Origin of the sequence: Streptomyces sp. CA-288835 (genome assembly GCF_050936385.1) — a bacterium.
Lineage (GTDB): Bacteria > Actinomycetota > Actinomycetes > Streptomycetales > Streptomycetaceae > Streptomyces.
In genome coordinates this window covers 2,626,757-2,742,099 of record NZ_JBNJMW010000001.1, presented here as the reverse complement: position 1 = coordinate 2,742,099, position 115,343 = coordinate 2,626,757, and the positions used below count along the sequence as shown (strand labels likewise).

Sequence of the window (115,343 nt, the reverse complement as noted above, 5' to 3'; positions counted from 1 at the left end):
GGGTACTCCTGTAGCTGGGCCTTGGGTGCGAGCTTCTCCTTGACGTTCTGCGCTGAGGTCGAGCCCGTCACCGAGCACAGCTTCTTGTCGTTGAGGTCCGCCGGAGACTTGATCGAGTTGTCATCGGCGCGGACCAGGACATCCTGGTGCGCGAGGAGGTACGGGCCGGCGAAGTCGACCTTCGCGTCCCGCTCGTCGTTGATCGAGTACGTGGCGGCGATGAAGTCGACGTCACCTCGCTGGAGCATGGTCTCGCGGTCGGCGCTCTTCGCTTCCTTCCACTCGATCTGGTCCTCGCTGTACCCGAGTTCCTTGGCAACGTAGGTCGCGACGTCGACGTCGAAGCCCTCGTAACCCTGGGGCGTCTTCTGGCCGAGGCCGGGCTGGTCATACTTGATGCCGACTGTGATCTTCTTGTCGCCGCCCCCAGACCCAGACCCCGTGTCAGCGCTGTCACTGTCGCCGTCTCCGCCGCAGGCCGTCGCGGTGAGGGTGAGGACGAGCGCAGTGGCCGCCGCGGCGGTGACCTTGCGAAGCTTCATGGTGAACATCCTTTGAGTGGTGAGGAGAATGCCGTCGTTGCGGGTGGCGCAGGTCGTCAGTGGTGCAGGATCTTCGACAGGAAGTCCTTGGCACGGTCACTGCGCGGGTTGCTGAAGAACTGGTCCGGCACAGCCTCCTCGACGATTCGACCGTCCGCCATGAAGACGACACGGTTGGCAGCCGAACGAGCGAAGCCCATCTCGTGAGTGACGACGATCATGGTCATGCCTTCGCGTGCGAGCTGCTGCATGACCTCCAGAACCTCGTTGATCATCTCCGGGTCGAGGGCCGAGGTCGGCTCGTCGAAGAGCATGACCTTGGGGTCCATCGCCAGCGCCCGCGCGATCGCGACACGCTGCTGCTGGCCGCCGGAGAGCTGTGCGGGGTACTTGTCCGCCTGGGCCGTGACACCCACCCGGTCGAGCAGCGCGCGTGCCTTCTCCTCTGCGGCCTTCTTGTCCGCCTTACGGACCTTGATCTGGCCCAGCATCACGTTCTCGAGCACTGTCTTGTGCGCGAACAGGTTGAACGACTGGAAGACCATGCCGACGTCGGCGCGCAGCCGGGCGAGTTCCTTGCCCTCCTCGGGCAGCGGCTTTCCGTCGATCGAGATGGTTCCCGACTCGATGGTCTCCAGGCGGTTGATGGCGCGGCACAGGGTGGACTTTCCGGACCCGGAGGGTCCGATGACCACGACAACCTCGCCACGGGCGATGGTCAGGTCGATGTCCTGGAGCACGTGCAACGCGCCGAAGTGCTTGTTGACGTTCTTCAGCACGACCAGATCGTCAGCCGTGGGTACGGCGTCCTTGGTCACCGATACTTCGGTCATCGGCCTCTTGCTCCGTCCTCCTCGGTTGCGGAGGACAGTAGTAACGCCTTACGACCAGCGTCATTACATCTGAGGGGAAATTGAGCATAACGATCTGGTAGCAACCGGACACTCTTCGTGAACGGTCGCCTCCGGTCCGTACCGGCTGGGTAACGGAAACCCGCCGCGCCTCGAACCCTCTTGACGCCGTACTTGTGCATCGGCGTGACTGCCTTGGTGCACGCGTGCGTGCACATGTCTACGCGCCGAGACTGTATGGCCGATGAACCGAAGGGGGCCGGAATGCGACTGCTCCTCGTCGAGGACGACAACCATGTCGCCGCCGCTCTGTCTGCCGTACTCGCGCGCCATGGCTTCGACGTCACACACGCCCGCAGCGGGGAAGAGGCGCTCCAGGCGCTCGTGCCCGAGGGTGCGGGTTTCGGAGTGGTTCTGCTCGACCTGGGGTTGCCCGACCAGGACGGCTACGAGGTGTGCGGGAAGATCCGTAAGCGCACCAGTATTCCGGTCATCATGGTGACCGCGCGCTCCGACGTACGTTCTCGGATCCACGGACTCAACCTAGGCGCCGACGACTACGTAGTGAAGCCCTATGACACCGGTGAACTGCTGGCACGTATCCACGCCGTCAGCCGGCGCAACGTCCCCGAGGAAACGGCTGCCCCTGTAGAGACCTCCCTGCACCTGGGTCCCGTACGTATCGAACTGCCCACTCGCCAGGTCAGCGTGGACGGTTCGGTTGTCCAACTGACCCGCAAGGAGTTCGACCTTCTCGCGCTCCTCGCCCAGCGCCCTGGAGTGGTGTTCCGGCGGGAGCAGATCATCAGCGAGGTGTGGCGCACCAGCTGGGAAGGGACCGGCCGCACCCTGGAGGTGCATGTTGCCTCCCTGCGCTCCAAGCTGCGCATGCCCGCCCTGATCGAGACCGTGCGCGGCGTCGGCTACCGGCTCGTCGCGCCCGCCGCATAGCGGGCTCAGGTGCGCGCACGTCTTCTCCCGCTGCTCATCGTCCTGATGGCGGCCGTGCTGCTCGCGCTCGGCCTTCCCCTTGCCATCAGTCTGGCGGCCGCCCAGCAGCAGAAGGTGGTCGTCGACCGGATCGACGACACGGCACGCTTCGCGTCCCTCGCCCAGTTCGTCACTGATCCCCCAAAGGGCTCACGGGTCAACTCCCCGAACGAGCGTCTCAACACCCTCACCAGGGAACTCATCAAGTACAACGAGCTCTACGACATCAAGGCCGGCGTGTTCTACCGCGAAAACGTCATGGCCAACGCACCCGCGGACTGGTTCATCCCCGATCGGGATAGGGTCCGCGACGCAGCTCAGGGTGAGGTCCGCGACGCGTTCGACGAGGCCTTCCAGAGCCGCCGCAGCCATGACCCGGAGCAGGTCTGGCCGTGGGAACGGGACCGTCTCGTCGTCGCGTCCCCGGTCGTCCGGGACGGCGACGTCTTCGCCGTCGTGGTCACCGATTCGCCCACCGGGCAGATGCGCTCGAAGATCCTGCGCGGCTGGCTGATCATCGGCGTCGGCGAGATCGCCGCGATGCTCCTCGCACTCGGCGCCGCGCTGCGTCTGACCGGCTGGGTGCTGCGGCCCGTACGCGTCCTCGACGCCACCACCCACGACATCGCGACCGGACGGCTGAAGTCCCGCGTCGCGGCCGCCGGCGGGCCGCCCGAACTCAGGCGCCTGGCCCGGTCGTTCAACGAGATGGCCGACAACGTGGAGGACGTCCTGGAGCAGCAGCGCGCCTTCGTGGCCGATGCCTCACACCAGCTGCGCAACCCACTGTCCGCACTGCTGCTGCGCATCGAACTGCTCGCACTGGAACTCCCCGAGGGCAACGAGGAGATCGCGTCCGTCCGCACCGAGGGCAAGCGCCTCGCCCAGGTCCTGGACGACCTCCTGGACCTCGCCCTTGCCGAGCACGCCGATGCCGACCTGCGGCTCACCGACATCGGCGAGCTGACCGCCGAGCGTGTGGCCTCCTGGTCGCCGGTCGCCGACGACAAGGGCGTACGACTCGTCGGGACCTGCCCCGCCACGACTGCCTGGGCCGACCCGGTCGCCCTCTCCAGCGCCCTGGATGCTGTGATCGACAACGCGCTGAAGTTCACCCCTGAGGGAGAGTGCGTCGAGGTCGAGGTCGCCTCCAACGGCACGGTCTCGACCGTCGTGGTCGCCGACCGCGGTCCCGGTCTCAGCGACGAGGAACTGGCCCGCGTCGGCGACCGCTTCTGGCGCAGCCCCAGTCACCAGAACGTCAAGGGTTCGGGCCTCGGCCTGTCCATCTCTCGGGCCCTGCTCTCCGCGGGTGGCGGGTCCATCGCGTACGAACACCACGAGCCGCACGGACTGAAGGTGACGGTGAGCGTGCCGCGGGCGCGGCCCGGGGCCTGAACGGGCCGCTACGGCGCCTATGGGCGTTCGCAGGTGGTTGCGGGGTCCGAAGGTGGTCTGCGGCTGCCGTACGAGCCGCTACGGCTTGACCGAGCGGTAGTAGCGCCCCGCGCCCTCGTGCAGGTCCAACGGATCGGTGTAGATAGCGGTCCGCAGGTCCACGCGCTGTGCCGCGTGCACCTTTTCGCCGATGACGTCGCGACTGTTGATCACTGTGCGGGTCATTCCCTCGGTCAGCTCGGCGTCCGTGTCGGCCCGTGTCACGAGCAGGTTCGCCACCGCCACCGTCTGTACGGACTCTCCGGACTGGGCGTTGGGGTAGGCCTCCGCCGGCATGACGGCGGACCGGTAGTACTCGGCCTCGCCGCGCTGCTTGTGCAGCGCCTTCACGAGGTCCTCTTTGATCGGGACCAGCTTGATGTCGAACCTGTTCGAGAGTTCGGACACTGCACCCGTGGGAAGCCCGCCGGACCAGAAGAAGGCGTCAATCTTCCCGGTCTCGAGCAACTCCGGCATTTCCCCTATGCCGACGGACACCGGCTCGATGTCCTTCTCCAGGTCGAGCTCGGCCGCCCTCAGCACATGCTCCGCGATCAGCCGCACTCCGGAGTCGGCCGGCCCCACCGCCACCTTCTTGCCCTTCAGATCCGCGATGTTCGTCACGGAGGACGTTTCGGGGACGATCACATGTACGTAGTCGTCGTACAGTCGCGCGCAGCCGCGCAGCAGGTCCGCGCCCGGACCGCCCTCCCGTTGGTACTTGCTTACCGCGTCGGCCGCCGCGATGGTGAAGTCGGCCTGCCCGGTGGCCACCAGCCGGACGTTCTCCTGCGAGCCGTCGCTCTCCCGCAGCTTCACTTTCAGGCGTGGCATGTCCTTTGCGAGTGCCTCCTGCAGCAGTGTCCCGTAGAGCTGGTACACGCCGGTCGGCGACCCGGTCCTGAAGTCCACCGTGCCGCCCGGTGAGCTCTTGCCCAGGGGCAGCAGCCACCACAACAGCAGCCCGAAGGCCACGAAGGCGGCGGCCGAACCCTGCAGGGCCCGGCGTCTGCCGATGCGGGAGAGTTCCTGGAACATGCGCGCGATCCTGCCAGCTCACCGACGGGGATGACCAGGGCCGGACGTCCAGGGTGCCCGCTACGCGCGCGTGGGGGCCGTACGGCCCGGAAAATACTCGGCAACGCGCGCGTGGGGACCCCGTACTCTGGTGTACGAGATGAGCGCGAAGACTTACGAGGTGCGCACCTACGGGTGCCAGATGAACGTCCACGACTCCGAGCGGCTTTCCGGGCTGCTGGAGGACGCCGGCTACGTACGTGCGCCCGATGGGGCGGACGGGGACGCGGATGTCGTCGTCTTCAACACGTGCGCCGTGCGGGAGAACGCCGACAACCGCCTGTACGGCAATCTAGGCCGCCTCGCGCCGATGAAGTCGAAGCGGCCAGGGATGCAGATCGCCGTCGGCGGCTGTCTCGCGCAGAAGGACCGCGACACCATCGTCAAGAAGGCGCCCTGGGTGGACGTCGTCTTCGGCACGCACAACATCGGCAAGCTGCCCGTCCTCCTGGAGCGCGCCCGCGTACAGGAAGAGGCGCAGGTCGAGATCGCCGAGTCGCTCGAGGCGTTCCCGTCGACGCTGCCGACCCGCCGCGAGAGCGCGTACGCCGCGTGGGTCTCCATCTCCGTCGGCTGCAACAACACCTGCACGTTCTGCATCGTCCCCGCGCTGCGCGGCAAGGAGAAGGACCGTAGGACCGGCGACATCCTCGCCGAGATCGAGGCACTGGTCGGCGAAGGCGTCAGCGAGATCACGCTCCTCGGTCAGAACGTAAACGCTTACGGCTCCGACATCGGCGACCGTGAGGCCTTCAGTAAGCTGCTGCGGGCCTGCGGGAAGATCGAGGGCCTGGAGCGTGTCCGTTTCACCTCGCCGCATCCGCGCGACTTCACCGACGACGTGATCGCCGCGATGGCCGAGACGCCGAACGTGATGCCGCAGCTCCACATGCCGCTGCAGTCCGGCTCCGACCCCGTCCTGAAGGCGATGCGCCGCTCGTACCGGCAGGAGCGGTACCTCGGGATCATCGAGAAGGTGCGTGCCGCGATCCCGCACGCCGCGATCACCACCGACATCATCGTGGGCTTCCCCGGAGAGACCGAGGAGGACTTCGAGCAGACCCTGCACGTGGTCCGTGAGGCCCGCTTCGCGCAAGCGTTTACGTTCCAGTATTCCAAGCGGCCCGGGACCCCCGCGGCCACCATGGAGAACCAAATCCCCAAGAAGGTCGTACAGGCGCGGTACGAGCGTCTTGTCGCCCTACAGGAGGAGATTTCCTGGGAGGAGAACAAGAAGCAGGTCGGCCGCACCCTGGAGCTGATGGTCGCCGAGGGTGAGGGCCGCAAGGACGGTGCCACGCACCGCCTCTCCGGCCGCGCCCCCGACAACCGCCTGGTGCACTTCACCAAGCCCGACGCCGAGGTCCGCCCCGGCGACGTGGTCACCGTGGAGATCACCTACGCCGCGCCGCACCACCTGCTCGCCGAGGGCGCCGTCCTCGACGTCCGCCGCACGCGCGCGGGCGACGCCTGGGAGAAGCGCAACACGACCGAGACCGCTAAGCCGGCGGGCGTGATGCTCGGGCTGCCGGCCGTGGGCGTCCCGGCGCCGCTGCCGGCTCCGACGGGCGGTTGCTCGGCCCACTGATCGACCCAGGCGGGCTTGCTGTTCCGGCCCCCGAGTCGCCCTGGAAAACCCGTTCGGAACAACGGCAGTAGGCTGGCGATCATGCTGGTCGCCGCCGCTGTCTGCCCCTGTCCACCGCTGCTCGTACCCGAAGTCGCCGCGGGCGCGGCGCCCGAGATGGACCCCGCGCGCGCGGCATGCGAGAACGCCCTAGGGATGCTGGCTGCCGCCCGCCCCGACCGGCTCGTGGTCGTCGGCCCCGCCGAGCAGAGCGGGCAAGGGCTGTACCAGGAGGGCGCGAGGGGGTCGTTCCGCGGGTTCGGCGTGGACCTCGGTGTCGGCCTGGGTGCTCGTCCGGGCAGAGACAGGCCGGATTCGGCCGCGCCGGAGCGTGAGCTTCCGGCCTCGCTCGCCGTCGCCGCCTGGCTGCTGCAGCGAACGGACTGGTCCCACGCTCCCGTAGAAGGTCTCGGTGTGGGGGAACCTCTCGCGGCCGAGCGGTGTATTCAGATCGGGAAGGAAATCGTCACGCGGGCCGAGAGGGTGGCACTGCTGGTGATGGGCGACGCCAGCGCGTGCCGGTCGCTCAAGGCGCCAGGGTATCTGGACGAGCGGGCGGCGGGGTTCGACGCGGAGGTCGCGCGTGCGCTGGCGGCGGCGGACGTGACGGCGCTCAAGGCGCTGGACGCCGCGCTGGCGCGGGAGTTGATGGCCTCCGGCCGCGCGCCCTGGCAGGTGCTCGCGGGCGCCGCCGAGGGCGTGGGGCTCAGCGGCACCTTGCTGTACGAGGACGCGCCTTATGGCGTGGGGTACTTGGTGGCGGCCTGGTCGTAGGCGCGCGGCGACGGAAGCGGCCGTAACGGGAATGGCTCGCCCCGGCGTATGCCGAGCGCCACTGGGGTGGAGCTGAGCCCGGCACTGAGTCACAAGCGGGCGCTGAGCCCCCCCGGGGCGGCGACGCTGAGTCTGCATCCCCGCCGGGCATCGGCCAACAAGCCGACAACACGACGGACGGCCCGGAGTCCCTCAAGGGCTCCCTGGCCGCCCGCCGATGTGCCGTCTCTCAGGATGCCGAGGGCGGTGGCGGTGCGGGTGGCGGTGGCGTCGCGCCGCCGTCCGTCCCGTGACTCTCCTTGTGCGCGAGCCGTTCCAGGGCACCCTTGGCCTTGCCTGTGCCCGTCTGGATCTTGTCGCTGTACTTGCCCTTGGTCTTCTTGTCGGCCAGCTTCGCGGCCTTGTCGAGACCGTGTTCGATCTTGCCCCCATGCTGTTGCGCGAGGTGCGAGACCTTCCCCTTGGCGGGCGTGAGCTTGGCCTTCAGACGCTCCAGGAGACCCATGGTTCACCTTCCCTCGCGGGACAGTTACTGGCGGGCGCCCTCGTCGGCCTCGTTGTCGGCCGCCTTCTCGGCGGACTGCTGCTTGGGGATCTCGACGTCGTCCGATGCCTCGGAATCGGCGGACTCCGCTGACTTCTCCGCGGCCTCGTCTTCGGTCTCGGCCGTCGCCTCGGCTTCCTCAGCCGCGTCGGCCGTGTCCGTCTTCGCCTCGGGTTGGGCCGTCAGGGTGTCGGCCGACTGCTCGGTGGTTGACGCCTCCTCCGACTCCTTGGACTTAGGCTTATCTTTCCGAAGAAGCCGTGCAAAAACGCCCATATCAACTCCATACCCTACTCGTGTGGGCGAAATTCCGTGCCGACCGGTGCGTCCCATTGCGTCGCCCGGGCCGCCGGTCCTCAAAACCGGCGGCTGGAACCTCGCAACAGGCAACGACCTTGGACCCGTGGCGTCACGTAACTCGTTCGAGGAGCGGCCCAGAGGTTTGCGAGACTGTTGCGGTGAGTAGTGCAGCCCCCGCCCCGCGGGTCATCGCCGTCGTCGGTCCCACCGCGGCGGGAAAGTCCGATCTGGGAGTCCAACTTGCCCAGCACCTCGGCGGCGAGATCGTCAACGCCGACTCCATGCAGCTCTACCGGGGGATGGACATCGGCACCGCCAAGCTGACGCCCGAGGAACGCAAAGGCATCCCGCACCACCTCCTGGACATCTGGGACGTGACGGTGACCGCGAGCGTGGCCGAGTACCAGCGGCTGGCACGTGCCCGTATCGACGCCCTTCTTGCCGAAGGGCGCTGGCCGATCCTTGTGGGCGGCTCCGGCCTGTATGTCCGGGGCGCCGTCGACAACCTGGAATTCCCCGGTACCGACCCCGAAGTACGGGCCCGCCTGGAGGAGGAGCTCACTCTGCGCGGCTCCGGTGCCCTGCACGCCCGGCTGGCGGCAGCGGATCCCGAGGCGGCCCACGCGATTCTGCCCAGCAATGGACGCCGGATCGTCCGCGCCCTCGAAGTCATCGAGATCACCGGCAAGCCCTTCACCGCCAACCTGCCCGGCCATGACTCCATCTACGACACCGTGCAGATCGGCGTCGATGTGGCGCGTCCCGAACTCGACGAGCGCATCGCCCGCCGGGTGGACCGGATGTGGGACGAAGGACTCGTCGACGAGGTGCGCGCGCTGGAGGCGCGAGGCTTGCGCGAGGGGCGTACGGCATCGCGGGCGCTCGGCTACCAGCAGGTCCTGGCGGCGCTCTCCGGGGAGTGCACCGACGACGAGGCGCGGGCCGAGACCGTACGCGCCACAAAGCGCTTCGCGCGCCGTCAGGATTCTTGGTTCAGGCGCGATCCGCGGGTGCATTGGCTCAGTGGGGCCGCGGCGGATCTCAACGAACTTCCGCGGCACGCCCTGACATTGGTCGAACGACCGGTTACAGCCTGATCACGTCATGGCATCGGGACGCTCCGCCCGTCATCCCGGCCTCTGACACCGTGCCATCATCGAGCTTCGATCGACCAAGTGGAGTCCGAGTTGGGAGGGCGCGTGGCGATGGAGGCCGGCCCTCGCGACACCGCACAAGGCACGGAGCACGACACCGTAAGGGATCAGCAGGATCCGGACGGGGACCGACTGAGCCCCGACGGACCCGACGAAACCTCGGGCGGCGTGACCGCCGACGGACCCGGGCCCGACGAGATGTTCGCGGAGCCCGAGGTCGAAGTAGAGTTGCGCCCGCAGCGCCGACTGCGGATCTGGCAGCTCGCGCCCATCGTGGGCCTGGCCGCGGTCGGCTCCCTGATGTTCGCCTTCCCGCTGGCGTTCGACTTCGGCGACAGCGGGGCCATGATCGCCATGCTGGGCCTGCTGATCTCCTCTTGCGCTGCGGGCTGGGGCATGATGGCCGCCCGTCGCGTGGGCTACACCTGGCCCGGCCTGCCTCAGCGAGGCTCCGGCCGCCGCCCGGATTGGCGAGTCGTGATCGCGTACGCCGTGATCGTCGCCGTGATCGTCGGCCTCGCTGTATGGCGGGTCGCCCGCCTGCGCTGAGGCCGGGCCGCCGTGTCCTACCCACCCCGTACGATCGAGGAATGAGCACGCGGATCGCCTTCCTCAAGGGACACGGGACCGAGAACGACTTCGTGATCGTCCCCGACCCCGAGAACACCGTCGACCTGCCCCCGGCCGCCGTCGCCGCCCTCTGCGACCGCCGCGCGGGCATCGGCGGAGACGGTCTGCTGCATGTCGTACGGTCCGCAGCGCACCCCGAGGCCAAGGAGATGGCCGCCGAGGCGGAATGGTTCATGGACTACCGCAACGGCGACGGCTCGATCGCGGAGATGTGCGGCAACGGAGTGCGGGTGTTCGCGCGCTACCTCCAGCGCGCCGGGTATGTGGACGAAGGGGACATCTCGGTCGCCACGCGCGGGGGTGTGAAGAGGGCGCACATCGCCAAGGAGGGCGACATCACCGTCGGCATGGGCAAGGCGCTCCTCCCCGAAGGGGACGTCACCGTGAGCGTCGGTGACCGCAGCTGGCCCGCGCGCAACGTGAACATGGGCAACCCGCACGCGGTCGCCTTTGTCGACGACCTCGACCATGCCGGCAACCTGTTGGCACCCCCGCCGTTCAGCCCGGCGTCCGCGTACCCGGACGGGGTGAACGTCGAGTTCGTCGTCGACCGCGGCCCCCAGCACGTCGCCCTGCGCGTGCACGAGCGCGGTGCCGGCGAGACCCGCTCGTGCGGCACGGGCGCGTGTGCCGTCGCGGTGGCCGCGGCGAGACAGGACGGCACCGATCCCGCCGTCACCGGCGCCCCGGCCACGTACACCGTCGATGTGCCCGGCGGACGCCTGGTGATCACCGAGCGGCCCGACGGCGAGATCGAGATGACCGGACCCGCGGTGATCGTCGCCGAGGGCGAGATCGACGCCCAGTGGCTCGAAACCGTAAACCCTTGAAGCGTCGCTCGAATGGGTGATCCGTTTCACGCTCGGCGTGAGGCGGTCAGCCGAGCGTGTTGCGCTCGATAGCATCAAGCACCGGCCCGGACGGGGGAACGACACCATCCCCAGAGCCGTGTACGCCATGGGGTGCCCCGTCCGTCGGTCAACGCAGTCGGAGGTGCCCATGAGTGCGGAGGCCACGAACCCCGCGACGCCCGGCCCGATCGCGCCCGAAGCGCATCGCAGGAGGAGCCGCCCGCGCATCGATCTGCGCCGCCTCGGCCGGGCCGCGCTCCTGGGATCCACGGGTCGCGGTCGGCTGCCCGACGCGATCAGCCATGTGGTCGAGGCCCATCGCGCCCACCACCCCGACGCCGACCTGGAGCCACTGCGCCGGGCGTACGTCCTCGCCGAGTCCTCGCACCGCGGCCAGATGCGCAAGAGCGGTGAGCCGTACATCACACATCCGCTCGCCGTGACCTTGATCCTCGCTGAACTCGGCGCGGAAACCACGACATTGACGGCTTCTCTGCTCCACGACACCGTCGAGGACACAGAGGTGACCCTCGATCAGGTGCGGGAGGAGTTCGGCGAGGAAGTCCGCTATCTCGTCGACGGCGTCACGAAGTTGGAGAAGGTCGACTACGGAGCGGCTGCCGAACCGGAGACGTTCCGCAAGATGCTCGTCGCCACCGGCAACGACGTACGTGTGATGTCGATCAAACTCGCCGACCGGCTGCACAACATGCGCACCCTGGGTGTCATGCGCCCCGAGAAACAGGCACGCATCGCCAAGGTGACCAGGGATGTGCTGATCCCGCTCGCCGAACGGCTCGGCGTCCAGGCGCTCAAGACCGAGCTCGAGGACCTTGTCTTCGCGATCCTGCACCCCGAGGAGTACGAGTACACCAGGGGGCTCATCGTCGAGAACGCGGCGCGCGCCGACGACCCCCTCGCGGAGATCGCGGAAGAGGTGCGCAGGATCCTGCGCGAGGCCGGACTGCAGGCCGAAGTACTCATCCGGCCACGGCACTTGGTCTCCCTGCACCGCACCTCCCGCAAGCGTGGCAAACTGCGCGGCGTCGACTTCGGACGCCTCCTGGTGCTCGTGAACGAGGACGCCGACTGCTACGGAGTCCTCGGCGAACTGCACACCTGCCTCACGCCGGTGGTGTCGGAGTTCAAGGACTTCATCGCCGTCCCCAAGTTCAACCTGTACCAGTCGCTGCACACGGCCGTCGCCCTCCCTGAGTCTCGAACAGACTCGCCCGAGGGCACGCCCATGTCCGGCCAGGTCGCCGAAGTCCTCATCCGTACGCACCAGATGCACAAAGTCGCCGAGGCCGGCGTCATCGCCCTGGGCAATCCACTTGCTGCTCCTTCGGAGGAGCAGGGCGACAGTGACGGCGAGCGCGTCGACCCCACCCGCCCCGGCTGGCTCTCCCGCCTCCTCGACTGGCAGGAGGCCGCGCCGGACCCCGACACGTTCTGGTCCACCCTGCGCGAAGACCTCGCTCAGGACCGGGAGATCACCGTTTTACGCCCCGACGGCGGCACGATTGGGCTGCCCGAGGGCGCGAGCTGCGTGGACGCCGCGTACGCGCAGTACGGCGAGGACGCGCACGCCTGCATGGGCGCGCGCGTCAACGGCCGCCTGGCGACGCTGAGTACGGTCCTGCGGGACGGCGACACCGTACAGCTGCTCATGGGACAGGACGCGTCCTCGGAGCCTTCCAGCGAGTGGCTGGAGCACGCGCGTACGCCCGCCGCGCGCATCGCCATCCAGCGCTGGCTCGCCACGCACCCCTCACCCGGCGACACCCCGGAGGCGGAGACCCCGGCCGCGCCGCTCAGGCCGACCGTCGACGGGTCTGCCGCGCCGCTCTCCGAAGCGAACGCCGTCGTCGACGAGCCAGGCGCGACCGTACGCCTCGCGGGCTGCTGTACGCCCGTACCGCCCGACGAGGTCACCGGCTTCGCCGTGCGCGGGGGAGTGGTGACCGTGCATCGCGTGGAATGCGCCGCAGTGGCGCGCATGAAGGACGCGGGGCGCAAGGAGGTCGACGTGCGCTGGGGCGACACCACGGAATGCCGTGTGACGCTGGTCGCCGAATCCTTCGGACGGCCCCATCTGCTCGCCGACCTGACCGAAGCCATCGCCCTGGAGGGTGTCGCCATCGTCTCGGCAACCGTCGAACCGCCCAGCCAGCAGCGCGTACGCCACACCTACACGCTCCAACTCCCGGACGCCGCACATCTGCCCGCGCTGATGCGGGCGATGCGCAACGTGCCGGGTGTGTACGACGTGGGCCGGGCTCAGCGTCACGCTACGACTCCGTAGCAGGCCATCAGCGGGCCATCGGCCACTCGTTCGAGTGTGCTCGGCGCGCGTCGTCGCCGCACGCCGGACGGGCACTGGTAGCCGTGGTCCATGCCGCTCACCTCCAGGACCTCCAGGACCCGGGACCCGCTCCCTAAGGCCGTCGGACCGCTCCGTAGGGTGCTGCTCGCCGCCGTCTCCTCCTTGTGCCTCATCGCGGCGAGCGGCCCCGCGCCGGCGGAACCTCTCGGCATCGGTGACCGCCTCTTCCCGCACCTGGGAAACCCCGGGTACGACGTCATGGCGTACGACCTTGCCTTCAGCTACTCCGGGAAGAGCAGCGCGCCGCTGTCGGCAGTCACCACGATCGACGCCCGGACGACAGACTGGTTGGATCGGGTCAATCTTGACTACTCGCACGGAACAGTGCGATCCGTCGAGGTCAACGGTGTGCCCGCGGAGTTCCGCAGCGCCAAGGAGGACTTGGTGGTCACGCCAGCGGAGCGCCTGGCACCCGGCAGCCTGATGAGGATGACAGTGCGCCACGACAGCGATCCGACGCCCGGAGAAGACGTGGAGAGCGGCTGGGTGCGGACCGAGGACGGGCTCGCCATGGCCAACCAGATCGACGCCGCGCACCGGGTTTTCCCGGGCAACGACCATCCCTCCGACAAGGCGATCTTCACCATCAGCGTCACCGCGCCCGACGCATACACGGCCGTGGCGAACGGACTGCGGCTGGGGACGGTCCGCCACGCGGGGACCACCACCTGGACGTACCGAACCGAACACCCCATGGCCACCGAGCTCGCCCAGGTGTCCATCGGCCGCTCCTCCGTGGCGCACAGGAGCGGGCCAGCAGACCTTCCCGTACGCGATGTGGTGCCCTCCAAGGACCGCAAGAAGCTGGAGCCCTGGCTCAAGAAGACGCCCGAGCAGATCGCCTGGATGGAGCGGAAGGTCGGGCGCTACCCCTTCGAGACGTACGGGCTGCTGATCGCCGAGGCACGGACCGGGTTCGAACTCGAGACTCAAACGCTCTCTCTCTTCGAGAGAGAGCTCTTCACGCGGCCTGAGTTCCCGAAGTGGTACGTCGAGTCGATCATGGTGCATGAGCTGGCGCACCAGTGGTTCGGCAACAGCGTCACCCCGCGCACCTGGTCCGACCTGTGGCTGAGCGAAGGACACGCCACCTGGTACGAGGCCCTGTACGCGGACGAGACGGCGGACAAGCCCCTCGAGACACGGATGCGCGATGCCTACCGGGCGTCCGACACCTGGCGGGCGGACGGAGGCCCGCCGGCAGCGCCCAAGGCCCCCGAGCCCGGCCAGAAGGTCAGCATCTTCAGGCCGAACCTCTACAGCGGCAGCGCCCTGGTCCTGTACGCACTGCGCCAGGAGATCGGCCGCCCGGCCTTCGAGCGACTGGAGCGGACCTGGGTGACGATCCACCGTGACGGCACCGCGACGACCACGGAGTTCGAGAGACTTGCCTCGGACATCGCGGGACGCGATCTGAGCGCCTTCTTCAAGGCCTGGCTGTACGGCAAGAAGACCCCGCCCATGCCGGGGCACCCGGAGTGGCGCAGCGTCGCACCCGCGCAGAAGGGCACGAAGCCCGCGCGACAGCCCTCCACCCCGCAGATCAAGAGCCCCCGGTAACTCAGGTGACGAGACGTGGCGTGCCGTGCAACCATCATCAGGTCGACGACGCCGCACCCCGGGTCACCGGCACGATCCGCCGGTCGGACACCACGGCCGGGAATCTCCCGGCGACCCCGGACGTTGTCTCCAATAACGGACGGCAGCTCGTCGCCCCACACGTATCCCCACCGACGTAAGGACCCAATGACCTCCTCTTCTTCCCCTTCCCAGGACAAGCAGAGCTTCGCGCAGAACCAACCCGAACGTCTTCGGGCCGATGCCCTGATGGAAGAGGACGTCGCCTGGAGCCATCCGATCGACGGCGAGTGGGACGGCGACCAGTTCGACCGCTCCGACCGCGCGGCACTTCGCCGTGTCGCGGGCCTTTCCACCGAGCTCGAGGACGTCACTGAGGTCGAGTACCGGCAGCTGCGCCTTGAGCGCGTAGTGCTCGTCGGAGTGTGGACCTCGGGGACCGCTGCCGACGCAGACAACTCCCTCGCGGAGCTGGCCGCCCTCGCGGAGACGGCCGGTGCGCTGGTGCTCGCCGGCGTGATCCAGCGCCGCGACAAGGCGGACCCGGCCACCTACATCGGCTCCGGCAAGGCCAACGAGCTGCGTGACATCGTGCTTGAGACCGGCGCGGACACCGTCATCTGTGACGGTGAGCTCTCGCCGGGCCAGCTGATCCACCTCGAAGACGTCGTCAAGGTCAAGGTGATCGACCGGACCGCACTGATCCTCGACATCTTCGCCCAGCACGCCAAGTCCCGAGAGGGCAAGGCGCAGGTCGCGCTCGCGCAGATGCAGTACATGCTGCCGAGGCTGCGAGGCTGGGGTCAGTCGCTGTCCCGTCAGATGGGTGGCGGCAAGGGCGGCGGCCTCGCCACCCGCGGTCCCGGTGAGACCAAGATCGAGACGGACCGGCGTCGGATCCGCGAGAAGATGGCGAAGATGCGCCGGGAGATCGCGGCCCTGAAGACCGGACGCGAGATCCAGCGCCAGGAGCGCCGTCGCAAGAAGGTGCCCTCGGTCGCCATCGCCGGCTACACCAACGCGGGCAAGTCCTCGCTGCTGAACCGGCTGACGGGCGCGGGCGTCCTGGTCGAGAACGCGCTGTTCGCAACCCTCGACCCGACCGTGCGCCGGGCCGAGACACCCACCGGGCGGCTCTACACGCTCGCGGACACCGTCGGGTTCGTACGACACCTGCCGCACCACCTCGTCGAGGCGTTCCGCTCGACGATGGAGGAGGTCGGCGACTCGGACCTGATCCTGCACGTGGTCGACGGCGCCCACCCGGCGCCGGAGGAGCAGCTGGCCGCCGTGCGTGAGGTCATCCGTGACGTGGGCGCGACCGGCGTCCCCGAGATCGTGGTGATCAACAAGGCGGACGCGGCCGATCCGCTGGTGCTTCAGCGGCTGCTGCGGATCGAAAAGCGCTCCATCGCGGTCTCGGCCCGTACGGGTCAGGGCATCGACGAGCTGCTCGCGCTGATCGACGTCGAACTCCCGCACCCCTCGGTCGAGTTGGAGGCACTCGTGCCGTACACCCACGGCCGACTCGTCGCCCGGGCCTACACCGACGGCGAGGTGATCTCCGAGGAGCACACCCCGGAGGGCACGCTGCTCAAGGTACGGGTGCACGAGGAACTGGCGGCTGAGCTGGCACCGTACGTTCCGGCGCCCGCCGTCTGAACACGAAGCTCCTCTGACGCAGAGAGCTGATGCTGAAGGCCCGCCCCCTCTCGCAGGGGGGCGGGCCTTCGCATGTCAGCGTGCGGTCACTGTCCTGCGAACTTCTCGCTCACCGCGTCGTAGACCCCCTTGGCCTCCGCGCCCAGGTACGGGCCCGCCAGCCAGCCCGCGGTGATCGGGCCGATCGAGGTGTTGGACACCAGCGCGGGCTTGCCGTCGGAGCCCGTCGCCACCCAGCCGCCGCCGGACGAACCGCCGGTCATGGTGCAGCCGATGCGGTACATCGTCGGCTCGGACTTGGCGAGTGAGAGCCGTCCCGGCTGATCCTTGCACTGGTACATCGTCTCGCCGTCGAACGGCTTCGCGGCCGGGTAACCCGTCGCCGTGATGCTGCCGACCTCGGACACGGCTGGAGCGTCGAACTCCACGGGAAGGGCCGAACCGACCGTCTCCTCCAGGGACTTGCCGCCGCTGCCCTCCTCCGGTGTCACATGAATGACGGCGAAGTCGTACGAGGCACCCTGGCCGCCCGTCGCGCCGCCCTGCTCGATCCACTGGTCCGAGGTCTGCGCCCAGTCACCCCACCAGACACCGTACGGAGCGACTTCCTCCTGGGTGGCGTTCGTGAGTTCCGCCGCCGACTTGGCGTCGTTGTTGTACGAGGGCACGAAGGCGATGTTGCGGTACCAGCCGCCGGACTTGCCGGCGTGTACGCAGTGGCCAGCGGTCCACACGAGGTTCGACTTGCCCGGGTTGGCCGGATCCTGGACCACGGTCGCCGAGCAGACCATCGTGCCCTGCGGGGAGTCGAAGAACACCTTGCCCGCTTCGGGGGCGTTGTCGTGGTACGCCGCCTGCACGGCCTGCGCCTCCACGGGTGCCGGCTCCGGGTCGGTGACTCCCTGGTCACCTGCCAGGTCGCTGTCGTCGACGCCCTTGCCCTGGTCCGGGTCCTCGGCCTCGCGCATACGGTCCGGGTCCCACAGGTCCTCGATGATCGGGTTGACGAAGTCGCCGGCCTCGCGCAGCCAGTCGTCCTTGTCCCAGTTCTTCCAGGCGCCGCCCTTCCACTGGTCCAGGTCGATCCCGTGCTCCTTGAGCCTGTCCTGGATGTCGTCCGGGATCTGGATCTTGTCGTTGCTGCCGGTGGTCGCGGAGGCGGACGCCTCGCCGCCTGCGTTCGCGTCGTCGCTTGATTCACAGGCGGTGGCCGTCAGGGCCAGTGCGGTGGCCAGACCGACCGCCGCCAGTACGGGGGAGGGCCCGCGGCGCGTGCTCCTCCCTCGGCGGGCGGCGAAGAGCGGGCGTATGGATCGCATGGTGTAACTCCCCCTGGACGTAACGAGATTGCTGGGCTGCCATATGCAGCTTCGTACGGATCTGCCGTCCCGGACTTGCCAGGACTGGACCGTTTTGGCCGTTCAATTGGGATCGCCGAACGGCACCACACACTATGCCGTCGCTGTGGGGGACTTCCGATGGAACGGCAACAGTTCCGTCACGGCATGGATCTTCGTCCCGCCGTTGCCCCTCAGGGGCCACGTCGTTGGTACGTACGGGGGTGTTCCGCCTGCGTGCGTCCCCTGCCGCCCGCTCGGGTGGCCGAGCAACTCGCCTCTGGACAGCGGGAGGACCGACAACGTGGCCGTGACCGAGCCTGCGCCCAACATGGCGCCCGCGATGCGCGAGGCCGAGGTCCCACCCGTGACGCAAGAGGGGATTCTGCGGCGGCAGTCGGCGCGTGAGTCCGCGGCGCGCACCTATGCGCGCGCTCTGCCGATCGTGCCGGTCCGGGCGCGTGGGCTGACGATCGAGGGAGCCGACGGGTCGCGCTACCTCGACTGCCTTTCGGGCGCGGGGAGTTTGACCCTCGGGCACAACCACCCAGTCGTGCTGGAAGCGATCAGAAAGGTCCTCGACTCGGGAGCGCCGCTGCACGTCCTCGATCTGGCCACACCCGTCAAGGACGCGTTCACCACCGAGCTGTTCCGTACGCTGCCGCCCGGCTTCGCCGACCACGCGCGCGTGCAATTCTGTGGGCCCGCGGGCACAGACGCGGTCGAGGCCGCCCTGAAGCTGGCGCGCGCCGCGACCGGGCGCACCGGGATCGTCGCTTTCTCCGGCGCCTACCACGGCATGAACGCGGGGGCGCTCGAAGTATCCGGGGGCGCATCGGACGTACGGGTCGCGCGCCTGCCCTATCCGCAGGACTACCGCTGCCCGTTCGGCGTCGGCGGAGAGCGGGGCGCCGAACTCGCCGCCCGCTGGACGGAGTCCCTCCTCGACGACCCCAAGTCCGGGGTACCGAGGCCCGCTGGGATGATCGTGGAGCCGGTGCAGGGCGAGGGCGGAGTGATTCCGGCGCGCGACGACTGGATGCGGCGGATGCGGGACATCACGGCCGCCCGCTCCATCCCCCTGATCGTCGACGAGGTCCAGACGGGCGTCGGCCGGACCGGCGCCTTCTGGGCGGTGGAACACAGTGGCATCACACCCGATGTAATGGTCCTCTCCAAGGCCATCGGCGGCAGCCTACCGCTGGCCGTCGTGGTCTATCGCGATGACCTCGACGTGTGGCAACCCGGCGCCCACGCCGGCACGTTCCGCGGCAATCAGCTCGCCATGGCAGCCGGCGCGGCGACTCTCGCATACGTCCGGGAGAACCGTCTCGCCGAGCACGCTGCCCGCCTGGGTGCCCGCATGCTGGCCCAACTGCGCAGCCTGGCAGCCGACTTCCCCTGTATCGGCGATGTACGCGGCCGGGGACTGATGATCGGCGTCGAACTCGTCGACCCCGAGGAACCGCCCGAGTCCGCAGCCGCGGCCGCTGGAGCTGCCGGGGCCACCGGCGGCGCGCCCCGCCCCGCCGCCCCCGGACTCGCGGTCGCCGTTCAGCGGGAGTGCCTGCGCCGCGGCCTGATCGTGGAACTCGGCGGACGACACTCCAGCGTCGTGCGGCTGCTCCCGCCGCTGACCATCACCGACGAGCAGGCGAACGCGGTGCTCGACCGGCTGTCGGACGCGGTCGCGGCGGTCGCGGAGGCACCAACTGACCTGCGATCGCGGGGCGTTGAGCATGGCGGACGCGGCGGCAGTCGGCGCGTGAGTCCGCGGCGCGCACCTGGCGAGTCGGCCGGGCGCGCGGAACGAGCCGAGTGGGCCGGACTGGCCGCCACGCGATGAAACCGCACGGCATCGCCGAGCAGCCCGACCTCCACGCAGGCGCCACTGGGACGCCGACATCACACCACCCGAAGCAACCACGAAACGCCCGGGTCCAACGAAGCCCGGAACAGCCCCAGTTCGTCGCAGCACAACCCTGAACCACCTCCCAAGGAACTCACTTGAACGCCATCCCTGCACCGCACAGCCACACCGGCACCCGCACCTTCGAGCCGGGCCCGGGAGCAGAATCCATCCCCAGCCAGCAGGGACGGCCCGGACCCGCGCCCGGGAACTCCGCACGGCTGCACGGTGCCGTCGCCGACCTGGACCCGCTGGATCATCCCGATCCGTACACCGCCGCCCAGGCCGCTGCGATGGAGAACCTGCTGCGCTGCTGGGTACGGGAGAACGATCTCCCTGCTCCGAAAGACGGCATCCTCCGCATCCAACTCCCCGCCAGCGGCACGGCCTTGGTCGTCCCGGTGCACTACTGGTCCCCCACAGGCTGGCACCGCCTCGGCCTCCCCCACCTTTCCGAGGCCCCCCACCAGGCACCCCCCACAGACGCGGCCACGCTGGCGGCGCTCCTCGCACGGGAGACCCTGGCGGACGGCCCGGAGGGCGGGGCGGAGACCAAGGCAGGCGACGGCGACCTGGTGCGTCGCGTCGCCGATTCCGCCCAGCGAACCGTCGAGTTCATCCGTGACCGCAGGGAGCACCCCGCCGACGGCTCGGATCTCTTCCTCTCCGCCGAACAGTCGCTCCTTCTCGGTCACCCGCTGCACCCCACCCCGAAGAGCCGCGAGGGACTTTCCGAGGCCGAATCCCGGCTCTACTCACCCGAGTCACGCGGCTCCTTCCCCCTGCACTGGATGGCTGTCGCCCCCTCCGTCCTCGCCACCGACTCGGCATGGACCGAGCGTGGCCGTCCTGTACCCGCTCAGCAGCTCACCGCCCGGCTCGCCGGCTCCGGACTGCCGCTGCCCGACGGGTACGCCGCGCTGCCGATGCACCCCTGGCAGATCCGCGAGGTCCGCCACCGCTCCGCGACGGCGAAACTGCTGGACGCGGGTCTGCTCCAGGATCTCGGTCCCCATGGCGCCCCCTGGCACCCCACTTCCTCCGTACGCACCCTCTACCGCTCCGGCGCCCCCGCGATGCTGAAGCTCTCGCTGGGCCTGTGCATCACCAACTCCCGCCGGGAGAACCTCCGCAAGGAGCTCCACCGCGGTGTCGAGGTCCACCGCCTGCTGCGTACCGGCCTCGCCGAACAGTGGCAGGCCGCACACCCGGGCTTCGACATCGTCCGCGACCCGGCCTGGCTCGCCGTCGACGACCCGGACGGCATGCCCGTGCCCGGTCTCGACGTGATGATCCGCCACAACCCGTTCACGCCGACGGACTCCGTCTCCTGCATCGCCGGCCTGGTCTCGGTCAGGCCGGGGGACCCAGCTGGCGAACCGTCCGCATCCGGGCAGGGCAGGCCCACGATGCGGTCACGGCTCAGCGAGGTCGTCACCCGCCTCGCCGGGCACACCGGACGCTCGCGCGGCGCCGTCGCCACCGAGTGGTTCCTGCGCTACCTGGAACAGGTGATCCGCCCAGTCCTCTGGCTGGACAGCGAGGCAGGCATCGCACTGGAGGCCCACCAGCAGAACACCCTGGTCCTGCTGGACCCGCAGGGATGGCCCGCGGGCGGCCGCTACCGTGACAACCAGGGCTACTACTTCCGCGAGTCCCGGCGCGCGGAGCTGGACAAACGGCTCCCCGGCATCGGCGAGCACAGCGACACCTTCGTCTCCGACGAGGTCACCGACGAACGCTTCGCCTACTACCTCGCCATCAACAACGTGCTCGGCCTCATCGGCGCCTTCGGCTCCCAAGGCCTCGCCGACGAGCGGCTGTTGCTCGCCGCTTTCCGCCGCTTCCTGGCCGACGTCGCCTCCGGCCCCGCCCGGCTGCGTACACCCCTTCCCGCCTGCCTGCTCGACTCACCCGTGTTGCGCTGCAAGGCCAACCTGCTGACCCGGCTGCACGGGCTCGACGAACTCATCGGCCCGGTGGACACCCAGTCCGTCTACGTCACCATCGCCAACCCCCTTCATTACTGAGGAACATGACCCACCCCGACTCCTGAGAGGAGCGTCGCCGTGCCTCCCACCGATGCGAGCACCGACGCCGGTACCGCCCCCATGACCTCCCTCGGCAGCGACCCGGGCTCCGACGTGGACAGCGAGGACACACTCGACCTGCGTCTGCCCGACGAACTCGTCGCCCTCTTCGCCGAGGAGGCCGCAGCAGCCAGGGGAGCCGAGCGCGCAGCGGAACAGGGCGAAGGGAACGGCACGGCGACGCCCAGCCCCGTCACGCCGACGACCGTCACCCCGACCGGTGACGACCTCCTCGACGGCGTCGGCGGCTGGGGCCCCATCGCCAGCCCCGTCGGCCACTTCCACCTCGTCCCCGTACGCATCGACCGTGACCTGACGCTCATCAGCCGCTGGATGAACGACCCCGCCGTCGCGGCGTTCTGGGAACTGGCCGGACCCGAGACGGTCGCCGAGGATCACCTGCGCGCCCAGCTGGACGGGGACGGCCGCAGCGTTCCCTGCCTCGGCGTACTGGACGGCACCCCGATGAGCTACTGGGAGATCTACCGCGCGGACCTCGACCCACTGGCCCGCCACTATCCCGCTCGTCTCCATGACACCGGAATCCACCTCCTCATCGGTGCTGTCGCCAACCGCGGACGGGGACTCGGCTCAGCACTGCTCAGAGCCGTCTCCGACCTCGTACTCGACCGGCGCCCCTCGTGCACACGCGTCGTCGCGGAACCCGATCTTCGCAACACCCCCTCCGTGTCCGCCTTCCTGAGCGCCGGCTTCCGGTTCTCCGCCGAGGTCGACCTGCCCGACAAGCGGGCCGCCCTCATGGTCCGAGACCGGGCTCTGCGCGATGTGCTGTAGCGCCATCACTTTTGGTACACCGCTCGACCCGATCCGGTTCCCACTCGACCCCGATCCGGTACTCGGCTCCTTGATCGCGCCCCTGTCCCCGGCGTTGATCGCCCGGCTGTCAGTGCGGCGCCGTAGGGTGGACGCGCTATGACAGAGCACTCACTCCCCGAACTCCTGCATGCCGCCGTCACAGCCGTCGGCGGTACGGAGCGCCCTGGCCAGGTGACCATGGCCGAAGCCGTCGCGGAGGCCATCGACGCCGGCTCCCATCTGCTGGTCCAGGCCGGCACCGGTACCGGAAAGTCGCTGGGCTATCTCCTACCCGCGCTCGCGCACGGCGAGCGCGTCGTCGTGGCGACGGCCACCCTGGCGCTCCAGCGGCAGCTCGTGGAGCGGGACCTTCCCCGCACGGTCGACGCGCTGCATCCGCTGCTGCGCCGCCGCCCCGAATTCGCGATGCTCAAGGGCCGCTCGAACTACCTGTGCCTGCACCGTCTCCGTGAGGGCATGCCGCAGGACGAGGAGGAGGGACTCTTCGACCAGTTCGAAGCGGCCGCGCCCACCAGCAAGCTGGGCCAGGACCTTCTGCGGCTGCGGGACTGGGCGGACGACACCGAGACGGGCGACCGTGACGACCTCGCCCCCGGAGTCTCCGACCGGGCCTGGTCGCAGATCTCCGTGTCGTCCAGGGAATGCCTGGGCGCCTCGAAGTGCGCGTACGGCGCAGAGTGCTTCGCCGAGATGGCCCGCGAGCGCGCCAAGCTCGCCGAGGTCGTCGTCACCAACCACGCGCTTCTCGCGATCGACGCCATCGACAACGCCCCGATCCTGCCGCAGCACGAGGTGCTGATCGTCGACGAGGCCCATGAGCTGGTCTCCCGTGTCACCGGAGTCGCGACCGGCGAGCTCACCCCCGGCCAGGTCAACCGCGCTGTGCGCCGCGCCGCGAAACTCGTCAACGAAAAGGCCGCCGATCAACTCCAGACGGCCGCCGAAGGCTTTGAGCGACTGATGGAGCTGGCCCTGCCTTGCCGCCTGGAGGAGATCCCGGAGGACCTCGGGTACGCGCTGATGGCATTGCGCGACGCCGCCCGTACGGTGATTTCGGCGATGGGGACGACACGCGACAAGTCCGTCGGCGACGAGGACGCGGTACGCAAACAGGCACTCGCCTCCGTGGAGTCCATCCACGATGTGGCCGAGAGGATCACCAACGGCTCCGAGTGGGACGTCGTCTGGTACGAACGCCACGATCGGTTCGGCGCCTCCCTGCGCGTCGCGCCGATGTCCGTGTCGGGCCTCCTCAGGGAGAAGCTCTTCGCGGACCGTTCCGTGGTCCTCACCTCGGCGACACTGAAGCTCGGCGGTGACTTCAACGGAGTCGGGGCATCTCTGGGGCTGGCACCCGAGGGCACGGAGGGCGAGGACATCCCGCCATGGAAGGGCGTCGACGTCGGTTCGCCCTTCGACTATCCGAAGCAGGGTATTCTGTACGTCGCCAAGCATCTGTCGCGTCCCGCACGCGACGGCGACCGCACGGACATGCTGAACGAACTGACGGAGCTGATCCAGGCGGCGGGCGGCCGGACGCTCGGACTCTTCTCGTCGATGCGGGCCGCGCAGCTGGCGGCCGAGGAACTGCGCTCCCGCATCCCCGAGTTCCCGATCCTCCTCCAGGGTGAGGAGACGCTGGGCGAGCTGATCAAGAATTTCGCGGCCGACCCGAAGACCTGCCTTTTCGGCACCCTCTCGCTGTGGCAGGGCGTCGATGTCCCCGGCGCCAGCTGCCAGTTGGTCGTCATGGACAAGATCCCCTTCCCACGCCCCGACGACCCGCTGATGAGCGCCCGCCAGAAGGCCGTCGAGGACGCGGGGGGCAACGGCTTCATGGCCGTCGCCGCCACGCATGCGGCACTGCTCATGGCTCAGGGCGCCGGCCGCCTCGTACGAGCGATGGGGGACCGCGGCGTCGTAGCCGTACTGGACCAGCGTCTGGCCACGGCCCGTTACGGCAGCTATCTGAAGGCGTCACTGCCCGACTTCTGGTACACGACGGACCGTAACCAGGTACGGCGGTCGCTGGCCGCGATCGACGAGGCGGCCCGCAAGGCAGAGAGCGAGTAAGGGGTCTTTGCACTATGAGCGGCCGATGAGGCTGCTCATAGTGCAAGGACCCCCTAAGTACTGCCCTGTCCCCAGGCATCGGGCGGGGACAGCACAGGGCCCCGGAACCGGCGCAGTTGGTTCCGGGGCCCGGTCAGGGGCGGAGGGTCAGACCCGCCGCAGCACCGCCACGACCTTGCCGAGGATGGTCGCCTCGTCGCCGGGAATCGGCTGGTACGCGGAGTTGTGAGGCAGCAGCCACACATGACCGTTCTCGCGCTTGAAGCGCTTGACCGTGGCTTCGCCGTCCAGCATCGCGGCCACGATGTCGCCGTTCTCGGCGACCGGCTGGCGGCGGACCGTCACCCAGTCCCCGTCGCAGATCGCGGCCTCGATCATCGAGTCACCGACGACCTTCAGAACGAACAGCTCGCCGTCCCCGACCAGCTGCCGGGGCAGCGGGAACACGTCCTCGACCGACTCCTCGGCGAGGATCGGGCCACCGGCGGCGATCCGGCCGACCAGCGGGACGTACGAGGCTGCCGGCTTGCCCGCCGTGTCGGTGGGCTGGACCGTGGACTGGTCGGATCCCCGGACCTCGTAGGCGCGGGGCCGGTGCGGGTCGCGCCGCAGGAAGCCCTTGCGTTCGAGTGCCATCAGCTGGTGTGCGACGGAGGAGGTGCTGGAGAGGCCCACGGCCTGCCCGATCTCCCGCATCGACGGCGGGTACCCGCGTCGCTGCACGGAGTCCCTGATGACCTCGATCACCCGGCGCTGCCGGTCGGTGAGTCCGGAGCTGTCCGCCCGGATACCCGGAGGTCGGCCCGGCAGGGAGCGTGTGGGCTTGGGTCCCTCCTGATTCAATGCTTCATTCATGGCATGCACCGGCTCGAGTCGGCCCTGGGAGCGGTCCTGGGCGGTGATGGTGGCGCTGTCTGCGGTGGTGGTCACGGTCGGCCCCTCTCGTTCGTCTCCCTGCTGCACAACGGTAGTTGCTTTCGAAAGGTTGCGCCAAACACACGTTCGAGTGAAAGATTGCGAATCACCTGGCGTGATCATGTGTTTGGGTGTATGGCCAACAGTGCACCTGGCGGACAAAGCGGCTGATTGCTGTACTCTTCGCCGCCCGGACGACGATCTCGTGGGTCGGCGCCCAGTCTGCCATCCGGTATCCCGTCAACCGGATACCGGCCCCTGCGTGCGGCGCCCACGTTATCCCTGCAGGCCCCGGCGCCGGTATGGGTGTGCGGCACATGTTCAGATCGGTTGCCGCATGCGCGCTCGCGGGAAGCGACACGCGCGAGCGCAGAAAATTTACGGCCAAACCCCAGATCTAGTGGTTGGATGGCCATAGCAGCCCAGAAGTTGTGGTCCCCCGGGTCCTCCGGGGTCTGATCATCGCCTATGCTGGGGACTGCTTCGAGGGGCCCAAGTGGCCTGTCGAGGCTATTGAGTCGTGCTGTGAAGGAGGGATGGAGTTCGATGCACTGCCCCTTCTGCAGGCACCCCGACAGCCGCGTCGTCGACAGCCGTACGACCGACGACGGTACGTCGATCCGCAGGCGCCGCCAGTGTCCGCACTGCTCCCGTCGGTTCACGACGGTGGAGACGTGTTCGCTCATGGTGGTCAAGCGGTCCGGAGTCACCGAACCCTTCAGTCGTACCAAGGTCATCAATGGCGTCCGCAAGGCGTGCCAGGGGCGGCCTGTCACCGAAGACGCACTCGCCCAGCTCGGCCAGCGGGTCGAAGAGGCGGTGCGGGCCACCGGAAGCGCCGAACTGACCACCCACGACGTGGGGCTGGCCATTCTCGGCCCGCTGCAGGAGCTGGACCTCGTGGCCTATCTGCGGTTCGCGTCCGTCTACCGGGCGTTCGACTCGCCGGAGGACTTCGAGGCCGCCATCGCGGAACTCAGGGAACAGACGAAGCGCCCCACCGCGGACGACGATGACGCGGGCGAGGGGCGCCAGGGGAGCGATCGCGGGTCCGGAGGGACTGCCGAAGTCCCCGTGCCCGCCAACGCCGCCGACTGACCAGCGGGCCGACCCGCGTCGGCCGGTCGACGGCGATTCAGGAACCTGTTGCGGGCGATCGCGCATGCGCTGCGCGCAACACAGATACACACCGTGCCCAGGAAGAACGAGGCACTTCAGGGCGTTTTGCCCGATACAGGGAGGCGGCATGACAGAGACGGCGAGCGGTCCGGCGCGGAGTTCCCGAGCCAAGGGCACCAAGGCGAACAAGGGGCTGCGGATCGAGCGCATCCACACCACCCCGGGCGTGCATCCGTACGACGAGGTCGAGTGGGCGCGTCGTGACGTCGTCATGACCAACTGGCGCGACGGCTCGGTCAACTTCGAGCAGCGTGGCGTCGAGTTCCCCGAGTTCTGGTCGGTGAACGCGGTCAATATCGTCACCAGCAAGTACTTCCGCGGTGCTGTGGGCACCCCGCAGCGCGAGGTGAGCCTCAAGCAGCTCATCGACCGCATTGTGAAGACCTACCGGAAGGCCGGTGAGGACTACAAGTACTTCGCCTCGCCCGCCGATGCCGAGATCTTCGAGCACGAGCTGGCGTACGCCCTCCTGCACCAGATCTTCAGCTTCAACTCGCCGGTGTGGTTCAACGTCGGCACACCGCAGCCCCAGCAGGTCTCCGCCTGTTTCATCCTGGCCGTCGACGACTCCATGGACTCGATCCTCGACTGGTACAAGGAAGAGGGCATGATCTTCAAGGGCGGCTCGGGGGCCGGCCTGAACCTCTCCCGGATCCGTTCGTCCAAGGAACTGCTGTCCTCCGGTGGCAACGCCTCCGGTCCGGTCTCCTTCATGCGCGGTGCCGACGCCTCGGCAGGAACGATCAAGTCCGGTGGCGCCACCCGCCGCGCCGCCAAGATGGTCATCCTCGACGTCGACCACCCCGACATCGAGGACTTCATCCAGACCAAGGTCAAGGAAGAGGAGAAGATCCGCGCCCTGCGTGACGCGGGCTTCGACATGGACCTGGGCGGCGACGACATCACGTCCGTCCAGTACCAGAACGCCAACAACTCGGTCCGTGTGAACGACGCGTTCATGAAGGCGGTCGAGAACGGCGAGAAGTTCGGCCTGCGCGCGCGGATGACCGGCGAGGTCATCGAGGAGGTCGACGCCAAGGAGCTCTTCCGCAAGATGGCCGAGGCCGCCTGGGCCTGCGCCGACCCCGGCATCCAGTACGACGACACCATCAACCACTGGCACACGTGCCCGGAGTCCGGCCGCATCAACGGCTCGAACCCGTGCAGCGAGTACATGCACCTGGACAACACGTCCTGCAACCTTGCCTCGTTGAACCTGATGAAGTTCCTCAAGGACGACGGCTTGGGCAACCAGGCCTTCGAAGTCGAGCGCTTCTCCAAGGTTGTCGAGCTCGTCATCACGGCGATGGACATCTCCATCTGCTTCGCGGACTTCCCGACTCAGAAGATCGCCGAGAACACCCGCGCCTACCGTCAGCTGGGCATCGGATACGCCAACCTCGGCGCCCTCCTGATGGCCACGGGGCACGCGTACGACTCCGACGGTGGCCGGTCCCTCGCCGGCGCCATCACCTCCCTGATGACGGGCACGTCGTACAAGCGCTCCGCGGAACTCGCCGCGGTCGTCGGCCCGTACGACGGTTACGCCCGCAACGCACAGCCGCACCAGCGCGTCATGAAGCAGCACGCCGACGCCAACGCCGTGGCCCTCCGCGTGGACGACCTGGACACCCCGGTCTGGGCCGCCGCCACGGAGGCCTGGCAGGACGTGATCCGTCTCGGTGCGAAGAACGGTTTCCGTAACGCCCAGGCGTCCGTTATCGCCCCGACCGGCACGATCGGTCTGGCGATGTCCTGCGACACCACGGGCCTCGAGCCCGACCTGGCACTGGTCAAGTTCAAGAAGCTGGTCGGCGGCGGCTCGATGCAGATCGTCAACGGCACCGTGCCGCAGGCCCTGCGCCGCCTGGGCTACCAGGAGGAGCAGGTCGAGGCGATCGTCGATCACATCGCCGAGCACGGCAATGTGATCGACGCCCCCAGCCTCAGGCCCGAGCACTACGAGGTCTTCGACTGCGCCATGGGCGAGCGTTCCATCTCCGCGATGGGGCACGTCCGGATGATGGCCGCGATTCAGCCCTGGATCTCCGGCGCGCTCTCCAAGACGGTCAACCTGCCGGAGTCGGCGACCGTCGAGGACGTCGAGGAGGTCTACTTCGAGGCGTGGAAGATGGGCGTCAAGGCGCTCGCGATCTACCGGGACAACTGCAAGGTCGGCCAGCCGCTCTCCGCGAAGAAGTACGAGGAGAAGGTCGCGGAGAAGGCGGAGGAGACCATCCGCGAGACGGTCGAGAAGATCGTCGAGTACCGCCCGGTCCGCAAGCGCCTCCCGAAGGGCCGTCCCGGCATCACCACCTCCTTCACGGTGGGCGGCGCCGAGGGCTACATGACCGCCAACTCTTACCCGGACGACGGTCTCGGCGAAGTCTTCCTGAAGATGTCGAAGCAGGGTTCCACCCTCGCGGGCATGATGGACGCCTTCTCGATCGCCGTCTCCGTAGGCCTGCAGTACGGCGTGCCCCTGGAGACGTACGTTTCGAAGTTCACCAACATGCGCTTCGAGCCTGCGGGTATGACCGACGACCCGGATGTGCGGATGGCGCAGTCGATCGTCGACTACATCTTCCGCCGCCTGGCGCTCGACTTCCTGCCCTTCGAGACCCGTTCCGCGCTCGGCATCCACTCCGCCGAGGAGCGCCAGCGTCACCTGGAGACCGGTTCGTACGAGCCGACCGACGACGAGCTCGACGTCGAGGGTCTCGCCCAGTCCGCGCCCCGTGCGCAGGAGCTGAAGGCCGTCGCATCCCCGAGGGCCGAGGTCGAGGCGGCCAAGCCCGCCCCGCAGCAGGCGCACACCAACGCCGAGTTGGTGGAGATGCAACTGGGTATCCAGGCGGACGCACCCCTGTGCTTCTCCTGCGGTACGAAGATGCAGCGGGCCGGATCCTGCTACATCTGCGAGGGCTGCGGCTCCACCAGCGGCTGCAGCTGATCCATGACCGTAAGGGGCGTACGCATGGGCGTACGCCCCTTACAGCTTGAGTGGGTCAGGATGCGTGGCGGCTGCCCATGGTCCTGGCGAAAGATGCCGGGTCCGTGTCGAAGCCTCGGACGCCGGGGTGGAAGGACCACTCTCCGGAGTCGTCGCGTACGAACTCCGCGACTGTCGCGGACGTCGCTCCCAGTACGCCGCCGAAGTCGTCCTCGGCCAGGACGGTGTAGCCCTCGCTGATGCGCAGCGAGGGGTTGCCAACCCCGACGAAGGTCCTGCGTCCGAAGCGCTGCTGGATGCAGACGCCGACGACCACACGCGCGTACCGCTTGTCCAGGCGGCCGAGCTCCAGGGTCATCACCTCGTCCCAGCCGAAGCCCTTGCCGTCCTTGCTGTCCCGGTTGAGGGTGATGGTGCCGTCCGGGGACCGGCTGTCGAAGTGCACTACGTAGTCGGGGTTTTCGTGTGTGTCCGTCGCCAAGTAGGTCGCGGCGACGAGGTCGAGATCCGTGGGTGGCTCACCGGCGGGACTCGGGTCCCACTTCACCCCGACCTCCACCTTGCTGATGCCCTTGCTGAGGCCGTCCACCAGATCTCCCTCCTGATCCTCAGTGACAGTCGCTCCAACTGCTGGGCAGCTGAGGCATGTTGTCCATCGTGTCACGCAACAGGGGGCGCTCGCGCGGATGTACTGCGCCAGAGCGTGACCAAGGCCACGTTGTGTGGCCTTACGATGGCGCGGTGCTGGTCAAGTGGATTCGCTGCACCGTGGTGGACCGCCGCGGTTTTGAACGGGGGCAGCGGAAATGGGCGGGGCTTCTGGGGGAGCCGGGGTTCAGGGGGCAGGGCGGGGGCTGGAGCCGGGTGCGACCCGGAGTGGCCCATATCTTCGCCTTCTGGGAGAGCCGTGCCTTCTACGACTCCTTCATGGCCCGCTCCCATGACCGGCTCGCTTCGGCGCAGGCTGGCACCTTCAAGGATCCACATATCAAACTCTTCGATCACAAGTTCGATGTGAAGACCGGCTTCGAGCCGCGTTTCACGGACGCCGACCTGGTACGCGTTGCGCATTGCCGCGTTCACGAGGAGAGGGCCGAGCACTTCGCGCTGATGCAGGAGAAGGTGTGGAATCCGGCGATGGCCGGCTCACCCGGCATGGTGCGCGGGCTGTTCGGTGAGGCGCCAGGTCATGAGTTCCTGGTGTTGTCGATGTGGCAGTCGGCCGCCGAGCACGGCAAGTACCGCGTCGAGCGCGTCGAGCGGCTCGCCCTGCGGGCACAGATCGAGGCGGATGTGGCGGCCCTCGCGGGCGACATCGTGGAGCTGGAGCCGAGCTGGACGGTCTGAAGCGTTATGGGCGGTCACGGGCGGTCCGAGGCGGTCACAGTTGTGTGACCTCCGCCGTATGAGGCCCGTACGAGTGCTCGATCCGGCGTGATCCGATCTAGGGTTTTGGCATGGCACGACCACGGCGCATCGTCCTTGTCCGGCACGGCGAGTCGGTGGGCAATGCCGATGACACCGTGTACGAACGCGAACCCGACCACGCACTGGCCCTCACCGAGACGGGATGGCGGCAGGCGGAAGAGACGGGCAAACGGCTGCGGGAGGTGTTCGGCCATGAGCGCGTAAGCGTTTACGTCTCCCCTTATCGCCGTACACACGAGACGTTCCGCGCCTTCCACCTCGACCCCGAACTCGTGCGCGTACGCGAGGAGCCGCGGCTGCGTGAGCAGGACTGGGGCAATTGGCAGGACCGGGAGGACGTACGCCAGCAGAAGGCGTACCGCGACGCGTACGGGCACTTCTTCTACCGCTTCGCGCAGGGGGAGTCCGGTGCCGACGTGTACGACCGGGTCGGCGGCTTCCTGGAAAGCCTGTTCCGCAGCTTCGAGGCGCCCGACCATCCGCCCAACGTACTCATAGTGACCCACGGGCTGGCCATGCGACTGTTCTGCATGCGCTGGTTCCACTGGTCGGTCGCGGAGTTCGAGTGCCTGGTGAACCCCGGGAACGGGGAGACGCGGATGCTCGTTCTCGGGGAGGACGGCAAGTACGCACTTGACCGGCCATTTGACCGCTGGCGTGATCCGAAACCGTACGGAGTCACCGGATAGAAGTGGCAGGGCGATGACCGCTGACTCCTCTCCCGACGGGCGCTTGGCCCGCACCCTGGCCAGCCTGCGCGGACTCGCGGTGGGGGACGCGCTGGGCTCACAGTTCTTCGTGCCCGAGAACTACCCGTTGCTCAAGCGCCGTGCCCTGCCCTCCGGCCTCTGGCAGTGGACCGACGACACCGAAATGGCCTGCTCCGTAGTGGCCGTTCTGGCCGCCCACCGCCGTATCGACCAGGATGAGCTGGCCCGCTCCTTCGCGGAGCACCACGACTTCGACCGGGGCTACGGGCCCGCGGTCAACCGTCTGTTGCGGCTGATCCGGGAGGGCGGCGACTGGCGTGAGCTGGCCTCGGCCCTCTTCAACGGGCAGGGCTCGTGGGGGAACGGCGCCGCGATGCGCATCGCACCCCTGGGCGCCTGGTACGCGGACGACCCGGAGCAGGCCACGCACCAGGCGGAGATTTCGGCGTATCCCACGCATCAGCACCGCGAGGCCGTGGTCGGCGCCATGGCCGTGGCTGCCGCGGCCGCGCTGGCCGCCGCCCCGGACGGGCCGCCCAGCGCCGGGGCACTGCTCGACGGCGTCATAGCCCTCGTCCCGCGCAGCGCTGTGGAGGCCGGGCTGCGGCGCGCCCGGGACATGCTCGACTACGACGACGCGACGACGGTCGCCGCGGTGCTGGGTTGCGGGCGGCGTACGAGCGCGCACGACACGGTGCCGTTCGCGCTCTGGTCGGCCGCACGCTCGCTCGGCGACTACGAGCAGGCCTTCTGGACGACCGCTCAGGCGGGCGGAGACGTGGACACCAACTGCGCCATCGTGGGTGGTGTGGTGGCCGCCGGGAAGGCGGGCGCGCCTCCTGTGGAGTGGGCGGAACGGACGGAGGCCCTGCCGGGCTGGATGTCGGTGGAGGGCGGGGCGTAGCCCCAACTGTCACAGGCCTGACACAGAGCCCCAGGTCCCCGCCGCGTCGGCTTACCCGCGGATACCCTGTCCGCCACGCCGCTCGCTGATCATCTCGGGCGCGCGCCGACGAGACACCGGTCCCCTGGCTTCGGCCCAGCCATGCGCTGTGAGCCGCCCGTGGACCGGTCGGGAGGGGGTCCCGTGTCAGACAAGCCATCCGAGGCCGAACCGAGAAGGTCGGAACCGGGGGATGGAGGGGGTGCCAAGGGGAGTGCTGGTGAGGGCTCCGAAGGAGGGGGAGACGCTGTCCGTGGGCGTGCCGTCGCCCTGACCAAGAAGCCTGCCGCCGATGCCGATGAACCCGAGGACGCCGTCCCCGCCTCGTACTCCGGCGAAGTCTCCTCGAAGGGTGGCGCCGACGAGGACGACTCGGACGGAGAGGACGTCGACTGGGGCTACCCGGTCGCCCAGTCCGCCTGGGGGTTCGCGGACCTTCAGGCGCAGCCTCCGGCACCGGTCCGCCCCGCCACCCTCTGGGCCGCCCTGGCCACCGGCGTACTGAGCATGCTGCTGCTCGCCGACGGACTGGCCCTCAACCTCATGCTGGTGGCGATTCCGGCCGCGCTCGCCGCGTACTTCGCCGCCCAGTCGGCCGGCCGCGGTCCGCGGCGCTGGACGCTCGTGTGGGGTGTCGGCGGTCTCGCCCTGCTGACCGTGCCGGCGCTGCGTGACGCCGACTGGCCGACCTTCCTCGCCGTGGTGGCCGCCGTGGCCGCGGGCTCGCTCGCACTCCACGGCGGCCGTACCTGGACCGGAGTGCTGTTCGGCCCGATCGGCCTGTACACCTCGGTTCTTACCGGACCCGTCTGGGGCTGGCGAGGCCTGCGGGAACGGTTCGGCAGTGCCCGAGGCAACGTGGGCCCGGTGCTGCGCGCGCTCGCGGTGGCCGCGGTTCTGCTGCTGGTCTTCGGGGCGTTGTTCGCGGGGGCCGACGCGGCCTTCGCGGATCTGCTCGGCGGCCTCATACCGGACGCCTCCGTCTCCGGGGGTCCCTGGCACCTCGTTCTGCTGGTGCTCGGCCTGGTCGGCGCGCTGGCGGCGGCACACACGGCCGCCGCGCCCGTTCAGTGGGACCGCGTCGAGGTGCCCCCGGGACGGGAACGTGGCCGAGTCGAGTGGGCGCTGCCCCTGATCGTGCTCGTCGTGCTCTTCGCGGCCTTCAACGCCGTCCAACTCGCCGTCCTGTTCGGCGGATACGACACCGTGCTGGAGAAGACCGGCCAGAGTTACGCAGAGTACGCGCGCCAGGGCTTCTGGCAGCTGCTCCTGGTCACGTTGCTCACCCTGCTCGTCATCGTCTTCGCCCTGCGCTGGGCCCCGCGCGACGGTGCGCGCGACTGGACGCTGGTGCGTGCCGTGCTGGGAACTCTCTGTGTTCTCACGCTCGTTGTCGTGGCATCGGCGGTGCGACGTATGGACATGTACGTGGAGGCGTATGGACTGACGCGACTGAGGATCTCGGTGCTGGCCGTGGAGCTCTGGCTCGGCCTGGTCATCGTGCTCATCATGGCGGCCGGCGTATGGGGACCCCGCTGGCTGCCGCGTGCCGTGATGGCCAGTGCCGCCGCGGGTGTGCTCGCCTTCGGGCTCGTCTCGCCGGACGGCCTGGTCGCCGAGCGCAACGTCGAGCGATACGTGGCCACGAGCAACGACGGCGAGGAGGGCAAGTTCGACGTCGACTACGCGCGCGGCTTGTCGGCAGACGCCGTACCGGCCCTTGACAGGCTTGAGGAGCCGCTGCGCTCCTGCGCGCTCGAGCCCATCGCGAGGGAACTGAAGAAGGAGAACAAGCCCTGGTACGCCACCAGTTGGGGCGAAGCCCGGGCCCGCGGCATCCTCGAGGACCGGCCGCTGTCGACCGAGGCGGACTGGAGCGAGTGCCTTCGGCTCCGTGACGAGTTCCAGTACCGCTGAGGCACGGGGACGTACCGAGCGGGCCGGACCGGCGTCCACAGGACGCGGGTCCGGCGAGCTCGTCTGTGTCAGCCCCCGGCGGGCCCTGCGGTGCCCGACAGGGCCTCGAGGTCGCTCTTGCGGACCCGGATCACCAACGCGGCGACGGCCAGGGCCAGTACGGCCATCGCCGCGGCCGGGATGAAGGCCGTCGATATGCCCTGGGCCAGCACTTCACTGCCCCAGGGAGCGGGCAGTTGCTGCGTCTGCGCGAACTCCGCCTTCTGCTCGGGCGAGGCGTTCGCCATGAACGCGGGCACCTGTTTTTCCGCCTCGTCACGGCTCGCCGTACCGAAGACCGTGGTCAGGATGGCGAGGCCGAGGGAACCGCCCACCTGCTGCGTGACGTTGAGCAGCCCGGACGCCGCGCCCGCCTCGTGCTGGGCGACACCGGAGACCGCGGTGAGTGTCAGCGTCACGAAGTTCAGCCCCATGCCGAAGCCGAACACCACCATCGGGCCCAGGACTCCGCCGGCGTACGAGCTGTCCGGGCTGATGAAGGTCTGCCAGCCGAGCCCGATCACGGCGAGCGCCGAGCCCACGACCATGAAGGGCTTGGGGCCGAGCACGGGCAGAAGCCGCTGCGACAGGCCCGCACCGATGGCGATCGCGACCGTGACGGGAAGGAAGGCCAGGCCCGCCTCGATCGGCGTGTAGTCCAGCACGTTCTGCACGAACAGCACGATGAAGAAGAACATGCCGAACATCGCCGCGGCCAGGCTCAGCATGATCACATACGTGCCGGAGCGGTTGCGGTCGGCGAACATGCGCAGCGGCGTGATCGGTTCCTTGGCACGGGACTCGACCAGCCCGAAGGCCAGCAGCAGGACCGCCGCCGCCCCGAAGGACCCGAGGGTGAGGTTGTCGCGCCAACCCTCCTCCGAGGCCCGGATGAACCCGTAGACCAGGGACGCCATACCGGCCGTCGAGGTCAGCGCGCCCGCAATGTCGAAGCGCCCCGGATGCCGCTCGGACTCGCTGATGTAGAGCGGCGTGAGGAACGCGATCAGCAGGCCGATGGGTACGTTGACGAAGAGCACCCAGCGCCAGTCGAGCCATTCGGTGAGCATGCCGCCCGCCAGCAGACCGATCGCGCCGCCGCCGGCCGAGACCGCGGCGAAGACACCGAACGCCCTGTTGCGTTCGGGACCTTCGGGGAAGGTCGTGGTGATGAGCGCCAGCGACGTGGGCGATGCGATCGCGCCACCGACGCCCTGGAGAGCGCGTGCGGCCAGCAACTGCCAGGGTTCCTGGGCGAAACCGCCGAGCAGCGAGGCAAGTGTGAAGAGCAGGATGCCGGTCATGAAAACCCGGCGCCGGCCGAGGATGTCGCCGGCCCGGCCGCCGAGCAGCAGCAGACCGCCGAAGGTGAGCGTGTACGCGCTGACGACCCAGGTGAGGTCGGTCGTGGAGAACTTGAGCGCGTCTTGAATGTGCGGGAGTGCGATGTTCACAATCGTCGCGTCGAGTACCACCATGAGTTGGCAGGCCGCGATGACGGTGAGCGCGATGCCGGGACGCCCCTCCCGGCGGGCCGCCCCTGGCTGTTGGTCCTTTGTCAGTTGAGAGGTTGTCACTATTGGGTCCCCCCAGAAGTACGTTAGTGAACGCGCGCGTTCACTGTCGCGTCAACGTTAGTGAGTCCCCTTCAGTGAACGCAAGCGTTCACTGAATCACTTTCGTGCCGCGTCACCGATCCGCTCGCCTTACCCGAAGATCCCCGCTCCCCCTGTACAACGGAGACGCTCAGATGGCTACTTCGCGCTTGACGGCCGCCCCCGCTCAGTCGGCCTCCCTGCGTCGGCGCGGCGCCGTACTCGAACGCGCGATCCTCGAGGCCGCGCTCGATCAGCTCAGTACGGTCGGCTGGAACGGCCTCACGATGGAGGGCGTCGCCGCGGGCGCCCAGACCGGCAAGGCCGCCGTCTACCGTCGCTGGCCGTCCAAGGAGGATCTCGTCGTGGACGCGCTCCGGTCCGGTCTGCCGGATCTGGAGAGTGCGCCCGACCTCGGCAGCGTGCGTGAGGAACTCCTGGATCTCTGCCACCGGGTGCGCGAGGTGATGTTCTCCCGCCCTGGATTCGCGCTGCGCTCGGTGCTTTACGAGTGCGACTTCGGTACGGCCGAACGCTTCCACACTGTGATCCTCGAAGGGGTTGTCGAGCCGGGTGCGCGGCTCGTCGAGGAGATCATTCGCCGTGGGATCGTGCGAGGAGAGGTGCGACCAGACGCCGCGAACGGTCATGTCTTCGACGCCATGCCGGCGATGATGATGTACCGCTCGAAGGTGTGCGCCTGCGAATGGAACGAGCAGGAGCTGGAAGCGCTGGTCGACCAGTTGATGGTTCCCCTGCTACGTCCGAGCGGGGCATGACGTGATGCCGCCACCGCCTTCGAGCGGTGGCTGAACTCCCCGTCTGGTTGCCCGGAGAAACCTGGGTGTCGCAAGGGGTTCCGGGCGGCGTACTCTGGTGCCGCCATGGCGTACGAAGCACCCACACACCGCGTCGAGCGCTCCCTGCGCGCCACCACCGGAGCGAAGGTCATTGCCGGTGTCGACGAAGTGGGGCGCGGCGCGTGGGCCGGTCCGGTCACCGTCTGTGCGGCGGTCACGGGACTGCGTCGCCCGCCCGAAGGTCTCACCGATTCAAAGCTCCTGACCATCAAGCGCCGTACCGAGATGGCCGAGGAGCTGACGAAGTGGGTGACGTCGTACGCCCTGGGACATGCCTCTCCTGAGGAGATCGACGACCTGGGGATGACGGCCGCGCTGCGGCTCGCCGCCGTACGCGCCTTGGATGCCCTGCCGGTTCGCCCCGACGCGATCATCCTCGACGGGAAGCACGACTATCTCGGCACTCCTTGGCGGGTCCGTCCGGTCATCAAGGGCGACCAGTCGTGCGTGGCCGTCGCGGCGGCCTCGGTGATCGCCAAGGTCGAGCGTGACAAAATGATGGCCGAACTGGGCATCGAACATGCAGACTTCGGTTTTGCGACCAACGCCGGGTATCCGTCACCCGTGCACAAGGCCGCGCTGGAGTTGCGGGGCCCCACCCCGTACCACCGGCTTTCGTGGGCGTATCTTGATGCGCTGCCCCAGTGGCGGCACCTCAAGAAGGTCCGCAACTGGGCGGACGGAAGCGTTCCGGAGATCGAAGGTCAGCTCGGTTTCGATTTCTGACGGTTCCGCTCGCATCCATGTGCCACCCGCCGAGGCGAGTCGCACCGGCGTTTGATAAAAATCAGCTCATGCCTCTCATTCCCGAGGAGCCTCAGATTCACGAGAGTGCCCAGGGTCCCCGCGCCACTCCGGCCAACGGCCGCACCGCGCCGACCCCCCGCCCCGTACCCGGTCCCCGTCCCGCGGCTCCGCCGCGTCCCGGTCGTCCGGGTGCCGTCCGGCCGATGCCGCCGGCGCAACGTGCGCCGCGCGACACGCCTGTGGCCAAGCCGGAGCCGTCCGCTCCGGCCGCCCCCGCCGCTTCCTCCACTCCGCAGATCCAGCTGATCCCGGCCTCGGCCGAGGGGGCGCTGGACGCCGCCGAGGAAGCGGTCGACCTGCTGCTCGACACGGGCCGCGCCCCCGGTGAGGTGCTGGTGATCACCACCGGTGATCCGCATCCGTGGGCCGCGCACGAGTTGTCCTTCGGCGACGCCGCGTACTGGGCGCAGCACGACGCGGGTGACGACGTCTTCTACGCCGACGCCTCCGCCGCCGGTCGGGTCGCTTCCCGTCCCGTGGTCGTCGTCGCCGTCAACGGCGGTGCCGACGCTGCCGCCGCTACGGCCCTGCCGCTGGCCCTCGGCCGAGCCGGCACCCTGCTGATCGTCTGCGGCGACCCGCAGAAGATCAACTCGGTGCTGGGGGCGGGGGTCTAAGAGCCCTTCCCTTGACGGGGGTGGATGCCGCCGTTGGCGGCATGTGCACGGTGGACGGTTCGACGTGTGCCGGTACGGGGGGACGTACCGGCGTGATCAGGGCAGCAGTGCCCGAGTTCATGTGCGGCGCCGTCGAGGCTTGCAATCCGTCAGTACGTCATCGGGGCCGGGCTCCACGCGCGCGTGGTGGATGCCCCTGCCCGCTGGCGGAGATCGGGCGGGCTTCGTTCGCTGAGTCAGCGAGCCGCCGCGCGGCGCAGTACGTCCGAGGCGGCGCCCCCGGTGCGCGGCTGGGTTGTCTCCGCCATGGCGAAGGACTCGAAGGACTCCGGCGCCGAGTCCGCGTTGGGGTGACGGCCGCCGCGCCCCTCGCCCAGGACCTGCCAGCCATCACCCGTCAGCGTGATGTACGCCCCGCAGCGCAGCCCGTGCAGCGTGCATGCGTCTCGCAGCCCCCACATCCACGCCCCGTCCTCCTCCGTCCAACGCGCGTCGCCCTCACGGCAGTAGAGCAGTACGGCCGTATGCACCGGGGTGCGGCGCCGCAGATCGTGCGGGATGACCCGGCGCAGCTGCGCGAGCAGCGCGTTGCGGAACATCCAGCCGTCCGCCGGAGCCGGACGCCGGGTGAACGAGGCGCTCGCCCGCAGCCGTTCCTCTGGATCGAGGACGGCCACGATGGCGGTCGCGGGCCGGGGCCGATGCCGGGAGTGCAGCCCGTTGACGACCTCCCGGGGATTGCGCAGCAGCGGAATCCCCGCGGCGGCCCACTCGGCGGGTTCGAGCATCCGGGCCAGTGAGTTGGCGGACGCGGCGGACGTCGGCATCGATGCCGCCGGGGACGGAGCGAATCCGAAGGTCACGGTCCTCCCTTCGGCTACGCGCCCACACTGCGGGCGGGGTCGGACGGGGGAGCGCACCGCGGCATAGCCCTACCGGGCTTCGGGCAGGCCATGCGGGGCGCGTCCCCAATTCTTCCTGCCGAACTTGATTGCGGCAACGAGCAATCAGGGCCACTGACTGTTATCTGGGGATGCGTCTCATATATCCCCGCACAGTGCTCTCCTCGGCGGCACTTGCATCACGCTTGCACGGCGAGCACCAGTGGCAACACCCCCTGCGCACCGGTTCTCCGGAGCATGCGTGCGGCCACCGCGAGCGTCCAGCCGGTCTCGGTCAGATCGTCCACGAGCAGTACGGGGCCTTGGGCCTCCGCGAGGGCCTCGGCCAGGGCGGGCGGCACGGCCAGCGCCCCGTCGAGCGCCTTGAGCCGCTGCGCGCTGTTGCTCCTGGAAGCCGGAGCTGCCTCAACTCCAGTGGCGTACTCCAGGGACCCCAGCAGTGGAAGGCGTCCGATCTCGGCGATCCGAGCTCCGAGCGACTGGATCAGCTGCGGTCGGCTGTGCGAGGCCATGGTGACGACGCCGACCGGGCGCGGCTGTGCGTCGGGGCTCCCTGAGGCCCAGCCGCCGGGCCCCTTCGCCCAGTCGGCCAGTACTCCAACGACGGCCTTCGCGACATCGTCCGGAACAGGCCCGTCCGGCGCTTGAGGCGCCAGCATCGGCCGCAGCCGGTTGCCCCAGCCGATGTCCGAGAGCCGTCCCAACGCCCGCCCGGTCGCCGCCTGTTCGCCTGCCGGGATGCGCCCCTTCAGGTCGACACCTATCGAGGGCAGACCCGTCGGCCACATCTTCCGGGGCTCCACCTCGACACCCGCGCGGCCGAGCTCACCACGCGCCGAGTCCAGAGCGGTTGGGGAGACCGTGTCCGCGAACCGCGGTCCGGCGCAGTTGTCACAGCGGCCACACTGGGCCGCCCCCTCATCGTCCAGCTGCCGCCGCAGGAACTCCATTCGGCAGCCGGTCGTCGTCACGTAGTCACGCATCGCCTGCTGCTCAGTGGCCCGCTGCTTGGCGACCCAGGCATAGCGCTCGGTGTCGTACGTCCATGTGGCGCCCGTGGAGATCCAGCCACCCTTGACGCGATGGACCGCGCCGTCCACGTCCAGGACCTTGAGCATCGTTTCCAGCCGGGACCGGCGCAGCTCAACCAGCGGTTCGAGCGCGGGCAGCGAGAGCGGCCGGCCCGCCTGCGCGAGGGCATCCAGCGTGCGCCGCACCTGCTCCTCCGGAGGGAAGGCGATCGAGGCGAAGTACTGCCAGATCGCCTCGTCCTCCTTGCCCGGCAGAAGCAGCACCTCGGCATGGTCCACACCGCGCCCTGCCCGTCCCACCTGCTGGTAGTAGGCGATCGGAGAAGACGGCGACCCCAGGTGCACCACGAAGCCCAGGTCGGGCTTGTCGAAGCCCATGCCCAGCGCGGATGTGGCGACCAGGGCCTTCACGCGATTGGCGAGCAGGTCCTCCTCGGCCTGCTGCCGGTCCGCGTTCTCCGTCTTCCCGGTGTACGACGCCACTGGGTGCCCGCACTGTCGTAGGAACGCGGTGACCTCCTCGGCCGCGGCCACCGTGAGCGTGTAGATGATTCCGGAGCCGGGCAGCTCGCCGAGGTGCTCGGCGAGCCAGGCCATCCGGTGAGCGGCGTCCGGCAGCCGCAGCACGCCGAGGCTCAGGCTCTCCCGGTCCAGCGGGCCGCGCAGGACGAGCGCGTCGGTACTGCCACCGGTGCCGAGCTGCTCGGCCACATCGGCCGTCACGCGCGCGTTGGCCGTCGCGGTGGTGGCCAGGACCGGTACGCCCGGCGGGAGATCGGCGAGCATGGTGCGCAGTCTGCGGTAATCCGGCCGGAAATCGTGGCCCCAGTCGGAGATGCAGTGCGCCTCATCGACCACAAGGAGGCCGGTCGCTGCGGCAAGCTTCGGCAGTACCTGGTCGCGGAAGTCGGGGTTGTTGAGCCGCTCCGGGCTCACCAGGAGCACATCGACCTCACCTGCGGCCACCTCGTGTTGGATCGAGTCCCACTCCTCCGTGTTGGACGAGTTGATCGTCCGCGCGCGGATCCCGGCGCGCGCCGCCGCCTCGACCTGGTTGCGCATGAGCGCGAGGAGCGGGGAGACGATGACCGTGGGGCCCGCGCCCCGCTCACGCAGGAGCGCCGTCGCGACGAAGTACACCGCGGACTTTCCCCAGCCGGTGCGCTGCACGACCAGGGCTCTGCGCTTGTCGGCGACGAGTGCTTCGATGGCTCGCCACTGGTCCTCGCGCAGCCGGGCGTCGCCCGCCCCGGCGCCGACGAGGCGGGCGAGTACGGTATCGGCCGCTGTGCGCAGGTCTTCATTGGTCATGACCCCATGCAACCCGATGGGTCGGACATCGCGCGAACGCGTCCGCCGAACTGTGGATAACTTCTGACGCGATCATGATCATGGTTATCCACAGGTCAAAGCGGGATTTCGGAATTCGCGGGATGGTCACCACATGACGAATCACAGCGAAGCCGCCGGGACTTCCGGCAACGGTGACATCAGCGGGCACGACGAGCGTGGGGAAGGGAACGGGCACGGCGGCCACAGGGAAGATCACGCGGAGGGAGGTGCCGCTGGTGCGGGGAGCGGGGCGGACGGTATTCCGTGCGCCGAGCACCAGGTCACGCTCCGGACTCCGGCCGAACTGGCCGATGCGCTGCCGTACTTGCTCGGGTATCGGCCCGAGGACAGCATCGTGCTCGTAGCCCTGCATGACCGGGACGGGCGGGGCCGGTTCGGCGGGCGAGCACGCCTCGGTATCCCTGGCAACGAGGACGACTGGCCGGCCGTGGCCGAGCAGTTGGCGCAGGGCCTCATCACGGGAAGCGAACGCAGGGGCGCGCCGGTCGAGAGCATGGTGGCCTTCCTCTGTCAGGACCCCAGGGTCAATGAGTCCGGGTGGGAGGTCATGTCGCGCCTGCGCCCGCTGGCACAGTTGCTGCGCACGGCATGCGGTGCTCTCGACGTCCCCGTGGTCGAGGCACTGTGCATCTCGGACAACCGCTGGTGGTCTTATGTCTGTCCGAGTGAAGAGTGCTGCCCTTCCGGCGGTACGCCCATGGGCCTGCCCGGCACATCGGTCCTGGCTGCCGCAGCGACGTACGCCGGACTCCAAGTACGCGGCTCACTGAAGGAGTTGAGGGCAAGGCTCAGTCCGTGGGAGACCGCGGCGGCGCTGGAGCAGGAGTCCGCGCTGAATGCCGTGAGCGTGGCGCTCATTCCCAGGATCCTGGACGACGAGAGCCGCGCGGACGTGGCGGACCAGACCCTGGAACTGGCCGACCGGCTCCTGCGGCGGTTCGCCGACGTCCCACCCTTGTCCGGCACGCTTCCGGCGGACCTCCGCGATGACGAGCTACTGGCCCACGACGAAGCGGCCACCCTGATCCTCGGCCTCCAGGACCGCGGAACGCGCGACAGGGCGGCGGAGTGGATGGAGGGTGACGAGGCGGGCCCGGCATTGCGCCTGTGGCGCGCCCTGGCCCGGCGCTGTGTCGGTGCGTACGGAGAGCACGCCGCGGCGCCGCTCACCCTTGCCGGATGGGTCGCCTGGTCCACCGGCGACGAGCTGGAAGCCCGAGAAGCCCTTGCGATGGCGCTCGGCGCGGACCCCGGATATCTCTTCGCGCGCCTGCTGCACCAGGCGTGCAACGAGGGGCTGGATCCCGAGTCGATCCGCCGGTGCCTTCGGAAGGAACGTGCCGATCGCGGGGGTGCGGTGGCGGGATCCGAAGCGAGCGCTGCCTCGGCGCCGCGGGCCGGCTCCGACAGTCCGTCCGGCCAGACCCCGGCAGCCCCGACGCGGACGGCGCCCCGTCGCCGACGCAGGACGCGGTCCACAGGCGGCCCCACCAGCCATCCGAACCGGCGTCCCACCGGGCTGGGAGGTACGCGCCGCCCTCGGCCTGCCGCCGAGGGCTCTACCGCGACGGACGGACGAGGCCGGAGCGGCGACAGCAAGGGTGCCCCTTCCCGGTTCCGGCGAGGAGCCGGACGTCGGGAATCAAGGAGCGACACATGAGGATGGGGGAGAGGTACGGGGCATTGATAGCGGCCTGGTTTCAGGGTTGGTTCCGGCTGCCATGGGTGACGATCCGGGGATGGACCGGGCTCGGGTGCGCACCCTCTGCCGTCGTGGAAGTGGTCAAGAGGGTGCATCTGGGAGTCAGGGCTCATAGGACCGGGTGGGATCCGGAGCCGGTGGCCTCCCATGACGTCCGTATCGGGGCGGAGTGGATCAGTCGTCCCGGTGACCGGCGAAAGGAGTGCTTATCGTCAGGCAGACGACTATGATCGCGACATGCCCTACGACCCGTCAGCCTTCCCGCCCTTTGCCGTCACCGTTGACCTGGTCGTATTGACCGTGCGTCGCGATGCTCTGTGCGCGTTGGCGGTACGGCGGGGCGAGCCTCCGTTTCAGGGGCGGTGGGCGCTGCCCGGCGGATTCGTGCGGCCCGACGAGGACCTCGCGCAGGCCGCCGCGCGGGAACTGGTCGAGGAGACCGGGCTGTGTGCCCACGACCCGGACGCCCCCGCGCAGGACAACGGTGCGCATCTGGAGCAGCTCGCCACCTACGGCGACCCCAAGCGTGACCCGAGGATGAGGGTCGTCAGCGTCGCCCACCTCGCGCTCGCCCCCGATCTGCCCGCGCCCAGGGCGGGCGGCGACGCGAACAGCGCTCGCTGGGCCCCCGTCGAGGAGCTGCTCCAGCGGGGCGGGTACGGCCGCGACGGCGAACAGGCGGCACCGCTCGCCTTCGATCACGCGCAGATCCTGGCCGACGGCGTGGAGCGCGCCCGCTCCAAGATCGAGTACTCGTCGCTGGCCACTGCCTTCTGCCCGACCGAGTTCACCGTCGGCGAGCTGCGTCGTGTGTACGAGGCGGTGTGGGGCGTGGCGCTCGACCCCCGCAACTTCCACCGGAAGGTGACCGGCACTCCCGGCTTCCTGGTGCCCACCGGAGGAACGACCACCCGGCAGGGCGGCCGCCCCGCTCAGCTCTTCCGCGCGGGCGGCGCCACACTGCTCAATCCGCCGATGCTGCGCCCCGAGGTCTGACACAGGCGTCAGCTCTGCCGGTGCGGGGGCCGTTCCCGGCCGGTGTCAGGGTGCCCGAAAAACCGTACATATCGCGCTATCTTGCCTTGGGTGATCCAGGCCATCGGACTGACCAGCAGCCCCCGCAAGGAGCTCCCGCCCGCCGTCGACGACCTGTCTTTCGAGGCGCACCCGGGACGCGTCACGGCGCTTCTCGGAGCTCCGGGCGCGGGCAAGACGACGGCGCTGAGGCTGATGCTCGAGCTCCAACAGGGCCGCGGAATCACCCGCTTCAGAGGTCGGCCGCTGCACCGCATCCCCCATCCCGCACGCGAAGTGGGTGTGCTCCTCGGAGAGGTGCCGGGTCATCCGGCACGCACGGTCCGTGGTCAACTCCGCATGCTGTGCGCCGCCGTGGGCGTGCCCGTGCGTCGCGCCGACGAAGTCCTCGAAGTGGTGGGCCTCGTCAGCCTGCGCGACGAACGCCTCGGCACGCTCTCGCGGGGTATGGACCGTCGTCTGGGCCTTGCTTGCGCGCTGCTGGCCGATCCGCACACGCTCGTTCTGGATGCCCCTACGGACGGGCTCTCGGTCCGTGAAAGCCGTTGGCTGCACGGAGTTCTGCGCGCGTATGCAGCCGGAGGCGGCACCGTGCTCTTCACCACGGACGACCCGAAGGAGGCCGCGCGGAACGCCGACCGGGTCGTCACGATCGAGGAGGGCAAGCTCGTAGCCGACCAGGAGGTCGCCGACTTCGCCCGTACCCGGCTCCGTCCCCGCGTCGCCGTGCGCAGCCCTCACGCCGCCCGGCTCGCCGCCCGCCTGGCCAAGGAGGCTCGCGCCACACGGCGTTCCGTCGAAGTCGTGCCAGAGGACGGCAACCGCCTCTCGGTGTACGGCAGCACCTGTGCCGACGTCGGCGAAACCGCATACCGCCACGGCATCCTCGTACATCAACTGGCTGACGAAATCGGCGACATGGGGCCCACGGCCACGGTCGCCCGTCCGCCCGCGGATGATCCTCAGGAGGCCGAGGAGTCGCCGCGGCCGGCCGAGGCGGAGAACGCGGATGACCTGTCCCCCCTCCCGCCCCCCATCACGGTCCGCCAAGGCCGCAACCCGCTGCGTCCCCTGCGTTATGAACTGCGCCGCGCGGCAGGAGTCGGCACCGGTTACCTCACCGCGGCAGCCGTGCTCGTCACCTCCGCCGTCACCGCCGTACTCCTGACACGGGTGGGACACACGCCGCAGCCGCGGCTGCTCGCCGCGTGGCCGCAGCAGTTCCCGCTGCCGCCCGCGGCGCTCGGCGCGGGGCTGCTCGGCGCCGTCGCCTTCGGCGACGAGTTCCGCCACCCCGCCCTGGCCGCGGACCGCGGCACCGTCCCCCGCCGCCTGGGACTGCTCGCCGCCAAACTCCTCGTCGCCGCCGCCACCGCGCTGATCCTGGCCATCCTCACGGTGGGTGTGGACGCCGAACTGCTCTACATCATCTACGGACGGGAGATCGCCGGAGTTCCCGCCGACTGGCTTTCGCTGAGCGCCAGTTGGATCGGCCTCACGGTGGGCTGCGCCTGGGCAGGCGTGCTTGGCGCGGGCGTCTTCCGGTCGACGACCGCCGGACTCGCGGCCGTTCTCGCGGTACCGATCGTCGTCGTACCCCTGGTGCACAAGTTCCTGGAGGGACAGTCCGTGCGGACCGCGACCGGGTTTTCGACCCGACTACGGGAGTTCGTGCTGATGCAGTGGCCCTTCGGCGGCGAGCGATATCTGGCCGCAGGAGTCCGGGTGATCACCCAACCCGTCGGCGGTGCACTGGTGTTGTCGCTCACCGTCCTGCTCTGCACGTACCTGTTCACGACCGTGCGAGGCAGGTTCCGGTGGTCGTTCTGAGCGGCACAGGCGTTCCCCGATGCGCACAACTCCTCGGTGAACGCCCATTTCTTTCCGATAAGGCGTCAATTGCGATGGGGTGAGCGATCACCCTTTCGTGTGCTTTTCACCAAAGACCTCAAGGCAGTTGAGGGCGACGCCGACAAAGGATGCGTGAGTACCCTTGCGCACACCATGATGACCGCCGCCCGCTCCGCAGACTCCGGCCTGGCCGGCCCGGGCGAACTCGACCGCTACCCCTACGCGGAGGCCCCCGGCGCCAATCGCGTCGGCGCCCCCGCGTGGGAGGGCACGGACCCTGAGCTGGGCCGCGTGGGCAGGCGGGCCGCGGGCTCCCGCGGCCGCGGCCTGCACGGCCAACTCGTCCAACAGCTGGGTCAGATGATCGTCTCCGGCGACCTCGGAGCAGACCGCCCGCTCGTCCCTGAGGAGATCGGCCAGCGGTTCGAGGTCTCCCGCACCGTCGTCCGTGAGTCACTCCGCGTCCTCGAGGCCAAGGGCCTGGTCAGTGCCCGCCCCAATGTCGGCACACGGGTACGGCCCGTCAGTGACTGGAACCTCCTCGACCCGGACATCATCGAGTGGCGGGCCTACGGACCGCAGCGCGACGATCAGCGGCGCGAGCTGAGCGAGCTGCGCTGGACGATCGAGCCGCTGGCCGCCCGCCTCGCCGCCGGACACGGACGCGAGGAGGTGCAGCAGCGGCTCGCCGACATGGTCGAGATCATGGGGCATTCCATGGCGCAGGGCGACGCCCTCACCTTCTCGCGCGCCGACGCGGAGTTCCACTCGCTCCTCATCCAGGTCGCCGGCAACCGCATGCTGGAGCACCTCTCCGGAATCGTGTCGGCAGCCCTCCAGGTCTCCGGCGGCCCGGTCGCCGGCTGCGACCGGCCGAACGAGATCTCCCTCGCGCACCACGCCCGGATCGTGGACGCCCTGGCCGCCGGTGATGGAGCGGCGGCCGAGTCCGCCATGCGTCAACTGCTCACCGTCCACCCCGAGGTGGAGCGGGTGGTGCCCGCCCCGCGCGAGCACTGACCGCGCACCGAGGAGTAGTCGGGGGCGTGTCCCCTCGCCCGGTCCCGCGCGGTCGGCGACCGATCCGCCGCCGGACTCTGCCGCACCCTGCCGCCGGACTCTGCCGGATCCCTCTGGGATCCGGCAGAGTCCGGCGGTATGAGGAAGCCTTGCGCCACCAGATTGACCACCTTTGAACGTGTCTGATCGCATTTAGACGCTTATGGGGTGTGACTCGGGCCACGCAGATTGGGCGTAACACTCCTGGGAACAGCGCGATGACCTAAGAGGTGACAGCCGACGAGGGAATACGGACGCCGTTCATGGCGCTGTGCATCTTCGCGGCCCCCGCCCGCGCCGTTGGCTCATCCCCCAGTCGACGGTCGTCGGCTCCGGTCCACAGTGGACGGGGCCGGAAGCCGCTTTCCAACGTTCCGAGAGGTTGTTCGTGTCGGCCAGCACATCCCGTACGCTCCCGCCGGAGATCGCCGAGTCCGTCTCTGTCATGGCGCTCATTGAGCGGGGAAAGGCTGAGGGGCAGATCGCCGGCGATGACGTGCGTCGGGCCTTCGAAGCTGACCAGATTCCGGCCACTCAGTGGAAGAACGTACTGCGCAGCCTCAACCAGATCCTCGAGGAAGAGGGTGTGACGCTGATGGTCAGTGCCGCGGAGCCCAAGCGCACACGAAAGAGCGTCGCAGCGAAGAGTCCGGCCAAGCGCACCGCCACCAAGACGGTTGCGGCGAACACGGCGACGGCCGAGCAGGCCACCGCCACCGCAGCTCCGGCGATGCCTGCCGTCGACGCTCCCGCCGAGGACGCTCCCGCCAAGAAGGCCGCTGCCAAGAAGGCGACCGCCAAGAAGGCCGTCGCAAAGAAAGCCGTCGCCAAGAAGGCGCCGGCCAAGAAGACCGCCGCCAAGAAGGACGACGTCGAGGCGATCGACGAAGAGGCGGTCGAGGAGACCCCGGGCACCGCCAAGCCCGGTGCCGAAGAGCCCGCCGAGGACGGCGCCCAGGGCTTCGTCCTGTCGGACGAGGACGAGGACGACGCGCCTGCGCAGCAGGTCGCCGCCGCTGGTGCCACGGCCGACCCGGTCAAGGACTACCTCAAGCAGATCGGCAAGGTCCCGCTCCTCAACGCCGAGCAGGAGGTCGAGCTCGCCAAGCGCATCGAGGCCGGCCTGTTCGCCGAGGACAAGCTGGCCAACGCCGACAAGCTCGCCCCCAAGCTCAAGCGCGAGCTGGAGATCATCGCCGAGGACGGCCGCCGCGCCAAGAACCACCTCCTGGAGGCCAACCTCCGTCTGGTGGTCTCCCTGGCCAAGCGCTACACCGGCCGCGGCATGCTCTTCCTGGACCTCATCCAGGAGGGCAACCTCGGTCTGATCCGCGCGGTCGAGAAGTTCGACTACACCAAGGGCTACAAGTTCTCGACGTATGCCACCTGGTGGATCCGTCAGGCGATCACCCGCGCCATGGCCGACCAGGCCCGCACCATCCGTATCCCGGTGCACATGGTCGAGGTCATCAACAAGCTCGCGCGCGTGCAGCGTCAGATGCTCCAGGACCTGGGCCGCGAGCCCACCCCGGAGGAGCTGGCCAAGGAGCTCGACATGACCCCGGAGAAGGTCATCGAGGTCCAGAAGTACGGCCGCGAGCCCATCTCCCTGCACACGCCGCTGGGCGAGGACGGCGACAGCGAGTTCGGTGACCTCATCGAGGACTCCGAGGCCGTCGTCCCGGCCGACGCGGTCAGCTTCACGCTCCTCCAGGAGCAGCTGCACTCCGTTCTCGACACCCTGTCCGAGCGTGAGGCGGGCGTAGTCTCCATGCGCTTCGGTCTCACCGACGGTCAGCCGAAGACCCTCGACGAGATCGGCAAGGTGTACGGCGTCACGCGCGAGCGCATCCGCCAGATCGAGTCCAAGACGATGTCGAAGCTGCGTCACCCGTCGCGCTCGCAGGTCCTGCGCGACTACCTCGACTAGATCCTGCCGTACGTCACCCAGGGCCCGGACTCCCGCACAGGGGACCGGGCCCTCGGTGTGCGTGGAGTGCGCGCCACTGCCTCGTGAATCACTCTGGGTTTTCCATGACCACCTCAGAGTGAGGAGCGCTTATGCGTCGGCCCTATGTACGAGCGCTGGCTCTCACGGCCATGGCGGCCGTGATACCGCTGGCATCCACCACTCCGGCGGCTGCCGACAGGATCGTCATCGGCGGTTATCCCGTCGAGGCCTCTCAGAGCCCCTGGACGGTGGCGCTGGCGAGTCGTGACCGGTTCGGGGGTACGCGGGGCGGGCAGTTCTGCGGGGGCGCGGTGATCGGCCGCTCGACCGTGCTGACCGCAGCCCACTGTCTGGGCAAGGAAACGCTTGGCGCACCACTGCGGCAGATCCACGATCTGAAGGTGATCGCCGGGCGCGGGGATCTGCTGGGGGGCGAGGGCAGGGAGATCCCGGTGCGCGCGGTCCGGGTCAACCCGGCGTACGACAGCTACACGAACGCCGGTGACTTCGCTGTGCTCACTCTTGCCGAGCCGCTGCCGGAGAGCTCGGTGATTCGCATGGCGGGCTCCGATGACGCGGTCTACCGGCCCGGTACGGACGCTGTGGTCTACGGCTGGGGCGATACGACGGGCAATGGTGACTTCGCACACGCTCTGCGGGCAGCCCGGGTGGAGGTACTGTCCGACGCCGTCTGTGAGGAGGCGTATCCGGACAGTGCGGAAGGGAAGTATCTGGCCGACTCCATGCTGTGCGCCGGGGAGTTGGGTGGTGGCCAGGATGCCTGTCAGGGGGACAGCGGTGGGCCACTGGTCGCCCAGGGGCGGCTGATCGGCCTTGTGTCGTGGGGGAACGGCTGCGGACGGGCCGAGAGCCCAGGGGTCTATACGCGGGTCTCAGGCGTCGTCACGGAGTTGGACGCGGGCCGCTGACGAGTACGTCACAGTCACGGTCGGCGACAGGGGCGTACAGCCATGGCTGACGACCGGCACGTACTGGCACGGTCGTCAGCTGAGAGGTGCAGCCACGACGGGCGACAGGGACGTACAGGCACGGTCTTCGGCTGGAACGTACAGGCGTGGTGGCCTGCTGGGTTGTTCGGGCCGACCGGGCATGACTACGGGCGGCTGCCCCTGTTGCCAGGGACAGCCGCCCGGTCACCGGCCTGTGCCGTGCTGGCTCGTCGTGGATGCGAAGTGTCAGCGCTCTTCTTCGTTGGCGCTTGCCGGGGCGGCCGTCAGCCGCTCCGTCTCGTCCTGTATCTCAGCGGCGATCTTCTTGAGTTCCGGCTCGAACTTGCGCCCGTGGTGGGCACAGAAGAGCAGTTCACCACCGCTGAGGAGGACGACGCGCAGATATGCCTGGGCGCCGCAACGGTCGCAGCGGTCAGCGGCCGTCAGCGGGCTCGCGGGGGTCAGAACAGTAGTCACGTCGCCTCTTCTCTAGCTCGACGAGCTGTCGTACCAGGGTCAACATCCAACCAGGCCCAAAACGTTCCCGCTCGGGACTCTGCCTCGGAAAAAATCTCGATCCGAGTCGGCTGTCTGCTGCCGGTTGGCGGCGAATGAGCCGTATTGCGTGTCTTTGTATCTTTACGGGTTCGCGCTGTCTGTCAGGGTCAAGTCCTCCCGGCTGGGTTGCCGGTTGTTCATGAGGACGTGCCCGGAGCCTAAATGGTTCATGCCTGGAAGGGAACGTGATATGTACTTCACTCCATCGAGGGATCGAACAGGCATGCGACGCTGGACTACCCTGAGTCTCAGACGAGGGTGGCGTTACAACGGCTCTACCAGGCCTCGGTACCCTCGGACCGGCGACCGAAGCCGGTCCTTACCCTAAAGGGCCCCACTTGAAATTCAGCGAGGAGCGAACCGCGTGACCGCCGAGACGTCCGTGCCGTCCACAGCGCTGCTGACCGGAGCAGACCGGGACGGTTCCAACTACACCGCGCGGCACCTGCTCGTCCTCGAGGGGCTCGAGGCCGTGCGGAAGCGCCCGGGCATGTACATCGGGTCGACCGACAGCCGCGGTCTGCTCCACTGCCTCTGGGAGATCATCGACAACTCCGTGGACGAGGCCCTGGGCGGGTACTGCGACCACATCGAGGTGATCCTGCACGACGACGCCTCGGTAGAGGTGCGGGACAACGGCCGCGGCATCCCCGTAGACGTGGAGCCCAAAACGGGCCTCTCCGGTGTCGAGGTCGTGATGACCAAGCTGCACGCCGGCGGCAAGTTCGGCGGCGGTTCGTACGCGGCTTCCGGCGGCCTGCACGGCGTGGGTGCCTCGGTGGTGAACGCGTTGTCGGCCCGCCTGGACGTCGAGGTGGATCGCAATGGGCACACGCATTCCGTGAGCTTCCGGCGCGGCACGCCCGGTGCCTTCACGGGGGCCGGTCCGGACGCGACGTTCGACGCCTCGGCCGGTCTGCGCAAGCTAAAGAGGATCCCCAAGACCCGCACCGGCACGCGCGTGCGCTACTGGGCCGACCGCCAGATCTTCCTCAAGGACGCCAAGCTCTCCCTGGACACGCTGCACCAGCGCGCCCGCCAGACGGCCTTTCTGGTGCCCGGACTGACGATCGTCGTCCGCGATGAGTACGGGCTCGGCGAGGGTGGCAGCAAGGGCGAGGAGTCCTTCCGTTTCGACGGAGGCATCAGCGAGTTCTGCGAGTACCTGGCGAACGACAAGCCCGTCTGCGACGTCCTCCGCCTCTCTGGACAGGGCATCTTCAAGGAGACGGTCCCGGTTCTGGACGACCACGGCCAGATGACGCCCACCGAGGTCACCCGAGAGCTCGGCGTCGACGTCGCGCTGCGCTGGGGCACCGGCTATGACACGACGCTCAAGTCGTTCGTCAACATCATCGCCACGCCCAAGGGCGGCACCCATGTCGCGGGCTTCGAGCAGGCCGTCACCAGGACGGTCAACGAGGTGCTGCGCACGAAGAAGATGCTGCGCGTCGCCGAGGACGACATCGTCAAGGACGACGCCCTGGAGGGCCTCACCGCGGTGGTCACGGTGCGCCTCGCCGAGCCGCAGTTCGAGGGCCAGACCAAGGAGGTGCTCGGCACCTCGGCGGCCCGTCGCATCGTGACGAACGTCGTCTCCAAGGAGCTCAAGGCATTCCTGACGTCCACGAAGCGGGACACGGCCGCACAGGCTCGCGTCGTCCTGGAGAAGGCGGTCGCCGCGGCCCGCACGCGTATCGCGGCCCGTCAGCACAAGGACGCGCAGCGCCGGAAGACGGCACTGGAGTCCTCGTCGCTGCCCGCGAAGCTCGCCGACTGCCGTAGTGACGACGTGGAGCGCAGTGAGCTGTTCATCGTCGAGGGAGACTCCGCGCTCGGCACCGCCAAGCTCGCGCGGAACTCCGAGTTCCAGGCACTGCTGCCGATCCGCGGCAAGATCCTCAACGTCCAGAAGGCGTCCATCTCGGACATGCTCAAGAACGCCGAGTGCGGGGCGATCATCCAGGTCATAGGTGCCGGGTCCGGCCGGACGTTCGACATCGACGCGGCACGCTACGGCAAGATCATCCTTCTGGTCGACGCCGATGTCGACGGCGCGCACATCCGCATCCTGCTGCTCACGCTCTTCCAGCGCTATATGCGGCCGATGGTCGAGTCGGGCCGGGTGTTCGCCGCGGTTCCGCCGCTGCACCGCATCGAGCTGACCCAGCCGAAGAAGGGCCAGGACAAGTACGTCTACACGTACTCGGACCGCGAACTGCGCGACAAGCTGCTGGAGTTCCAGAGCAAGGGCATCCGCTACAAGGACTCCATCCAGCGCTACAAGGGCCTCGGCGAGATGGACGCCGACCAGCTTGCAGAGACCACGATGGACCCGCGGCACCGCACGCTGCGTCGGATCAACATCTCCGACCTCGAGGCCTCGGAGCAGGTCTTCGACTTGCTGATGGGGAACGAGGTGGCTCCGCGCAAGGAGTTCATCTCTAACTCGGCGGCTACGTTGGACCGTTCTCGCATCGATGCGTGAGCGCTCCGCTGGGTGGGGCAGGTTTCAAGCTGCGGGTTCGTTGTGGCTTGTCGCGCAGTTCCCCGCGCCCCTTAAAGGGGCCTGCGGCCTCCTTTAAGGGGCGCGGGGAACTCACCGACTCGACAGTCCGCCTAGGCGCCCCAAGCGGCCACGTGCCTCAGGGGGCCACCCACGCGTAGCGGTGCTCTGGGCGGCCTGTGTCGCCGTATTTGAGGGTTAGGCGGAGGCGGCCGGCCTGTTCCAGGTGGCGGAGGTAGCGCTGGGCTGTGGAGCGGCTTAGGCCGGTTCGGGCTGCTACCTCGTGGGCCGACAGCGGACGGTCGGCGTCGTGCAGGACCTTGCAGATCAGGTCCGTGGTGGGTTCCGAGTGGCCGCTGGGCAGGCCGGGCGAGGAGGCGGCGGGCGTCGTACGCAGCGCGCCGAAGATCCGGTCGACCTGCTCCTGGCCTGCCACACCCTGGCCCTCGACCCGCTCGACGGTGCGATGCAGGGCGGCGTACGAGTCGAGTCGGGCGCGCAGCGCGGCGAAGGTGAACGGCTTGACCAGATAGTGCAGGGCGCCGAGGCGCATCGCGGCCCGTACGGTCTCCACATCACCGGCCGCAGTGATCATGATGACGTCGCTGTCGTGGCCGAGTTCCCGCATCTGCTGTACGAGTTCGAGACCTGTACGGTCGGGCAGATAGTGGTCGAGCAGTACGAGGTCGACGGGTTCGCGGGCCACCGTGGCCAGGGCCTGAGCCGCGGTGTGCGCGCGGGCGGTGACCCGGAAGCCGGGCACTTTGCCCACGAACTGGGCGTTGATCTCGGCGACACGGAAGTCGTCGTCCACGACCAGGACGTCAATCATCGGGCCTCTCTCCCCGAGCTAGGGCTGCGTCGGGCCCGTTGCTCCGGCTCCAGTGTTGTAGCGCGCGCGAAACGAGCACAACACGCTTTTGCGAGCAGAAGAAGGCCTTGCGGTCACAAGACTGCTGCTCTTGCACACGGCACCTCTACGGTCGCAAGGCAGGTGCTCAGACGCAGAGTTGGTGAAGAAGCAGGCCGCGGGCCGAGTTTCCTCGCACGGCTGGCCTCCCCTGACAGCTGTGCTGAGGTGGGCGCGGTCGCGACTCCCGTACCTCGGTCGTGCCCTCAGGCGCGGGTCGCCCAGACGTAACGGTGCTCCGGGCGGCCCGCGTCGCCGTATTTGAGGCTCAGCGTCGCCCTCCCGGTGCGCTCCAGGAGCTTCAGATAGCGCTGGGCGGTCTGCCGGCTGAGCCCCGTGCGTTCCGCGATCTCCTGGGCCGACAGAGGGCCTTCGGCGCTCAGCAGCGCCTGGCGTACGGCCTGTGCGGTGGTGGGGGAGTGGCCCTTGGGCAGATTCGGCTCCGAACCCGCGGAGAGGGCGCCGAAGATCCGGTCGACCTCGGCCTGTTCGGCTTCGCCTCCGCCGTCGAGGGTCCGGCGCAAGGTCGCGTACGCCTCCAGCTTGGCGCGCAGTCCGGCGAAGGCGAACGGTTTGACCAGGTATTGGAGCGCGCCCTGCCGCATGGCCGCCTGGACCGTGGAGACGTCACGGGCCGCGGTCACCATGATCACGTCGGTCTGGTGGCCGCGCCGCCGCATCTCCTGTACGACGGTGAGTCCCGTCTCGTCGGGCAGATAGTGGTCCAGGAGCACCAGATCCAGCTGCGGCAGCGCCTCCACCTGCCGCAGCGCGTCGGCCGCGGAGTGCGCCTGGCCGGCGACATGGAAGCCCGCGACCTTCTCGACGTAGGCGGCGTTGACTCGGGCGACCCGGGTGTCGTCGTCCACGACCAGCACCTCGATCATCGCGACTCCTCCTTGGTGGCCGTGGTGCCTGCCACGGCGGCTTGCCGCGTCTCGTACCTGGCGTCGGCCCGTCCGGGCTCCGGCGTGAGTCCCGGCTCCGCCAGCGCATCCGGCAGCACGATGGTGAACTCGGCGCCCCCGCCATCCGCCTCGGCGACCCGCGCGCTGCCGCCCTGCCGCTCGGCGAGCCGACGCACCAAGGAGAGGCCGATTCCGCGCTTTCCGTGCGCTGGAGGCTTCTTGGTGGACCATCCGTCGGTGAAGACCAACTCGCGTTGTTCGGCGGGGATTCCGGGCCCGGTATCCCGCACCCTGAGCACTGCCGTACGCCCCTCCGCGCGCAATTCGACCTCCACGCGCGCGTGCTGCTCGCCTGCGACGGCGTCGAGCGCGTTGTCGACCAGGTTGCCCACGATCGTGACGAGTCCACGTGGATCGATCAACTGGTCGGGGAACAGCGTGCTGTCCGAGATCGACAGTGCCACTCCGCGCTCCGCCGCGACGGTGGCCTTGCCGACCAACAGGGCGGCGAGCAACGGGTCGTGGATCTTCTCGGTGACCTGTTCCGCGGTGACCCTGTGGTCGCCGACCACCTCACCGACGAACTCCACGGCGTCGTCGTACATCTCCAGCTCCAGCAGACCGAGGAGCGTGTGCATACGGTTGGCGTGCTCGTGGTCCTGGGCGCGCAGGGCGTCGATCAGGCCGCGGGTGGAGTCGAGTTCGCGGCCGAGCTGCTCCAGTTCGGTGCGGTCGCGCAACGTGGCGACGGCGCCGCCGTCGTCGGTGGGCATCCGGTTGGCGACCAGGACGCGCTGACCGCGGACGGTGAGCAGATCGGTGCCGGTGACGCGTCCGGCCAGTACATCGGTCGTACGTCCCTCGCCGAGGGCCTCGTCGAGCGGCTGCCCGACCACCTCGTCGCCGATGCCCAGTAGGCGCTGAGCCTCGTCGTTGAGGAGCCGGATCCTGCCACCGCGGTCCAGGGCGACGACGCCCTCCCTGATGCCGTGCAGCATCGCCTCGCGTTCCGCGAGGAGCGCGGCGATGTCCGAGAAGGCCAGGTCGCGGGTCTGCCGCTGGACTCGCCTGGAGATCAGATACGCGGCCAGCGCACCGACGGCCATGGCCCCGCCCGCGTACGCGAAGAGGCCCGGGATCGCGTTGAGGAGCCGGGCGCGCACACTGTCGTACTCGATGCCGACGGAGACCGCGCCGATGATGTCGCCCGCGGCGTTGCGCAACGGCACCTTGCCGCGGGCCGAGCGGCCCAGCGTCCCGCTGTCGATCTCCATGACCTCCTGGCCGGCCAGGGCCTTGCCGGGGTCGGTCGAGACCTTGCCGCCGATCCGTTCGGGGTCGGTGTGCGACCAGCGGACGCCGTCCGTGTTCATCACCACGACGTACTCGGCCCCGCTGGCCTTCCGGATCCGCTCCGCCTCGGCCTGTACGGGTCCGTCGGCCGTGGGCCGCGTCGACGCCAGGTCCTCGGCGAACTGCGGCTGCGCGGCCGTGGTCTGCGCGATCGCGAGGGCGCGGCGCATCGCCTGGTCATCGAGCTGGTCGCTGAGCGGAGCGAGGAACAGCCCGGTCGCGAGCACGGCGACTCCGGCGGCGATCGCCACCTGCATCAGCAGCACCTGCGAAAACATCCGTTTCGGCATGCCGAGGCGGAGTCGTCGGGCAGGGGGAGTGGGACTCATGCCTATGACGGTACGGGGGCGAGCATGCCGTGCCGTAGGGGTGTGGCGTGGATCTCTTGAGCGAGGCGTGATCAGGGAGCTACGAGGCTCGCCGCGGCCGGACGGGAGAGCTCGCGTATCGCCAGTACGTCCATCCGGGCCGGGGAGCCGAGGGCCGAGCCGCAGCTTTCCTGGCGGGGCGGCAGCGAGGCGCCCTGGGCGACGGTCACGCGCCAGATGCGGCCGTCGGTGTGGGCGACGGTCACCTCCCAGCGCGGCGCGGTGCCGTCCGTGCGGACGACCGTCAGCGTGTCCGCGGCCTCCTCGCCGGCCGCCGTGCGGACCGCCAGCTCGGCCGCCTGGCCGGGGCGCTCCCAGGCGGAGCTCCCGCGGCACCCTTCGGTGACCACACGCCCTTCCCGTACGCCCTGGAGTACCTCCTTGACGGCGTGTGCCTCCGCGCGCCCGTACGCGTAGCCGAACGGCAGCACGAGCAAGGTCGGCGAAAATCGGTGGCCTCCCAAGTGGGTGACCTCCCATGCGCCGTCCACTCCGGAGGCGGCGAGTTCGGCGGCGAGGGGGCGGCCGAGGAGGGCGCAGCAGCGGTCGCGCTTGCCGTTGGTGCAGACGAGGGCGAGGGGGTCGCCAGTGTGGGGGCGGCCGTCGAGAACGGTGTCGAAGGTGCCGGATGCGCCTCCGCCCAGTGCGGCGAAGTCAAGTTCGAGCAGCTGCTCGGGGTCTGACGTTGTGGCGCTGTGCAGCCATACGTTTCCTGGAGCGGTGTGGGCCGCGTACACCTTGCGCTCGGCAGCTGTGTGGCAGTCGGCATGCCGTCCCGGGCGTCGGATCAGCGCGATGCGTACGCCGGTGCCCTCCGCTGCCCTCTCCAGAGCGCGGCCGAGGTCCGGATCCAGATGGCTCGAGGTCAGCGCTCTGGCACCCCAGGGCCCGGGCTGTTCCAGCAGCAGCCACGTCCGCGCGGTGGCGGCAGTCCCCGCAAGGGGCTCGTCCAGGTCCCGGGAGACCTTCGTGCAGGTACTCACGGAGGTAAGCCTAACCTGAGTTGCCTGTGGGACTTTCGGGGCTACCGGGCCAGAGTTGCAGGGCCTACGGCGGAGGTGTTCCGCCCGTCGTTGCTTCGTTGATCGCTCGCTCGAAGATCCGAAAGAGCCGCGCCTCGTCGCTGTCTGGCGGTAGGGAGGCCTTCGCAGCACGAGACGCGCTCCAATAGCGGCGGAACGCGGGGCTTTGGACCAGTGACCGCGCATGAATGAGCAGTTCGGCCTCTGTGATACCTCCCCACCCGTAGACGAGCACGTAGTGGCTGAAGGTGAGGTTGGCGAAGAGATGTTGGCGTATTACGGAGTGGGATTGGCCCGGGTAGTCGTTCCAGACTTCAGCGAGAGAGGGGTCGTCCATCGACATGTGCGTCAGCTGAACGTGAAGGCTGCGCATATCCGCCGCGGCACTCCTGCGGAGTTCGGCACGAGATGCCGCCAACTCATCGCGTTGGAGGGACAGCTCCTTACGCTGCAACTGGAGTTCCCGCTGCTGGAAGAGAAGCGTCGTGACGAGCAGGAGCAGGGCCAGGCCTGAGAAGACCGCACTGGCGGCGCCGAAGTAGTCGCCCAGATCGCTTCGTTCGGCGGCGGCCCGCTGACTGCCGTTCACCCGCTCGACGCCGTCGATCAGCCAGCCGCTGACAACGATGGAAGCGGCTCCCACGAGGAGGAGTCCGGCAACGGCCGTGGCCAACCAGGCGGAGATCCGCGCTGCCGAACGCCATAAAGGACTACTCGCCACCGATCCCTCCCCGGAGTCCGCCGAATACTTCCCGGCACGCGGCGCGGAAAACCCGGGCCGGCCCGGACGGGCACAGGGAAAGCCCGGCATCGCGTTGATGCCGGGCTGAAGGCGTCTCAACCGTGTAGGCGGGATGCCCGATCGGAGCTCGTTCTCGAGGTCTCTGTAGCTTCTGCGTCGACTGGAGCGATCGCGCCGCGGATCGCCCGTTCTCAGGCGTCTGGAATGTCTGCCTTTGCGCGTACCAGAGTCTCGCGCGTGATGACCACGATCCGTTCATAGTCAGCCCGTGCGGCGTCGGGCGGAAGCTCGCCGTCGAGCGCATCCGTAGCCTCGGTCCCAATGACGGCGAAGCGGCCATCACTGAGCTCGAAGATATCGGGGCATGACTGACCAGTGGCGCTGCCTCGCTCGCGTGGTGAAGCCCCGACGCGTCGCACGATCTTCACGGATAGGTACCAGCCTTACTCGGAGTGGTGAGGGCTCTCCGAGTAGTCCTCGGAGGGAGAGGGAAGTGGAAGTGGATCTCCGAGTGAGGTGTTCGTCGGAGCGTGGCGATCTTCGAGCATGGGTGTTCGTCGGAAGGGTGGTGATCTCCAAGCGGGGGTGTTCGCTGGAGGGGGAGTCTCGGGCGCGCGGGTGTGCGCCGGAGTGTGCCCGCGGGCAGGCGCCACAATATTCGTTTTCTGTTGCTGGTGGGACTTGAAACAGTGCACGAGACGAGTGATTTCTGCCTGGCCACTTGACAGACATGGGGCGTTTGGGTGATAAGCGGCTTCCGGGACCCGAGTGACGCAACGATGGCTGACGGGCATGCGCGGAAGCCGTGAGCGTCGGGGGAGAACGGCAGCGTGTGGGATCAAGGGGTTTCTTCGGGCGGTGCCCCCACGACCCACCATTCGTCGGTGTCGGAATCAGCCTGTTCCTGCATCAAGTCGTCCATCATCTGACCGAGTTCGGCCTCTTCCGACGAGTCCGGCAGGCTCTCCCGGTGGTGCTGGGTCGCCGCCCAGTACTCCTGGAAGATCCTGTTCTGGCACATGATGCGGAGGTGTCCGTGGAGCTCTCGCCGGGTCAGGGCACCGATCCGGTGGAAGTACAGAGCGTTGGTGTAGAGGGCGTTGGCGAAGAGGTACTGCCGCTGCTTCTCAGGAGCGATGTCGACTTCGTACGTGTTGAGGACCGCGGCGAGGGCAGGGTCGACCATGGCCTTGCAGAGCAGGTCGAAATGGAGCCGGTGCTGCTCGGTCAGTGCGGCACGCCTTCGGTGCCGTGTCCCCGCCTCTGCGACGACCCCGGCCGCGGACACGAGCCTTCCCCGGGCGGCAGAAAGCCACCCCTTCAACGTACTCTGTGTGGCCATGTCAACCCCCGAATCAGGCGACCGTCCGCCGGTCGTCGGGTGCGGGTCGACAGGGAACGGACCGGCGAGCGGGTGGGCGGCGCGCTTGCCGTCTTCCAGGGTGCCGAGCGGCTCTGATCGGCTGGGAGGCGGCTAAGAGGGCGCACAGGGGGAAGCGCGGGTCGCGTTTCCTGGCGCCATGTCCAACGTGTGCCCCCTGAACGCCGCTAACAATCGTTCACTTCGCGGGGTTTCCACCGGCTCGTATCCTGAGTCGGCATTCAATCCTCGTAACGAGAGCCGGTCCACGAGCCGGTGCACGCATCGGTGTGAGAGAGGTCGCGCGTTGAGTCCTGCCAGCCCCCAGCAGATCCCGGTCGTCGTCCTCGCGGGCTTCCTCGGGTCCGGCAAGACCACGCTGCTCAACCACGTCCTGCACAGCAGCGGGGGCAGCCGTATCGGGGCCGTCGTCAATGACTTCGGGGCGATCGAGATCGACGCGATGGCGGTCGCCGGGGCGCTCGGGGACTCGACCGTCTCCCTCGGGAACGGGTGCCTGTGCTGCGCGGTCGACGCGAGCGAACTCGACGTCTTCCTGGAGCGGCTGGCCCAGCCCTCCGCCGGTATCGACGTCATCGTCATCGAGGCGAGCGGTCTCGCCGAGCCGCAGGAGCTCGTGCGGATGCTGCTCGCCAGTGAGAACCCGCGCGTCGTCTACGGCGGGCTCGTGGAGGTCGTCGACGCCGCCGAGTTCGACGACACGAGGCAGAAGCATCCCGAGATCGACCGGCATCTCGGCATCGCCGATCTCGTCGTCGTCAACAAGGCGGACCGGTCCGAGGAGCCTGAGCGTGTACTCCGACTCGTCCGGACGCTGACGGACCGTGCCGCCGTCGTCCCCGCCACGTACGGGCGGATCGACCCGGAGCTCCTCTTCGACTGCAAACCGTCAACGGAGCGGATCGGGCAGCTGTCCTTCGACGACCTTCATGAGCACGCCCATGAGGATGGCCGCGAGCACTCCGGACACCTGCACTCCGCCTACGAATCCCTCGCCTTCACCTCTGAAGTGCCGCTCGGGCCGCGCCGGTTGATGGACTTCCTCGACAGTAGGCCGGAGGGCCTCTATCGCATCAAGGGGTACGTCGATTTCGGTGCGGCCGACATGCGCAACCGGTACGCCGTGCATGCCGTGGGCCGGTTCCTGCGGTTCTACCCGGAGGCCTGGGCGCCCGGCGAGGAGCGCCGCACCCAGCTCGTCCTCATTGGCTCCGGCATCGACGCCCCCGCGCTCGGCAAGGAGTTGGAGGCGTGCAAGGAGGACGCCCCACACGCCGACGAGCACAGCATGTGGGGCGTCCTCCGTTACGTACAAGATCCAGACGCGCGGGAGCAGAGCCTGGAGCCCGTGCAATCGGGCCCCGAGGCCTGATCAGACCGGTCCCGCCACCACCGACACCGTCTTCGGCAGCGAGACGCCCGAGCCGTCGCGGCGCGGGTCCATCTCCGGCAGGTCGGCCGGTGTGCCGTTCTTCTGCGCGGCCTGGGCAGGAGCGGGGCCGGCCCAGGCCAGGCTGAGGCAGTCCTCGCCCTTCAGGAAGCGCTGGCAGCGCACACCGCCCGTGGCGCGGCCCTTGCGGGGGTACTGGTCGAAGGGCGTCAGCTTTGCGGTCGTCTGGACCGAGTCGTCGAGCGTGCCGCGCGAGCCGGCCACCGTGAAGACCACCGCGTCCGCAGCCGGGTCGACGGCGGTGAAGGAGATCACCTTGGCCCCTTCGATGAGCTTGATGCCCGCCACGCCGCCCGCGGGCCTGCCCTGCGGGCGGACCTGGGAGGCCTGGTAGCGCAGCAGTTGGGCGTCATCGGTGATGAAGACGAGGTCCTCCTCGCCCGTGCGCAGCTCGGCCGCGCCGACGATCCGGTCGCCCTCCTTGAGCGTGATGACCTCCAACTCCTCCTTGTTGGACGGGTAGTCGGGCACCACACGCTTGACCACACCCTGCTGTGTGCCGAGCGCCAGACCCGGCGAGGACTCGTCGAGCGTGGTCAGGCAGACGACGTCCTCGTCGGCCTCCAGGGTGAGGAACTCCGAAATCGGCGCTCCTCCGGCCAGGTTGGGCGCCGCGGTCGTCTCGGGCAGCTGCGGCAGGTCGATCACGTTCATCCGCAGCAGGCGTCCGGCCGAGGTGACCGCGCCGACCTCGCCCAGGGCCGTCGCCGGGACGGCCGAGACGATCAGATCGTGCTTGGCGCGCTTGCCGTCACTCTCCCCGAAGGGGTCACCGTTCGCCGTACGGGCGAGAAGTCCCGTCGACGACAGCAGTACCCGGCACGGATCGTCGGCCACCTGCAGAGGTACGGCCGTGGCGGTGGCTCCCGAGGACTCGAGCAGCACCGTACGTCGCGGGGTGCCGAACTTCTTGGCCACCGCGGCCAGTTCGCCCGACACCAGCTTGCGCAGCTCGGCGTCCGACTCCAGGATGCGGGTCAGCTCCTCGATCTCCAGGTTGAGCCGGTCGCGCTCCGACTCCAGCTCGATGCGGTCGAACCGGGTGAGCCGGCGCAGCGGGGTGTCCAGGATGTACTGCGTCTGGACGTCGCTCAGCGAGAAGTGCTCGATCAGGCGCTCCTTGGCCTGTGCGGAGTTGTCGCTGGAGCGGATGAGGCGGATGACCTCGTCGATGTCCAGGAGGGCGACCAGCAGACCCTCGACCAGATGCAGCCGGTCCCGCTTCTTGCCGCGGCGGAACTCCGACCTCCGCCGCACCACCTCGAAGCGATGGTCGAGGTAGACCTCCAGGAGCTCCTTGAGGCCCAGCGTGAGGGGCTGGCCGTCCACCAGCGCGACGTTGTTGATGCCGAAGGACTCCTCCATGGGCGTCAGCTTGTAGAGCTGCTCCAGGACGGCCTCCGGCACGAAGCCGTTCTTGATCTCGATGACCAGGCGCAGGCCGTGCGAGCGGTCGGTGAGGTCCTTGACGTCGGCGATGCCCTGCAGCTTCTTGGCGCCGACCAGGTCCTTGATCTTGGCGATCACCTTCTCCGGGCCCACGGTGAAGGGCAGCTCCGTGACGACGAGGCCCTTCCTGCGCGCCGTCACGTGCTCCACGGAGACCGTCGCGCGGATCTTGAAGCTGCCGCGGCCCGATTCGTATGCGTCCCTGATCCCGGAGAGGCCGACGATCCGCCCGCCCGTGGGCAGGTCGGGCCCCGGGATGTGCTTCATGAGGGTCTCGAGATCGGCGCCGGGGTGCCGGATCAGATGCCGGGCGGCGGCGATCACCTCGCCGAGGTTGTGCGGCGGCATGTTCGTGGCCATACCGACCGCGATGCCCGAGGCGCCGTTCACCAGCAGGTTCGGATACGCGGCCGGGAGGACGCCCGGCTCCTGCTCCTGGCCGTCGTAGTTCGGTGAGAAGTCGACCGTGTTCTCGTCGATCGACTCCGTCATCAGGGAGGTCGCGTCGGCCATCCGGCACTCGGTGTACCGCATGGCGGCCGGCGGGTCGTCGTTGCCCAGCGAGCCGAAGTTGCCGTGGCCGTCCACCAGGGGCAGGCGCATCGAGAAGGGCTGGGCCAGGCGCACCAAGGCGTCGTAGATCGATGCGTCGCCGTGGGGGTGCAACTTACCCATGACTTCGCCGACGACGCGGGCGCACTTCACATAGCCGCGGTCGGGGCGCAGCCCCATCTCGTTCATCTGGTAGACGATGCGGCGGTGTACGGGCTTGAGGCCGTCGCGGGCGTCCGGCAGGGCCCTGGAGTAGATCACCGAGTACGCGTACTCGAGGAAGGAGCCCTGCATCTCGTCGACGACGTCGATGTCGAGGATGCGCTCCTCGAAGTCGTCTGGCGGCGGGGTCTTCGTGCTGCGGCGGGCCATCGCTGCTGCGACTCCTTCACAGTGTCTGCCGGGGCATGAACGGGATCTGACGAGCTCCATTGTGGACCGCCCCACTGACAACCCGGACCACGCCCCATGCACAGAGGTCCGGGAGGACACGCGCCCGCTCGCTCTCGGCGTAGCCGTTCCGGGAACTTCGCCAGCTGTCAGCGCGCTTGCATACAGTGGCATGACTAGCAGGAATTCAGCAGTTTTCCGCGATCGAAGGGACGTACATGCCCATGGGTCACACGGCCACCGTCGAGGCCGGCTCCGGCGGGCTGACAGCGACCGAGCACCGCCTGGCCAACGGCCTGCGCGTGGTGCTCTCCGAAGATCATCTGACCCCGGTCGCGGCGGTGTGCCTCTGGTACGACGTCGGCTCGCGCCACGAGGTCAAGGGCCTGACCGGACTTGCTCACCTCTTCGAGCACCTGATGTTCCAGGGCTCGGCCCAGGTGAAGGGCAACGGCCACTTCGAGCTCGTGCAGGGCGCGGGCGGTTCGCTCAACGGCACCACCAGTTTCGAGCGCACCAACTATTTCGAGACCATGCCCACGCACCAGCTGGAGCTCGCCCTCTGGCTGGAGGCCGACCGCATGGGCTCGCTGCTCACCGCGCTCGACGACGAGTCGATGGAGAACCAGCGCGACGTCGTCAAGAACGAGCGCCGCCAGCGCTACGACAACGTCCCCTATGGCACCGCTTTCGAGAAGCTGACCGCCCTCGCGTACCCGGAGGGCCACCCGTATCACCACACCCCCATCGGGTCGATGGCCGACCTGGACGCGGCCACCCTGGAGGACGCCCGCGCGTTCTTCCGCACCTACTACGCGCCCAACAACGCCGTTCTGTCGATCGTCGGCGACATCGACCCGGAGGCGACGCTCGCCTGGGTCGAGAAGTACTTCGGCTCCATCCCGGGGCACGACGGCAAGCCCGCCCCGCGTGACGGCTCCCTGCCGGACATCATCGGCGAGCAGCTGCGCGAGGTCGTCGAGGAGGAGGTCCCGGCTCGCGCGCTGATGGCCGCCTACCGGCTCCCGGAGGACGGCACGCGCGCGTGCGACGCGGCCGACCTCGCCCTGACCGTCCTCGGCGGCGGCGAGTCGTCCCGCCTCTACAACCGGCTCGTACGCCGCGACCGTACGGCTGTGGCGGCCGGTTTCGGTCTGCTGCGCCTGGCCGGAGCGCCCTCCCTGGGCTGGCTCGACGTGAAGACCTCCGGTGACGTGGAGGTCCCCGTCATCGAGGCGGCCGTCGACGAGGAGCTCGCCCGGTTCGCCGAGGAGGGTCCCACGGCCGAGGAAATGGAGCGCGCCCAGGCCCAGTTGGAGCGCGAGTGGCTGGACCGGCTCGGTACGGTCGCAGGCCGCGCCGATGAACTCTGCCGGTACGCCGTGCTGTTCGGCGACCCGCAGCTCGCCCTGACCGCCGTACAGCGCGTGCTCGACGTCACGGCCGAGGAGGTCCAGGAGGCCGCCAAGGCCCGACTGCGCCCCGACAACCGCGCGGTGCTCGTGTACGAGCCGATCGCCACCGACGAGGAGACCGCCACCGACGAGGAGAGCGCCCAGTGACCGAGGCCACCGTGACCATCGACTTCCATCCCCAGCCCCAGGCCGGCGAGGCCAAGCCCTGGGCCTTCCCGGCGCCCGAGCGCGGTGCGCTCGACAACGGCCTGACGGTGCTGCGCTGCCACCGCCCCGGCCAGCAGGTCGTCGCCGTGGAAATCCTCCTGAACGCACCGCTGGAGGCCGAGCCGCAGGGCCTGGACGGTGTCGCCACGATCATGGCGCGTGCGTTCTCCGAAGGCACCGACAAGCACTCAGCCGAGGAGTTCGCCGCCGAACTGGAGCGCTGCGGCGCCACGTTGGACTCGCACGCCGACCACCCGGGCGTACGGCTGAGCCTCGAGGTCCCGGTATCGCGGCTCCCGAAGGCGCTCGGTCTGCTCGCCGACGCCCTCAGGGCGCCCGCTTTCGAGGACAGCGAGGTCGAACGGCTCGTCCGCAACCGGCTCGACGAGATCCCGCACGAGACCGCCAACCCGGCCCGCCGCGCCGCCAAGGAGCTCTCCAAGCAGCTCTTCCCGGCGACCTCGCGCATGTCGCGCCCGCGCCAGGGCACCGAGGAGACGGTCGCGGCCATCGACTCGGCGGCGGTACGCGCCTTCTACGAGAAGCATGTACGCCCCGCCACGGCCACCGCGGTCGTCGTGGGCGACCTCACCGGTGTCGACCTCGACGGACTGCTCGGTGACACGCTCGGCGCCTGGACCGGCTCGCCGGCCGAAGCGCGTCCCGTGCCTCCGGTGACCGCCGACGACACCGGCCGCGTGGTCATCGTCGACCGCCCAGGAGCCGTGCAGACGCAGCTGCTCATCGGCCGCGTCGGCGCCGACCGGCACGACCGTGTGTGGCCCGCCCAGGTGCTCGGCACGTACTGCCTCGGCGGCACCCTCACCTCGCGTCTCGACCGCGTCCTGCGCGAGGAAAAGGGCTACACCTACGGTGTGCGGGCGTTCGGCCAGGTGCTGCGCTCCGCCCCGGACGGTACGGGCGTCGCGATGCTCGCCATCAGCGGCTCGGTGGACACCCCGAACACCGGCCCGGCGCTGGACGACCTCTGGAAGGTGCTGCGTACGCTCGCGGCCGAGGGTCTGACGGACGCCGAGCGCGATATCGCCGTACAGAACCTGGTGGGTGTGGCGCCGCTCAAGTACGAGACCGCGGCCGCCGTCGCCGGCACGCTCGCCGACCAGGTCGAGCAGCACCTGCCGGACGACTTCCAGGCGACCCTGTACCGCCAACTCGCCGCGACGGGCACCGTGGAGGCCACCGCGGCCGCCGTGAGCGCCTTCCCGGTGGACCGTCTGGTGACCGTCCTCGTCGGGGACGCCGCCCAGATCGAGGAGCCCGTCAAGGCCCTCGGAATCGGTGAAGTGAGCGTGGTCCCGGCCGAGTAGAGCCGCCGCACATCCCAGGGACCCTGGAGGCTGATGAGCCTCCAGGGTCCCTCTTTGTCCAAATTGATTGGATTGGTTGCGAGTTGGTATGGAGGTTGTGTGTCTGGCCTGTGGCGTGCGCTACAAAAGCCGTCATCCGTTTGTTATTTGAGAGATGACCCGCTTAGCGTCAGTCCGGCTGTCCGTCAGGCACTGCGCCGCACCCGCGGCACCGGACAGTCATCGCCGAGTCCCCGTACGGCGCGAGCCAGGGGAGCCGGGGACCCATCGCAGTCCCTGGGGTGAATCGGGCGCCCTCCAGGAGGGGGCCCGTAGGAGACCTTCCTGCTCCGAACCCGTCAGCTAACCCGGTAGGCGAGAAGGAAGGAAAGGACAAGCCACTTCATGGCGTTCACCCGCGCCACCGGGAAGCACCGTCGCCCGAGCCGTACGAAGCGCACGTCCTCGAGGACCGTTGGCGTAGCGACACTCGCCACCACCGGTGTCATCGGCACTCTGGCCGCCCCGGCGTTCGCCGGCCCGTCCACTGCCAAGCAGACAGGGCTGACCCAGGCCGTCACCATGGGCGACTCGGTCGCCGACCAGATCGACGCCCAGGCCCACGCCCAACGGCAGGCCGCCGAGGAGGCCGCCGCCCGTCAGGCAGCGGAAGAGGCCGCCAAGAAGCGGGCCGCCGAGCAGAAGGCCCGCGCCGAGGCGAAGGCCAAGGCGGAGCGTGCGGCCGAGGAGCGCGCCGCCCGTGAGGCCGAGCGCAAGCGCCTGCTCAACTCCTTCGTCTCGCCGATCAGCGACTCGTACGTCTCGACCGGCTACAAGGCCGGCGGCTCCGTCTGGTCGTCGGGCAGCCACACCGGCGTCGACTTCCACGCCGCCAGCGGCACGACCGTCCGCTCCGTGGGCGCCGGCACCGTCGTCGAGGCCGGCTTCGAGGGCTCGTACGGCAACCAGGTCGTCATCAAGATGAACGACGGGACGTACACGCAGTACGCCCACATGTCGTCCCTCTCCGTCTCCGTCGGCCAGAGCGTCACCCCGGGCCAGCAGATAGGCCTCTCCGGGGCGACCGGCAACGTCACCGGAGCGCACCTGCACTTCGAGGCGCGTACGTCCCAGGAGTACGGCTCGGACATGGACCCCGTCGCCTACCTCCGCTCGCACGGCGTGAACCTCTGACGACTCACCGCACCCTTCCCGAGGGCCCCGGCTCGCCGAGCCGGGGCTTTCGTGCGTCTTGACCGGACGTCTGCCTGTTCTGCGCGACTATGTGTCCAAAAAAACGCCATGGATTCCGGCCCGCCATCGGAATTTCCCGCACTCTGCAATAGAGTCACCGAACGAGCGTCAATCGACCGCGTTTCGCGGGGATTAAGGCGGAGGTCCGGTCATGCGTATTCCCGCGCACTCGGTATGCACGGCGATCCGTGACGACATCGTGGCGGGTGTCTACGAACGCGGCAGCCGGCTCACCGAGGAACTCCTCGCGCGTCGCTACGGCGTCTCGCGGGTCCCCGTGCGGGAGGCGCTGCGCACGCTGGAGGCAGAGGGCTTCGTCGTCACCCGCAGGCATGCGGGCGCGTGCGTCGCGGAACCCACCGAGCAGGAGGCCGCGGACCTGCTGGAGATGCGCATGCTCCTGGAGCCGCTGGGCGCCGCGCGCGCCGCACAGCGGCGTACGGAGGCGCACCTCAAGGTGCTGCGAGGCCTCGTCAGGCTGGGCCAGGAGCGGGCCAGGAAGGGCCAGGGCGAGGATCTGCGCTCGCTGGGCGGCTGGTTCCACGAGACGCTCGCACAGGCCTCCGGCAGCCCCGCGCTGACCTCGATGCTCACCCAGCTGCGGCACAAGATCGCCTGGATGTACGCGGTCGAGGCGCCGGCCCATCCCGCCGAGTCCTGGTCGGAGCACGGCGGCATCGTGGACGCCGTCGCGCGCGGCGACAGCGAGCGGGCCCGGGCGATCACGGCCTTGCACACCGAGCGGGCGACGGCCGCGCACCGGCTGCGCTTTCCCGGGCACGGTGATCGCGTGGAGCGTGTGAGGACTTCGCAACACCCCGTAAACACGGCGAGCCTGCGGCATTAACAGTGGCGCCGTATACAAAGGGGGAGTAATTCGCGGGGGATTATTTCTGCTGCCCGCAACCTGGAATTGCAAAGGGCCCGCCCGGTATTTCGGGCGAGCCCTTTTGGTGCGCGTGCGGGACGGCGTCTTTTGAACGCGACCCTTGAGTCACACAGTTTCGGGCAGCTCTTCGAGCCCTTCCGAAACCAGCTTGGCCAAGCGGTCGAGCGCGGCGTCCGCGCCCTCGGCGTCGGAGGCCAGGACGATCTCCTCGCCGCCCTTGGCGCCCAGGCCGAGCACCGCGAGCATGGACGCGGCGTTGACGGGGTTGCCGTCCGCCTTGGAGATCGTCACAGGGACGCCGGCGGCCGTGGCCGCGCGGACGAAGATGGAGGCGGGGCGGGCGTGGAGGCCCTCGGCCCAGCCGACGTTGACGCGGCGCTCAGCCATGTGATGCTGCCCTTCAGGTGTGCTCAGGTGTGCTCAGGTTGTCTAGACCACTATTCCATACGTGAAGCGCCCCCCGGCGGGCGCCGGCCCGGCAGAGGCCACGAGCCCATGCGGGGGCCCGAGTCGGGCCCCGGACTGCCTCGCGCCATTGTCGGACACGAGCCGTACTCTGGGGCCCATGCAGACCTCGTCGGATCGGCACGAGTATCCCGCCCACTGGGAGGCCGACGTCGTGCTGCGCGACGGCGGCACCGCGCGCATCCGGCCGATCACGGCCGACGACGCCGACCGCCTGGTCAGCTTCTACGAGCAGGTGTCCGACGAGTCGAAGTACTACCGCTTCTTCGCGCCGTACCCGCGCCTGTCCGCCAAGGATGTCCACCGCTTCACGCACCACGACTTTGTGGACCGGGTGGGACTCGCGGCCACGGTCGGCGGCGAGTTCATCGCCACCGTACGCTACGACCGCATCGACGCCGAGGGGCTGCCCGCCTCGTCTCCCGCCGACGAGGCCGAGGTCGCCTTCCTCGTGCAGGACGCCCACCAGGGCCGCGGTGTGGCCTCAGCGCTGCTGGAGCACATCGCCGCGGTGGCCAGGGAGCGCGGCATCCGCCGGTTCGCCGCCGAGGTGCTGCCCGCCAACAGCAAGATGATCAAGGTGTTCACGGACGCCGGCTACCAGCAGCAGCGCAGCTTCGAAGACGGCGTCGTACGCCTGGAGTTCGACCTGGAACCCACCGACCGCTCACGCGCGGTGCAGTGGGCCCGGGAGCAGCGGGCCGAGGCGCGGTCCGTGGCGCGGCTCCTCGCGCCCGGTTCGGTCGCCGTCATCGGGGCGGGCCGCGCGCCCGGGGGAGTGGGGCGCAGCGTCCTGGACAACCTCCGCGACGCCGGGTTCGGCGGACGGCTGTACGCGGTGAACAGGGCCCTCCAGGAGAAGGAACTCGGCGGGGTCACGGCGTACCGCTCGATCCGCGACATCCCCGACCCCGTCGATCTCGCCGTGGTCGCCGTCCCGGCCGAGCACGTCCCTCAGACCGTCGCCGACTGCGGTGAACACGGCGTGCAGGGGCTCGTCGTACTCACCGCGGGGTACGCCGAGAGCGGCCCCGAAGGACGGGAGCGCCAGCGTGAACTCGTGCGCCACGCGCGCGCGTACGGCATGCGCATCATCGGACCCAACGCCTTCGGGGTCATCAACACCGCACCGGATGTACGGCTCAACGCCTCGCTCGCGCCCAAGATGCCGCGGGCCGGACGCATCGGTCTGTTCGCGCAGTCCGGTGCCATCGGGATCGCGCTGCTGTCCCGGCTGCAGCGGCGCGGCGGCGGCGTCACAGGCGTGACCGGGGTGTCGACGTTCATCTCGTCGGGCAACCGCGCGGACGTGTCCGGCAACGACGTACTGCAGTACTGGTACGACGACCCCGACACCGATGTCGCGCTGATGTACCTCGAATCCATCGGCAACCCAAGGAAGTTCACGCGCCTCGCGCGCCGGACCGCCGCGGCCAAGCCGCTCGTAGTGGTGCAGGGGGCACGGCACAGCGGGTCCGCGCCTCCCGGCCATGCCGTACGAGCCACACGGCTGCCGCACGCGACCGTGTCCGAGCTGCTGCGGCAGGCCGGGGTGATCAGGGTGGACACGATCACCGAGCTCGTCGACGCCGGGCTGCTGCTGGCCCGCCAGCCGCTCCCCGCCGGACCGCGTGTGGCGATCCTCGGGAACTCCGAGTCGCTGGGGCTGCTCACGTACGACGCCTGTCTTGCCGAAGGGCTTCAGCCGTTGCCGCCGATGGACCTGACCACGGCGGCATCGGCGGAGGACTTCCATGCGGCGCTCGCGCACGCACTGGCCGATGACGCCTGTGACGCCGTCGTGGTCACCGCCATACCGGCGGTCGGTGAGACCTCGCCTTCCGACGCCGCCCTCGCCGAGGCGCTCCGCTCGGCCGCCGCGGCGTCCCCGGCGAAGCCGGTCCTCGTGGTCCACGTGGAACTCGGCGGGCTCGCCGAAGCCCTCTCCGCCGCCACCAGCACCGCGCCCCACGCCGTCGAACCTCAGGTGCCGCCGCCCGCCGAACGCCCGGCGGCGCGGACCCCCGCGGACGATTCCACTCTCATCCCCGCTTACCCCGCGGCTGAACGCGCCGTCCGCGCCCTCGCCGAGGCCGTCAGATACGGGCACTGGCGCCGGGACGCCGCAGAGCCCGGCCGGGTGCCCGAGTTCGAGGACATCGACGAGAAGGGGGCCGCCGAGCAGATCGACGCGCTGCTGGCCGAGGGCGACCCGGCCGGGCTCACGCTCGGCCCCGAGGACACCTGTGCGCTGCTCGGCCGGTACGGCATCGACGTACGCCGTGCTCTGCCCGCGCCGACGCCCGACGAGGCCGTGGCGGCGGCCGAGCGCTCCGGTTATCCCGTGGCGCTGAAGGCCACCGCCGCGCACCTGCGGCACCGGGCCGACCTGGGTGGCGTACGACTGGATCTGGCGGACGAGGAGCAACTGCGGCGGGCGTACACGGAATTGACCGAGCTCTTCGGGACGCCCGCCGAACTGCGCCCGGTGGTGCAGAGCATGGCGCCCCGCGGCGTCGACACCGTCGTCCGCGCGGTGATCGACCCGGCGGCGGGGCCGGTGCTCTCGTTCAGCCTCGCCGGAGCCGCCTCGGAGCTGCTCGGAGACACCGCGCACCGGCTGATTCCGGTCACCGACCGCGAGGCGGCCTCGCTGGTCCGGTCGATCCGGACGGCGCCGCTCCTCTTCGGCTGGCGGGGTTCGGCGCCAGCGGACACGGCGGCACTGGAGGAACTGTTGTTGCGCCTGTCGCGCCTTGTGGACGACCACCCGGAGGTCGTCTCCGTCACCCTGGAACCCGTGGTCGTCGCCCCGCGCGGGCTGACCGCGCTCGGTGCCTCCGTGCGGCTCGCGCCCCCGCCCGCCCGCGGCGACCTCGGTCCGCGCACGCTTCCTGTGTACTGAGCGGTGCCTCGCAGTCAGTGCGCCCCCGTAGGATGGGCGCCATGGCCAAGACCAGTACATCGACCCAGGGGCTGCGAGCGGCGATCGAGCGCAGCGGCTACTACCCGGCCCTCGTGGCCGAGGCGGTGGAAGCCGCTGTCGGCGGCGAGGCCATCCGGTCGTTTCTGGTCCACCAGGAGACGACGTTCGACGCCAACGAGGTGCGTCGGCATGTGACGGTGCTCGTCCTCACCGACAACCGCTTCATCGTGAGCCACACCGACGAGCAGGCCGCGGACAGCACGTCCCCGACGCCGTACGCGACGACGTCCACCGAGTCCGTGAAGCTTGGCCGGATCTCGTCGGTCGTCCTCAGCCGGGTCGTTGCCAACCCGGAGAAGTACGTGCCCGGGACACTGCCCCGCGAGGTCGTCCTCACCATCGGCTGGGGCGCGGTCTCCCGCCTCGACCTGGAGCCGGCAGCCTGCGGCGACCCCAACTGCGAAGCGGACCACGGCTATACGGGCAGCTCGACGGCCGACGACCTCAGCCTGCGCGTCAGCGAGGCCGGGGACGGACCGGACGCCGTGCGTCAGACGCTCGCCTTCGCCCAGTCGCTCTCCGAGGCGACCGCGGACGTCACTCCGTAATGGCGCAGCCGCTCTGGGATCACCCGGAACCCCTGACCATCGAGTCCGCACCCGTGCCCGAGTACGGCTCCGGTTCGCTCGCCGATCTGCTGCCCACGCTCGCCGCGGGCATGGGCGTACCGAATCTGGCCGCCACGCTCACGGATCTGACCCCGGCCGACCGGAACTGCGTCTTTCTGATCGACGGCCTCGGCTGGGAGCAGCTGAGGGCGCATCCCGAAGAGGCCCCGTTCATGAGCTCCCTCCTGGGCAGCTCCCGCGGTGGCACCGGCCGTCCGATCACCGCCGCCTACCCCGCGACCACCGCGACCTCGCTCGCCACGGTCGGTACGGGGCTGGCGCCGGGCGTCCACGGCCTGCCCGGCTACACGGTGCGCAATCCGGACACCGGCGAGCTGATGAACCAGCTCCGCTGGAATCCCTGGACACCGCCGAACGTCTGGCAGCCGTACCCCACGGTCTTCGAGCTGGCCGACCGGGCAGGCGTACACGCCGCGCAGGTCTCCTCGCCGACCTTCGAGAACACGCCCCTGACGAGGGTCGCGCTGAGCGGCGGAACGTTTCACGGGCGCCTGTCCGGCGAGGAGCGCATGGACTTCGCCGCCGAGCAACTGGCTGCCGGGGACCGCTCGTTGGTCTACACGTACTACGCCGAGGTGGACGGCAAGGGCCACCGCTTCGGCGTCGACTCGGACCCCTGGCGCGGACAACTCATGTACGTGGACCGCCTGGTCCAGCGACTGGCCGAGCAACTGCCGCCGCGCACGGCCCTGTACATCACCGCCGACCACGGCATGATCGACATCCCCTTCGGCGAGCCGCACCGCATCGACTTCGACGAGGACTGGGAGCTACGTGCCGGAGTCGCCCTGCTCGGCGGCGAGGGCCGCGCCCGGCATGTTTACGCCGTCCCGGGCGCCGAGTCGGACGTACTGACCTGCTGGCGCGAGGTGCTCGGCGAGCAGTTCTGGGTGGCGTCCCGGGACGAGGCGATCGCCGCGGGCTGGTTCGGGCAGCCCGACCGGATCGAGGAGCGGGTGTACGCCCGCATCGGCGACGTGGTCGCGGCGGCCCGCGACGACGTCCTGCTCATCGCCTCGCAGCGGGAGCCCAAGGAGTCGTCGATGCTCGGCAACCACGGTTCGCTGACCCCCGCCGAGCAGCTGGTCCCGCTGCTCGAAGTACGCTCCTGATCGTCGGCCGCCTCGCCACTGAACCGCCCCCGCTGAAAGGTGCTCAACTCGCCATGCCCGAGCTGGTGTTCTTCTCCGGGACGATGGACTGCGGGAAGTCGACTTTGGCGCTTCAGATTGGGCACAACCGTTCGGCCAGAGGGCTCCAGGGTGTGATCTTCACGCGGGACGATCGCGCCGGCGAGGGGAAGTTGTCGTCGCGTTTGGGCTTGGTCACGGACGCGGTTGAGGCGGCTCCGGGCATGGACCTGTACGGGTACCTGGTGGAGCAGATGTCGCACGGTGCCAAGGTTGACTACGTGATCGTGGACGAGGCGCAGTTCCTCGCGCCGGAGCAGATCGACCAGTTGGCCCGGATCGTGGACGATCTCGTCCTGGACGTCTTCGCGTTCGGCATCACCACGGATTTCCGCACCAAGCTCTTCCCTGGCTCGCAGCGTTTGATCGAACTCGCAGACCGCGTGGAGACGTTGCAGGTCGAGGCGATGTGCTGGTGCGGCGCACGAGCCACCCACAACGCGCGGACGCTGGCTGGGGAGATGGTGGTCGAGGGCGAGCAGGTGGTGGTGGGGGATGTGGTCGGCTCGGCGGCGGAGGTGGGGTATGAGGTGCTGTGCCGGCGTCATCACCGCAGGCGGATGACGAGCGCGGCTGCCCGTGCGGGGGCGTTGTCGCCGGATGTGTTGCCGGTCAGCTCCGGCTGATTTCCTGTCGGGGGACGTCAGTGGACACGTGAACCGGTAAACCGTCAGCACTCGGTCGCAGGCTCGAGGCCATGGCAGGAACCAGAGTCGGGCATCGCTCACTCGGAGGCCGGGGGTGGCTCTTCGGTGGGCAGAAGGAAGTCGGGGGACGCGTGCCGCCGATGGCCGCGCAAATCGCGTTGGCCCACGCCGGAGGGGGCCCCGACGTGACGCTGCGCTTCTCGATGTCGGGTCTCACGGTGCGGCGCCGGGACCACTGGACCGAGATCACGGTCGGCACGTACTGAGACCACTTGGGAAAGCCGTCCCCGCGCAACTCGGGCAGCGGCGCTCAGCGCCGGAGCGCTGCCAGGACGCCGCTGTGTCCGTACTGCCACACCGGGCCCGCCGCGGCGAAGCCCGCCTTGTGGAGCAGCTCGATGTGGCGGTCGGCGGAGAGTCCGTTGTCCGCGCCTCCGGTCGGCATGCGCGCTTGTCTTTCGGCCATCAACTGTGCCAGTTCCGGGGCTTGTTCGGCCTCTCGCCACCAAGACGCCCAGTCGGGGCGGCCCGGCACACCGCGCCGCTCGGCCGCACGCCGGCCCACCTCTCCGGTGAGTGCGGACAGGGCGGCGTTTTCGGGCAGGAAGTGGTCCGCATTGACGAGTACGCCGCCGGGGCGCAGCAGGTGGTGCAACTGTCCGTAGACCTCCAGGAGGCTCTTCTCCGGGAGGTAGTGCAGCGCGGTGCTGGACACCACGGCGTCCAGGGGGCGGCTCAGCTCCAGCGCCTCGATCCAGCCGTCAGTCCCGATCACCGTCTCGACCAGTCGGATGGTGCTGCCATAGGAGGCACGGCCGAGGGCGAGCAGCAGCGGATCGGCATCCACCCCGACGACCTCCCAGTGCGGGTGCGTGACGGCGAGCCGTGCGGCCAGGCTGCCCGGGCCGCAGCCTAGATCGGCGACAAGGGGGTATGCCGCGCCCTGGGTGGCATGGGCCACTACGTCGGCGATCACTGTGAAGCGTTCCTCGCGCCCGATGGCGTAGTGCTCCTGCTGGGCGTCCCAGCTGTGGATCCATCGGTCGGCTGTTTCCGTGCTCATCTTCACCATCGTGGGCGTCTGCTCCTTGCCGGTCGGTGGGAGTCGCGCAGGCCCAGGCCCGGGCACAGGTGCTCGACGTGGTGCACGGTCTGGTCAGGGGGTTGGGCGACGTGGACGTCGTACAGGCTGTAGACGGTGCGGCGGCCGCCGCGGCGCCCGGTGACCAGACCGAGCATGCGCAGCGCCCGCAGTTGGTGGGAGACCCCGGACTGCTCCATGCCGACGGTGGCGGCCAGTTCTCCGACCGGGTACGGGGAGGGCCGCAGGGTGGTGAGGGTCAGCAGGCGGGAGGGCGGGGTCAGCGCCTGCGGGGTGGCGGCGATGGAGGAGGCGGTGGCGTCATCGAGGCGGGCGCCCGCGAGAACCGTGTGGCCGCCCGCCAAGTCAGCGTCGGGCTTCGAGACCTGCTGATCGACGGCGGGTTGCCCGACCGTTCACTCCGGATCACCCCCCTGCAAGCCGGGCCGTCAGGTAACGAAGAGCGTAAGCGTAAATGAAAACGATGTCCATCTAGCTTGGTGTCATTGAGCTCAGTGGTGACTGTTGCCGATCTCATCGGTCTGATCTGGGCGTAGTTCAGACGCCCGGCCTGGCGGGCACGGAACCTGAAGGCGTCCATGTGCTGGGGCAGCTGCCCGAACTCGATCCCGGCTGGCGACTGATGGCTGATGGTCCGCCTCGGGTTCGGGAGAGCGCCCGTCGCACCCGATGTCACGTCAGGAGCCGGTTAGGAACAGGGCGGCGAGGCCGAAATCCCCGGGGCCCCGTCACCGGTTTCGTGCGAAGATCTCCAGGCTCTCTCGGGCACCACCCTGCCGCTGTACCGATTCCTCGGAGAACCCATGCGCCGCGCCCATCTCGTCTCCGCCGCTGTGCTCCTGTTATGCACCGCTTGTTCCAGCGCTGCGGACCGTGACTCGGGGGAGGGGGCGAAGAAGGCCGTGGATCACGGGGTGGCCGTGCGCGCTGCGATCGAGAGGACGAGCGCGGACAGCGCTCGCGTGGAGGAGAAGATCGAGCTGCGGTCCACCGACAGCTCCACGACGTACGTGCTCGCGATCGCCGGTGCCTTCGATCTGGCGGGTGACCGGGGCCGGCTCATGGTCGAGATCGAGGACAGCGGCATGGACCCCGTCGAGGAGGTCTTCGTCGGCGACACCGTCTATGTGCGGGGCTCGCAGGCGGTGGACGAGGACGAGTGGGCCTCGGCCGACCGGAGCGAGGCCCTGAGCCACTATTTCCTGCGGGCGCCGCTGAACGACCCCGAGCATCTGCTCCGCCAGATGAAGGTGATGCGGCAGGTGTCGAACGAGGGCGAGGAGCAGGTGAACGGCGCCCCTGCGGTGCACTACCGGGGCACGATCGACCACGCCACCGCGACGTACCGGATGACGACGCAGACGAAGAAGGGGATGGACAAACTGCGCGAGAAGCTGGGCGACGACATGCCCGTCTACGCGGACGTGTGGGTCGACGGGAAGGGGCGCGCCGTCCAGGTCCGGCTGTCCTTCTTCGGCGGTGTGAAGGCCATGACGACGATGACGCTGTCGGACTTCGGGACACCGGTGAAGGCCGAGGCGCCGCCGGCCAGGCTGGTCGTCCCCGTGACGGCGGGCGAGGACGTCCTGCTGGCCTGAGCGGGGCGAGCCCGGCGCGGGGGCCACCCTGGACGACAGTCAGGTTGAAGGGGGCGGCGACGGGGACGATACCGCCAGCCTGCGGCTGCGCGGACCGGCTTGCCGCGCGCCTGAGTTCTCCCAGCCGGGACCTGCGGTCGCCAAATTGGCCGTACGGGGACACTCACTGAAAGGGGAATGGGGAAACGGGCCCGCATGGCCACCGCCCTGACTACCGATGAAATCGTTGATCACCGCCGTCCGCGAGCATGACGAAGCTGCACACTTCCTCGCTTGGCCGGGCGATTTCGACCTGGACCGAGGCGACCATGTCGAGGATGTCCACCTCGCCTCGGGCGTCGCGCTGGAGGGGTTCGCCGGTGATGGCGCCGGGGGCACGTTCTTCTTCTGCGGTGAAGGCGGCGAGGAACGTCCTGTTTTGTATGCGGACTCCGAAGGAGGCGCGGCGCTGGTTGCGATCGGCCTGCCCGAACTTCTGCGGCTCCTGCTCGTCGCCCCATGGTGGCGCGACTGCCAAACGTTCACTGCGGAGGAACGCCATCGGCTCGCGGCCGAGTACCTGGAGGACATGCCAGACCTTGTGGCCCGACGCGACCGTGCCGCCGCGGCCCTTGGCCTTGCTCTGGCTACTGAAGGGGACGTCTTGGCCCGCTTGCGGGAGGTGGCGCTCGGCATCGGAAAGGACTTCGTCCTCATATTCACGCCGGAGGGCGAGCCCTACGATCCTCTCTTCACGGGCTGAGCCTGCAATTCCGGCGCCGTTGAACGCCACGTCAGCAGAATCAAAAACATCACCCGAAGATGCGCATCCCGCCGCTGGGACGCGGACGGTCAAACCGCGGTTGGTGGTCAGCAGCGCAGGCCAACGACGCCCCAGCCGCGGCGCTCTGCCTCCGTGACCACCTCTCCCCAGTCGGTGAGGAGGTCGGCAAACGACTCGAACGTCGTGATCCATCCGCCTGGCTCCGCAGCGTGCTGAGTGAACGGTTCACGCACGACTTCCAGTTGGGGTGCCGCCTGCCGCCACCATCCGGCGATCAGTGGCACGTGATCGGGCGGACACCACAGCAACAGGTCCGCGTCCCAGGTGCACGGCCGCTCCGGGAGCCCCGAACCGACCCCGGTGGTGTCCTCCAGACGGTGCCAGAACAGCGCGTCGTTGAACCGGTCCAGCGCCTCGCGCACTTTCGGCTCGACGAAGTCGCGTATGTGGTCCCAGCGGTGGCCGGCCCAGAAGTGCGGCTTGTACGAGCCGAACGTGTTCCGCAAGGCATACCTGCCATACCAGTCCTCACCCGGCTGTGCGGGCCACGACCAGCCATGCTCGAAGAGGTCGTCGCTGTACGCCTCTCCGAAGGCGGCATCGATCAGCAACTCTTCCCGGTCGCCGGGCGCGGCCGCCTCCACTCGCGACCAGTCCACGATCAGCACCTCTATCCCCACGCCCACCACGCCAGCGTAGGGCAGGGAAACGCACGTTGATCACCGCCGTGCTTGTCGCCGACCGCGACGCTCGGAGGGGCCAACTTCAACTCGGGCGCCCCGTCACAGCCGTTGACGCTTGCCCTGTCGCATTCGGTGTCCTATCTGCCGTCGCTTCCCTGTACGCGCTTGGATACGACACCCCTGCCCGACCCGTCAGTGCAGGTCAGGGGCCCTGTGAGCCACCGGCTGCGAGCGATCTCCTGCCTGATACCGGCACTGCCCCCGGCACGACAGCAGTCCTGCCCGTGAGTCTCCCAGCCATGGCTCATCTCCCCTTGGTCAGCGCTCGAACGGAACCGGAGTGGTGCGCGGCCGGTGCGGCGACCGGCGCCGGTAGGGCCGTCACTCATGGATGGTGCGCATCGAGGCCGCCGCTGACTGGTGGCTGTTCGTCTAATGAACATGCCCATTGAGCGTGACGGAGCTCACTCCCTAGCTTGTCGCTGCTCGGCAGGCCGGGGGTCACGAGGCCGAGCGTCCGGAATCGGGTCCTGAATCAGGTCCCGGAATCAGATGTGGTCGAAGAGCTACGCGGAGGCGCTCCGTGAGGGCTCCTGGGGCGGTTCGGCAGCGGTGTTGCCGGGGTGGCCGAGACAGAAGCATCCGTACCAAGGTCCGGCGGCGAACGCCGGTGCCACAGCTGCGCGCTGCGCGCAAGGAGTCACCCATGGTTCAGATCGATTCACCCAGTGCGACAAAGGGCGAGGGTGGAAGATACACCCTGAGCTCAGGCACGCTGGCCGCGGTGGTGCTCGCCGTGTGCCTCGCGCAGATGGCCCTTTCCGTCCCCGCGCTCATCAACGGGCTGATCCAGCAGGACCTCGCCCCGACCTCGGCCCAACTCACGTGGATCACCGACGCGTTCATGCTTCCCGTCGCCGCGCTGGGACTGGGCTTCGGCGTGTTCGGTGACCTGTTCGGCCGCAAGCGTCTGCTCGTCGGGGGCGCCGCGCTGATCGTCGTGGGCTCGGCTCTCGCGGTCCTGGTGCCGGGCGCGGGCACCTCGAGCGACACCCGGGTGACGTGGTTGATCCTCGCCCAACTCCTCAACGGCATAGGGGCCGCGGCCGTCTTCCCGACGAGCCTCGCCATGGTGGCGGCCGGCACGCACACCACGGCAACCCGCGCGCGTGGCGTGGCGGTCTGGGCCGCCGCACTCTCGGTCGGCGGCTTCCTCGGACCGCTGCTGGCAGGCGTCGCCGGAAAGATCGAACTCGGCTGGGCCGGGAACGCGAACTGGCGCTGGGCCTTCGTCGGTGTCCTCGTCATCGCCGCGCTGAGCGTGGTCCTGTCACTGGCCCTCGCCCAGAACTCCGCCTCGCCCCAGGGACGGTCCATCGACTGGCGGGGTCAAATCACCGCCGCACTCGGCCTGTTCGCGCTGCTGTACGCCGTGATCCAGGGCCCCGAGGATGGTTGGGGGAGCCCACAGATCGTCATCGCGTTCCTCGTCGCGGCCGTCCTTCTCGTGCTGTTCGTCCTCGCGGAGAGCCGCGTCGCCGCACCGCTCCTTCTCCTGAGCGCGTTCAGGAACCGGGCGTTCGCCCTGAACTCGGTGGTCACCCTGATCGGCATGTTCGCGTTCCTCATGATCATGTACGCCACCAGCATCCGCCTCACCATCATCCAGGGCTTCAGCCCGCTGCAGAGCTCCGTCGCCTACCTCTTTTTCGGAGGCATCGGCTTCGTGCTGCTGCCCCTCACCGCCAAGCTGCTCGAGCGCTACAACCCCCGGTGGGTTCTCTGCGGCAGTCTGATCCTCATCGGCGGCAGCGGGCTGTGGTTCGCCGGTGTTCCGACGAGCGAGCGGGCCCTCGCCGCCATCGTCGGGCCGCTGATCCTTGCCGGAGTCGGCTCGGGACTCGCCTTCGCCGCCATCAGTGCGGCCGCGGTCAACTCGTTGCCCAACCACCTTGCCGGTATGGCGAGCGGCGTCACGAGTACGTTCCGGGACCTGGGGTTCGCCCTCGGCCCCGCGATCGCCGGCGCTGTCGCGCTGAGCCGTGCCGCCGACGAGATCGCCGGCAAGCTGGCCGGTGATCCTGAACTGAGGAACGCCTACGAGGCGTTCCAGGCCTCCGCGGCTCAGGCTCCCGCGGAGCAAAGACCTCAGCTCGAGGCGGCAGTTCACGCCGTGGAATCGGGCCCGCTCGGCGCCAACTCGGTGCCGGCCACCATCACCACGCCGGACGGTCAGGTCGTGCCCTTCAACCCGCTCAAGGACGTCGCCTTCGACGCCCTCAGCAGCAGTTACTCCCTCGCATACGTGCTCGGTGGCGTGGCCGCCCTCGTAGCGGCGGCACTCACTCTCGCCGGCGGGCGCGGCCGTGTGGACGAGGCGCATCTCGACGACGACCCGCACACCCTCGTCAGCTGACCGCCTGGACGAAGGCGCCGGCGCGGCGACATGGGTGGCCGGTCGGCCCGTACAACCGGAACGCCCGCCGCGAGCCCCTCCCCGGGGAACAGAAGTTGCGGCGGGCCACGGCGTATCAGGCGCAAACGATCACGAGGCGCGAATGGGAATGCCCGGCCGCCAGCCGAGACTCCTCGACAACCCCAGTCCGCTCGCGACCAGCGAGGGAACGGCAGCCTGCAGCTTGATCGAGCCCGTGGCCACCACAACGGACAGCGCCGCGACGACCTTGCCGCGGCCGTCGACGATGCGCGTCGCCACCGACTCGGCCCCTTCGCTCAACTCCTCCTTGACGACGACCGTTCCGGTCGAGCGACAGGAGGCCAGTTCGCGACGGAGTGCGGCCGGGTCCACGATCGTCTTGGGAGTGAAGCGCTGCAGCCTTCCCGCCAGCACCTCGTCGATGAAGGCCGGACTGCTGTGGCTCAGCAGCACCTTGCCGACACCCGAGCAGTGCAAGGGCAGATGGCCGCCGACCTGCGACGTCAGACCGACGGCGTTGACCGCCGAGAGGCGCTCGATGATCACGGCCTGGTCGCCCTGGAGCACGGCCAGTTGCACATGCTGGCGAAGCGCCGTGTGCAGGTCCTCCACGAACGGCTGCGCGGCACTGCGGAGAGTCTCGGCGCGCGGTGCGAGGGTCCCGAGGCGCCAGAGCCGCAGGCCGATCGCGAACCTGTTGTCGCTGGTGCGCTCCAGCGCGCCGGCTTCCACGAGTTCGAGCGTGAGGCGTCTGGCGGTGGCGTGCGGCATGCCGGTACGTCGGACCAGGTCGGCGAGGCTCAGCTCGGTGTTGTTGGGGTCGAAGGCGAACAGCAGATCCCACAGCCGGGAGCTGACGGTGCGTCCTGGCTCGTTCGCGCGAGGCATGGGCCTCTCCTCCATCGTTCGTGGCCCCGTCACCGTACCTTCAATGTTCGTTGGATGGATGAAGGAGTTCTAACAACGCGCATCTTGCCGAACTCTTGATGGCAGCCAATGACCACCTCGCTCGAGGTCCACGGGAGAGAAACAGCATGAGTACTGAAGACGGCCCCAAGATCGCGATCCTCGGTGGCGGCATCGGGGGCCTCGCCGCCGCGGCCTTCCTCCGCGACAAGGGCTTCGACAGTGACGTCTACGAGCAGGCGGCCGCCCTGACGGAGGTGGGCGCCGGCCTGGTGATCGCACCCAACGCGGCCCGCCTGCTGCGACGTCTCGGCGTGCTGGACCGGTTCATCAAGCGCGCGGTCCAGATGGAGACCGGCTGGGAGTTCCGGCGCTGGGAGAACGGCGCCGTCCTCTCCGCGGAGAACCTCCAGGAGGAGTGCATGCGCCTGTACGGCGAGCACACCTACGCCGCCCACCGCGCCGACCTGCTGGACGCCTTGAGGTCGGCCGTCCCCGAGCAGTCGATCCACCTCGGCAAACGCTGCGTCGCGGTCGAGTTCGAAGGCGACCAGGCGGTTCTTCGGTTCGAGGACGGCGAGACGGTACGCCCGGACATCCTCATCGGCGCCGACGGCGTTCACTCACGGGTGCGCGGCGCCATCGTCGGGCCGACGCACGCCAGGGCGTCGGGCATCTGCGCCTTCCGCGCTCTCGTACCGGCGGAGAAGGCACCCGACTTCGCCAGGCGGCGCGCCCAGACCCTCTGGATCGGCCCCGACCACCACCTCGTGCACTACCCGGTCTCCGGCGAGGAGTACGTCAACCTCGTCGCCTTCGCACCCGCCGGGGCCGGCAGCGTCGAGTCATGGACGGCCACCGCGACGCTTCGGGAACTGCTCGACGAGTTCGCCGGCTGGGACCCGCGTCTCGTGGAGCTGATCAGAGCAGCCGATACGCCGGGCCGCTGGGCGTTGCTCGACCGCGAGCCCCTCGACCACTGGAACCGCGGAAACGCGACCTTGCTCGGTGACGCGGCCCACCCCATGTTCCCGTTCTTCGCCCAAGGCGCCGCCCAGGCGATCGAGGACGGCGCTGCCCTGGCCCTCTGCCTCGCAGCGAACCCGGCCGAACCGCTCGCGGCACTGAGGCGCTACGAAGAACTGCGCCGACGCCGCACGGCACGCCTGCAGGAGGTGTCGCACGGAAGGTCTCACGTCAACCACCTTCCGGACGGCCCCGAGCAGCAGGCACGCGACCTGGCGTACTCGCAGGCCGACCCGCTCAGGGAGAACGGCTGGATCTACTCGTACGACCCCGAGGCCGCTGTCTCCTGAAGATCACGGCCGCGGCGTGCCGGATCCCTGACATCGCCTCCGCTTTCCCGAAGATCCGGTCGGCGGGGTCTCGGACTCTCTCTGTCGAACAAGGCGTTGGCCGTCCAACGAACACGGCCATTGCCGTCCCCCAGACCCCACCCGAGACTGCGGTACGGGCGGCCCGAGACGCGGCCCTGTCCCCAACGACTCCTGTCGAAACCCTGAGTACGTCCAGAGAGGCGGACCATCGAATGGCAGCCGCAACCGGTAGTGGGCTCGTCGTGCGAACACTGCAGCGAGCCGGAGTCAACGTGGCCTTCGGTCTGCCCGGAGCGCATATCGACGGCATCCTCCAGGAGGCCCTGGATGCCAAGCTTCGGATCGTCGATGTGCGCCACGAGATGAACGCCGGCCACGCGGCCGAGGGCTATGCACGGGTCACCGGGGACCTGGGTGTCGCCGTCGTCACGGCGGGCGGCGGCTTCACCAACGTCCTGACCTCCGTCGCCAACGCCTATCTGGACTGGACCCCCGTCCTCTATATCGCGGGCTCCGGTCCTCTCGAGACGGACGAGGTCAACGACCAGCAGGCCGGGTTCGATCAGGTCGCCATGGCGGCCCCGGTGACCAAGTTCGCGCACCGTGTCACCCGTGCCGAGCTGATCCCCCGCCTGGTCGCCCAGGCGATACGCACCGCACAGTCGGAGCCCAAGGGCCCGGTGCTCCTCGACATCCCCTGGGACGTCCTGCGCCAGACGGTCGACGTGGACGAGGTCGAGGACTACCGCCTCGAGATCGACGGCACCGGCATCGCCCCCGCCGGTGCCGTCGACCGGATCATCGAGGCGCTCAGCACCGCCCGGCGGCCGATCGCGCTGGTGGGCAAGTCCTTCGTCACCGCCGAGGCACGGGCACAACTGCACGAGTTCGCCGCCCGTACGGGAGTGCCTCTCCTCTCGGACTGGGAGGGCCTGGGGGCGATCGTCGGCTCCGAGCAGCACGTCGGTCTTCTCCAGACCCTGGCCACCGTCCCTGAGGACGAGCGGCCGGACCTGGTCCTGCTGCTCGGACTGCGCTTCGGACTGGCCACCCAGTTCGGCACCGGGCGACTGATTCCGAAGAGCTCGCGGCTCTTCCAGATCGACCCCGACGGCCGTGAGCTCGGCCGTCTGCAGGATGTCGAACTCGGCATCCAGGCCGACCCGATCGGCACGATCGGCCTGCTGAACGAGCGCTTGGACGACAGCCCCGTACCCCCCGGCCGCAACGACTGGCTGGGAACCCTGCGGGACATCTCGGCCACCCGGCGCTCCGCACTCGCCGCCGAAACCGAGGAGCACGAGGACGACGCGATCCACCCGTACCTCGCGGTCCGTACGATCGCCGAGAGCGTCCCCGAGAACGCCACCGTGGTCGTCGACGGCGCTCTGACCGAGCTGTGGCTCACCGAGTCGATCGCGCTCGCGCCTCTCGCCCACTACCTCGGGCACGGCTACCTCAGCGCGATGGGCAGCAACTTCGGCGTGGCACTGGGAGCGCAGTACGCGGCCCCCGACAAGGCGACGATCCTCGTCACCGGCGACGGCGCGGTCGGCTACAGCCTCGCCGAGTTCGACTCCCTCGTCCGGGCGGGGCTCCCGGTGATCGTGATCGTCCTCAACAACCAGGCGTGGGGCGCCACTCTGCACACCCAGCAGTTCTTCTTCGGCCAGGACCGCGTCACCAACAACCGCCTGGAGAACGGCTCTTACAGCGGCGTGGCACGAGCGCTGGGAGCGGACGGCGTCGAGGTCCGCGAACTCGACCAGCTTCGCCCGGCGATCGAGGCCGCCCTCGCGGCCCGCCGGCCGACCTGCATCGACGTACGAGTGAGCCTCGGGCCCATTCCTCCGGAGGAGCGCGTCCTGAACGGCGGAGCTCCGTTCGGCGGCGTCGAGATCGACGCATGAGCCACTACGCCCGCCGACCAGGCCCCGCCCCCTGATCGCAGCGCTTCCTCAAGCCCTCAGGGGCGGTCCTGCAGGACCGCCCCTCCAACGCGTGGAGGCGCGTGGCAGTGGTTTCAGTTGACCGGTTCGCCGGCCCAGGCCGCCTTCAGCAGCGCGGTCAGGTTCTCGTCGGTGACGGGGGCCGGGTTGTTGGCCGGGATCGCCTTCATGATCGGCGCCAGTGCCTTCGCGATGCCGTCCTCGGGCATGCCGTAGTCGCGCAGCGCCCTCGGCGCGTCCAGTACCTGGCGCAGGGCGGCCAGGCCGGCGTTCGCCGTCCGGGTGCGGAAGACCGCGCCGAAGGCCTCGGCGATGCGCGCCTCCGCCTCGGGGGCGTGCGGGGCGTTGAAGGCCAGTACGTAGGGCAGGACGGCCGCGTGGGTCTGGGCGTGCGGGAGGTTGAACATGCCGCCGAGGACGTGGCAGATCTTGTGATGCATCCCGGAGCCGGCCGAGGCGAACGCGACAGCGGCGAGGTAGGCGCCGTACAGCGTCTGCTCGATGCCCTCGACGCTCGTCGAGTCGTCGGCCACCGTCGGCAGGCCGGTCGCCAGCCCGCGGATGCCTTCCTGCGCCAGCGCCCGGTCGATCGGGTCGGTACGCGGCCCCCACATCGAGTCCACGCAGTGCGCCAACGCGTTCAGGCCGCTGGCCACGGTCATCTCGCCGGGCAGCGTGGTCAGCAGACCGGCGTCGTACACGACCGACGCGGGCAGTACCTTGTCGTCCACCCCGGTGGTCTTGGTCTCGCCCTCGGTCAGGCCCCAGACGTTGGTCGCCTCGGAGCCGGCGTACGTGGTGGGGACCGCGACGATCGGCAGCCCGGTGCTCAACGCAACGGCCTTGGCCAGACCCGTGGTCGAGCCGCCGCCGACGCTGACCAGGATGTCCGCGCCCGCGTCGGCGGCCGCCTGACGGGCTCGCCGGGCGACCTCGACCGGTACGTGCATCACGACCTCCTCGTGACGCAGCACGACCGGGATCTCCTTGGCGATCGGGTCGGCCAGCTCCTTCTCGCGTTCCGACGCGACCAGCATGACCCTGGAACCGCCGAGCGCCTCGACCTCCGCGGCCACGGCGACGGGCGACTCCCCGGCCGCGAACACCACCCGCTGGGGAAGCGTCTCGTGTGTGAACCTCATCGCCTGCTCCTTCGGTGGCTCTTCGGCCGGGTCAACTGCATGCGGATGACGGACTGCATCTGACGGACTGCATCAGTCTCCGGCCAGCCATTGCGCGCCTTCGGAGTAGAGCTGCTCGACCGCTGGGCCGGTGAGGCCGGGTAGCCCTGCCCGCACAGTGAAGCCCGCCTTGGTCTGCAGATAGGCCAGGTGCCGGTAGCCGGTCGGGAAGCGGTTCAGCAGCTCGGGATCCAAGGTCAGTGAGGCAGCGGGGTCGACGACGTCGAGCCGGTCCTTCTCGTAGATCGGCTGCCGGCGCACAAGGGTCCAGCGACCCTCGTGACGGGACAGGAAGTCGTAGAAGCGGCCGGTGCAGACGACATCGACCTCGACGCCGTCGATGCTCCCGCGCTGATTGATCGTCATCTTCGTCTGGGCGATGGCCCGGTCGCCGTCGATGTCCGCGGTGTGGCCACCGAGGAAGTGGAGGATGCTGACTCCGTTCTCGAAGCCTTCACGGCTGGCCTTGATGAAGTCGGTGGCGCTTCCCTGGAACCAGGTGGCGCTCATCCGGCCGTCGCGCGGATGCCAGACCGTGGCGAAACGGCTCCACTCCCCGGCATCGCGCCACAGCACCCAGTTCTCGATGAGCTGCCGGATCTCGTGGCGGTCGTTGTCGGCCTGCGACACTGTTCGATCTCCGATCGGATCTTGTTCTGCGGGTTGCCCAGCTTCTGCGGGTTGCAGAGCTTCTGCGGTGTGCACAGCCATGCAAGCAAGGGCCGGGGTCCGGCGCACGCCGTGTCACGTGCGCCGTACGACCTCGTCGCCTCGTTGCCTCGTCAGATGGGGTAGTGGCGGGACCCGGACTGGATCGTGATCCAGCGCAACTCGGTGAACTCCTCCAGCGCGGCACGGGAGCCGAATCGCCCCCAGCCGCTGGCGCCGACACCGCCGAAGGGCATCTGAGGCTCGTCGTGCACGGTGGCGCCATTGATGTGGCAGATGCCGGACTTGATCCGGCGGGCCACGTCGAGCGCCGCGGCCGCGTCCCTGCCGAAGACCGAGGCGGAGAGCCCGTACTCGGTGTCGTTGGCGACCGCGACGGCTTCGTCGGTCGAATCCACCTCGATGATCGAGACCACAGGTCCGAAGGTCTCCTCGCGGTAGACGCGCATGTCCGGCGTGACCCCGCGCAGCACGGTCGGCCGCACGAAGAGGCCGTCGGCCGTGCCGCCGGTCAGGACCTGCGCACCCTTGTCACGGGCGTCGTCGATCAGCGCGATCACGTGGTCGCGGGCGTTGGCGTGGACCAGCGGACCGATCTGTGAGGCGGGGTCGCTCGGGGGACCGACAACGAGCTTGGCGGCACGCTCGGCGAGACGGGCGGAGAGCTCGTCGGCGACAGCCCGGTCGACGATGACCCGCTCGGTCGACATACAGATCTCGCCCTGGTTCATGAAGGCACCAAAACTGGCCGCCGCCGCGGCCTCCTCCAGATCCGCGTCGGGAAGCACCAAGAAGGGTGCTTTGCCGCCGAGTTCGAGGACCACGCGGGTCAGGTGGCGACCGCCGAGCTCACCGATGATGCGGCCGACCCGGCTGGATCCGGTGAAGTTCACGCGGGTCACGGCAGAGTGGGCGATCAGGGCCTCGACGACGCTCGGACCGTCCTCGGGCGCGTTGCTGATGAGGTTGACCGCTCCGGCGGGCACACCTGCGTCGTGCAGCACCTGGACGATGGCGGCCTGGGTGAGCGGCGTCTGTTCGGAGGACTTCAACACCACGGTGTTGCCCCACACCAGCGGCCACACGATGGCACGTACGCCGAGGATGAGCGGTGCGTTCCACGGGGCGATGCCGACGACGACACCGACCGGCTGACGCACGGCGAGGGCGGTGAGGCCGGGGACGTCCGACGGGATGACCTCGCCGACGGCCGCGTAGGCCTGGGCCGCCGCCTCGACGAGCATGCCCTTCGCGACGTGCACGTTGAAGCCACACCAGGGGAGCGTGGCACCCATCTCGCGGCTCATCGTGGCCACGATGTCGTCGCTGCGCTCGCCGAGCAGGACGGCCGCACGTTCCAGGACCGACCGCCGTGCGGCCGGCGGAAGGGCCGACCACTCGTCAAGGGCGGCGGCCGCCGCGTCCACCGCGCGGTTGACATCATCGACGGAGGCTGCCGCGACTCGTGCGATGGGTTCGCCGGTCAGGGCCTCGGTCGTCTCGAAGCAGCGGCCGTCCTTGGCCGCGAGGTGCTCGCCCGCGATGAAAAGGTCGCTGGTCCGGACCGTGCCGGACACGGGTGCCTCGATCTCAGTAGCTGACATGTGTTGCCCTACCTTCATGACAGCGGCGATCGCCACATGAACCATGCGTGGCGATCGCCGCACCAACCATGTACGTCGAACTTTCCTCGGCCGACGGCACCCCCTGAACCCTCTTGTCCGTTCATCGAACAGTGGCGTACGGGGCATGCGGTCGGCCCAGCGGGACCTCAGACCGGCGGAAACCGCCTGCCCATCACCATGTGCGCCAGGCGCCAGCCCTCCGGGGTCTCCTCCCAGACCTTCGTCACCGTCTCCTGCATCGGGAACGGCGGGAGGCTCTCGTCGAGGACGGTGGACATCTCGTGGAAGCACGTGGTGATCGCGGTGTTGCCCCGCACCGTGATCTCGAGCTGCGTCGCCTTCGCGGCGACGGAGCGGCGGCGGGTCACATGGAAACGGGCCCAGGTCTCCCGGTCGTCGACCATCCCGACCGGGCCATGGACGACGCGGCTGTCCTCCAGCATGAGGGGAATCAACGCCTTCTCACCCTCGACGAGAGCGGCGAGCCAAGCGGCCTCTGCCTGCTCGATCTCCTGGACAGCCGTGCTTTTTGCGGTGGATGTGGATGTCATAGATCGAGCTCCAGAATCGGTGAGAGTGCTCGCGATGAGCACGTGGTGAACATGCCGTCGGCGCGCTCACGATCGGTCAGGATGTCGTCGCGGTGGTCGGGTTCACCGGCGAGTACGCGCACGATGCACTCACCGCAGATCCCCTGCTGACACGAGTACGGGGCGTCGACGCCGCCCGCGAGCAGGACGTCGAGGACGCTCTCGCCTTCCTTGATCTCGTACTCGCCACCGGTCTTGGCGAGCCGCACCGTGAAGGTCCCGCCGGCCTTGTGCGCTTCGGCGTCCTCCACGGGTGCGAAGCGCTCCTTGCGGATCGCCTCGGCGGGCCATCCCGCCGCGAGCGCGGAGGAGATCACGTAGTCCATGAAGCCGCCGGGACCACAGACGTAGATCGCCGTCTCGGGGTCGGGCCGGCCGATGTCGGTGGCGATGCTGAATCGCTGGTCGGCCGGGCCGTCGTCGAAGTGGAGTCGCACCCGGGGGTTGTGCTCCAGCTCGTCGAGGAACGCCGAATCCGCCCGGCTCCGAGCGCAGTAGTGCAACTCGTACTCCGCGCCGCCCGCTTCGAGCGCGTGCACCATGGCCAGCAGCGGAGTGACGCCGATACCGCCGGCCACCAGCAGATGGCGACGCGCCTCGTCCGAGACTCCGAACCTGTTCCTCGGACGCGAGATCCGCAGCCTGTCGCCCTCGCGGAGCCGATGCATCCCCAGCGAGCCGCCGCGCGACGCAGTCTCGGCCAGCACCGCCAGCCGGTACCGGGCACGGTCGTGCGGCGGCCCGCACAGGGAGTACTGGCGCACCAGCCCCGCGGCACCGTCCACCAGTACGTCGACATGGGCGCCGGCGGCGAACTCCGGGAGCTCGGCGCCGGCGGGACTGACGAGGTCGAGCACCACGATCCGGGCAGTAGCGTCGCGCCGGGCGACCACGATGGTGTCCAGCCACTCATTGCTCATGGTGCTTGCTCAGACTCCAGCGGCGGCGGGAGCGCCGGTGTCGTCGCCCGCCGAGCGCTTGCCGAGCGTGAAGAGGCCGGTCTCGACGTGGTGGACCTCCGACGCGTCGCGGACGATGTTGATCGGGTCGCGCCCGGCCTCGACGTCGTCGGCCATCGCGAGAAGCATGCGACGCAGCATGACGACACCGCGGTCTCCGGTGGCCAGGGTCTCCTCGGAGTCCAGGGTGATCGCTCCCTGCGAGCCCTGGGCCTCCGCGTCACCGGGGAACCTCTGCCGCTCCTCGTCGGTCAACTCGTGGTTCTGCTTGCCGTTCTGCGTGATGCCGATGACGAAGCGGACCATGCGCTCGGGATCGTTCGTGCGGATCGAGAAGAAGAGCCGGTGGCTGGTGTCGTCGGAGGGCACGACCCACAGCAACTGGTCCGACCGCCCGTCGGGCGTGGGCTTCACGAAGTCCGGCAGACCGAAGACGTTGGGCAGATGTTGATCGACCGCGAAGCCGTACTCAGTGACCTCGCCGTCCTCGCCCTCCATCTCGAACCGCTGGGTGTACTTCAGCCCGTGGTCGGTGCGCTCGTACGTCACACGGTCCGCGATGAGGGCCGGGTCGAAGAAGTTCTCGGGGTAGCCGAAGGTGCCGGTGCCCAGCATCTGGTAGCCGCTGTGCGTGGAGTGGAGCCAGGTGACGTGCGTCGGGTCGGCGGAGTTCTCGTAGATGTTGAGCCAGCTGAAGTCCGTCGGCATGCCGGTGACCGCGGCGTGCGGGACCGGCCAGCTGGCGAAGTACTTCTCGTCCTCCGCGGGGTTCTCCAGCGCGTCGTAGCGGGGGAGTTCGGGCTTGAGCTCGGGCGGCCCCATGTAGACGAAGACCAGGCCGTAACGCTCCTCCACCGGGTACCACGGCTGACGGGCGGCGTCGCGCCTGCGCCCCAGGCCCGGCTCGCAGGCCTGCTCGACGCAGCGGCCCTGCACGTCGAACTTCCAGCCGTGGTAACAGCAGCGGATCCCGTCGTCCTCGACACGGCCGTAGAAGAGGCTGGCGCCACGGTGGGTGCAGCGCTCGATCACGACACCGGGCCTGCCCTGTCCGTCCCGGAACACGACCAGGTCCTCGCCCAGCACGCGGGTCTTCTGCGGCAGTTCGCCGGCGATGAGGGTTTCCGAGCTGGCGATCGGGTGCCAGTAGCGACGCAGGGCCTCACCCATGGGCGTACCGGGCCCGACTTCACGCAGGCGGGCGTTGTACGAGGGCTTCGGGCGGCCGTATGCCGTGCCGGTGTCGACCTCTGAAGTGGTGGTCATCGTCCTGCCTCCTGTGCAGGTTGGGCGCACAGCCGGTGGCGCGTGCGGGTGCCGTGCAGCGATCACCGGGGAGGGCGGCGCCGTCATGCGCGACCCTCAAATGCGAAGAGTGATTTACATTCGCATTTCTACGAGTGGCACGTCAAGGTCCTTGCTGGAGAGTTCAAGTGCCCCCTGGGGGAGCGACAGCTCTACGCACGTCCCCGGCCCGCGAGTTGGCCGAGCGCGGCGCCGCCCCCGCGTCCCGCTCGCACACCGGCCAGATCGCGTCCCTGTTCACTGCCCACCCGCGAGTACGGTCCCTGACTGCCCTTACGCTGGGCCGGTGAGCACCGAACCTTCCCTCGATCTGCCGCAGGCGCAGCAGGCGCGCAGCAGGCTGACCCAGCAGCGGATCATGGAGGCAGGCACGGCCCTCCTCGAAGAGGGCGGCACCGAGGCGCTCACCATCGCGGCCGTCGCTTCCCGGGCGGGCGTCTCGGTGGGCAGCGTCTATCGACGGTTCGGCGACAAGGACCGCCTGATCGCGGCTCTGCAGCAGGGCATGATCGATCAGTTTCGCGCCGACATCATCCGCCGCTTCGCTCCGCTGCGCGCGGATCCGGCCGCACTGGTCGCCGCGGCGGTCGCCGGGCTCACCGGGACCTTTGAGGCGCACGCGCGCTTGATGCGCGTCTTCATCACCGCAGGCACCACCGATCCCGCGGTGGCCCGAGTCGGGTCCGCGGCCAGCATCGACGCGGGCGGTGTCTTCCGGCGATTCCTGGAGCCGATCGCGCCGCTGGTCGACGCGCCGGATCCGGAACTGCGCCTGGATTTCGCCTTTCGCCTCGTATACGGGGCCTGCATGAACCGAGTCCTGCACGGCGAGCGATTCGAGTCCGGGCGACCGCTGACGTGGCGTCAACTCACCGATGAACTCGCGGAAGTGGCCTGCCTTTACCTGCTCGGCACGTCGTCACGGTGAGTTCTGAACCCTCGATGTGAATGCGAGGACTGCTTCACATTATCGCCCGGCAGCGACATACTGAGCGAGCTTCTGGGGTGCAGCGTGCCCCAGCACCTCAGGAATCGGCGAACGCCCGACCTGAGGACGCCCAAGAACCCACGCAAGACGGCCAGTTGCCCCTTCGGTCGTCCAGGGAAGGAACCGCTCAATGCGAGAGCCGCTCAGCTACGAGATCGCGTACGGCGCCGCACTCGCCGCTCTGGAAGCAGGCAGGGCCGAGGGACACAAGGTGTGCGCTGCCGTGGTCAACCGAAGTGGCGTCACGAAGGTTCTGCTCAGCGACGACGGCGTTGGCCTTCTTGGCGTGGAGACCGCACGACGCAAGGCCTACACCTCGGCCGTGAGCGGTGTCCCGACGGCCAAGTTCGCGACCTTCGCCGCATCCCCTCAGATGCAGGTGGCGCCTCCTCATCTGGTCGATGCCAACCTTCTGCCGGTCGCCGGCGGCGTCCCGATCGTGACGGCCGACGGGGAGGTCATCGGCGCGATCGGCGTGGGCGGGGCGGACGACGTCACGGACGACCGCATCGCGCACCAGGCGCGCGAGTCCGTCGCGAAGATCGTTGCGTAGGCCTTTTCCCAGCTCGGCAAGGAGACCCCTGGGGCTGCGCCCCGGGCCCCCCGCCGGGGGGGGTGGGTGACACTGCGTGTCGCGGCTGCGGGTGCGTTGTGGCTTGTCGCGCAGTTCCCCGCGCCCCTAAACAGCCTGCGACTGCCCGCACCCCGAAGAGCAAGCGAACCGAAATAGTCCGCGCCCCGGAAAAGCCCGGCCCCGGAAGGCGCCCGCACCCGAGCAGCCCGTGCCCGGAAGGCGCCTGCGCCCCGAGCAAAGCCCGCGGCCCGGAAAGGCCGCCCGGAGGGAGCCCGCACCCCCATGGCCCCGCAGCCGCCCGCGGCGGCGAGGGGACGGGGCGGGGGTGTGCGCCCGCAGCGGCCGGCGCGCCAACACCGGCACCCTCTACCAGCCGACAGCAACGCGCGCCGGTCCGAGGACGGACACCCCCGACGCGGCCCCGCACCCACCACGAACCCAAGGGGCGCGAGGCTGTGACATATGCGGCTCCGCCGCGTGGGCGCGAGCAACCACCCACGCACCCGCACCCGAAAGCGAACCCAACCGCCGGAGGCACGACGCACCGCCTCAGAACATCGCCCGAATGATCCCCACAGTGCGCTCCAGATGCGGCTCGGAGCGATCGGCCCGATGCGCAACGGCCAGCTCCACACGCGCGTCGGCCCCCGCCAGCGGCAGATAGGCAACCCCGTCAAGCGTCAGCGCGGTCACCGGCTCAGGCACCACGGCAACGCCGAGCCCCCCAGCCACAAGCGTGACCAACGTCGAGGTCTCCCCGACCTCATGGCGGATATGCGGCTCGACGCCCGCATCCCGCAGAAGGCCCAGGACAACGTCGTACATCACCGACCGCCGGTCAGCGGAGTGCACGATCAGATCGGCACCCGCGAGGTCCACGACCCGCAACCGTTTCCGGCGAGCGCGAGCGAGGGGATGGTCCACCGGCACGGCGACGACAAGCCGGTCCCGTCGCAGCGTATGCACGGTGAGCGAGAGGTCCGCCGCCACAGGCCGCAACAGCGCGACATCGATCGCGCCAGTGCGCAGCGCCTCGACCTGGTCGGGCGCAAGCATCTCGCCGCGGAACGAGAAGTCGACACCGGGCAGCTCCTCCGTGAGCTGACGCGAGAGCGCAGGCAGGACGCTGTACGTCGCCGAGCCCACGCACCCGATCGCGAGGTGCCCCACCGAGCCGGCGGCGACGAGCCGCGCGTGATGGGCGGCCTCGTCGACATCGGCGAGGACCGCGCGCGCCCGCTCGAGGTAGGCCCGCCCGGCCTCGGTGAGGTCCACGCGGCGTGTGGTCCGGTGGAGCAACTCGACGCCGAGCTCGGCCTCGAGCTGGCGGATCTGCTGGGACAGCGGCGGCTGGGCCATGTGCAGCCGCTCGGCGGCGCGACCGAAGTGGCGCTCCTCGGCCACCGCCACGAAGTACCGCAGGTGGCGCAGATCCATATCTCATCCATATCAATCGGCCCGGATATGCGTACTTCAGAATATCGCCACCCAGGACTAACGTCGCTGCCATGAGCGCATTCATCTACGCCGCGACGCGGACCCCCTTCGGCCGCTTCAACGGCGCGCTGGCCGGCGTCCGCCCCGACGACCTCGCCGCCGCCGCGATCACCTCGACGCTCGCCAAGGTGCCGGGCCTCGACCCCGCCGCGATCGGCGACGTGGTGTGGGGCAACGCCAACGGCGCCGGCGAGGAGAACCGCAACGTCGGCCGCATGGCGGCGCTGCTCGCCGGCCTCCCGGTGAGCGTGCCCGGCACCACCATCAACCGCCTCTGCGGCTCGAGCCTCGACGCGGCCATGACGGCCAGCCGGACCATCGAGTCCGGCGATGCCGACGTGATGCTGACCGGCGGCGTGGAGTCGATGACGCGCGCGCCATGGGTGCTGCCCAAGCCGGCGAAACCGTTCCCGGCCGGCGACGTCACCGCGGTCTCCACCACGCTCGGCTGGCGCCTGGTCAACCCGCGGATGCCGAAGGAGTGGACGGTCAGCCTCGGCGAGGCCAACGAGCAGCTCCGGGAGCGCTTCGGCATCTCCCGCGAACAGCAGGACGAGTTCGCCGCCCGCTCCCACCAACTCGCCCACCAGGCATGGGAGTCGGGCTTCTACGAAGACCTGGTGGTACCGGTCGAAGGCGTCGATCTGACCCGCGACGAGGGCATCCGAGCCGGGTCCACCCCCGACGTGCTGGCCGGGCTCAAGCCGGTCTTCCGCACACCGGAACAAGGCGGCACCATCACCGCGGGCAACGCCAGCCCCCTCAACGATGGCGCCTCCGCGGTGCTGCTGGGCAGCGAGCAGGCAGCGGCCACGATCGGCGCCGACCCGATCGCCCGTATCGCAGGCCGCGGCGTGATGGCGCTGGAACCGCAGGCCTTCGGCTACGCCCCGGTCGAAGCCGCCAACCGCGCGCTGGCCCGGGCCGGAATCGGCTGGGACCAGGTCGGCGCGGTCGAACTCAACGAAGCCTTCGCCGTACAGTCGCTCGCCTGCCTCGACGCCTGGAAGATCGACCCCGCCCTCATCAACCCGAAGGGCGGCGCCATCGCGATCGGCCACCCGCTGGGCGCCTCGGGCGGCCGCATCCTCGCCACGCTCGCCAAGGTCCTGCGCGAGACGAGGCAGCGCTACGGCGTCGCCGCGATCTGCATCGGCGTCGGCCAGGGCCTGGCCGTCGTACTCGAAAACTGCGACACGACGGAGGCGGCGAAGTGAGCCGGGCGGAGATAGTCGAAAGCGCCGATGCCGCGGTCGCCGGCATCGAGGACGGATCCACCATTCTCGTCGGGGGCTTCGGCCTGGCCGGAATGCCGTTCGACTTGATCGACGCCCTCATCCGGCAGGGCGCGAAGGACCTCACCATCGTGTCCAACAACGCCGGCAACGGCGACGTCGGACTGGCCGCGCTGCTGGCCGCCGGCCGCGTGCGCAAAGTGCTCTGCTCCTTCCCCCGCCAGGCCGACTCCTGGGTCTTCGACGGCCTCTACCGCGAGGGCAAGATCGAGCTCGAGGTGGTGCCGCAGGGCAACCTCGCCGAGCGGATGCGCGCGGCCGGTGCCGGCATCGGCGCCTTCTACTGCCCGACCGCGGTCGGCACACCGCTGGCCGAGAGCAAGGAGGTTCGCGAGATCGACGGCCGTACGTACCTGCTGGAGTACCCCATCAAGGGCGACTACGCGCTGATCGGCGCGCACACCGCGGACACGATGGGCAACCTCGTCTACCGCAAGACCGCCCGCAACTTCGGACCGGTCATGGCCACGGCCGCGACCACGACGATCGTCCAGGTCGACCAGGTCGTCGAACCCGGGAAACTCGACCCCGAGGCCATCGTCACCCCGTCCATCTACGTCGACCGCATCGTCCAGGTGACGGCCCGTCACTACACCGTTCAGGGGGCACGATGACCACCACATCAAGCGATCAGGCGCGCGCCGGCCACCGGCTCTCCATGGACGAACTGGCCGCCGTCATCGCCCGCGACATCCCGGCCGGCTCCTTCGTCAACCTCGGCATCGGACAGCCCACCAAGATCGCCGACCATCTCCCGGCCGACTCCGGTGTGGTCCTGCACACCGAGAACGGCATGCTCAACATGGGCCCGAAGGCCGAGGGCGACGCCGTCGACCCCGACCTCACGAACGCCGGCAAGGTCCCGGTGACCGAGCTGCCGGGCACGGCGTACTTCCATCACGCCGACTCCTTCGCCATGATGCGCGGCGGTCACCTCGACGTCTGCGTCCTCGGCGCCTACCAGGTCGCCTTCAACGGCGACCTCGCCAACTGGACCACCGGCAAGCCCGACGACATCCCCGCCGTCGGCGGCGCCATGGACCTCGCGATCGGCGCCAAGGACGTCTACGTGATGATGACGCTCTTCACCCGCTCCGGAGAGCCCAAGCTCGTACCGAAGTGCACCTACCCGCTCACCGGCGTCGGCTGCGTCAGCCGCATCTACACCGACCACGGCGTCTTCGACGTCGGCCCCGACGGCGTACGCATCCGGGAGACATACGGCATCAGCGCCCCCGAACTAGCGGAGCGACTCGGCATCACGGTGTCTCAGTAGTTCGTGCGTACGAGGGAGAAGATCGCCCCCTCCGGGTCCGCGACCGTGGCGATGCGCCCGTGCGGAGTGTCGCGGGGTGTCTTCAGAACGTGGCCGCCCAGGTCGATGACGTCGGTCAAGGAGGCGTCCACGTCGGCGACTTCGAAGTACGTCATCCAGTGCGGGCCCCGGTCGCGCGGCAGGGCGTGGCCCACGCCGTGGATGCCGGCCACCGGGCGGCCCCCGACGTGCAGCGTGATGTAGTCGAAGTCCGGGGAGACGACCGGCTCTTCCTCGTAGCCGAAGACCGTGTCGTAGAACTTGGCGACGCTCCCGGAGTCGCGCGTGACCAGCTCGTTCCAGGCGGGCGTGCCGGGCACCTCGGTGATGCCCGTACCGAGGTGGCCCGCGGTCTGCCAGATGCCGAACACGGCGCCCGTGGGATCGGAGGCGATGGCCATACGGCCGGCGTCCCCGAGGTCCAGGGGGCCGACGCCGACCGTGCCGCCGCAGTGCCGAACCGATTCCGCCGTCAGATCCACATCGGCCGAGGCGAAGTAGGGCGTCCAGGCGAGCGGCGGATGACGGTCGGGCGGCAACTGCCCGATCCCGGCCACCTCATGGCCGTCGAGCACGGCACGTACGTACGGGCCGAGTTGCTGGGGCCCGGGCTGGAACTTCCAGCCGAACAGTGCTCCGTAGAACTCCTGGGTCGCGGCCATCCCGTGCACCATCAGACTCACCCAGCACGGTGTGCCGGGTGCGTGTGCGGTGGCGTTCAGGCCGGACGGCCCCCGTGACTCGGTCATCGTCACTCTTTCCTCGGCGCCTGAGGGCGCCGGCAGCTTCACTTCCGCTTCCGAACGCGCGAACCCCCGCCGCGCCCCGAGCCTGCGGCGCATGGCTGGAGGATGCCTGATGTGCTGTGTCCCATCCGTATCCCCGCGGTTGCCTGGTGGTGTCGATCGGCTGTACAGCCTGTGTCCAGGCCCGTACGCCGTGTGCTCGGGCCGGTCCGGCGGGCAGAGTAACCGGACCTGGACGATGCGGCCACCCCGTACGCAAGGATGGTGGCCATGAACGCCATCATCTCCGCAGCCGAACTCGCGAGCGCCCTGGCCGGACCGAAGCCGCCGGTGGTGCTCGACATCCGCTACCAACTGGGCGGCCCGAACCTGCGTTCCGCCTACGAGGAGGGACACATTCCGGGTGCCGTCTTCGTCGACCTGGACTCGGAACTCGCAGCTCCGGCAGGGAAGGGCGGCCGCCATCCGCTCCCGGACATGGAGGTCTTCGGGGCAGCCATGCGGGCGGCCGGTGTCAGCGCGGACCGCGACGTCGTCGTGTACGACGGCGGGCTCGGTTGGGCCGCCGCGCGCGCCTGGTGGCTGCTGCGCTGGACGGGTCACCCGTCGGTGCGTGTCCTTGACGGCGGACTCGCGGCCTGGGACGGCCCCATCGAGGCCGGTACCCCGTCTCCGGTCGCCGGTACGTTCCTGCCCTCGCCCGGCGCGCTTCCGCTGCTCGACGCGGACGGAGCCGCCGCCCTGGCCCGTACCGGCCTGCTCCTCGACGCACGCGCCGCCGAACGCTACCGGGGAGAGGTCGAGCCGATCGATCCGGTCGCCGGCCATATCCCCGGCGCCGTCTCGGCACCGACCACGGAGAACGTGACGGAATCCGGCCACTTCCGCCCGGCCACCGAACTCGCCGAGCGCTTCAAGTCCCTGGGCGCGACCGGCACTTGTGAAGTCGGCGTCTACTGCGGTTCGGGCGTCTCCGCCGCCCACGAGATCCTCGCCCTGGAGATCGCGGGCATTCCGGCAGCGCTGTACGCGGGCTCCTGGTCGCACTGGTCGTCGGACCCGAACCGCCCGGTCGCGACGGGGCCCGACCCGCAGTAGACGGACTTCGACTGGCAGGAGGCGCACGGCAGCGAAAAGGGCTCGCCCCAAACCGGTGCGAGCCCCAGCCGCGTACATCGTCTGCTCTCTACCCCTACTCCTGCTTCTTGCGACGCGTTCCGAAGACGATCTCGTCCCAGCTCGGCACCGCCGCTCTTCGGCCCGGGCGGACGCCGTCCGCCTCAGCCTGACGGTCGGTGGAACCGACGAGCCGTTCGCGGTGGCTGGCCACCGAGCGCGGCATGAGGACATCGGCGTACGCCGAACCGGCCGAGGCCGCAGGAGCCGGAGGCTCCTCCTCCTCGGGCTCCGGAGCGGGCTCTTCCTCCGCCGCCGGCATCTCCGTGGGCGTGGCGGGGCGTTCGGGCACCACCATGTCGCCGCGGAAGCTGGGCACCGCCTCCAGGAGGCTGGTGAGCGAGTCCCGCTCACCGTTGATGCTCTCCTCCTCGGGCTCCGGCGACTGGGCCGGCAGGACGGGACGTTCCGTCTGGCGCTCCAGGGCGCGGTCCATGGGGTGTTCGCGGTCGCGCGGCAGCCGGGCGATCCGCGGCACGAACGGGAAGCTGGGCTCGGGCGAGGCGAGGTCGTCGTCGGACTCGCCGATCAGCGAGCGCGCCTCCTCGTCCACGGCCTGTACGAGCCGCCGTGGCGGGTCGTACGTCCAGCTCGCCGAGTGCGGCTCACCCGCGACCCGGTAGACGAGCAGCACCTCCCAGGTGCCGTCGTCACGGCGCCACGAGTCCCACTGCACGGTCTCCTTGTCGGCGCCGCGCAGCAGCAGCCGCTCCTGCACCGCCTCGCCGAGCTGGGGACCGGTCGTCTCGCCGGGCCGGCGGACCGGGGTCTTGCGGGCCCGCTCCGCCATGAAGGCGCGCTCAGCGAGCACGGGGCCCTCGAAGCGGCGTACGCGATCGACGGGGATGCCTGCGAGTTGGGCGACCTCTTCGGCGGAGGCGCCTGCGCGTATACGCGCCTGGATGTCTCGGGGGCGGAGATGGCTCTCCACCTCGATCTCGATCTGGCCGAGGCGGGGACGGTCGCCGCGAACGGCGGCGCGCAGGCGCTCGTCGATCGGAAGCGTGTACTCCGTCGCGTCGGCAGCCTTCAGCACCAGCCGTGTGCCGTCATTTGAGACGGCCACGACACGCAGTTCGGGCATGGGGACCTCCCGGGTGGTGCCTGCCGACGTCACGTGCGTCGCTGCTTCCGCTAGTCGAGTGTGGCCTGCCCGGGTGCAGCCTGCCACAACCTTGCCTGTTTGCCCGGCGTGTCGGGTGCTGGCCCTGGATCGCCGTTATGGCACGGTTACCTATTCGCAACGCTAAGTGACAAACTCCGTCACCCTGTGCAACGAGCCCCCTCACGGCGGTCCTGGAAGGCCCCGGACGCCCTGGCGGGTGTCCGGACCCAGGGCTCGCAACAGTACTCCATTCGGGCCACCTGCGTGGATCGGCACGCCGCCCAACTTCTCGCGGGGGTCGGGAGTTGGCCACGGGGGACGCCGTTCCGGCGACCACGGTGCGTGGCGATCTTCGCGCGATCTTCACGACTGAAGTTGATCGTTCCGGCGCCGAGTTGCTCCTGAGCCCCCGCCAAGGCCCGCTCGTTCTCGCGAAGTTGGCGATGTTGCGACTACAGGGGTCCGACTACGGCCCCAACACCCGCCGCAAGTAGTCGTTCCCGAACCGCCGGTCCGGGTCGAGCCGGTCCCTGAGGGCGGTGAACTCGTCGAAGCGCGGATAGATCCCGATGAAGTGCTCTGCCGTGCGCGTGTGCAGCTTGCCCCAGTGCGGGCGCCCCTCGTGGGCGATGAAGATCCGCTCCGCGGCTGTGAAGTACGCCCGGTGCGGGGTGCCTTTGTACATGTGGATCGCGATGTACGCGCTGTCCCGGCCGGACGCCGTGGAGAGTGTGATGTCGTCCGCGGGCGAGGTGCGCACCTCTACGGGGAAGCTGATCCGCAGGTGAGAGCGGTCGATCATGGCCTTCAGTTCGCGCAGGGTCTCGACGAGGGCCGCGCGCGGGACGGCGTACTCCATCTCTGTGAAGCGCACCCGGCGCGGGGAGGTGAAGACCTTGTAGGGAATGTCCGTGTATGTGCGCGCCGAAAGGGCCCGGCTGGAGATCTTCGCGAGCGCCGGGATGGTCGCGGGCACGGCCCGGCCCACCAAATTGGCCACCTGGAAGACGCCGTTGGAAAGGAACTCGTCCTCGAAGAGGGCACTGATTTTGCCGACCGGCTTCTCCGGGCCCGCACTTCGGTTGTTGCGCTTGGTGTTGCAGTTCCCGGTGTGCGGGAACCAGTAGAACTCGAAGTGCTCGTTCTCCGCGTGGAGTTCGTCGAAGGTGCTGGTGACCTCATCGAAGGTCATCGGCTCCTCACGGGCCGTGAGCAGAAAAAGGGGCTCTACGGAGAAGGTGATCGCGGTGACGACACCCAGCGCGCCGAGTCCGATCCGGGCGGCCGCGAAAACCTCTGGGTTCTCCTTCTCGGAGCAGTTGAGGACCGAGCCGTCGGCGGTGACCAGTTCAAGTGCCGTGATCTGGGCGGCGATCGACGCTGAGTCACGGCCGGTGCCGTGGGTGCCGGTGCTGGTCGCGCCGGAAACCGTCTGCTCCATGATGTCGCCCATGTTCGTGAGCGACAGTCCCTCGCGGGCCAGGGCCACGTTCAGCCGCTTCAGCGGGGTGCCCGCCTCCACGGTGACGGTGCCCGCCGCGCGGTCGATCCTGCGGATACCGGTGAGCAGATCGGGCCGTATCAGCAGACCGTCGGTCGCGGCGACGGCCGTGAAGGAGTGCCCGGCGCCGACGGCCTTCACCCTCAGCCCGTCCTCGGCGGCCTGGCGCACGGCGGCGGCGAGCTCGTCGACGGAGGCGGGCGTGACGTCCCGTACGGGACGGGCCGAGACATTGCCCGCCCAGTTGCGCCACGTGCCGCTCTTCCCGCTCGCTGTGCTGCTCATGGGTCCCTCCCCGCTGCGGAACCGGCCTGCCGAGCCGCCCGGCTGGACACGGACAGGAACGGCAAGTTTCCGACCAGTAGGAAGGGGATCATACTGCCCGCCATTCATACCGCCGTTTCCGGCTGTCAGTGGCGAGTGGCAGGATCAAAGACATGCCAGTCGCGCTCGATGCCCATCCCTACGACGCCCTCCTCCTGCTCTCCTTCGGCGGCCCCGAAGGCCCCGACGACGTGGTCCCGTTCCTGGAGAACGTGACGAGGGGACGCGGCATCCCCAAGGAACGCCTCAAGGAGGTGGGGCAGCACTACTTCCTGTTCGGCGGGGTCAGTCCCATCAACGACCAGAACCGCGCCCTACTGGACGCGCTGCGCAAGGACTTCGCCGAGCACGGCCTGGACCTGCCGGTCTACTGGGGCAATCGCAACTGGGCGCCGTATCTGACGGACACCCTGCGCGAGATGGTCACCGACGGCCGCCGGCGCATCCTGGTCCTCGCCACCAGCGCGTACGCCTCGTACTCGGGCTGCCGCCAGTACCGCGAGAACCTCGCCGAATCGCTCGCCACCCTTCAGGCCGAGGGACTGGAGCTGCCGAGGGTCGACAAGCTGCGGCACTACTTCAACCACCCAGGCTTCCTCCAGCCCATGATCGACGGCGTCCTGAAGTCCCTCGCCGACCTCCCCGAGGACGTCCGCGCGGGCGCGCACCTGGCCTTCACGACCCACTCGATCCCCAACGCCTCAGCGGACACCTCCGGACCCGTCGAGGACCACGGCGACGGCGGCGCGTACGTGAAGCAGCACCTGGACGCCGCGCGGCTGATCGCCGACGCGGTGCGCGAGGAGACCGGGACCGAGCACCCCTGGCAGCTCGTCTATCAGTCCCGCTCCGGTGCCCCGCACATCCCCTGGCTGGAGCCGGACATCTGCGATCACCTGGGGGAGCTGCACGGCGCCGGTGTGCCGGCCGTCGTCATGGCGCCCATCGGGTTCGTCTCGGACCACATGGAGGTCATGTACGACCTCGACACGGAAGCGAAGGCCAAGGCAGAGGAGCTGGGCCTTCCGGTGCGCCGCTCGGCCACCGTGGGCGCCGACCCGCGGTTCGCCGCCGCGATCCGCGAGCTCGTCGTGGAGCGGGCCGCCACCGAGAGCGGCCGCGATGTGCGGCTCTGTGCCCTCGGTGACCTGGGGCCGAGCCATGACGTATGCCCCGTGGGCTGCTGCCCCGCCCGCGCCCCGAAGCCCGCCGCCGCGGGCGCCGACAGCCCGTACGCCTGAGGAGCACCGTGACCGACACCGCGAGCGACCCGCTCAAGGCCGAACTCCTGCAGATCGCGCTCGACGCGGCGCACCACGCGGGCGCCTTCCTGCGCGACGGCCGCCCCGACGATCTCGGCGTGGCGGCGACCAAGTCCAGCGCCGCCGATGTCGTCACCGAGATGGACATCGCCTCCGAGAAGCTGATCACCGGCCTGATCGCCGACCTCAGGCCCGACGACGGGGTCGTCGGCGAGGAGGGTGCCAGCGTCGAGGGCAGCAGCGGGATCCAGTGGGTCATCGACCCCATCGACGGCACGGTCAACTACCTGTACGGACTGCCCAGTTGGGCGGTCTCCATCGCGGCCCGCAAGGACGGAGAGACGGTCGTCGGCGTGGTGCACGCCCCGATGCGCGGCGAGACCTGCCGGGCCGTCCTGGGCGAGGGCGCCTACGTCAACGACCGCCCCGCGCGCGTGCGGCCCGCCCCCGCCTTCGGTCTTGCCCTCGTCGGCACCGGCTTCGGCTATCTCGCCGAGCGCCGGGCCCGGCAGGCCGAGGTGGTCCGCCAGCTCATCCCGCAGGTGCGGGACATCCGCCGCGGCGGCTCGGCCGCGATCGACCTGTGCGATGTGGCGACGGGCCGCCTGGACGCGTACTACGAGCGCGGGCTGAACCCCTGGGACTACGCGGCCGGTGACCTGATAGCCCGAGAGGCGGGCGCCCTCACCGGTGGCCGCCCCGGAGAGCCCCTCTCACCCGACTTGACCATCGCGGCCCCACCCGGCCTCTTCGAGCCGCTCCAGAGGCGCCTGGAGGAACTGGGCGCCTGGCACGACTGACGGTACGGACCTCTGGCTGACGGTGCGGGCCACCGGCGAGCTCCCGCTCACTGACACCGCGTACAACAACGAAGCGGGGCCCCGGTCTGGATCTGCCGGGGCCCCGCTTCGTACGAGCTGATCAGACGCGTGACGCGACCTCCACGCCGTGTTCGGCGGCGAGGCGGCGGAGGTCGTCGAGCTCGGCCTCCTCGACCTCCGCGAGGAAGTCGTCGCCGGTCTCGCGAGCCCGCGTCAGGTCGGACTCGGTCGCCTTTATGCGCTGAAGAAGTCCTGCGGTGAATGCGTCCATGCTGCGCCCCCTCGTCCTGGGTCGTGGGTCGGTGGCACGGGGGTGTGCCGTTCGGAAGGGGCGATCACGTCTCCTGTGGATGCCCAGCGCTGCCCGTGCTGGGCGGCGACGGTGCCGGACACCCACGTCCACTCTGCGGAAGCGGCCGGTGGCGTACCACATGGTGGTGTGCCACATGCAGAGCGTGATCGCGGGGTGTAAAGCCGTCCTCCCCGCACTCCCTTCCGTGGAAACCTCAACCGGAAGAGAAAATCTCGCATTCCCGGGCCTCTCACCCCCCTCTCACCCGCCTTACAGCCGACTTATGGCCGAAAAGGGCAGGATGGAGGTCTCACCCCCCGACAGACCTGCCCGTGTGCGCCGAAAGCGCGCTACGCGGGTGGACAGAGGAAGGACAAGCGACGTGCGCGTACTCGTCGTCGAGGACGAGCAGCTGCTCGCCGATGCGGTGGCCACCGGACTGCGCCGGGAGGCCATGGCCGTCGACGTCGTGTACGACGGTGCGGCCGCCCTGGAACGCATCGGCGTGAACGACTACGACGTGGTCGTCCTCGACCGTGACCTCCCACTGGTGCACGGCGACGACGTCTGCCGCAAGATCGTCGAGCTCGGCATGCCCACGCGCGTGCTGATGCTCACGGCCTCCGGAGACGTCAGCGACCGTGTCGAGGGCCTGGAGATCGGCGCCGACGACTATCTCCCCAAGCCCTTCGCGTTCAGCGAACTGACGGCACGCGTGCGTGCCCTCGGCCGGCGTACGAGCGTGCCGCTGCCGCCCGTCCTGGAGCGCGCCGGGATCAAGCTGGACCCCAACCGCCGCGAGGTGTTCCGCGACGGCAAGGAGGTTCAGCTCGCCCCCAAGGAGTTCGCCGTCCTGGAGGTGCTGCTGCGCAGCGAGGGTGCCGTGGTCTCTGCCGAGCAGCTCCTGGAGAAGGCCTGGGACGAGAACACCGACCCGTTCACCAATGTCGTACGCGTCACAGTGATGACCTTGCGCCGCAAGCTCGGCGAGCCGCCGGTCATCGTGACCGTTCCCGGCTCCGGTTACCGGATCTGATCTGTGGTGGCCACGACACCCGCACCCCCGAAGACGCCCCCGAAGCCCACCTGGGACCCCCGGGTGCCGGAGCTGCCGTTCCCCTGGCTGCGTCCGACCATCCGGATAAGGCTCACGCTGCTGTACGGCGGGATGTTCCTGATAGCAGGCATCCTCCTGCTGTCGATCATCTACCTGCTCGCCGCACAGGCTCTGGACGTTGGCAGCGATCTACCCTTCAAGATCGTCGAGGGCAAGGTCACCAGCGAAACCTGCAACCTGCCCGAAAGCGCCTCGCCCAGCGAGTTCAACAGCGCCATGAACGAGTGCGTCAACCTCCAGCGTCGGCACGCACTGGACGATCTGCTCAGCCGCTCCCTCCTCGCCCTCCTCGGCCTCGCCGTGATCGCCTTCGCCTTCGGCTACGCGATGGCGGGCCGCGTTCTGGCGCCGCTCGGCCGGATCACCCGCACCGCGCGCGCGGTGGCCGGCTCGGATCTCTCGCGCCGTATCGAGCTGGACGGTCCGGACGACGAGCTGAAGGAGCTGGCGGACACCTTCGACGACATGCTGGAGCGCTTGCAGCGGGCGTTCACGGCCCAGCAGCGCTTCGTCGGCAACGCCTCGCATGAGCTGCGTACGCCCCTGGCGATCAACCGCACGCTCCTGGAGGTTCACCTTTCCGATCCGGGGGCACCCGTGGAGCTTCAACAGCTCGGCAAGACGCTGCTCGCCACCAATGAGCGCAGCGAGCAGCTCGTCGAAGGGCTGTTGCTGCTCGCCCGCAGCGACAACCAGATCATCGAGCGCAAGGCCGTCGATCTCGCCGAGGTCGCCTCCCAGGCCATCGACCAGGTGCGTGCCGAGGCGGATGCGAACGGTGTGGAGATCCGCGGGGAGCGGGCTCCCGTGGTCGTCCAGGGCAATGGCGTACTCCTGGAGCGGATCGCGCTGAACCTCGTCCAGAACGCCGTCCGGTACAACGTGCCGAAGGACGGGTGGGTCGAGGTGACGACAGAGGCCCAGCACGGCCAGGCGGTCTTCGTGGTGTCCAATACCGGGCCCGTGGTGCCGGCGTACGAGATCGACAACCTCTTCGAGCCGTTCCGGCGGCTCAGGACCGAACGCACGGGCAGCGACAAGGGCGTCGGGCTCGGGCTGTCGATCGCCAGGTCCGTGGCCCGTGCGCACGGCGGCCACATCAGCGCTGAGCCGCGGGAAGGAGGCGGGCTGGTGATGCGAGTCACCCTGCCCATCTGAGAACATGTCGCCGACACACGACGATGTTCGCTTTGCGCGGAATTTTCGGGGCCTTGGCCCAGGAGATTCATGTGTGATCGATCACACTGGCGAATTTCTGGCCATCCACTCTCCGTCCACTCTCTGTGATCAAGAAGGCTGGCGGAAAGCCGGGAAAGTCCGGGTTTTCGATGGTCTTCATGACGGGAAGTACTGGTGAGACGCCTTTGTAGTGCGGCGTGAGGACCGTGTACGGTCCCGTTCGCCATCCAAGCCGATCACTACTGCTGAGTTCGGTTGGGTGTCGATTGAGTAACAGACCTTGATGTGAGGCAAAATCTCCGCCTCAGGTCGGGCACAAGTCCGGCCTCTCACGCGTTACGTGCGCTGAGACACCACAGACACCCAGAGGGGGAGAGCGACATGGCAACGGATTACGACACCCCACGCAAGACCGACGACGACGTCGACTCCGACAGCCTTGAAGAACTGAAGGCCCGTCGGAACGACAAGTCGACTTCGGCGGTCGACGTGGATGAGTTCGAGGCCGCAGAGGGCCTGGAACTGCCCGGCGCGGACCTCTCGAACGAAGAGCTGGCCGTGCGCGTGCTGCCGAAGCAGCAGGACGAGTTCACCTGCATGAGCTGCTTCCTGGTCCACCACCGCAGCCAGCTGGCCCGCGAGAAGAACGGCCAGCCGATCTGCCGCGACTGCGACTGAGGCAGGGTCGGCCGTGCATGGCTCGACCCCGCCCTGGAAGCGCCGTTCTCACGACCAGGGAGCGGCCGGTCCGTCTGCGGACGGTGCACGTGACGACGAGCGGGGCCTCCCGGCCTCGCTCGAAGCAGCGGACGTGACAGGCGCCTCCGGTGCCCTTGAGGTGGCGGACAAGAAGGCGCCTGTCGCCAAGCGGCGGGCGGTCGCCATCGGGTACGGGGTGAGGGAAGGCGTCCGCAGGGGCCGCAGCCGGGCCAGGGCAGGCCTGGCGTACCTCACGGACCGGATCATCGAGAACGCCCCGCGGATCCCCGTACGGGACCTCGCGACGCTCCAGCGGCAGTTCCCCGGACTGGATGCCGAGCAGCTCGCGGACAAGCTGGTCGCGGGCGCGTGCAACGCGACGGCGACGGTGGGCGCGGGAGTCGGGGCCGCCGCGATGATGCCCGTACCCCCGGCGATGCCCACGGAGCTGGCCGCCGAGATCACCGGCGTGGCCGCCATCGAGCTCAAGCTGATCGCCGAGCTGTACGAGGTCTACGGTCAGCGGCCGCCGGGCAATCTGAAGGAACGTACGACCACGTATCTGAACTCGTGGTCGGAGGAGCGCGGCATCGACGTGGCCAAGCCGTCGACGGTCAACGCTGCTCTCGGGATCCAGATGAGGCGCGAGCTGCGCCAGCGGATCATGAAGCGGACGATCAGGAATCTGCCGAACCTGATGCCGTTCCTGGTGGGCGCCGCCGTCGGGGCGGTGATGAACCGCCGCGAGACCAGAAGACTCGCAGACCGCGTCCGCACGGACCTCCGCAAGACGCAGGTCCCCTGGGACGCCCTGCCCGCACTGCCGCCCCTGGAGAAGCCCGCCGACCCCTTGGAGATGGGCGACAGCCCCAAGGAACTGGGGCACTGAGCTCGCACGGCGGCCTGCCGAAAGCCGGGAAAGCCGAGCCGGGCAAGCAGCTCGCCGAAAGGCTCTCCGTCGCCGAAAGGCCTACGCCGCCCGCGCCGCGTCCAGTGCCGCCGCCAGGCGCTCCGGCTCCCGCGTGGACAGGTACAGGTAGGGCGTCGGGTCCGACGGGTCCGTGACCTCCACCCGCAGGGCCGTGGGGATGTAGGCACGCAGCAACAGGAAGGCGCGCGGATCCGCCTTGTACGTGCGCCAGGCGCGCGCCTCCTCGGCGTCGAGCACATGGGCCTCGCCCAGGGCCGACACCGGGATCTTCGCGTCGCCCGCGATCAGCGAGTCGCCCACCACACGGATACGGACCGAGCCGTACGAACTCGCCACCACCGCCGCGACCGCCGTGCCGCCGGCCAGGCCGCCCAGCAGGGGCAGCACGCCGAACGGCAGCAGGATCAGGGCCATCGAGACGCCGACCAAAAAGCAGACGAGCCACCAGGTGCGGGGCGCGGTCAGGCGTTCTTCGTAGGGCGAGGCGGAGAGCTGCATGAAGTCAAGCCTGCCACGGTGCTTACCGGCCGCTGACGCGGAGGTAAGGTCTGCGCCTGTGAGTGGTACCTCTTCGATCCTGCGACCCCCGGCCGACGCCGTGGCACCGGTGCGGCACCCGGACGCGCCCGCCCCCGGCGAACTGCTCGGCGCGCACTACGAGCACTGCTTCGGCTGCGGCGGCGGACAGGCGCACGGGCTGCACCTCGCGGCCCGTGCGGGCGAAGGCGTAAAGATCACCGCCGAGTTCACCGTGCAGACCGCCCACCAGGGTGCGCCCGGCCTCGCCCACGGTGGCGTCCTCGCGAGCGCGCTCGACGAGACGCTCGGCTCGCTGAACTGGCTGCTGCGGACGATCGCGGTGACCGGCCGCCTGGAGACCGACTTCGTACGGCCCGTTCCCGTGGACACGGTGCTGCATCTGGAGGCCGAGGTCACGGCGGTGGCCGGACGGAAGATCTTCTCCACGGCCACCGGCCGGATAGGCGGCCCCGATGGCCCGGTCGCGGTCCGCGCGGACGCCCTGTTCATCGAGGTCAAGGTCGACCACTTCGTCGACAACGGCCGCCAGGAGGAGATCCAGGCCGCCATGAACGACCCGGACCAGGTCCGGCGAGCCCGCGCCTTCGAGGTGAACCCGTGACCCGACCCGTGCCCCCGAGCCCCGTCGACGTACTGATCAAGCGCGTCGATCCGGACGTACCGCTTCCGGAATACGCGCACCCCGGCGACGCCGGCGCGGATCTGCGGACGACCGAAAGCCGTGAACTCGCGCCCGGCGAGCGGGCCGTGCTGCCGACCGGAGTGTCCATCGCGCTGCCCGAGGGGTACGCGGCCTTCGTGCACCCGCGTTCCGGGCTTGCCGCCCGCTGCGGCGTCGCCCTCGTGAATGCCCCAGGGACCGTGGATGCCGGGTACCGTGGAGAGATCAAGGTGATCGTGGTGAATCTCGACCCGCGCGAGTCCGTGCGGTTCGAGCGCTTCGACCGGATTGCCCAACTCGTCGTCCAGCAGGTCGAGAAGGTGCGCTTCCAGGAGGTTGCGGACCTTCCCGACTCGACACGGGCCGCAGGGGGCTTCGGGTCCACCGGCGGGCATGCCGCCGTGGACGGCACAACGGGTGGGAATCGATACGCTTCGGTCGTATCCGACCGGGAAGGACAGTGACGTGTTCGGACGTCGCAAGAAGGGCAGTGCCGCCGAGGACGCGGCGAGCGAGGCCGAGCAGGTCGACGGCGTTGTTGAGGAAGTCGACACTGAGGCGGACGACGCAGAGCAGGGGCGCGTACGGCTCGAGCCCAAGCCGCGCCCCGACGGTCCCTGGGACAGTTCCGAGGTCCGCGATCCGGCCGAGGGCCGGGTCGATCTGGGCGGCCTCTTCGTGCCCGGGGTCGACGGTATGGAGCTGCGCGTGGAGGTCGCGGGCGACGCCATCGTCGCGGCCACCGTGGTGCTGAAGGACAGCGCCGTCCAGCTGCAGGCCTTCGCCGCCCCCAAGCGCGAAGGCATCTGGGGCGAGGTACGCGAGGAGATCGCCACCGGCATCACCCAGCAGGGCGGTGTCATCGACGAGGTCGAGGGCCCGCTGGGCTGGGAGCTGCGCGCCCAGGTACCGGTGCAGCTGCCGGACGGGACCGGCGGTTTCCAGGTCGTACGGTTCGTCGGCGTGGACGGTCCCCGCTGGTTCCTGCGCGGAGTGATCTCCGGGCAGGGCGCGGTGCAGCCGCAGGCCGCCGGGCTGCTCGAGCAGATCTTCCGGGACACGGTGGTGGTCCGCGGTGACGGTCCGATGGCCCCGCGCGACCCGATCGTGCTGAAGCTGCCGGAAGACGCGCAGATGGTCGCCGAGGGTGTCCAGCAGGAGGAGCAGGCGGGTTCCCGCTTCTCCGGGGGCATGGGGCAGTTGCAGCGCGGGCCGGAGATCACCGAGGTCCGGTAGACGCGGACGCACGACCAGACCGATAGACACGGATTCACGGATTTACGACCAGGGGTCGCACCTTCGCCGGGGTGCGGCCCGTCGTCGTGCGCGGACATGAGGGCAATGGCGCGCTTACGGGCAAGCCCGGCCGCACCATTGCCCGACCGGGCGCCCGGTGACCATACTGGCGCCCGGCCGACGGGGGAGGAACGGATGAGCGGCAGCGGTGTGATCGCCACCGAGACCATGGTGCGCGTCGAGAACGTCCACCGGTCGTACGGAACGGGAGCCACCGCCGTACACGCCCTGCGCGGGGTCTCCTTCGATGTGCCGCGCGGCGAACTCGTCGCCCTCAAGGGCCGTTCGGGATCCGGCAAGACGACCTTGCTGAACCTCGTCGGCGGGCTCGACGAGCCGGACGAGGGACGGATCACCGTGGACGGGCTCGACCTGTCCGGGCTCGGGGAGGAGGGGCTGCTCCGGCTGCGCCGGGACCGTATCGGCTTCGTCTTCCAGTCCTTCGGGCTCATCCCGATCCTTACGGCCGCCGAGAACGTCGGCGTCCCGCTGCGGCTGCGCCGGGCCCATCCGCGCGAGCGCGAGGAGCGTGTCGAGCTGCTGCTCGCCCTGGTCGGTCTGGCCGATCATGCGGCGCAGCGCCCCGGCGAGCTCTCCGGGGGTCAGCAGCAGCGGGTGGCCATCGCGCGCGCTCTCGCCAACCAGCCCTCGCTCCTCATCGCCGACGAACCCACCGGCCAGCTCGACGCGGAGACCGGCCTCGCCGTGATGGAGCTGCTGCGCGCGGTCGTGCGCAGCGAGCAGGTCACAGCGCTCGTCGCCACGCATGACGCCGCGCTGCTCGACCTGGCGGACCGCGTGCTGGAGCTGAGCGACGGCGAGATCGTCGAGCACTGAACCCTTTGTCCGCTGAGGCGATCGGGCGGGCATCAGGGTTGCGTCAAAGACGTCCCCGGGCCCGCTTTCCGAGGCGTGGGCGCCGATGATTGGCCGTAAGGTCGACGCAGCGTGTGCGGCTGTTACGGGAAGACAATGGGACCATGGGACGCGGCAGGCTTCGGATCTATCTCGGTGCGGCGCCGGGCGTCGGCAAGACGTACGCGATGCTGTCCGAGGCGCATCGCCGCGTCGAGCGGGGCACGGACTGTGTGGTCGCCTTCGTCGAGCATCACGCCCGGCCGCGCACCGAGGTGATGCTGCACGGCCTGGAGGTGGTTCCGCGCCGGGAGCTGGAGTACCGGGGTTCGTTCTTCACGGAGATGGACGTGGACGCGGTGCTGGCGCGCGGCCCCCAGGTGGCGCTCGTCGACGAGCTGGCCCATACGAACGTCCCGGGGTCCCGCAACGGCAAGCGGTGGCAGGACGTCGAGGAGCTGCTGGCCGCGGGCATAGATGTCGTGTCGACGGTCAATATCCAGCACCTGGAGTCGCTGGGTGATGTGGTCGAGTCGATAACGGGCGTACGGCAGAAGGAGACCGTGCCGGATGAAGTCGTCCGGCGGGCGGATCAGATCGAGTTGGTCGATATGTCGCCTCAGGCGCTGCGGCGGCGGATGGCGCACGGCAACATCTACAAGCCGGACAAGGTCGACGCGGCCCTGTCCAACTACTTCCGGCCCGGCAACCTGACCGCGCTGCGCGAGTTGGCGCTGCTGTGGGTCGCGGACCGGGTCGATGAGTATCTCCAGCAGTACCGGGGCGAGCACGGCATCCGCACCACCTGGCAGGCCCGCGAACGCATCGTCGTCGGGCTGACCGGTGGCCCGGAGGGACGGACGCTGATCCGCCGGGCCGCCCGGCTCGCGGAGAAGGGCGCGGGCGGTGAGGTGCTCGCGGTCTACATCGCGCGCAGCGACGGCTTGACGTCCGCCTCGCCGAAGGAACTGGCCGTGCAGCGCACCCTCGTCGAGGATCTCGGCGGCACCTTCCATCACGTCATCGGGGACGACATCCCGTCCGCGCTGTTGGAGTTCGCGCGTGGGGTCAACGCCACGCAGATCGTGCTGGGGGTGTCCCGCAGGAAGGGCTGGCAGTACGTGTTCGGGCCGGGCGTCGGCGCCACGGTCGCGCGCGAGTCGGGGCCCGACCTGGATGTCCACCTGATCACGCATGACGAGGTCGGCAAGGGGCGCGGTCTGCCAGTTGCCCGGGGTGCGCGGCTCGGGCGGTCCCGGATCATCGGGGGCTGGCTGACCGGGATCGGCGGCCCGGCGTTGCTGACGCTGCTGCTCACGCACACCGATGCGGATCTGGGCCTCACGAACAACATGCTGCTGTTCCTGACGCTGACGATCGCCGCGGCCCTGCTCGGCGGGCTGCTGCCGGCGCTGGCCTCGGCGGCGTTCGGCTCGCTCCTGCTGAACTGGTTCTTCACGCCGCCCGTGCACCACATCACGATCGCCGACCCCAAGAACATGCTCGCCTTGGTGATCTTTGTGGCGGTGGCCGTGTCGGTGGCGTCGGTGGTGGACCTGGCGGCCCGGCGTACGCATCAGGCTGCCCGGCTGCGCGCCGAGTCGGAGATCCTCTCCTTCCTGGCGGGCAGCGTGCTGCGCGGGGAGACCAGCGTGGACGCCCTGCTGGAACGGGTCCGCGAGACCTTCGGCATGGAGTCGGTCGCCCTGCTGGAGCGCGAGAGTGACGTCGATCCGTGGACCTGTGCGGCCAGTGTCGGGCCGCAGCCGCCGGTGCTGCCGGAGGACGCGGACGTGGACATGCCGGTCGGCGATCACATGGCGCTGGCCCTGTCCGGGCGGGTGCTGCCCGCCGAGGACCGCCGGGTGCTGGCCGCGTTCGCCGCGCAGGCCGTCGTCGTACTGGACCGCCAGCGTCTTCAGCAGGAGGCCGAGCAGGCCCACACGCTGGCGGAGGGCAACCGGATTCGTACGGCGCTGCTGGCCGCCGTAAGCCATGATCTGCGGACTCCGCTGGCCGCTATCAAGGCCGCCGTGTCGTCGCTGCGGTCCGATGACGTGGCCTGGTCCGAGGAGGACGAGGCCGAGCTCCTGGAGGGGATCGAGGCGGGTGCCGACCGGCTTGACCACCTGGTGGGCAATCTCCTGGACATGTCCCGGCTGCAGACCGGCACCGTCACCCCGCTGATCCGGGAGATCGACCTGGACGAGGTGGTCCCGATGGCGCTGGGCGGCGTACCCGAGGACAGCGTCCAACTGGAGATCTCCGAGACGCTGCCCATGGTGGCCGTCGATCCGGGGCTGTTGGAGCGGTCGGTCGCCAACATCGTTGAGAACGCCGTGAAGTACAGCCCGGACGGGGAGCCGGTGCTGGTGGCCGCCAGCACGCTCGGAGAGCGCGTCGAGGTACGGGTGGTGGACCGCGGGCCCGGTGTTCCGGACGAGGCCAAGGAGCGGATCTTCGCGCCCTTCCAGCGCTACGGGGACGCTCCGCGGGGTGCCGGAGTGGGCCTCGGGCTCGCGGTCGCCCGTGGCTTCGCCGAGGCGATGGGCGGCACGCTCGACGCCGAGGACACTCCCGGTGGCGGACTCACCATGGTGCTCACCGTCCGGGCGGGGCCGTCCCGTTCCGGACGACCCGCAGAACTCGCACAACCCGCAGAACCGGAAAGGCAGGCTTCATGACCCGCGTCCTCGTGGTCGACGACGAGCCGCAGATCACCCGAGCCCTCGTGATCAACCTCAAGGCACGCAAGTACGAGGTCGACGCGGCCGCCGACGGCGCCACCGCGCTCCAGCTCGCGGCCGCCCGCCACCCCGACGTGATCGTGCTCGACCTGGGCCTGCCCGACATGGACGGCGTCGAGGTGATCAAGGGACTGCGGGGCTGGACGCGCGTACCGATCCTGGTGCTGTCCGCCCGGCACTCCTCGGACGAGAAGGTCGAGGCCCTCGACGCCGGCGCCGACGACTACGTCACCAAGCCCTTCGGCATGGACGAGCTGCTGGCCCGGCTGCGGGCCGCCGTCCGCCGCGCGGAGC

At 69.3% G+C, this 115,343-nt stretch carries 101 protein-coding genes and 1 riboswitch (2 of these 102 running past the window's edge); of the genes, 64 read left to right on the top strand and 37 right to left on the bottom strand.

The genetic code is table 11. From position 1 onward, the window contains the following. Positions 1–542 carry the 5' portion of a glutamate ABC transporter substrate-binding protein gene (locus ACQEVY_RS12390; RefSeq protein WP_432947794.1) on the bottom strand. 310 nt of this gene lie to the left of the window's left edge, so the window shows 542 of its 852 coding nt (coding positions 1–542); it begins with the start codon at positions 540–542; the stop codon falls past the left edge of the window. 56 nt (positions 543–598) lie between these two features. Beyond that, on the bottom strand, positions 599–1,375 hold the full coding sequence (locus ACQEVY_RS12385; RefSeq protein WP_432947792.1) for an amino acid ABC transporter ATP-binding protein: 777 nt from the start codon (positions 1,373–1,375) through the stop codon (positions 599–601). A gap of 282 nt (positions 1,376–1,657) precedes the next feature. Here ACQEVY_RS12385 and ACQEVY_RS12380 point away from each other — a divergent pair, with 282 nt between their 5' ends. Both ACQEVY_RS12380 and ACQEVY_RS12375 read left to right on the top strand, forming a co-directional pair. After that, positions 1,658–2,344, top strand: coding sequence for a response regulator transcription factor (locus ACQEVY_RS12380; protein ID WP_432947790.1), 687 nt, complete (start codon positions 1,658–1,660; stop codon positions 2,342–2,344). 9 nt (positions 2,345–2,353) lie between these two features. Next, on the top strand, positions 2,354–3,781 hold the full coding sequence (locus ACQEVY_RS12375) for an ATP-binding protein (protein WP_432947788.1): 1,428 nt from the start codon (positions 2,354–2,356) through the stop codon (positions 3,779–3,781). 78 nt (positions 3,782–3,859) lie between these two features. Here the strand turns inward: ACQEVY_RS12375 and ACQEVY_RS12370 are convergent, their stop codons facing one another. After that, positions 3,860–4,858: a TAXI family TRAP transporter solute-binding subunit gene (locus ACQEVY_RS12370; RefSeq protein WP_432947786.1), complete on the bottom strand. Its 999-nt coding sequence runs from the start codon at positions 4,856–4,858 to the stop codon at positions 3,860–3,862. Positions 4,859–4,997: 139 nt separating this feature from the next. Between ACQEVY_RS12370 and miaB the strand changes: the two genes are divergently transcribed. Together miaB and ACQEVY_RS12360 are read left to right on the top strand one after the other, a co-directional pair. Continuing rightward, on the top strand, positions 4,998–6,485 hold the full coding sequence (miaB, locus tag ACQEVY_RS12365; RefSeq protein WP_432947784.1) for a tRNA (N6-isopentenyl adenosine(37)-C2)-methylthiotransferase MiaB: 1,488 nt from the start codon (positions 4,998–5,000) through the stop codon (positions 6,483–6,485). Positions 6,486–6,566: 81 nt separating this feature from the next. After that, positions 6,567–7,298 (top strand): class III extradiol dioxygenase subunit B-like domain-containing protein, encoded by a 732-nt coding sequence (locus ACQEVY_RS12360; RefSeq protein ID WP_432947782.1) that lies wholly within the window; start codon positions 6,567–6,569, stop codon positions 7,296–7,298. 229 nt (positions 7,299–7,527) lie between these two features. On the opposite strand, the gene ACQEVY_RS12355 is transcribed toward ACQEVY_RS12360, so the two are convergent. Beyond that, positions 7,528–7,803 carry an antitoxin gene (locus ACQEVY_RS12355; protein ID WP_432947780.1) on the bottom strand — a complete coding sequence of 92 codons (276 nt, stop codon included), beginning with the start codon at positions 7,801–7,803 and terminating at the stop codon, positions 7,528–7,530. 24 nt (positions 7,804–7,827) lie between these two features. Then, positions 7,828–8,118, bottom strand: a complete 291-nt coding sequence (locus ACQEVY_RS12350; protein ID WP_432947778.1) for a hypothetical protein — start codon at positions 8,116–8,118, stop codon at positions 7,828–7,830. Positions 8,119–8,300: 182 nt separating this feature from the next. On the opposite strand from ACQEVY_RS12350, the gene miaA reads away from it, so the two are divergent. The 6 genes from miaA to hflX all read left to right on the top strand — a co-directional run bounded on the left by miaA (position 8,301) and on the right by hflX (position 16,403). After that, the gene (gene miaA / locus ACQEVY_RS12345) at positions 8,301–9,239 is read left to right on the top strand and encodes a tRNA (adenosine(37)-N6)-dimethylallyltransferase MiaA (protein WP_432947776.1); all 939 of its coding nucleotides are present in this window, start codon (positions 8,301–8,303) and stop codon (positions 9,237–9,239) included. Positions 9,240–9,347: 108 nt separating this feature from the next. After that, positions 9,348–9,845: a hypothetical protein gene (locus ACQEVY_RS12340; protein ID WP_432955182.1), complete on the top strand. Its 498-nt coding sequence runs from the start codon at positions 9,348–9,350 to the stop codon at positions 9,843–9,845. Positions 9,846–9,886: 41 nt separating this feature from the next. Next, positions 9,887–10,756, top strand: a complete 870-nt coding sequence (dapF, locus tag ACQEVY_RS12335; RefSeq protein ID WP_432947774.1) for a diaminopimelate epimerase — start codon at positions 9,887–9,889, stop codon at positions 10,754–10,756. A 169-nt stretch (positions 10,757–10,925) separates the two neighbouring features. After that, the gene (locus ACQEVY_RS12330; RefSeq protein ID WP_432947772.1) at positions 10,926–13,082 is read left to right on the top strand and encodes a RelA/SpoT family protein; all 2,157 of its coding nucleotides are present in this window, start codon (positions 10,926–10,928) and stop codon (positions 13,080–13,082) included. A gap of 90 nt (positions 13,083–13,172) precedes the next feature. Continuing rightward, entirely contained in the window at positions 13,173–14,723 is a 1,551-nt protein-coding gene (locus ACQEVY_RS12325; protein WP_432947770.1) for a M1 family metallopeptidase, read from the top strand. 186 nt (positions 14,724–14,909) lie between these two features. After that, a complete protein-coding gene (gene hflX, locus ACQEVY_RS12320; protein WP_432947768.1) occupies positions 14,910–16,403 on the top strand; it encodes a GTPase HflX in 1,494 nt (497 codons plus the stop codon). An 86-nt stretch (positions 16,404–16,489) separates the two neighbouring features. On the opposite strand, the gene ACQEVY_RS12315 is transcribed toward hflX, so the two are convergent. After that, positions 16,490–17,722 (bottom strand): trypsin-like serine peptidase, encoded by a 1,233-nt coding sequence (locus ACQEVY_RS12315; protein ID WP_432947766.1) that lies wholly within the window; start codon positions 17,720–17,722, stop codon positions 16,490–16,492. Positions 17,723–18,044: 322 nt separating this feature from the next. Between ACQEVY_RS12315 and ACQEVY_RS12310 the strand changes: the two genes are divergently transcribed. The 4 genes from ACQEVY_RS12310 (at position 18,045) to ACQEVY_RS12295 (ending at position 24,649) form a co-directional block, all read left to right on the top strand. Beyond that, positions 18,045–19,586 (top strand): diaminobutyrate--2-oxoglutarate transaminase family protein, encoded by a 1,542-nt coding sequence (locus ACQEVY_RS12310; protein WP_432947764.1) that lies wholly within the window; start codon positions 18,045–18,047, stop codon positions 19,584–19,586. Between the two features lie 161 nt (positions 19,587–19,747). Then, on the top strand, positions 19,748–21,679 hold the full coding sequence (locus ACQEVY_RS12305) for an IucA/IucC family protein (protein ID WP_432947762.1): 1,932 nt from the start codon (positions 19,748–19,750) through the stop codon (positions 21,677–21,679). A gap of 39 nt (positions 21,680–21,718) precedes the next feature. Next, positions 21,719–22,534 carry a GNAT family N-acetyltransferase gene (locus ACQEVY_RS12300; protein ID WP_432947760.1) on the top strand — a complete coding sequence of 272 codons (816 nt, stop codon included), beginning with the start codon at positions 21,719–21,721 and terminating at the stop codon, positions 22,532–22,534. 138 nt (positions 22,535–22,672) lie between these two features. Then, on the top strand, positions 22,673–24,649 hold the full coding sequence (locus tag ACQEVY_RS12295) for an ATP-dependent DNA helicase (RefSeq protein WP_432947758.1): 1,977 nt from the start codon (positions 22,673–22,675) through the stop codon (positions 24,647–24,649). Between the two features lie 147 nt (positions 24,650–24,796). Here the strand turns inward: ACQEVY_RS12295 and lexA are convergent, their stop codons facing one another. Further along, positions 24,797–25,579: a transcriptional repressor LexA gene (lexA, locus tag ACQEVY_RS12290; RefSeq protein ID WP_033318887.1), complete on the bottom strand. Its 783-nt coding sequence runs from the start codon at positions 25,577–25,579 to the stop codon at positions 24,797–24,799. Between the two features lie 531 nt (positions 25,580–26,110). Here lexA and nrdR point away from each other — a divergent pair. Continuing rightward, a complete protein-coding gene (nrdR, locus tag ACQEVY_RS12285) occupies positions 26,111–26,662 on the top strand; it encodes a transcriptional regulator NrdR (RefSeq protein WP_328768218.1) in 552 nt (183 codons plus the stop codon). A 148-nt stretch (positions 26,663–26,810) separates the two neighbouring features. Next, entirely contained in the window at positions 26,811–29,696 is a 2,886-nt protein-coding gene (locus ACQEVY_RS12280; RefSeq protein ID WP_432947755.1) for a vitamin B12-dependent ribonucleotide reductase, read from the top strand. A 55-nt stretch (positions 29,697–29,751) separates the two neighbouring features. On the opposite strand, the gene ACQEVY_RS12275 is transcribed toward ACQEVY_RS12280, so the two are convergent. Continuing rightward, on the bottom strand, positions 29,752–30,285 hold the full coding sequence (locus tag ACQEVY_RS12275) for a TerD family protein (protein WP_432947753.1): 534 nt from the start codon (positions 30,283–30,285) through the stop codon (positions 29,752–29,754). 152 nt (positions 30,286–30,437) lie between these two features. On the opposite strand from ACQEVY_RS12275, the gene ACQEVY_RS12270 reads away from it, so the two are divergent. From ACQEVY_RS12270 to ACQEVY_RS12255, 4 genes are all read left to right on the top strand, one after another. Then, complete coding sequence (locus tag ACQEVY_RS12270) at positions 30,438–31,043, top strand: YdbC family protein (RefSeq protein ID WP_432947751.1); 606 nt, start codon at positions 30,438–30,440, stop codon at positions 31,041–31,043. A gap of 110 nt (positions 31,044–31,153) precedes the next feature. Beyond that, on the top strand, positions 31,154–31,813 hold the full coding sequence (locus ACQEVY_RS12265) for a histidine phosphatase family protein (RefSeq protein WP_432947749.1): 660 nt from the start codon (positions 31,154–31,156) through the stop codon (positions 31,811–31,813). A 13-nt stretch (positions 31,814–31,826) separates the two neighbouring features. Next, entirely contained in the window at positions 31,827–32,738 is a 912-nt protein-coding gene (locus ACQEVY_RS12260) for an ADP-ribosylglycohydrolase family protein (RefSeq protein WP_432947747.1), read from the top strand. Between the two features lie 183 nt (positions 32,739–32,921). Next, the gene (locus tag ACQEVY_RS12255; protein ID WP_432947745.1) at positions 32,922–34,694 is read left to right on the top strand and encodes a DUF4153 domain-containing protein; all 1,773 of its coding nucleotides are present in this window, start codon (positions 32,922–32,924) and stop codon (positions 34,692–34,694) included. Positions 34,695–34,762: 68 nt separating this feature from the next. On the opposite strand, the gene ACQEVY_RS12250 is transcribed toward ACQEVY_RS12255, so the two are convergent. Continuing rightward, positions 34,763–36,310, bottom strand: coding sequence for an MFS transporter (locus ACQEVY_RS12250; protein ID WP_432947743.1), 1,548 nt, complete (start codon positions 36,308–36,310; stop codon positions 34,763–34,765). 173 nt (positions 36,311–36,483) lie between these two features. Here ACQEVY_RS12250 and ACQEVY_RS12245 point away from each other — a divergent pair, with 173 nt between their 5' ends. From ACQEVY_RS12245 to ACQEVY_RS12235, 3 genes are all read left to right on the top strand, one after another. After that, positions 36,484–37,107, top strand: a complete 624-nt coding sequence (locus tag ACQEVY_RS12245; RefSeq protein ID WP_432947741.1) for a TetR/AcrR family transcriptional regulator — start codon at positions 36,484–36,486, stop codon at positions 37,105–37,107. Positions 37,108–37,212: 105 nt separating this feature from the next. After that, on the top strand, positions 37,213–37,914 hold the full coding sequence (locus ACQEVY_RS12240; protein ID WP_432947739.1) for a ribonuclease HII: 702 nt from the start codon (positions 37,213–37,215) through the stop codon (positions 37,912–37,914). A 68-nt stretch (positions 37,915–37,982) separates the two neighbouring features. Further along, positions 37,983–38,612 carry a hypothetical protein gene (locus ACQEVY_RS12235; RefSeq protein ID WP_432947737.1) on the top strand — a complete coding sequence of 210 codons (630 nt, stop codon included), beginning with the start codon at positions 37,983–37,985 and terminating at the stop codon, positions 38,610–38,612. 236 nt (positions 38,613–38,848) lie between these two features. Here the strand turns inward: ACQEVY_RS12235 and ACQEVY_RS12230 are convergent, their stop codons facing one another. Both ACQEVY_RS12230 and ACQEVY_RS12225 read right to left on the bottom strand, forming a co-directional pair. Beyond that, positions 38,849–39,475 carry a hypothetical protein gene (locus ACQEVY_RS12230; protein WP_432947735.1) on the bottom strand — a complete coding sequence of 209 codons (627 nt, stop codon included), beginning with the start codon at positions 39,473–39,475 and terminating at the stop codon, positions 38,849–38,851. A 218-nt stretch (positions 39,476–39,693) separates the two neighbouring features. Next, positions 39,694–41,856 carry a RecQ family ATP-dependent DNA helicase gene (locus ACQEVY_RS12225; RefSeq protein WP_432947733.1) on the bottom strand — a complete coding sequence of 721 codons (2,163 nt, stop codon included), beginning with the start codon at positions 41,854–41,856 and terminating at the stop codon, positions 39,694–39,696. A 133-nt stretch (positions 41,857–41,989) separates the two neighbouring features. Between ACQEVY_RS12225 and ACQEVY_RS12220 the strand changes: the two genes are divergently transcribed. From ACQEVY_RS12220 to ACQEVY_RS12195, 6 genes are all read left to right on the top strand, one after another. Further along, entirely contained in the window at positions 41,990–43,558 is a 1,569-nt protein-coding gene (locus tag ACQEVY_RS12220; RefSeq protein WP_432947731.1) for a DUF4192 domain-containing protein, read from the top strand. 279 nt (positions 43,559–43,837) lie between these two features. Next, positions 43,838–44,596, top strand: coding sequence for an NUDIX hydrolase (locus ACQEVY_RS12215; protein WP_165339202.1), 759 nt, complete (start codon positions 43,838–43,840; stop codon positions 44,594–44,596). Between the two features lie 90 nt (positions 44,597–44,686). Continuing rightward, on the top strand, positions 44,687–46,465 hold the full coding sequence (locus ACQEVY_RS12210; RefSeq protein WP_432947728.1) for an ABC transporter ATP-binding protein: 1,779 nt from the start codon (positions 44,687–44,689) through the stop codon (positions 46,463–46,465). A 153-nt stretch (positions 46,466–46,618) separates the two neighbouring features. After that, positions 46,619–47,506, top strand: coding sequence for a FadR/GntR family transcriptional regulator (locus ACQEVY_RS12205; protein ID WP_432947726.1), 888 nt, complete (start codon positions 46,619–46,621; stop codon positions 47,504–47,506). 427 nt (positions 47,507–47,933) lie between these two features. Next, on the top strand, positions 47,934–49,475 hold the full coding sequence (locus ACQEVY_RS12200; protein ID WP_432947724.1) for an RNA polymerase sigma factor: 1,542 nt from the start codon (positions 47,934–47,936) through the stop codon (positions 49,473–49,475). Positions 49,476–49,606: 131 nt separating this feature from the next. Beyond that, entirely contained in the window at positions 49,607–50,425 is an 819-nt protein-coding gene (locus tag ACQEVY_RS12195) for a S1 family serine peptidase (RefSeq protein WP_432947722.1), read from the top strand. 267 nt (positions 50,426–50,692) lie between these two features. Here ACQEVY_RS12195 and ACQEVY_RS12190 read toward each other — a convergent pair whose 3' ends face one another. After that, positions 50,693–50,923: a DUF7455 domain-containing protein gene (locus ACQEVY_RS12190; RefSeq protein ID WP_165255467.1), complete on the bottom strand. Its 231-nt coding sequence runs from the start codon at positions 50,921–50,923 to the stop codon at positions 50,693–50,695. A 445-nt stretch (positions 50,924–51,368) separates the two neighbouring features. Here ACQEVY_RS12190 and ACQEVY_RS12185 point away from each other — a divergent pair, with 445 nt between their 5' ends. Continuing rightward, on the top strand, positions 51,369–53,492 hold the full coding sequence (locus ACQEVY_RS12185) for a DNA gyrase/topoisomerase IV subunit B (RefSeq protein WP_432947720.1): 2,124 nt from the start codon (positions 51,369–51,371) through the stop codon (positions 53,490–53,492). A 157-nt stretch (positions 53,493–53,649) separates the two neighbouring features. Here the strand turns inward: ACQEVY_RS12185 and ACQEVY_RS12180 are convergent, their stop codons facing one another. From ACQEVY_RS12180 to ACQEVY_RS12160, 5 genes are all read right to left on the bottom strand, one after another. Further along, positions 53,650–54,342 (bottom strand): response regulator, encoded by a 693-nt coding sequence (locus ACQEVY_RS12180; protein WP_432947718.1) that lies wholly within the window; start codon positions 54,340–54,342, stop codon positions 53,650–53,652. 284 nt (positions 54,343–54,626) lie between these two features. After that, entirely contained in the window at positions 54,627–55,307 is a 681-nt protein-coding gene (locus ACQEVY_RS12175; RefSeq protein WP_432947716.1) for a response regulator, read from the bottom strand. Beyond that, entirely contained in the window at positions 55,304–57,010 is a 1,707-nt protein-coding gene (locus ACQEVY_RS12170; protein WP_432947714.1) for an ATP-binding protein, read from the bottom strand. The genes ACQEVY_RS12175 and ACQEVY_RS12170 overlap by 4 nt, the downstream gene beginning before the upstream one ends. A gap of 71 nt (positions 57,011–57,081) precedes the next feature. Next, entirely contained in the window at positions 57,082–58,032 is a 951-nt protein-coding gene (locus ACQEVY_RS12165; protein WP_432947712.1) for a sucrase ferredoxin, read from the bottom strand. Between the two features lie 64 nt (positions 58,033–58,096). Beyond that, positions 58,097–58,714, bottom strand: a complete 618-nt coding sequence (locus ACQEVY_RS12160) for a DUF6082 family protein (protein WP_432947710.1) — start codon at positions 58,712–58,714, stop codon at positions 58,097–58,099. A 22-nt stretch (positions 58,715–58,736) separates the two neighbouring features. On the opposite strand from ACQEVY_RS12160, the gene ACQEVY_RS12155 reads away from it, so the two are divergent. Beyond that, positions 58,737–58,901 carry a hypothetical protein gene (locus tag ACQEVY_RS12155; protein WP_432947708.1) on the top strand — a complete coding sequence of 55 codons (165 nt, stop codon included), beginning with the start codon at positions 58,737–58,739 and terminating at the stop codon, positions 58,899–58,901. Between the two features lie 103 nt (positions 58,902–59,004). Here ACQEVY_RS12155 and ACQEVY_RS12150 read toward each other — a convergent pair whose 3' ends face one another. Together ACQEVY_RS12150 and ACQEVY_RS12145 are read right to left on the bottom strand one after the other, a co-directional pair. Then, entirely contained in the window at positions 59,005–59,241 is a 237-nt protein-coding gene (locus ACQEVY_RS12150) for a hypothetical protein (RefSeq protein ID WP_432947706.1), read from the bottom strand. A gap of 410 nt (positions 59,242–59,651) precedes the next feature. After that, positions 59,652–60,155, bottom strand: a complete 504-nt coding sequence (locus ACQEVY_RS12145) for a DUF6082 family protein (protein WP_432947704.1) — start codon at positions 60,153–60,155, stop codon at positions 59,652–59,654. A gap of 325 nt (positions 60,156–60,480) precedes the next feature. Here ACQEVY_RS12145 and ACQEVY_RS12140 point away from each other — a divergent pair, with 325 nt between their 5' ends. Further along, positions 60,481–61,566 (top strand): CobW family GTP-binding protein, encoded by a 1,086-nt coding sequence (locus ACQEVY_RS12140; RefSeq protein WP_432947702.1) that lies wholly within the window; start codon positions 60,481–60,483, stop codon positions 61,564–61,566. On the opposite strand, the gene ACQEVY_RS12135 is transcribed toward ACQEVY_RS12140, so the two are convergent. After that, on the bottom strand, positions 61,567–64,017 hold the full coding sequence (locus tag ACQEVY_RS12135) for a DNA gyrase/topoisomerase IV subunit A (protein ID WP_432947700.1): 2,451 nt from the start codon (positions 64,015–64,017) through the stop codon (positions 61,567–61,569). A gap of 236 nt (positions 64,018–64,253) precedes the next feature. Here ACQEVY_RS12135 and ACQEVY_RS12130 point away from each other — a divergent pair, with 236 nt between their 5' ends. The 4 genes from ACQEVY_RS12130 (at position 64,254) to ACQEVY_RS12115 (ending at position 69,065) form a co-directional block, all read left to right on the top strand. Next, the gene (locus ACQEVY_RS12130) at positions 64,254–65,597 is read left to right on the top strand and encodes a M16 family metallopeptidase (RefSeq protein ID WP_432947698.1); all 1,344 of its coding nucleotides are present in this window, start codon (positions 64,254–64,256) and stop codon (positions 65,595–65,597) included. Further along, positions 65,594–66,985, top strand: a complete 1,392-nt coding sequence (locus tag ACQEVY_RS12125) for a M16 family metallopeptidase (RefSeq protein ID WP_432947696.1) — start codon at positions 65,594–65,596, stop codon at positions 66,983–66,985. The genes ACQEVY_RS12130 and ACQEVY_RS12125 overlap by 4 nt, the downstream gene beginning before the upstream one ends. Positions 66,986–67,198: 213 nt before the next feature. After that, a riboswitch (cyclic di-AMP (ydaO/yuaA leader) is annotated at positions 67,199–67,356 on the top strand. Positions 67,357–67,369: 13 nt separating this feature from the next. Next, positions 67,370–68,158, top strand: coding sequence for a M23 family metallopeptidase (locus tag ACQEVY_RS12120; RefSeq protein WP_432947694.1), 789 nt, complete (start codon positions 67,370–67,372; stop codon positions 68,156–68,158). A gap of 211 nt (positions 68,159–68,369) precedes the next feature. Next, positions 68,370–69,065, top strand: coding sequence for a GntR family transcriptional regulator (locus tag ACQEVY_RS12115; protein ID WP_328768187.1), 696 nt, complete (start codon positions 68,370–68,372; stop codon positions 69,063–69,065). Between the two features lie 147 nt (positions 69,066–69,212). On the opposite strand, the gene ACQEVY_RS12110 is transcribed toward ACQEVY_RS12115, so the two are convergent. Then, positions 69,213–69,494: an HPr family phosphocarrier protein gene (locus ACQEVY_RS12110; RefSeq protein ID WP_165339183.1), complete on the bottom strand. Its 282-nt coding sequence runs from the start codon at positions 69,492–69,494 to the stop codon at positions 69,213–69,215. Between the two features lie 178 nt (positions 69,495–69,672). Between ACQEVY_RS12110 and ACQEVY_RS12105 the strand changes: the two genes are divergently transcribed. The 5 genes from ACQEVY_RS12105 (at position 69,673) to ACQEVY_RS12085 (ending at position 75,290) form a co-directional block, all read left to right on the top strand. Continuing rightward, positions 69,673–72,477: a GNAT family N-acetyltransferase gene (locus tag ACQEVY_RS12105; RefSeq protein WP_432947691.1), complete on the top strand. Its 2,805-nt coding sequence runs from the start codon at positions 69,673–69,675 to the stop codon at positions 72,475–72,477. 41 nt (positions 72,478–72,518) lie between these two features. Beyond that, a complete protein-coding gene (locus ACQEVY_RS12100) occupies positions 72,519–73,106 on the top strand; it encodes a DUF5998 family protein (protein WP_165339181.1) in 588 nt (195 codons plus the stop codon). After that, positions 73,106–74,299 carry an alkaline phosphatase family protein gene (locus tag ACQEVY_RS12095; RefSeq protein WP_432947689.1) on the top strand — a complete coding sequence of 398 codons (1,194 nt, stop codon included), beginning with the start codon at positions 73,106–73,108 and terminating at the stop codon, positions 74,297–74,299. The genes ACQEVY_RS12100 and ACQEVY_RS12095 overlap by 1 nt, the downstream gene beginning before the upstream one ends. Before the next feature lie 53 nt (positions 74,300–74,352). Continuing rightward, on the top strand, positions 74,353–75,003 hold the full coding sequence (locus ACQEVY_RS12090) for a thymidine kinase (RefSeq protein WP_432947687.1): 651 nt from the start codon (positions 74,353–74,355) through the stop codon (positions 75,001–75,003). Between the two features lie 71 nt (positions 75,004–75,074). Then, a complete protein-coding gene (locus ACQEVY_RS12085; RefSeq protein ID WP_432947685.1) occupies positions 75,075–75,290 on the top strand; it encodes a hypothetical protein in 216 nt (71 codons plus the stop codon). A gap of 44 nt (positions 75,291–75,334) precedes the next feature. Here ACQEVY_RS12085 and ACQEVY_RS12080 read toward each other — a convergent pair whose 3' ends face one another. Continuing rightward, a complete protein-coding gene (locus ACQEVY_RS12080) occupies positions 75,335–76,087 on the bottom strand; it encodes a class I SAM-dependent methyltransferase (protein ID WP_432947683.1) in 753 nt (250 codons plus the stop codon). 2 nt (positions 76,088–76,089) lie between these two features. After that, entirely contained in the window at positions 76,090–76,470 is a 381-nt protein-coding gene (locus ACQEVY_RS12075) for an ArsR/SmtB family transcription factor (protein ID WP_432947681.1), read from the bottom strand. A gap of 459 nt (positions 76,471–76,929) precedes the next feature. On the opposite strand from ACQEVY_RS12075, the gene ACQEVY_RS12070 reads away from it, so the two are divergent. Both ACQEVY_RS12070 and ACQEVY_RS12065 read left to right on the top strand, forming a co-directional pair. Then, positions 76,930–77,724 (top strand): LppX_LprAFG lipoprotein, encoded by a 795-nt coding sequence (locus ACQEVY_RS12070; RefSeq protein WP_432947679.1) that lies wholly within the window; start codon positions 76,930–76,932, stop codon positions 77,722–77,724. 217 nt (positions 77,725–77,941) lie between these two features. Continuing rightward, a complete protein-coding gene (locus ACQEVY_RS12065; RefSeq protein WP_432947677.1) occupies positions 77,942–78,466 on the top strand; it encodes a hypothetical protein in 525 nt (174 codons plus the stop codon). A gap of 107 nt (positions 78,467–78,573) precedes the next feature. Here the strand turns inward: ACQEVY_RS12065 and ACQEVY_RS12060 are convergent, their stop codons facing one another. Further along, on the bottom strand, positions 78,574–79,173 hold the full coding sequence (locus tag ACQEVY_RS12060; RefSeq protein WP_432947675.1) for a hypothetical protein: 600 nt from the start codon (positions 79,171–79,173) through the stop codon (positions 78,574–78,576). A gap of 703 nt (positions 79,174–79,876) precedes the next feature. Here ACQEVY_RS12060 and ACQEVY_RS12055 point away from each other — a divergent pair. After that, entirely contained in the window at positions 79,877–81,586 is a 1,710-nt protein-coding gene (locus ACQEVY_RS12055) for an MFS transporter (protein WP_432947673.1), read from the top strand. A 129-nt stretch (positions 81,587–81,715) separates the two neighbouring features. On the opposite strand, the gene ACQEVY_RS12050 is transcribed toward ACQEVY_RS12055, so the two are convergent. Further along, positions 81,716–82,495 (bottom strand): IclR family transcriptional regulator, encoded by a 780-nt coding sequence (locus ACQEVY_RS12050; protein WP_432947671.1) that lies wholly within the window; start codon positions 82,493–82,495, stop codon positions 81,716–81,718. Positions 82,496–82,641: 146 nt separating this feature from the next. On the opposite strand from ACQEVY_RS12050, the gene ACQEVY_RS12045 reads away from it, so the two are divergent. Continuing rightward, positions 82,642–83,829 (top strand): FAD-dependent monooxygenase, encoded by a 1,188-nt coding sequence (locus ACQEVY_RS12045; RefSeq protein ID WP_432947669.1) that lies wholly within the window; start codon positions 82,642–82,644, stop codon positions 83,827–83,829. 233 nt (positions 83,830–84,062) lie between these two features. After that, entirely contained in the window at positions 84,063–85,760 is a 1,698-nt protein-coding gene (locus ACQEVY_RS12040; protein WP_432947667.1) for a thiamine pyrophosphate-binding protein, read from the top strand. Positions 85,761–85,873: 113 nt separating this feature from the next. On the opposite strand, the gene ACQEVY_RS12035 is transcribed toward ACQEVY_RS12040, so the two are convergent. The 6 genes from ACQEVY_RS12035 to ACQEVY_RS12010 all read right to left on the bottom strand — a co-directional run bounded on the left by ACQEVY_RS12035 (position 85,874) and on the right by ACQEVY_RS12010 (position 92,089). After that, the gene (locus ACQEVY_RS12035) at positions 85,874–86,941 is read right to left on the bottom strand and encodes a maleylacetate reductase (protein WP_432947665.1); all 1,068 of its coding nucleotides are present in this window, start codon (positions 86,939–86,941) and stop codon (positions 85,874–85,876) included. Positions 86,942–87,013: 72 nt separating this feature from the next. Then, entirely contained in the window at positions 87,014–87,610 is a 597-nt protein-coding gene (locus tag ACQEVY_RS12030; protein WP_432947663.1) for a nuclear transport factor 2 family protein, read from the bottom strand. Positions 87,611–87,762: 152 nt separating this feature from the next. After that, entirely contained in the window at positions 87,763–89,253 is a 1,491-nt protein-coding gene (locus ACQEVY_RS12025; protein WP_432947661.1) for an aldehyde dehydrogenase, read from the bottom strand. 167 nt (positions 89,254–89,420) lie between these two features. Then, the gene (locus ACQEVY_RS12020; RefSeq protein WP_432947659.1) at positions 89,421–89,825 is read right to left on the bottom strand and encodes a nuclear transport factor 2 family protein; all 405 of its coding nucleotides are present in this window, start codon (positions 89,823–89,825) and stop codon (positions 89,421–89,423) included. Beyond that, positions 89,822–90,784, bottom strand: a complete 963-nt coding sequence (locus ACQEVY_RS12015; protein WP_432947657.1) for a PDR/VanB family oxidoreductase — start codon at positions 90,782–90,784, stop codon at positions 89,822–89,824. The genes ACQEVY_RS12020 and ACQEVY_RS12015 overlap by 4 nt, the downstream gene beginning before the upstream one ends. Before the next feature lie 9 nt (positions 90,785–90,793). Then, positions 90,794–92,089: a Rieske 2Fe-2S domain-containing protein gene (locus tag ACQEVY_RS12010; protein ID WP_432947655.1), complete on the bottom strand. Its 1,296-nt coding sequence runs from the start codon at positions 92,087–92,089 to the stop codon at positions 90,794–90,796. 325 nt (positions 92,090–92,414) lie between these two features. Here ACQEVY_RS12010 and ACQEVY_RS12005 point away from each other — a divergent pair, with 325 nt between their 5' ends. Then, entirely contained in the window at positions 92,415–93,056 is a 642-nt protein-coding gene (locus ACQEVY_RS12005) for a TetR/AcrR family transcriptional regulator (protein WP_432947653.1), read from the top strand. Between the two features lie 190 nt (positions 93,057–93,246). Then, complete coding sequence (locus tag ACQEVY_RS12000; protein ID WP_432947651.1) at positions 93,247–93,669, top strand: GlcG/HbpS family heme-binding protein; 423 nt, start codon at positions 93,247–93,249, stop codon at positions 93,667–93,669. Between the two features lie 570 nt (positions 93,670–94,239). Here the strand turns inward: ACQEVY_RS12000 and ACQEVY_RS11995 are convergent. Continuing rightward, entirely contained in the window at positions 94,240–95,127 is an 888-nt protein-coding gene (locus ACQEVY_RS11995; protein ID WP_432947649.1) for a LysR family transcriptional regulator, read from the bottom strand. Between the two features lie 71 nt (positions 95,128–95,198). Here ACQEVY_RS11995 and ACQEVY_RS11990 point away from each other — a divergent pair, with 71 nt between their 5' ends. From ACQEVY_RS11990 to ACQEVY_RS11980, 3 genes are read left to right on the top strand one after another with little or no spacing between them, the layout of a single operon-like run. Next, positions 95,199–96,404: a thiolase family protein gene (locus tag ACQEVY_RS11990; RefSeq protein ID WP_432947647.1), complete on the top strand. Its 1,206-nt coding sequence runs from the start codon at positions 95,199–95,201 to the stop codon at positions 96,402–96,404. After that, positions 96,401–97,096, top strand: coding sequence for a 3-oxoacid CoA-transferase subunit A (locus tag ACQEVY_RS11985; RefSeq protein ID WP_432947645.1), 696 nt, complete (start codon positions 96,401–96,403; stop codon positions 97,094–97,096). Before ACQEVY_RS11990 ends, ACQEVY_RS11985 begins: the two co-directional genes overlap by 4 nt. Then, positions 97,093–97,758 (top strand): 3-oxoacid CoA-transferase subunit B, encoded by a 666-nt coding sequence (locus ACQEVY_RS11980; protein ID WP_432947643.1) that lies wholly within the window; start codon positions 97,093–97,095, stop codon positions 97,756–97,758. Before ACQEVY_RS11985 ends, ACQEVY_RS11980 begins: the two co-directional genes overlap by 4 nt. On the opposite strand, the gene ACQEVY_RS11975 is transcribed toward ACQEVY_RS11980, so the two are convergent. Further along, positions 97,752–98,546 (bottom strand): VOC family protein, encoded by a 795-nt coding sequence (locus ACQEVY_RS11975; RefSeq protein WP_432947641.1) that lies wholly within the window; start codon positions 98,544–98,546, stop codon positions 97,752–97,754. The two genes, ACQEVY_RS11980 and ACQEVY_RS11975, sit on opposite strands and share 7 nt — an antisense overlap. Positions 98,547–98,813: 267 nt before the next feature. On the opposite strand from ACQEVY_RS11975, the gene ACQEVY_RS11970 reads away from it, so the two are divergent. Continuing rightward, entirely contained in the window at positions 98,814–99,641 is an 828-nt protein-coding gene (locus tag ACQEVY_RS11970; RefSeq protein ID WP_432947639.1) for a sulfurtransferase, read from the top strand. A gap of 94 nt (positions 99,642–99,735) precedes the next feature. On the opposite strand, the gene sepH is transcribed toward ACQEVY_RS11970, so the two are convergent. Then, positions 99,736–100,803 (bottom strand): septation protein SepH, encoded by a 1,068-nt coding sequence (sepH, locus tag ACQEVY_RS11965; protein ID WP_432947637.1) that lies wholly within the window; start codon positions 100,801–100,803, stop codon positions 99,736–99,738. Positions 100,804–101,290: 487 nt separating this feature from the next. Further along, positions 101,291–102,610 (bottom strand): D-arabinono-1,4-lactone oxidase, encoded by a 1,320-nt coding sequence (locus ACQEVY_RS11960; RefSeq protein WP_432947635.1) that lies wholly within the window; start codon positions 102,608–102,610, stop codon positions 101,291–101,293. Between the two features lie 152 nt (positions 102,611–102,762). Here ACQEVY_RS11960 and ACQEVY_RS11955 point away from each other — a divergent pair, with 152 nt between their 5' ends. Together ACQEVY_RS11955 and ACQEVY_RS11950 are read left to right on the top strand one after the other, a co-directional pair. Then, entirely contained in the window at positions 102,763–103,890 is a 1,128-nt protein-coding gene (locus ACQEVY_RS11955) for a ferrochelatase (RefSeq protein ID WP_432947633.1), read from the top strand. An 8-nt stretch (positions 103,891–103,898) separates the two neighbouring features. Continuing rightward, entirely contained in the window at positions 103,899–104,711 is an 813-nt protein-coding gene (locus tag ACQEVY_RS11950; RefSeq protein WP_328768137.1) for an inositol monophosphatase family protein, read from the top strand. 121 nt (positions 104,712–104,832) lie between these two features. On the opposite strand, the gene ACQEVY_RS11945 is transcribed toward ACQEVY_RS11950, so the two are convergent. Then, on the bottom strand, positions 104,833–105,003 hold the full coding sequence (locus tag ACQEVY_RS11945; RefSeq protein ID WP_328768136.1) for a hypothetical protein: 171 nt from the start codon (positions 105,001–105,003) through the stop codon (positions 104,833–104,835). 403 nt (positions 105,004–105,406) lie between these two features. Between ACQEVY_RS11945 and ACQEVY_RS11940 the strand changes: the two genes are divergently transcribed. The 4 genes from ACQEVY_RS11940 (at position 105,407) to ACQEVY_RS11925 (ending at position 108,908) form a co-directional block, all read left to right on the top strand. Then, positions 105,407–106,060 (top strand): response regulator transcription factor, encoded by a 654-nt coding sequence (locus ACQEVY_RS11940; RefSeq protein ID WP_010983842.1) that lies wholly within the window; start codon positions 105,407–105,409, stop codon positions 106,058–106,060. 6 nt (positions 106,061–106,066) lie between these two features. Continuing rightward, positions 106,067–107,299 carry a sensor histidine kinase gene (locus ACQEVY_RS11935; protein ID WP_432947630.1) on the top strand — a complete coding sequence of 411 codons (1,233 nt, stop codon included), beginning with the start codon at positions 106,067–106,069 and terminating at the stop codon, positions 107,297–107,299. A gap of 402 nt (positions 107,300–107,701) precedes the next feature. Beyond that, the gene (locus tag ACQEVY_RS11930) at positions 107,702–107,998 is read left to right on the top strand and encodes a DUF4193 domain-containing protein (protein ID WP_005481602.1); all 297 of its coding nucleotides are present in this window, start codon (positions 107,702–107,704) and stop codon (positions 107,996–107,998) included. Between the two features lie 13 nt (positions 107,999–108,011). Next, complete coding sequence (locus tag ACQEVY_RS11925; RefSeq protein ID WP_432947628.1) at positions 108,012–108,908, top strand: hypothetical protein; 897 nt, start codon at positions 108,012–108,014, stop codon at positions 108,906–108,908. A gap of 81 nt (positions 108,909–108,989) precedes the next feature. On the opposite strand, the gene ACQEVY_RS11920 is transcribed toward ACQEVY_RS11925, so the two are convergent. After that, on the bottom strand, positions 108,990–109,448 hold the full coding sequence (locus ACQEVY_RS11920; RefSeq protein ID WP_432947626.1) for a DUF3093 domain-containing protein: 459 nt from the start codon (positions 109,446–109,448) through the stop codon (positions 108,990–108,992). A gap of 58 nt (positions 109,449–109,506) precedes the next feature. On the opposite strand from ACQEVY_RS11920, the gene ACQEVY_RS11915 reads away from it, so the two are divergent. From ACQEVY_RS11915 to ACQEVY_RS11890, 6 genes are all read left to right on the top strand, one after another. Next, positions 109,507–110,091, top strand: a complete 585-nt coding sequence (locus ACQEVY_RS11915; RefSeq protein WP_432947624.1) for a PaaI family thioesterase — start codon at positions 109,507–109,509, stop codon at positions 110,089–110,091. An 8-nt stretch (positions 110,092–110,099) separates the two neighbouring features. After that, positions 110,100–110,615 carry a dUTP diphosphatase gene (gene dut / locus ACQEVY_RS11910; protein ID WP_432955180.1) on the top strand — a complete coding sequence of 172 codons (516 nt, stop codon included), beginning with the start codon at positions 110,100–110,102 and terminating at the stop codon, positions 110,613–110,615. Between the two features lies 1 nt (position 110,616). Then, a complete protein-coding gene (locus tag ACQEVY_RS11905) occupies positions 110,617–111,387 on the top strand; it encodes a DUF3710 domain-containing protein (protein ID WP_432947622.1) in 771 nt (256 codons plus the stop codon). Positions 111,388–111,582: 195 nt separating this feature from the next. Continuing rightward, positions 111,583–112,284 (top strand): ABC transporter ATP-binding protein, encoded by a 702-nt coding sequence (locus ACQEVY_RS11900; RefSeq protein ID WP_432947620.1) that lies wholly within the window; start codon positions 111,583–111,585, stop codon positions 112,282–112,284. Between the two features lie 143 nt (positions 112,285–112,427). Beyond that, positions 112,428–114,986, top strand: a complete 2,559-nt coding sequence (locus ACQEVY_RS11895; protein WP_432947618.1) for a DUF4118 domain-containing protein — start codon at positions 112,428–112,430, stop codon at positions 114,984–114,986. Beyond that, positions 114,983–115,343, top strand: partial view of a response regulator gene (locus tag ACQEVY_RS11890; protein ID WP_189324733.1) — the 5' portion only. It continues 323 nt past the right edge of the window; 361 of the gene's 684 nt are visible here — the first part of the coding sequence; it begins with the start codon at positions 114,983–114,985; its stop codon lies beyond the right edge, outside the window. Before ACQEVY_RS11895 ends, ACQEVY_RS11890 begins: the two co-directional genes overlap by 4 nt.

Bases quoted from the DNA above. Each gene is read 5' to 3' on its own strand.
- ACQEVY_RS12385 (WP_432947792.1), bottom strand. From the start codon at position 1,375: ATGACCGAAGTATCGGTGACCAAGGACGCCGTACCCACGGCTGACGAT.
- ACQEVY_RS12380 (WP_432947790.1), top strand. From the start codon at position 1,658: ATGCGACTGCTCCTCGTCGAGGACGACAACCATGTCGCCGCCGCTCTG.
- ACQEVY_RS12370 (WP_432947786.1), bottom strand. From the start codon at position 4,858: ATGTTCCAGGAACTCTCCCGCATCGGCAGACGCCGGGCCCTGCAGGGT.
- miaB (WP_432947784.1), top strand. From the start codon at position 4,998: ATGAGCGCGAAGACTTACGAGGTGCGCACCTACGGGTGCCAGATGAAC.
- ACQEVY_RS12360 (WP_432947782.1), top strand. From the start codon at position 6,567: ATGCTGGTCGCCGCCGCTGTCTGCCCCTGTCCACCGCTGCTCGTACCC.
- ACQEVY_RS12355 (WP_432947780.1), bottom strand. From the start codon at position 7,803: ATGGGTCTCCTGGAGCGTCTGAAGGCCAAGCTCACGCCCGCCAAGGGG.
- ACQEVY_RS12350 (WP_432947778.1), bottom strand. From the start codon at position 8,118: ATGGGCGTTTTTGCACGGCTTCTTCGGAAAGATAAGCCTAAGTCCAAG.
- ACQEVY_RS12340 (WP_432955182.1), top strand. From the start codon at position 9,348: ATGGAGGCCGGCCCTCGCGACACCGCACAAGGCACGGAGCACGACACC.
- dapF (WP_432947774.1), top strand. From the start codon at position 9,887: ATGAGCACGCGGATCGCCTTCCTCAAGGGACACGGGACCGAGAACGAC.
- ACQEVY_RS12330 (WP_432947772.1), top strand. From the start codon at position 10,926: ATGAGTGCGGAGGCCACGAACCCCGCGACGCCCGGCCCGATCGCGCCC.
- ACQEVY_RS12325 (WP_432947770.1), top strand. From the start codon at position 13,173: ATGCCGCTCACCTCCAGGACCTCCAGGACCCGGGACCCGCTCCCTAAG.
- hflX (WP_432947768.1), top strand. From the start codon at position 14,910: ATGACCTCCTCTTCTTCCCCTTCCCAGGACAAGCAGAGCTTCGCGCAG.
- ACQEVY_RS12315 (WP_432947766.1), bottom strand. From the start codon at position 17,722: ATGCGATCCATACGCCCGCTCTTCGCCGCCCGCCGAGGGAGGAGCACG.
- ACQEVY_RS12295 (WP_432947758.1), top strand. From the start codon at position 22,673: ATGACAGAGCACTCACTCCCCGAACTCCTGCATGCCGCCGTCACAGCC.
- nrdR (WP_328768218.1), top strand. From the start codon at position 26,111: ATGCACTGCCCCTTCTGCAGGCACCCCGACAGCCGCGTCGTCGACAGC.
- ACQEVY_RS12280 (WP_432947755.1), top strand. From the start codon at position 26,811: ATGACAGAGACGGCGAGCGGTCCGGCGCGGAGTTCCCGAGCCAAGGGC.
- ACQEVY_RS12265 (WP_432947749.1), top strand. From the start codon at position 31,154: ATGGCACGACCACGGCGCATCGTCCTTGTCCGGCACGGCGAGTCGGTG.
- ACQEVY_RS12260 (WP_432947747.1), top strand. From the start codon at position 31,827: ATGACCGCTGACTCCTCTCCCGACGGGCGCTTGGCCCGCACCCTGGCC.
- ACQEVY_RS12245 (WP_432947741.1), top strand. From the start codon at position 36,484: ATGGCTACTTCGCGCTTGACGGCCGCCCCCGCTCAGTCGGCCTCCCTG.
- ACQEVY_RS12240 (WP_432947739.1), top strand. From the start codon at position 37,213: ATGGCGTACGAAGCACCCACACACCGCGTCGAGCGCTCCCTGCGCGCC.
- ACQEVY_RS12235 (WP_432947737.1), top strand. From the start codon at position 37,983: ATGCCTCTCATTCCCGAGGAGCCTCAGATTCACGAGAGTGCCCAGGGT.
- ACQEVY_RS12225 (WP_432947733.1), bottom strand. From the start codon at position 41,856: ATGACCAATGAAGACCTGCGCACAGCGGCCGATACCGTACTCGCCCGC.
- ACQEVY_RS12220 (WP_432947731.1), top strand. From the start codon at position 41,990: ATGACGAATCACAGCGAAGCCGCCGGGACTTCCGGCAACGGTGACATC.
- ACQEVY_RS12215 (WP_165339202.1), top strand. From the start codon at position 43,838: ATGCCCTACGACCCGTCAGCCTTCCCGCCCTTTGCCGTCACCGTTGAC.
- ACQEVY_RS12195 (WP_432947722.1), top strand. From the start codon at position 49,607: ATGCGTCGGCCCTATGTACGAGCGCTGGCTCTCACGGCCATGGCGGCC.
- ACQEVY_RS12180 (WP_432947718.1), bottom strand. From the start codon at position 54,342: ATGATTGACGTCCTGGTCGTGGACGACGACTTCCGTGTCGCCGAGATC.
- ACQEVY_RS12175 (WP_432947716.1), bottom strand. From the start codon at position 55,307: ATGATCGAGGTGCTGGTCGTGGACGACGACACCCGGGTCGCCCGAGTC.
- ACQEVY_RS12170 (WP_432947714.1), bottom strand. From the start codon at position 57,010: ATGAGTCCCACTCCCCCTGCCCGACGACTCCGCCTCGGCATGCCGAAA.
- ACQEVY_RS12145 (WP_432947704.1), bottom strand. From the start codon at position 60,155: ATGGCCACACAGAGTACGTTGAAGGGGTGGCTTTCTGCCGCCCGGGGA.
- ACQEVY_RS12135 (WP_432947700.1), bottom strand. From the start codon at position 64,017: ATGGCCCGCCGCAGCACGAAGACCCCGCCGCCAGACGACTTCGAGGAG.
- ACQEVY_RS12130 (WP_432947698.1), top strand. From the start codon at position 64,254: ATGCCCATGGGTCACACGGCCACCGTCGAGGCCGGCTCCGGCGGGCTG.
- ACQEVY_RS12120 (WP_432947694.1), top strand. From the start codon at position 67,370: ATGGCGTTCACCCGCGCCACCGGGAAGCACCGTCGCCCGAGCCGTACG.
- ACQEVY_RS12115 (WP_328768187.1), top strand. From the start codon at position 68,370: ATGCGTATTCCCGCGCACTCGGTATGCACGGCGATCCGTGACGACATC.
- ACQEVY_RS12110 (WP_165339183.1), bottom strand. From the start codon at position 69,494: ATGGCTGAGCGCCGCGTCAACGTCGGCTGGGCCGAGGGCCTCCACGCC.
- ACQEVY_RS12105 (WP_432947691.1), top strand. From the start codon at position 69,673: ATGCAGACCTCGTCGGATCGGCACGAGTATCCCGCCCACTGGGAGGCC.
- ACQEVY_RS12100 (WP_165339181.1), top strand. From the start codon at position 72,519: ATGGCCAAGACCAGTACATCGACCCAGGGGCTGCGAGCGGCGATCGAG.
- ACQEVY_RS12095 (WP_432947689.1), top strand. From the start codon at position 73,106: ATGGCGCAGCCGCTCTGGGATCACCCGGAACCCCTGACCATCGAGTCC.
- ACQEVY_RS12090 (WP_432947687.1), top strand. From the start codon at position 74,353: ATGCCCGAGCTGGTGTTCTTCTCCGGGACGATGGACTGCGGGAAGTCG.
- ACQEVY_RS12085 (WP_432947685.1), top strand. From the start codon at position 75,075: ATGGCAGGAACCAGAGTCGGGCATCGCTCACTCGGAGGCCGGGGGTGG.
- ACQEVY_RS12080 (WP_432947683.1), bottom strand. From the start codon at position 76,087: ATGAGCACGGAAACAGCCGACCGATGGATCCACAGCTGGGACGCCCAG.
- ACQEVY_RS12070 (WP_432947679.1), top strand. From the start codon at position 76,930: ATGCGCCGCGCCCATCTCGTCTCCGCCGCTGTGCTCCTGTTATGCACC.
- ACQEVY_RS12065 (WP_432947677.1), top strand. From the start codon at position 77,942: ATGAAATCGTTGATCACCGCCGTCCGCGAGCATGACGAAGCTGCACAC.
- ACQEVY_RS12055 (WP_432947673.1), top strand. From the start codon at position 79,877: ATGGTTCAGATCGATTCACCCAGTGCGACAAAGGGCGAGGGTGGAAGA.
- ACQEVY_RS12050 (WP_432947671.1), bottom strand. From the start codon at position 82,495: ATGCCTCGCGCGAACGAGCCAGGACGCACCGTCAGCTCCCGGCTGTGG.
- ACQEVY_RS12045 (WP_432947669.1), top strand. From the start codon at position 82,642: ATGAGTACTGAAGACGGCCCCAAGATCGCGATCCTCGGTGGCGGCATC.
- ACQEVY_RS12040 (WP_432947667.1), top strand. From the start codon at position 84,063: ATGGCAGCCGCAACCGGTAGTGGGCTCGTCGTGCGAACACTGCAGCGA.
- ACQEVY_RS12035 (WP_432947665.1), bottom strand. From the start codon at position 86,941: ATGAGGTTCACACACGAGACGCTTCCCCAGCGGGTGGTGTTCGCGGCC.
- ACQEVY_RS12025 (WP_432947661.1), bottom strand. From the start codon at position 89,253: ATGTCAGCTACTGAGATCGAGGCACCCGTGTCCGGCACGGTCCGGACC.
- ACQEVY_RS12020 (WP_432947659.1), bottom strand. From the start codon at position 89,825: ATGACATCCACATCCACCGCAAAAAGCACGGCTGTCCAGGAGATCGAG.
- ACQEVY_RS12015 (WP_432947657.1), bottom strand. From the start codon at position 90,784: ATGAGCAATGAGTGGCTGGACACCATCGTGGTCGCCCGGCGCGACGCT.
- ACQEVY_RS12010 (WP_432947655.1), bottom strand. From the start codon at position 92,089: ATGACCACCACTTCAGAGGTCGACACCGGCACGGCATACGGCCGCCCG.
- ACQEVY_RS12000 (WP_432947651.1), top strand. From the start codon at position 93,247: ATGCGAGAGCCGCTCAGCTACGAGATCGCGTACGGCGCCGCACTCGCC.
- ACQEVY_RS11995 (WP_432947649.1), bottom strand. From the start codon at position 95,127: ATGGATCTGCGCCACCTGCGGTACTTCGTGGCGGTGGCCGAGGAGCGC.
- ACQEVY_RS11990 (WP_432947647.1), top strand. From the start codon at position 95,199: ATGAGCGCATTCATCTACGCCGCGACGCGGACCCCCTTCGGCCGCTTC.
- ACQEVY_RS11980 (WP_432947643.1), top strand. From the start codon at position 97,093: ATGACCACCACATCAAGCGATCAGGCGCGCGCCGGCCACCGGCTCTCC.
- ACQEVY_RS11975 (WP_432947641.1), bottom strand. From the start codon at position 98,546: ATGACCGAGTCACGGGGGCCGTCCGGCCTGAACGCCACCGCACACGCA.
- ACQEVY_RS11970 (WP_432947639.1), top strand. From the start codon at position 98,814: ATGAACGCCATCATCTCCGCAGCCGAACTCGCGAGCGCCCTGGCCGGA.
- sepH (WP_432947637.1), bottom strand. From the start codon at position 100,803: ATGCCCGAACTGCGTGTCGTGGCCGTCTCAAATGACGGCACACGGCTG.
- ACQEVY_RS11960 (WP_432947635.1), bottom strand. From the start codon at position 102,610: ATGAGCAGCACAGCGAGCGGGAAGAGCGGCACGTGGCGCAACTGGGCG.
- ACQEVY_RS11955 (WP_432947633.1), top strand. From the start codon at position 102,763: ATGCCAGTCGCGCTCGATGCCCATCCCTACGACGCCCTCCTCCTGCTC.
- ACQEVY_RS11945 (WP_328768136.1), bottom strand. From the start codon at position 105,003: ATGGACGCATTCACCGCAGGACTTCTTCAGCGCATAAAGGCGACCGAG.
- ACQEVY_RS11930 (WP_005481602.1), top strand. From the start codon at position 107,702: ATGGCAACGGATTACGACACCCCACGCAAGACCGACGACGACGTCGAC.
- ACQEVY_RS11920 (WP_432947626.1), bottom strand. From the start codon at position 109,448: ATGCAGCTCTCCGCCTCGCCCTACGAAGAACGCCTGACCGCGCCCCGC.
- ACQEVY_RS11900 (WP_432947620.1), top strand. From the start codon at position 111,583: ATGAGCGGCAGCGGTGTGATCGCCACCGAGACCATGGTGCGCGTCGAG.
- ACQEVY_RS11895 (WP_432947618.1), top strand. From the start codon at position 112,428: ATGGGACGCGGCAGGCTTCGGATCTATCTCGGTGCGGCGCCGGGCGTC.